The 115,343-nt window shown below is 46.0% G+C and carries 95 protein-coding genes, 9 tRNA genes, 1 rRNA gene and 1 other RNA gene (2 of these 106 cut by a window edge); 79 read left to right on the top strand and 27 right to left on the bottom strand.

Annotated elements, in window-relative coordinates; all coding sequences use genetic code 11:
• The 34 genes from KAI36_RS00780 to KAI36_RS00945 all read left to right on the top strand — a co-directional run.
• Window positions 1-2,325, top strand: a 23S ribosomal RNA gene (locus KAI36_RS00780); it begins 602 nt to the left of the window's first position.
• A 128-nt stretch (window positions 2,326-2,453) separates the two neighbouring features.
• Window positions 2,454-2,545 (top strand) — tRNA-Ser (locus KAI36_RS00785).
• A 31-nt stretch (window positions 2,546-2,576) separates the two neighbouring features.
• A tRNA-Met gene (locus KAI36_RS00790) sits at window positions 2,577-2,653 on the top strand.
• 10 nt (window positions 2,654-2,663) lie between these two features.
• Window positions 2,664-2,739, top strand: a tRNA-Val gene (locus KAI36_RS00795).
• A 4-nt stretch (window positions 2,740-2,743) separates the two neighbouring features.
• Window positions 2,744-2,819 (top strand) — tRNA-Thr (locus KAI36_RS00800).
• A 23-nt stretch (window positions 2,820-2,842) separates the two neighbouring features.
• Window positions 2,843-2,919 (top strand) — tRNA-Asp (locus KAI36_RS00805).
• A 78-nt stretch (window positions 2,920-2,997) separates the two neighbouring features.
• Window positions 2,998-3,070: transfer RNA gene (locus KAI36_RS00810), tRNA-Phe, on the top strand.
• A 9-nt stretch (window positions 3,071-3,079) separates the two neighbouring features.
• Window positions 3,080-3,165: transfer RNA gene (locus KAI36_RS00815), tRNA-Tyr, on the top strand.
• Window positions 3,166-3,172: 7 nt separating this feature from the next.
• Window positions 3,173-3,245, top strand: a tRNA-Lys gene (locus KAI36_RS00820).
• A gap of 159 nt (window positions 3,246-3,404) precedes the next feature.
• Window positions 3,405-4,547, top strand: a complete 1,143-nt coding sequence (locus tag KAI36_RS00825; RefSeq protein ID WP_220026610.1) for a PucR family transcriptional regulator — start codon at window positions 3,405-3,407, stop codon at window positions 4,545-4,547.
• A gap of 103 nt (window positions 4,548-4,650) precedes the next feature.
• The gene (locus KAI36_RS00830) at window positions 4,651-5,775 is read left to right on the top strand and encodes an ABC transporter ATP-binding protein (protein ID WP_220026611.1); all 1,125 of its coding nucleotides are present in this window, start codon (window positions 4,651-4,653) and stop codon (window positions 5,773-5,775) included.
• Window positions 5,776-6,123: 348 nt separating this feature from the next.
• Entirely contained in the window at window positions 6,124-7,062 is a 939-nt protein-coding gene (hprK, locus tag KAI36_RS00835) for an HPr(Ser) kinase/phosphatase (RefSeq protein WP_013308232.1), read from the top strand.
• Window positions 7,063-7,105: 43 nt separating this feature from the next.
• Complete coding sequence (gene lgt / locus KAI36_RS00840) at window positions 7,106-8,161, top strand: prolipoprotein diacylglyceryl transferase (RefSeq protein ID WP_220026612.1); 1,056 nt, start codon at window positions 7,106-7,108, stop codon at window positions 8,159-8,161.
• A complete protein-coding gene (ppaX, locus tag KAI36_RS00845; RefSeq protein WP_220026613.1) occupies window positions 8,158-8,811 on the top strand; it encodes a pyrophosphatase PpaX in 654 nt (217 codons plus the stop codon). Before lgt ends, ppaX begins: the two co-directional genes overlap by 4 nt.
• Window positions 8,808-9,305, top strand: coding sequence for an acyltransferase (locus KAI36_RS00850; RefSeq protein WP_220026614.1), 498 nt, complete (start codon window positions 8,808-8,810; stop codon window positions 9,303-9,305). The genes ppaX and KAI36_RS00850 overlap by 4 nt, the downstream gene beginning before the upstream one ends.
• Window positions 9,306-9,447: 142 nt before the next feature.
• Window positions 9,448-10,599: an acyltransferase gene (locus KAI36_RS00855; protein WP_220026616.1), complete on the top strand. Its 1,152-nt coding sequence runs from the start codon at window positions 9,448-9,450 to the stop codon at window positions 10,597-10,599.
• Between the two features lie 337 nt (window positions 10,600-10,936).
• Window positions 10,937-12,142, top strand: coding sequence for an ATP phosphoribosyltransferase regulatory subunit (locus KAI36_RS00860; RefSeq protein ID WP_220026618.1), 1,206 nt, complete (start codon window positions 10,937-10,939; stop codon window positions 12,140-12,142).
• Window positions 12,139-12,783 (top strand): ATP phosphoribosyltransferase, encoded by a 645-nt coding sequence (gene hisG, locus KAI36_RS00865; RefSeq protein WP_029519011.1) that lies wholly within the window; start codon window positions 12,139-12,141, stop codon window positions 12,781-12,783. Before KAI36_RS00860 ends, hisG begins: the two co-directional genes overlap by 4 nt.
• A 68-nt stretch (window positions 12,784-12,851) precedes the next feature.
• Window positions 12,852-14,165, top strand: a complete 1,314-nt coding sequence (gene hisD / locus KAI36_RS00870) for a histidinol dehydrogenase (protein ID WP_220026619.1) — start codon at window positions 12,852-12,854, stop codon at window positions 14,163-14,165.
• Complete coding sequence (gene hisB / locus KAI36_RS00875; RefSeq protein ID WP_013308245.1) at window positions 14,149-14,757, top strand: imidazoleglycerol-phosphate dehydratase HisB; 609 nt, start codon at window positions 14,149-14,151, stop codon at window positions 14,755-14,757. Before hisD ends, hisB begins: the two co-directional genes overlap by 17 nt.
• Window positions 14,758-14,760: 3 nt before the next feature.
• Window positions 14,761-15,390 (top strand): imidazole glycerol phosphate synthase subunit HisH, encoded by a 630-nt coding sequence (gene hisH / locus KAI36_RS00880; protein WP_220026620.1) that lies wholly within the window; start codon window positions 14,761-14,763, stop codon window positions 15,388-15,390.
• 94 nt (window positions 15,391-15,484) lie between these two features.
• The gene (gene hisA, locus KAI36_RS00885; RefSeq protein WP_013308247.1) at window positions 15,485-16,216 is read left to right on the top strand and encodes a 1-(5-phosphoribosyl)-5-[(5-phosphoribosylamino)methylideneamino]imidazole-4-carboxamide isomerase; all 732 of its coding nucleotides are present in this window, start codon (window positions 15,485-15,487) and stop codon (window positions 16,214-16,216) included.
• Between the two features lie 11 nt (window positions 16,217-16,227).
• Window positions 16,228-16,986 (top strand): imidazole glycerol phosphate synthase subunit HisF, encoded by a 759-nt coding sequence (hisF, locus tag KAI36_RS00890; RefSeq protein ID WP_013308248.1) that lies wholly within the window; start codon window positions 16,228-16,230, stop codon window positions 16,984-16,986.
• Window positions 16,983-17,711, top strand: a complete 729-nt coding sequence (hisIE, locus tag KAI36_RS00895; protein ID WP_220026621.1) for a bifunctional phosphoribosyl-AMP cyclohydrolase/phosphoribosyl-ATP diphosphatase HisIE — start codon at window positions 16,983-16,985, stop codon at window positions 17,709-17,711. Before hisF ends, hisIE begins: the two co-directional genes overlap by 4 nt.
• A gap of 35 nt (window positions 17,712-17,746) precedes the next feature.
• Window positions 17,747-18,571, top strand: coding sequence for a histidinol-phosphatase HisJ (hisJ, locus tag KAI36_RS00900; protein ID WP_220026623.1), 825 nt, complete (start codon window positions 17,747-17,749; stop codon window positions 18,569-18,571).
• A gap of 237 nt (window positions 18,572-18,808) precedes the next feature.
• Window positions 18,809-20,578: a tetratricopeptide repeat protein gene (locus KAI36_RS00905; RefSeq protein WP_220026624.1), complete on the top strand. Its 1,770-nt coding sequence runs from the start codon at window positions 18,809-18,811 to the stop codon at window positions 20,576-20,578.
• 39 nt (window positions 20,579-20,617) lie between these two features.
• Complete coding sequence (gene trxB, locus KAI36_RS00910) at window positions 20,618-21,571, top strand: thioredoxin-disulfide reductase (RefSeq protein WP_013308252.1); 954 nt, start codon at window positions 20,618-20,620, stop codon at window positions 21,569-21,571.
• 292 nt (window positions 21,572-21,863) lie between these two features.
• Window positions 21,864-22,814, top strand: coding sequence for an ROK family glucokinase (locus KAI36_RS00915; protein ID WP_071639085.1), 951 nt, complete (start codon window positions 21,864-21,866; stop codon window positions 22,812-22,814).
• A 66-nt stretch (window positions 22,815-22,880) separates the two neighbouring features.
• Entirely contained in the window at window positions 22,881-23,780 is a 900-nt protein-coding gene (gene rapZ, locus KAI36_RS00920) for an RNase adapter RapZ (protein WP_013308254.1), read from the top strand.
• 12 nt (window positions 23,781-23,792) lie between these two features.
• Entirely contained in the window at window positions 23,793-24,779 is a 987-nt protein-coding gene (locus KAI36_RS00925) for a gluconeogenesis factor YvcK family protein (protein ID WP_023986485.1), read from the top strand.
• Between the two features lie 5 nt (window positions 24,780-24,784).
• Window positions 24,785-25,729, top strand: a complete 945-nt coding sequence (gene whiA, locus KAI36_RS00930) for a DNA-binding protein WhiA (RefSeq protein ID WP_220026625.1) — start codon at window positions 24,785-24,787, stop codon at window positions 25,727-25,729.
• Between the two features lie 136 nt (window positions 25,730-25,865).
• Window positions 25,866-26,135: an HPr family phosphocarrier protein gene (locus KAI36_RS00935; RefSeq protein WP_013308257.1), complete on the top strand. Its 270-nt coding sequence runs from the start codon at window positions 25,866-25,868 to the stop codon at window positions 26,133-26,135.
• Window positions 26,136-26,408: 273 nt separating this feature from the next.
• Window positions 26,409-27,170: an SIMPL domain-containing protein gene (locus KAI36_RS00940; protein ID WP_220026626.1), complete on the top strand. Its 762-nt coding sequence runs from the start codon at window positions 26,409-26,411 to the stop codon at window positions 27,168-27,170.
• A gap of 239 nt (window positions 27,171-27,409) precedes the next feature.
• Complete coding sequence (locus KAI36_RS00945) at window positions 27,410-28,519, top strand: PdaC/SigV domain-containing protein (protein WP_220026628.1); 1,110 nt, start codon at window positions 27,410-27,412, stop codon at window positions 28,517-28,519.
• Window positions 28,520-28,643: 124 nt separating this feature from the next.
• On the opposite strand, the gene clpP is transcribed toward KAI36_RS00945, so the two are convergent.
• Window positions 28,644-29,240: an ATP-dependent Clp endopeptidase proteolytic subunit ClpP gene (gene clpP, locus KAI36_RS00950; protein WP_013368815.1), complete on the bottom strand. Its 597-nt coding sequence runs from the start codon at window positions 29,238-29,240 to the stop codon at window positions 28,644-28,646.
• 210 nt (window positions 29,241-29,450) lie between these two features.
• Window positions 29,451-29,525: transfer RNA gene (locus KAI36_RS00955), tRNA-Arg, on the bottom strand.
• 269 nt (window positions 29,526-29,794) lie between these two features.
• Here KAI36_RS00955 and KAI36_RS00960 point away from each other — a divergent pair.
• From KAI36_RS00960 to KAI36_RS01020, 13 genes are all read left to right on the top strand, one after another.
• On the top strand, window positions 29,795-30,832 hold the full coding sequence (locus KAI36_RS00960; protein WP_220026629.1) for a sugar-binding transcriptional regulator: 1,038 nt from the start codon (window positions 29,795-29,797) through the stop codon (window positions 30,830-30,832).
• Window positions 30,833-30,926: 94 nt separating this feature from the next.
• Window positions 30,927-31,937 carry a type I glyceraldehyde-3-phosphate dehydrogenase gene (gene gap, locus KAI36_RS00965; RefSeq protein ID WP_220026630.1) on the top strand — a complete coding sequence of 337 codons (1,011 nt, stop codon included), beginning with the start codon at window positions 30,927-30,929 and terminating at the stop codon, window positions 31,935-31,937.
• A 120-nt stretch (window positions 31,938-32,057) separates the two neighbouring features.
• A complete protein-coding gene (locus tag KAI36_RS00970; RefSeq protein ID WP_025722932.1) occupies window positions 32,058-33,239 on the top strand; it encodes a phosphoglycerate kinase in 1,182 nt (393 codons plus the stop codon).
• Window positions 33,240-33,298: 59 nt separating this feature from the next.
• The gene (gene tpiA / locus KAI36_RS00975) at window positions 33,299-34,051 is read left to right on the top strand and encodes a triose-phosphate isomerase (RefSeq protein WP_013308264.1); all 753 of its coding nucleotides are present in this window, start codon (window positions 33,299-33,301) and stop codon (window positions 34,049-34,051) included.
• Window position 34,052: 1 nt separating this feature from the next.
• Window positions 34,053-35,597 (top strand): 2,3-bisphosphoglycerate-independent phosphoglycerate mutase, encoded by a 1,545-nt coding sequence (gene gpmI / locus KAI36_RS00980; protein ID WP_028541876.1) that lies wholly within the window; start codon window positions 34,053-34,055, stop codon window positions 35,595-35,597.
• 63 nt (window positions 35,598-35,660) lie between these two features.
• The gene (gene eno, locus KAI36_RS00985; protein WP_013308266.1) at window positions 35,661-36,947 is read left to right on the top strand and encodes a phosphopyruvate hydratase; all 1,287 of its coding nucleotides are present in this window, start codon (window positions 35,661-35,663) and stop codon (window positions 36,945-36,947) included.
• A gap of 337 nt (window positions 36,948-37,284) precedes the next feature.
• The gene (secG, locus tag KAI36_RS00990; RefSeq protein ID WP_025722930.1) at window positions 37,285-37,518 is read left to right on the top strand and encodes a preprotein translocase subunit SecG; all 234 of its coding nucleotides are present in this window, start codon (window positions 37,285-37,287) and stop codon (window positions 37,516-37,518) included.
• 187 nt (window positions 37,519-37,705) lie between these two features.
• The gene (rnr, locus tag KAI36_RS00995) at window positions 37,706-40,321 is read left to right on the top strand and encodes a ribonuclease R (RefSeq protein WP_220026632.1); all 2,616 of its coding nucleotides are present in this window, start codon (window positions 37,706-37,708) and stop codon (window positions 40,319-40,321) included.
• Between the two features lie 279 nt (window positions 40,322-40,600).
• A complete protein-coding gene (smpB, locus tag KAI36_RS01000) occupies window positions 40,601-41,080 on the top strand; it encodes an SsrA-binding protein SmpB (RefSeq protein ID WP_013308270.1) in 480 nt (159 codons plus the stop codon).
• A gap of 250 nt (window positions 41,081-41,330) precedes the next feature.
• Window positions 41,331-41,695, top strand: a transfer-messenger RNA (tmRNA) gene (ssrA, locus tag KAI36_RS01005).
• A gap of 279 nt (window positions 41,696-41,974) precedes the next feature.
• Window positions 41,975-42,202, top strand: a complete 228-nt coding sequence (locus KAI36_RS01010; protein ID WP_220026634.1) for a DUF896 domain-containing protein — start codon at window positions 41,975-41,977, stop codon at window positions 42,200-42,202.
• A gap of 67 nt (window positions 42,203-42,269) precedes the next feature.
• Window positions 42,270-42,668, top strand: a complete 399-nt coding sequence (locus tag KAI36_RS01015) for a DoxX family protein (protein ID WP_220026635.1) — start codon at window positions 42,270-42,272, stop codon at window positions 42,666-42,668.
• A 73-nt stretch (window positions 42,669-42,741) separates the two neighbouring features.
• A complete protein-coding gene (locus KAI36_RS01020) occupies window positions 42,742-43,692 on the top strand; it encodes a ring-cleaving dioxygenase (protein WP_220026637.1) in 951 nt (316 codons plus the stop codon).
• A gap of 237 nt (window positions 43,693-43,929) precedes the next feature.
• Here KAI36_RS01020 and KAI36_RS01025 read toward each other — a convergent pair whose 3' ends face one another.
• Complete coding sequence (locus KAI36_RS01025; RefSeq protein WP_220026639.1) at window positions 43,930-44,277, bottom strand: winged helix-turn-helix transcriptional regulator; 348 nt, start codon at window positions 44,275-44,277, stop codon at window positions 43,930-43,932.
• A 175-nt stretch (window positions 44,278-44,452) separates the two neighbouring features.
• Here KAI36_RS01025 and KAI36_RS01030 point away from each other — a divergent pair, with 175 nt between their 5' ends.
• The gene (locus tag KAI36_RS01030; RefSeq protein WP_220026641.1) at window positions 44,453-45,100 is read left to right on the top strand and encodes an NAD(P)H-dependent oxidoreductase; all 648 of its coding nucleotides are present in this window, start codon (window positions 44,453-44,455) and stop codon (window positions 45,098-45,100) included.
• 296 nt (window positions 45,101-45,396) lie between these two features.
• On the opposite strand, the gene KAI36_RS01035 is transcribed toward KAI36_RS01030, so the two are convergent.
• Window positions 45,397-45,870, bottom strand: a complete 474-nt coding sequence (locus KAI36_RS01035) for a tautomerase family protein (RefSeq protein WP_220026644.1) — start codon at window positions 45,868-45,870, stop codon at window positions 45,397-45,399.
• A 284-nt stretch (window positions 45,871-46,154) separates the two neighbouring features.
• On the opposite strand from KAI36_RS01035, the gene KAI36_RS01040 reads away from it, so the two are divergent.
• Window positions 46,155-46,712, top strand: a complete 558-nt coding sequence (locus tag KAI36_RS01040; protein WP_220026645.1) for a PadR family transcriptional regulator — start codon at window positions 46,155-46,157, stop codon at window positions 46,710-46,712.
• 222 nt (window positions 46,713-46,934) lie between these two features.
• Here the strand turns inward: KAI36_RS01040 and KAI36_RS01045 are convergent, their stop codons facing one another.
• Complete coding sequence (locus KAI36_RS01045) at window positions 46,935-48,086, bottom strand: glycosyltransferase family 2 protein (protein WP_220026647.1); 1,152 nt, start codon at window positions 48,084-48,086, stop codon at window positions 46,935-46,937.
• A 352-nt stretch (window positions 48,087-48,438) separates the two neighbouring features.
• Between KAI36_RS01045 and KAI36_RS01050 the strand changes: the two genes are divergently transcribed.
• The 8 genes from KAI36_RS01050 (at window position 48,439) to KAI36_RS01085 (ending at window position 60,629) form a co-directional block, all read left to right on the top strand.
• Window positions 48,439-49,161 carry a GntR family transcriptional regulator gene (locus KAI36_RS01050; protein WP_023986502.1) on the top strand — a complete coding sequence of 241 codons (723 nt, stop codon included), beginning with the start codon at window positions 48,439-48,441 and terminating at the stop codon, window positions 49,159-49,161.
• A 294-nt stretch (window positions 49,162-49,455) separates the two neighbouring features.
• Entirely contained in the window at window positions 49,456-51,840 is a 2,385-nt protein-coding gene (locus KAI36_RS01055) for a phosphoketolase family protein (RefSeq protein ID WP_220026648.1), read from the top strand.
• A 275-nt stretch (window positions 51,841-52,115) separates the two neighbouring features.
• Entirely contained in the window at window positions 52,116-52,958 is an 843-nt protein-coding gene (locus KAI36_RS01060; RefSeq protein ID WP_220026650.1) for an aldo/keto reductase, read from the top strand.
• 183 nt (window positions 52,959-53,141) lie between these two features.
• On the top strand, window positions 53,142-53,723 hold the full coding sequence (locus KAI36_RS01065; RefSeq protein WP_220026652.1) for a PspA/IM30 family protein: 582 nt from the start codon (window positions 53,142-53,144) through the stop codon (window positions 53,721-53,723).
• A 36-nt stretch (window positions 53,724-53,759) separates the two neighbouring features.
• A complete protein-coding gene (locus KAI36_RS01070; protein WP_220026653.1) occupies window positions 53,760-54,794 on the top strand; it encodes a TFIIB-type zinc ribbon-containing protein in 1,035 nt (344 codons plus the stop codon).
• Window positions 54,791-55,585, top strand: a complete 795-nt coding sequence (locus tag KAI36_RS01075) for a TPM domain-containing protein (RefSeq protein WP_220026655.1) — start codon at window positions 54,791-54,793, stop codon at window positions 55,583-55,585. The genes KAI36_RS01070 and KAI36_RS01075 overlap by 4 nt, the downstream gene beginning before the upstream one ends.
• Window positions 55,586-55,628: 43 nt before the next feature.
• The gene (locus KAI36_RS01080) at window positions 55,629-56,621 is read left to right on the top strand and encodes an SPFH domain-containing protein (protein WP_220026656.1); all 993 of its coding nucleotides are present in this window, start codon (window positions 55,629-55,631) and stop codon (window positions 56,619-56,621) included.
• A 258-nt stretch (window positions 56,622-56,879) separates the two neighbouring features.
• Window positions 56,880-60,629: an alpha-L-arabinofuranosidase C-terminal domain-containing protein gene (locus tag KAI36_RS01085; protein ID WP_220028018.1), complete on the top strand. Its 3,750-nt coding sequence runs from the start codon at window positions 56,880-56,882 to the stop codon at window positions 60,627-60,629.
• Window positions 60,630-60,731: 102 nt separating this feature from the next.
• Here KAI36_RS01085 and KAI36_RS01090 read toward each other — a convergent pair whose 3' ends face one another.
• Both KAI36_RS01090 and KAI36_RS01095 read right to left on the bottom strand, forming a co-directional pair.
• A complete protein-coding gene (locus KAI36_RS01090) occupies window positions 60,732-62,129 on the bottom strand; it encodes a phytase (RefSeq protein WP_220026658.1) in 1,398 nt (465 codons plus the stop codon).
• Between the two features lie 110 nt (window positions 62,130-62,239).
• Window positions 62,240-63,115 carry a helix-turn-helix transcriptional regulator gene (locus KAI36_RS01095; protein WP_023986520.1) on the bottom strand — a complete coding sequence of 292 codons (876 nt, stop codon included), beginning with the start codon at window positions 63,113-63,115 and terminating at the stop codon, window positions 62,240-62,242.
• Window positions 63,116-63,307: 192 nt separating this feature from the next.
• Between KAI36_RS01095 and KAI36_RS01100 the strand changes: the two genes are divergently transcribed.
• The 3 genes from KAI36_RS01100 to KAI36_RS01110 all read left to right on the top strand — a co-directional run bounded on the left by KAI36_RS01100 (window position 63,308) and on the right by KAI36_RS01110 (window position 68,316).
• Window positions 63,308-65,251 (top strand): glycoside hydrolase family 127 protein, encoded by a 1,944-nt coding sequence (locus KAI36_RS01100; protein WP_220026660.1) that lies wholly within the window; start codon window positions 63,308-63,310, stop codon window positions 65,249-65,251.
• A gap of 27 nt (window positions 65,252-65,278) precedes the next feature.
• Window positions 65,279-66,649, top strand: a complete 1,371-nt coding sequence (locus KAI36_RS01105; RefSeq protein WP_220026661.1) for a glycoside-pentoside-hexuronide (GPH):cation symporter — start codon at window positions 65,279-65,281, stop codon at window positions 66,647-66,649.
• A 275-nt stretch (window positions 66,650-66,924) separates the two neighbouring features.
• On the top strand, window positions 66,925-68,316 hold the full coding sequence (locus tag KAI36_RS01110; protein ID WP_220026663.1) for an MATE family efflux transporter: 1,392 nt from the start codon (window positions 66,925-66,927) through the stop codon (window positions 68,314-68,316).
• Window positions 68,317-68,404: 88 nt separating this feature from the next.
• On the opposite strand, the gene KAI36_RS01115 is transcribed toward KAI36_RS01110, so the two are convergent.
• Entirely contained in the window at window positions 68,405-69,394 is a 990-nt protein-coding gene (locus tag KAI36_RS01115) for a zinc-binding dehydrogenase (RefSeq protein ID WP_220026664.1), read from the bottom strand.
• Between the two features lie 135 nt (window positions 69,395-69,529).
• Between KAI36_RS01115 and KAI36_RS01120 the strand changes: the two genes are divergently transcribed.
• Together KAI36_RS01120 and KAI36_RS01125 are read left to right on the top strand one after the other, a co-directional pair.
• Complete coding sequence (locus tag KAI36_RS01120; protein ID WP_220026665.1) at window positions 69,530-70,402, top strand: LysR family transcriptional regulator; 873 nt, start codon at window positions 69,530-69,532, stop codon at window positions 70,400-70,402.
• On the top strand, window positions 70,380-71,528 hold the full coding sequence (locus KAI36_RS01125) for an RDD family protein (RefSeq protein ID WP_220026667.1): 1,149 nt from the start codon (window positions 70,380-70,382) through the stop codon (window positions 71,526-71,528). The genes KAI36_RS01120 and KAI36_RS01125 overlap by 23 nt, the downstream gene beginning before the upstream one ends.
• A gap of 319 nt (window positions 71,529-71,847) precedes the next feature.
• On the opposite strand, the gene KAI36_RS01130 is transcribed toward KAI36_RS01125, so the two are convergent.
• Window positions 71,848-74,106 (bottom strand): glycoside hydrolase family 127 protein, encoded by a 2,259-nt coding sequence (locus tag KAI36_RS01130; protein WP_220026668.1) that lies wholly within the window; start codon window positions 74,104-74,106, stop codon window positions 71,848-71,850.
• A 130-nt stretch (window positions 74,107-74,236) separates the two neighbouring features.
• On the opposite strand from KAI36_RS01130, the gene KAI36_RS01135 reads away from it, so the two are divergent.
• The 6 genes from KAI36_RS01135 to KAI36_RS01160 all read left to right on the top strand — a co-directional run bounded on the left by KAI36_RS01135 (window position 74,237) and on the right by KAI36_RS01160 (window position 81,964).
• Entirely contained in the window at window positions 74,237-75,130 is an 894-nt protein-coding gene (locus tag KAI36_RS01135) for an AraC family transcriptional regulator (protein WP_220026669.1), read from the top strand.
• Window positions 75,131-75,242: 112 nt separating this feature from the next.
• The gene (locus tag KAI36_RS01140) at window positions 75,243-75,698 is read left to right on the top strand and encodes a PTS sugar transporter subunit IIA (protein ID WP_025718799.1); all 456 of its coding nucleotides are present in this window, start codon (window positions 75,243-75,245) and stop codon (window positions 75,696-75,698) included.
• A complete protein-coding gene (locus KAI36_RS01145) occupies window positions 75,698-76,015 on the top strand; it encodes a PTS fructose transporter subunit IIB (protein WP_023986530.1) in 318 nt (105 codons plus the stop codon). The genes KAI36_RS01140 and KAI36_RS01145 overlap by 1 nt, the downstream gene beginning before the upstream one ends.
• A 99-nt stretch (window positions 76,016-76,114) precedes the next feature.
• Entirely contained in the window at window positions 76,115-77,230 is a 1,116-nt protein-coding gene (locus tag KAI36_RS01150) for a PTS fructose transporter subunit IIC (RefSeq protein WP_220028019.1), read from the top strand.
• Window positions 77,231-77,274: 44 nt separating this feature from the next.
• Window positions 77,275-79,950 carry a mannosylglycerate hydrolase gene (mngB, locus tag KAI36_RS01155; protein WP_258297446.1) on the top strand — a complete coding sequence of 892 codons (2,676 nt, stop codon included), beginning with the start codon at window positions 77,275-77,277 and terminating at the stop codon, window positions 79,948-79,950.
• A gap of 46 nt (window positions 79,951-79,996) precedes the next feature.
• The gene (locus tag KAI36_RS01160; protein ID WP_220026671.1) at window positions 79,997-81,964 is read left to right on the top strand and encodes a BglG family transcription antiterminator; all 1,968 of its coding nucleotides are present in this window, start codon (window positions 79,997-79,999) and stop codon (window positions 81,962-81,964) included.
• A gap of 38 nt (window positions 81,965-82,002) precedes the next feature.
• Here the strand turns inward: KAI36_RS01160 and KAI36_RS01165 are convergent, their stop codons facing one another.
• Together KAI36_RS01165 and KAI36_RS01170 are read right to left on the bottom strand one after the other, a co-directional pair.
• Window positions 82,003-82,407, bottom strand: a complete 405-nt coding sequence (locus tag KAI36_RS01165) for a type II toxin-antitoxin system death-on-curing family toxin (RefSeq protein WP_220026673.1) — start codon at window positions 82,405-82,407, stop codon at window positions 82,003-82,005.
• Window positions 82,404-82,667, bottom strand: a complete 264-nt coding sequence (locus KAI36_RS01170) for an AbrB/MazE/SpoVT family DNA-binding domain-containing protein (RefSeq protein WP_025718789.1) — start codon at window positions 82,665-82,667, stop codon at window positions 82,404-82,406. Before KAI36_RS01170 ends, KAI36_RS01165 begins: the two co-directional genes overlap by 4 nt.
• A gap of 195 nt (window positions 82,668-82,862) precedes the next feature.
• Between KAI36_RS01170 and KAI36_RS01175 the strand changes: the two genes are divergently transcribed.
• From KAI36_RS01175 to KAI36_RS01185, 3 genes are all read left to right on the top strand, one after another.
• Complete coding sequence (locus KAI36_RS01175; RefSeq protein WP_220026674.1) at window positions 82,863-83,801, top strand: YwqG family protein; 939 nt, start codon at window positions 82,863-82,865, stop codon at window positions 83,799-83,801.
• A gap of 247 nt (window positions 83,802-84,048) precedes the next feature.
• Window positions 84,049-84,567: an RNA polymerase sigma factor gene (locus KAI36_RS01180; RefSeq protein WP_025718786.1), complete on the top strand. Its 519-nt coding sequence runs from the start codon at window positions 84,049-84,051 to the stop codon at window positions 84,565-84,567.
• On the top strand, window positions 84,551-86,167 hold the full coding sequence (locus tag KAI36_RS01185) for a DUF4179 domain-containing protein (RefSeq protein ID WP_220026676.1): 1,617 nt from the start codon (window positions 84,551-84,553) through the stop codon (window positions 86,165-86,167). Before KAI36_RS01180 ends, KAI36_RS01185 begins: the two co-directional genes overlap by 17 nt.
• Window positions 86,168-86,294: 127 nt before the next feature.
• Here the strand turns inward: KAI36_RS01185 and lacZ are convergent, their stop codons facing one another.
• The 8 genes from lacZ to KAI36_RS01225 all read right to left on the bottom strand — a co-directional run bounded on the left by lacZ (window position 86,295) and on the right by KAI36_RS01225 (window position 97,849).
• Complete coding sequence (lacZ, locus tag KAI36_RS01190) at window positions 86,295-89,339, bottom strand: beta-galactosidase, LacZ type (RefSeq protein WP_220026678.1); 3,045 nt, start codon at window positions 89,337-89,339, stop codon at window positions 86,295-86,297.
• A gap of 52 nt (window positions 89,340-89,391) precedes the next feature.
• Window positions 89,392-90,216, bottom strand: coding sequence for a carbohydrate ABC transporter permease (locus KAI36_RS01195; RefSeq protein WP_025722097.1), 825 nt, complete (start codon window positions 90,214-90,216; stop codon window positions 89,392-89,394).
• The gene (locus KAI36_RS01200) at window positions 90,213-91,109 is read right to left on the bottom strand and encodes a carbohydrate ABC transporter permease (protein WP_013308301.1); all 897 of its coding nucleotides are present in this window, start codon (window positions 91,107-91,109) and stop codon (window positions 90,213-90,215) included. Before KAI36_RS01200 ends, KAI36_RS01195 begins: the two co-directional genes overlap by 4 nt.
• A gap of 101 nt (window positions 91,110-91,210) precedes the next feature.
• Window positions 91,211-92,500 carry an ABC transporter substrate-binding protein gene (locus KAI36_RS01205; protein ID WP_053324404.1) on the bottom strand — a complete coding sequence of 430 codons (1,290 nt, stop codon included), beginning with the start codon at window positions 92,498-92,500 and terminating at the stop codon, window positions 91,211-91,213.
• Window positions 92,501-92,942: 442 nt separating this feature from the next.
• The gene (locus KAI36_RS01210) at window positions 92,943-94,757 is read right to left on the bottom strand and encodes a cache domain-containing sensor histidine kinase (protein WP_220026679.1); all 1,815 of its coding nucleotides are present in this window, start codon (window positions 94,755-94,757) and stop codon (window positions 92,943-92,945) included.
• A gap of 38 nt (window positions 94,758-94,795) precedes the next feature.
• The gene (locus tag KAI36_RS01215) at window positions 94,796-96,355 is read right to left on the bottom strand and encodes a response regulator transcription factor (RefSeq protein ID WP_220026680.1); all 1,560 of its coding nucleotides are present in this window, start codon (window positions 96,353-96,355) and stop codon (window positions 94,796-94,798) included.
• A 261-nt stretch (window positions 96,356-96,616) separates the two neighbouring features.
• A complete protein-coding gene (gene udk, locus KAI36_RS01220; protein ID WP_220026682.1) occupies window positions 96,617-97,252 on the bottom strand; it encodes a uridine kinase in 636 nt (211 codons plus the stop codon).
• Window positions 97,253-97,327: 75 nt separating this feature from the next.
• Window positions 97,328-97,849 (bottom strand): ClbS/DfsB family four-helix bundle protein, encoded by a 522-nt coding sequence (locus tag KAI36_RS01225; protein ID WP_220026684.1) that lies wholly within the window; start codon window positions 97,847-97,849, stop codon window positions 97,328-97,330.
• Window positions 97,850-98,223: 374 nt separating this feature from the next.
• Between KAI36_RS01225 and KAI36_RS01230 the strand changes: the two genes are divergently transcribed.
• Complete coding sequence (locus KAI36_RS01230) at window positions 98,224-100,317, top strand: pectate lyase family protein (protein WP_220026685.1); 2,094 nt, start codon at window positions 98,224-98,226, stop codon at window positions 100,315-100,317.
• A 93-nt stretch (window positions 100,318-100,410) separates the two neighbouring features.
• Here KAI36_RS01230 and KAI36_RS01235 read toward each other — a convergent pair whose 3' ends face one another.
• The 3 genes from KAI36_RS01235 to KAI36_RS27055 form a co-directional block, all read right to left on the bottom strand.
• Window positions 100,411-100,755 (bottom strand): hypothetical protein, encoded by a 345-nt coding sequence (locus KAI36_RS01235; RefSeq protein WP_220026687.1) that lies wholly within the window; start codon window positions 100,753-100,755, stop codon window positions 100,411-100,413.
• 151 nt (window positions 100,756-100,906) lie between these two features.
• The gene (locus KAI36_RS01240; RefSeq protein WP_258297454.1) at window positions 100,907-103,165 is read right to left on the bottom strand and encodes a DEAD/DEAH box helicase; all 2,259 of its coding nucleotides are present in this window, start codon (window positions 103,163-103,165) and stop codon (window positions 100,907-100,909) included.
• Window positions 103,110-103,493: a hypothetical protein gene (locus tag KAI36_RS27055; RefSeq protein ID WP_258297455.1), complete on the bottom strand. Its 384-nt coding sequence runs from the start codon at window positions 103,491-103,493 to the stop codon at window positions 103,110-103,112. The genes KAI36_RS01240 and KAI36_RS27055 overlap by 56 nt, the downstream gene beginning before the upstream one ends.
• 194 nt (window positions 103,494-103,687) lie before the next feature.
• On the opposite strand from KAI36_RS27055, the gene KAI36_RS27060 reads away from it, so the two are divergent.
• Window positions 103,688-103,828, top strand: coding sequence for a hypothetical protein (locus KAI36_RS27060; RefSeq protein WP_252508850.1), 141 nt, complete (start codon window positions 103,688-103,690; stop codon window positions 103,826-103,828).
• A gap of 35 nt (window positions 103,829-103,863) precedes the next feature.
• On the opposite strand, the gene KAI36_RS01245 is transcribed toward KAI36_RS27060, so the two are convergent.
• On the bottom strand, window positions 103,864-105,528 hold the full coding sequence (locus KAI36_RS01245) for an SWIM zinc finger family protein (protein ID WP_220026691.1): 1,665 nt from the start codon (window positions 105,526-105,528) through the stop codon (window positions 103,864-103,866).
• Between the two features lie 270 nt (window positions 105,529-105,798).
• On the opposite strand from KAI36_RS01245, the gene KAI36_RS01250 reads away from it, so the two are divergent.
• The 4 genes from KAI36_RS01250 (at window position 105,799) to KAI36_RS01265 (ending at window position 108,028) form a co-directional block, all read left to right on the top strand.
• Window positions 105,799-106,455 carry an alpha/beta hydrolase gene (locus KAI36_RS01250; protein WP_220026693.1) on the top strand — a complete coding sequence of 219 codons (657 nt, stop codon included), beginning with the start codon at window positions 105,799-105,801 and terminating at the stop codon, window positions 106,453-106,455.
• Between the two features lie 399 nt (window positions 106,456-106,854).
• Window positions 106,855-107,034, top strand: a complete 180-nt coding sequence (locus KAI36_RS01255) for a hypothetical protein (RefSeq protein ID WP_220026695.1) — start codon at window positions 106,855-106,857, stop codon at window positions 107,032-107,034.
• Window positions 107,035-107,387: 353 nt separating this feature from the next.
• Entirely contained in the window at window positions 107,388-107,645 is a 258-nt protein-coding gene (locus tag KAI36_RS01260) for a hypothetical protein (RefSeq protein WP_220026697.1), read from the top strand.
• Window positions 107,642-108,028 carry a retropepsin-like aspartic protease gene (locus KAI36_RS01265; RefSeq protein ID WP_258297457.1) on the top strand — a complete coding sequence of 129 codons (387 nt, stop codon included), beginning with the start codon at window positions 107,642-107,644 and terminating at the stop codon, window positions 108,026-108,028. Before KAI36_RS01260 ends, KAI36_RS01265 begins: the two co-directional genes overlap by 4 nt.
• Before the next feature lie 116 nt (window positions 108,029-108,144).
• On the opposite strand, the gene pgmB is transcribed toward KAI36_RS01265, so the two are convergent.
• From pgmB to KAI36_RS01280, 3 genes are all read right to left on the bottom strand, one after another.
• Window positions 108,145-108,804, bottom strand: a complete 660-nt coding sequence (gene pgmB, locus KAI36_RS01270) for a beta-phosphoglucomutase (protein ID WP_220026698.1) — start codon at window positions 108,802-108,804, stop codon at window positions 108,145-108,147.
• Window positions 108,805-108,828: 24 nt separating this feature from the next.
• Complete coding sequence (locus KAI36_RS01275) at window positions 108,829-111,111, bottom strand: glycoside hydrolase family 65 protein (protein WP_220026699.1); 2,283 nt, start codon at window positions 111,109-111,111, stop codon at window positions 108,829-108,831.
• Between the two features lie 155 nt (window positions 111,112-111,266).
• On the bottom strand, window positions 111,267-112,274 hold the full coding sequence (locus tag KAI36_RS01280) for a LacI family DNA-binding transcriptional regulator (protein WP_220026701.1): 1,008 nt from the start codon (window positions 112,272-112,274) through the stop codon (window positions 111,267-111,269).
• Window positions 112,275-112,516: 242 nt separating this feature from the next.
• On the opposite strand from KAI36_RS01280, the gene KAI36_RS01285 reads away from it, so the two are divergent.
• A complete protein-coding gene (locus tag KAI36_RS01285) occupies window positions 112,517-114,181 on the top strand; it encodes a PTS transporter subunit IIBC (RefSeq protein ID WP_220026702.1) in 1,665 nt (554 codons plus the stop codon).
• Between the two features lie 5 nt (window positions 114,182-114,186).
• Complete coding sequence (locus KAI36_RS01290; RefSeq protein WP_220026703.1) at window positions 114,187-115,008, top strand: endonuclease/exonuclease/phosphatase family protein; 822 nt, start codon at window positions 114,187-114,189, stop codon at window positions 115,006-115,008.
• A 23-nt stretch (window positions 115,009-115,031) separates the two neighbouring features.
• On the opposite strand, the gene KAI36_RS01295 is transcribed toward KAI36_RS01290, so the two are convergent.
• A protein-coding gene (locus tag KAI36_RS01295) for an MFS transporter (protein WP_220026704.1) crosses the window boundary here: on the bottom strand, window positions 115,032-115,343 show its final stretch. The gene runs 888 nt beyond the window's last position; only the last 312 of its 1,200 coding nucleotides appear in the window; its start codon lies off the right edge, out of view; the stop codon is at window positions 115,032-115,034.

Here is a 115,343-nt window from a genome sequence, read left to right on the forward strand (position 1 = left end):
TGGCGTGCCTTTTGTAGAATGAACCGGCGAGTTACGTTCCCGTGCAAGGTTAAGGTGAAGAGCTGAAGCCGCAGCGAAAGCGAGTCTGAATAGGGCGAATGAGTACGTGGACGTAGACCCGAAACCGGGTGATCTACCCCTGTCCAGGGTGAAGGTGCGGTAACACGCACTGGAGGCCCGAACCCACGCATGTTGAAAAATGCGGGGATGAGGTGGGGGTAGCGGAGAAATTCCAATCGAACCCGGAGATAGCTGGTTCTCCCCGAAATAGCTTTAGGGCTAGCCTCGGAAAAAAGAATCGTGGAGGTAGAGCACTGATTGGGTGCGGGGCCCGCAAGGGTTACCAAGCTCAGTCAAACTCCGAATGCCATAGATTTAGTTCCGGGAGTCAGACAGTGAGTGCTAAGATCCATTGTCGAAAGGGAAACAGCCCAGACCATCAGCTAAGGTCCCCAAGTGTGTGTTAAGTGGGAAAGGATGTGGAGTTGCACAGACAACCAGGATGTTGGCTTAGAAGCAGCCACCATTGAAAGAGTGCGTAATAGCTCACTGGTCGAGTGACTCTGCGCCGAAAATGTAACGGGGCTAAACACACCACCGAAGCTATGGCTTGATGCTTGCATCAGGGGTAGGGGAGCGTTGAATGCGGGTTGAAGGTGTACCGTAAGGAGCGCTGGACTGCATTCAAGTGAGAATGCCGGTATGAGTAACGAAAAGATCTGTGAGAATCAGATCCGCCGAAAGCCTAAGGGTTCCTGAGGAAGGTTCGTCCGCTCAGGGTAAGTCGGGACCTAAGGCGAGGCCGATAGGCGTAGTCGAAGGACAACAGGTCGAAATTCCTGTACCACCGTAATCCGTTATGAGCAATGGGGTGACGCAGTAGGGTAGTGACGCGGACTGATGGATGTCCGTCTAAGCAGTGAGGCTGGTGTGTAGGCAAATCCGCACATCGTAAGGCTGGGCTGTGATGGGGAGCGAAAATTGTAGTAGCGAAGGTCATAATCTCAGACTGCCAAGAAAAGCCTCTAGCCAGGAGAAGGTGCCCGTACCGCAAACCGACACAGGTAGGCGAGAAGAGAATTCTAAGGCGCGCGGAAGAACTCTCGTTAAGGAACTCGGCAAAATGACCCCGTAACTTCGGGAGAAGGGGTGCCTCGGTAGGGTGAATAGCCCGAGGGGGCCGCAGTGAAAAGGCCCAAGCGACTGTTTAGCAAAAACACAGGTCTGTGCGAAGCCGCAAGGCGAAGTATACGGGCTGACGCCTGCCCGGTGCTGGAAGGTTAAGGGGAGTGGTAAGCCCTTCGGGGCGAAGCTATGAACCGAAGCCCCAGTAAACGGCGGCCGTAACTATAACGGTCCTAAGGTAGCGAAATTCCTTGTCAGGTAAATTCTGACCCGCACGAATGGCGTAACGACTTGGGCGCTGTCTCAACGAGAGATCCGGTGAAATTTTAATACCTGTGAAGATGCAGGTTACCCGCGACAAGACGGAAAGACCCCATGGAGCTTTACTGCAGCTTGATATTGAATTTGGGTACGATCTGTACAGGATAGGTGGGAGCCGTTGAACTTTGAGCGCCAGCTTGAAGGGAGGCATCCTTGGGATACCACCCTGATCGTATCTAGGTTCTAACTTGGTACCGTGATCCGGTGCGAGGACAGTGTCAGGTGGGCAGTTTGACTGGGGCGGTCGCCTCCTAAAGAGTAACGGAGGCGCCCCAAGGTTCCCTCAGAATGGTTGGAAATCATTCGAAGAGTGCAAAGGCAGAAGGGAGCTTGACTGCGAGACCTACAAGTCGAGCAGGGACGAAAGTCGGGCTTAGTGATCCGGTGGTACCGCATGGAAGGGCCATCGCTCAACGGATAAAAGCTACCCTGGGGATAACAGGCTTATCTCCCCCAAGAGTCCACATCGACGGGGAGGTTTGGCACCTCGATGTCGGCTCATCGCATCCTGGGGCTGAAGTAGGTCCCAAGGGTTGGGCTGTTCGCCCATTAAAGCGGTACGCGAGCTGGGTTCAGAACGTCGTGAGACAGTTCGGTCCCTATCTGTCGTGGGCGTAGGAAATTTGAGAGGAGCTGTCCTTAGTACGAGAGGACCGGGATGGACGTACCGCTGGTGTACCAGTTGTTCCGCCAGGAGCACCGCTGGGTAGCTATGTACGGAAGGGATAAGCGCTGAAAGCATCTAAGCGTGAAGCCCCCCTCAAGATGAGATTTCCCAATTAGTAAGACCCCTTGAAGACGACGAGGTAGATAGGTTGGGGGTGGAAGTGCAGTAATGCATGGAGCTGACCAATACTAATCGGTCGAGGGCTTATCCTAAATAAAACGCAAATGAGTTTCGGATCCAGTTTTCAGGGTGTAACCTTGAAATTGCGCTTGATATTCCAAATCACTTTGGTGAGATACAGAATAACTTGCGGAGTTTTGCTAAGCGAGTCCATTTATATGGAGAGATACCCAAGTGGCTATAAGGGGACCCTCTGCTAAGGGGTTAGACTGCGAAAGTGGTGCGAGGGTTCGAATCCCTCTCTCTCCGCCATTTAGGACAAGCTAGCGAAATATTATGTTATGGCGGTGTAGCTCAGCTGGCTAGAGCGTACGGTTCATACCCGTGAGGTCGGGGGTTCGATCCCCTCCGCCGCTACCATACATACCCAGGAGGCTTAGCTCAGCTGGGAGAGCATCTGCCTTACAAGCAGAGGGTCGGGGGTTCGATCCCCTCAGCCTCCACCATTGTGCCGGTGTAGCTCAACTGGTAGAGCAACTGACTTGTAATCAGTAGGTTGGGGGTTCAAGTCCTCTCGCCGGCACCATTTTTGAATTTTGAAAAATCTAGGGAACTGTGGTGTAGAGGCCTAACATGCCTGCCTGTCACGCAGGAGATCGCGGGTTCGAATCCCGTCAGTTCCGCCATTTTTCAATTCAATAGTTTTTACGTACTAAAGTGGGAAGGGGTATCCCTCCGCACTTTATTTTTTTGTTAATGGGTATGGCTCGGTAGCTCAGTCGGTAGAGCAGAGGACTGAAAATCCTCGTGTCGGCGGTTCGATTCCGTCCCGAGCCACCTTTATATGGAGGATTAGCGAAGTGGCCAAACGCATCAGACTGTAAATCTGCTCCCTTACGGGTTCGGTGGTTCGAATCCATCATCCTCCACCAGTTTTACGAGCCATTAGCTCAGTTGGTAGAGCACCTGACTTTTAATCAGGGTGTCGAAGGTTCGAGTCCTTCATGGCTCATCAGAAGTCATCAACTATAGGTTGATGGCTTTTTTTGTATTGTTTTAAGTTATGTTTTTATATAGCTTTTTTATTTTACGGTATCGACAGGTTATAATGAGTTCATTATGTTCGCTTAGTGCTTATTCTATATTCTAAAAAAAGTGAAGTGGTGATCGCGTGACTCTGGATACAGAATGGATTCAGCAACAGCTTCAGAATATTATTCAAGCGCCTTTTACCATAGTGCCATGGTGCCCGGAAATGATGGCAGAAGGAGAGACAGCCGATTCAGTTATTCCGGATAGATCGTTTGTTCGTGACAACAAGTTATATTTTCCGTTTCGTGCGTCGGCAGGTGAACTGGCTGCCTTTGTGGTAGAGGCCAGATATTTGACGGATCGAGAACGTAAACTGGTTGAAGCGCTATTGGGGAACATGGAGCAGGTCTGGCAGAACGGTCCACAATTGTCGGACAACCCGATTTATAGCGAGGAAGAGCGGATGAATCGTTTTGGACAATGGCTTATACAGCAGGCTGCCAATCTAAGCAGGGAAGAAGAGGTTCCTGATGAATTGCAGCTTCGTGATTCGCTATCAGCGTGTATGGTTCCGATTTTACTGAATGGCGAGGGAACACAGGAGGGGGCTATTACTTATACGCAGCTCCATCGATTGTTCGCGAGCTATTTTGGAGGGGATGTGCTGCTTGCTCCATTGGACGAACAGTCTTGGCTGATTATGGCTAAAAAGGAGCTTTTATTAGGAGCGGACGATGAACGGGATAAAGACACTGAGTCCAGGGATGCAGATTTTACGGAATCGCTGGAGGAGGTTCTTACAGCTTTTAGCTTGGGCCTATATGAGCTTATTGCGAATGAGTGGGTGGGTGTATTCCATTTGGCGGTTTCTAAGCCTTCGATCCCTTTGCAAAGTCTTCCCCAAGAGCTGAATTTGTTATGGGAGACGATACATCTGGGCAAGATTTTTCATGTAACAGAGCACATCCACTTTTCATGGGAGCTTCATTTAGAAAGGCTATTAAACCGCATTCCCAAGGAACAACGCGTACTATTTTTAGAGCAGGTAATGAAATCATCTGTCATACTGGAAGACTCAGAAACGATGGCTACATTAGATATCTTTTTTCAATTGGATTGTAATGTGAGTGAGACAGCTAAGCGTCTGTATGTGCATCGAAATACGTTAATTTACCGTTTGGACAAGATCAAACAGGAGACCGGATTGGACGTGCGGACGTTTAATGATGCGGTTTTGGTCAAGCTCTATCTCCTATTGTACAAAGTGACAAAAAGGAAATAGCATTTTTGTGCAGTTTGCGAATAGCCACGCTACGTGGACTAGGGTAAGATACAAGTAAGAAATGTATTCGATTTCATAACTTGATCTTAGGGAGGCAAAAGCTATGGCTGGTGTACGTTTAGAGCATATTTTCAAAAAATATCCGGGTGCAGATAAAGCTACGGTTGTTGATGTCAATTTGGACATTCAAGATAAAGAGTTTCTCGTATTGGTTGGTCCTTCCGGTTGTGGTAAATCTACTACGCTCCGTATGATCGCTGGTCTGGAGGAAATTTCAGACGGTAAATTGTACATTGGAGATCGTGTTGTGAACGACGTGGCTCCAAAGGACCGCGATATCGCGATGGTATTCCAATCCTATGCCTTGTATCCGCATATGAATGTATACCAAAACATGGCTTTTGGTCTGAAGCTCCGTAAGGTGAAGAAAGAAGAAATTGACAAGCGTGTACGTGAAGCGGCTAAAATCCTTGATATTGAGCATCTGTTGGACCGCAAGCCGAAAGCGTTATCAGGTGGTCAACGCCAGCGTGTTGCCTTGGGACGTGCGATTGTGCGTGACCCGCAAGTGTTCTTGATGGATGAGCCACTGTCCAACTTGGATGCCAAGCTGCGTGGTCAGATGCGTGCGGAAATCACGAAGCTGGCTAAGCGTCTGGAAACGACCGTTATCTACGTAACCCATGACCAGGTCGAAGCCATGACGATGGGTGACCGGATTGTAGTTATGAAGGATGGTATTATCCAACAAGCTGCATCCCCAGATGAACTGTACAACCGTCCAGTGAATCTGTTCGTTGCTGGTTTTATCGGCTCTCCTACGATGAACTTTATCACAGGTCAGCTGGTTGAAAAAGAAGGTGCATTGCATTTTACTGCGCCGGGTCTGGATCTGTTCGTACCAGAAGGTAAAGGACAGATTTTAAAAGCGAAAGGCTATATCGGCAGAGATGTGATCTTGGGTATCCGTCCTGAGGATATTCATGAAGAGCCTGTATTCTTGGAGGCTTCTCCGAATACGATCTTTACATCCACTGTGGATGTAACGGAAAATCTCGGTCATGAAATGCTGTTGTACCTGAGCGGTGCCGGAAATGATACGATTATTGCCCGTGTAGACGGACGTTCCAATACTCGTGATGGTGTCAAAGCGAAATTGGCTGTTGATATGAACAAGGTTCATATTTTTGATAAGGAATCGGAATTGAGTATTCTGGTTGGCGAATAAAATTTGCCTCTGGAAGAGAGTCGCAGTTTTCCCCAAGCGGAGAACTGCGACTCTTTTTGTATATCGCATACGGCTACTAGCTTCGGCATTGCATTCATTGGAAAATTCCGATACGATGGGTACAATGGTACAGGTCTAGATGCAGGCCAGGTTCGTTGGCAAGGGTCCTAGATGGGATCAATCCAGCTTCGGAAGAGAGTTAGCCTGGAACCATAGTGTTAAATCAAGTGGAGTGTGGATTGGTGCAGTGCAGCATAGACTGGCGTTGGGCTGTATGGTTAATAGGGTAAAGCTACATAAATCAAATGACGTATAGAATCCGGTGTTGCAGATGAAGGGGAGAATACAATGGCTAAACAGGTAAAGGTATCCGAGCTTGTACAGCAGTTTCAAATGGAAGTTATTTCTGGTGAAAAAGGTCTGCGAAGACTGATCACAGTGGATGATTTGAATCGCCCAGGTCTGGAGATGGCCGGGTATTTTGAATATCATACACAGGAGCGGGTACAGCTTCTGGGAAGGTCTGAGTTGGCTTTTCTGGGGATGCTGCCTCCTGAGGAGCGACGGGATCGGATGGAGCGTCTGTGTACAGAGCTGACTCCATGCATTATTATCACACGTGGTCTGGAGGTACCGGCTGAGTTAGTGGAGGCGAGCGCAGAGCGAGATATTCCTGTACTGCGCACTAATATGGCGACGACGATTTTATCAAGCCGCATCACAGGCTTTCTCGAAAGAAAGCTGGCTCCTACGGCGACCATTCATGGTGTACTGTGTGACGTGTACGGTGTGGGAATGCTTATCACAGGAAGTAGCGGAATTGGTAAAAGTGAAACGGCACTGGAACTTGTTAAACGTGGACATCGCTTGGTAGCAGATGATGCGGTAGAAATTCGGCAAACGTCCGATTTTCAGCTGCATGGTACAGCACCTGAGCTGATACGTCACCTGTTGGAAATTCGTGGCGTGGGCATTATTAATGTGATGACGCTGTTTGGGGCCGGTGCAGTTCGTAATAACAAACGGATTACATTGGTTGTGCGTCTGGAGGCATGGCAGCAGGACAAGCAGTATGACCGTCTTGGTCTTGATGAGGAAACGACACGCATTATTGATACAGATGTTCCACTGGTTACGATCCCAGTTCGTCCGGGCCGAAACTTGGCTGTTATTATCGAGGTGGCGGCAATGAACTATCGTTTGAAACAAATGGGCGTTAATGCAGCTCTGCAATTTACCAACAAGCTGACTGCTACAATTTCTGAAGATATGGAAGAGATGGATTAAGATTTGTTCGTTTGCAAGGAAGAACGAGGAGTGAGAGAAACATATGTCAACGGCAACATTACTGCTGAATCCGATCGCTTTTTCAATCGGGGCAATCAAGGTCCACTGGTATGGGCTTATTTTGGGGCTGGCGGCGCTTGTGGGTTTATATCTCGCCATCCGTGAAGGAAAAAGATTCGGTATTCCGCAGGACTTTTTTATGGATATGCTGCTTCTGGGGGTTCCATCAGCTATTATTGGAGCGCGTATTTATTATGTAGCCTTCAAATGGGAAGACTACAGAGATAATTTATGGGATGTTTTTAAAATTTGGAATGGCGGTATTGCGATATACGGTGCCTTGATCGGGGCCATTATATGTGCGGTCATTTATTTCCGGTATAAAGGGTATAACTTCTGGCGTATTGCTGATATTTGTGCACCAGGCCTACTGATCGGTCAAGCGATTGGACGCTGGGGTAATTTTGTCAATCAGGAAGCCTACGGTGGACCGACGGAAGAGACTTTTTTGCGAAATCAACTCCATCTGCCGGACTTCATTGTGAATCAGATGAACGTTAACGGGGTGTTCCATCACCCTACATTTTTATATGAATCACTGTGGAGTATTGTAGGTGTGATTTTGCTGCTCGTCATTCGTCGTATGAAATTTATACGTGCAGGCGAAATGTTCGCGTTTTACTTCATTTGGTACTCGATTGGCCGTTTTTTCATCGAGCGTGTACGGACGGATAGTTTGGCTTTTCAGGGACCAGATTGGCTGGCTTCCTTTGTGAATGCTTTGTGGTCTCCTATGGTGTGGTTAGGGTTTGAACCAGGGCATCTGGACCCGAGTTACGGTAATGTACGGATCTCGCAATTGCTGCCTATTTTCATTGTGGTAGCTGCCGTGATTTTCATTTTGCTTCGTCGCCGGAAGGGCACATCTGTTGCTCGGTATAGCGATCCGATTATCTCCAGCAAAGCGGGGATTGATCAGGTACCTGACATGACGCCAGAACAGGTATCCCGTCCAGGACAGGACGCGGTTCCTCCAACAGCTACGGCGGATAAGCTACCTAAGGAAGACACGGACGAGGACAAGAAGGAGCATCTATGATAAATACGATTTTGTTTGATTTAGACGGCACCATCATGGATACGAATGAGTTGATTATCAGCACATTTCTACACATTTTGAATCATCCGGATGCTGATCCGCTGACGCGGGAGCATATTATTCCTCATATGGGTGGAACGCTGGACGATCAACTCCGTACTTTTTCGGGATTAACGGATGTATCTGGGTTAGTTAAGGACTACCGTGCTTATAATCAGATTCATCATGATCAAATGGTGAAGCCATTTCCATATGTCATTGAGGTTATTCAGGAGTTGCGTGCGAGAGGAATTAAGCTGGGGGTTGTGACAACAAAAATACGACCATCTACGATACGTGTACTTAATCTGTTCAATCTGACTTCCTCTATGGACTATATTGTGACGGTAGACGATGTGGAGCATCCAAAGCCACACGCTGAGCCAGTGCTTAAGGCCTTGGCAGGTTTGAATGCTGAAGCAGAACACACATTGATGGTCGGAGACAGTTCTTTTGATATTTTGTCAGCTCAGGCAGCAGGTGTGAAATCGGCGGGTGTAGCTTGGTCGCTCAAGGGCGAGGAAACTCTGCACAGATATGGGCCGGACTACATGTTGCATGATATGCGAGATTTGCTGAAGCTGGAGCTTCAAGGTGTCAATGTATCGTGAGAAAGGTGAACCGCTATCCTGTAGAAGGTCCCAATGCGTTGTGGCAGATTTATCGGACGGTGAGCCGCTGGAAAGGCATTAAGAACTTTATTTTTATACAGATTGCCCGGTATTGTCCTGTGCTTTCTCTGAAAAACGTCATTTACCGCAGAATGCTGGGGATGAAGGTGGGGCAACATGCGGCCTTCGGCCTGATGGTGATGGTGGATGTTTTTTTTCCGGAGCATATTACGATAGGGAACAATTCGGTCATTGGATATAACACGACGATACTGGCTCACGAATACCTCATAGAGGAGTATCGTATCGGTAAAGTGGTGATTGGGGATCATGTGTTGATCGGCGCCAACACAACCATTTTGCCGGGTGTGACCATCGGTGACGGAGCTATCGTAGCGGCCGGAGCCGTCGTGCATAAAGACGTGCCCGCAGGTGCATTTGTGGGTGGCAATCCGTTGCGTGATTTAAGACGCTCTGGTGTGGATGAGCAGTAAATAGCACAATAAGAAAGGCCCCTTATGTATTAAGGGGTCTTTCTTGCGTTGTTTTTCTGTATAATAAATGGGGTAATGATGTTAATTATGTTTAAAAATTGATAACAGACATATTTGCAAGGCGATATGGGAGCGTGTTGATTTGGTCAAAAAAGAACGTATACCAGAGCTTGATATTTACCGGGGAATATTAATTGCAGCCGTTGTTACCATTCATGCGACTTCAATGGCTTTAATTGATGCGCGTCATTCTCTATTGTTTTATCCTTTTTTATTTTTAAATGTGTTTAGTAGCTTTGCAGTGCCCGTATTTATTTTTGTGAGCGGGTTTGTTTTATTTTACAATTATGTCGATAGGCCGCTTCGTGGTAAGAAAATGCTTATATTTTTCCGAAAAAGACTGATGTTTATTGTGTTACCGTACGTTTTGTTTTCTCTTGTGTATTATTTGACCTTGGTAACACGCGGGTTGATGCCGCTCAGTGATCTTCCGCTCGTGCTGTTAACGGGAAAGGCGTACACGCATTTGTATTATGTCATCATCATCATCCAATTTTATTTGGTCTTTCCGCTGTTGCTGTGGGGAGTGCAGCGTTTACGCCATTCGATATCGAGTCCACGGAGAGCAGCCTTTGTCATTTTGATAGTAGGGTTAGTCATTCAATGGGGGTTTGTATTGCTGAACAAATACGTTTGGCAAGAGGAAAGAGGAAGTCTTGCGATTACGTATATCAGTTATTTTGCCTTGGGTGCAGCTGTAGCAATTGGATATGAAGGGTTTAAAAAGTGGCTTTTACCGGTGTCAGGTACGGCAATTAGTCGCAGTCAGTTGATCAGTTGGTGGGGCTTGTGGGTGGCTTGGCTACTCCTAGGTATAGCATATGTACAAATCTGGTTTGTAGCATATCGCAAAGCCATCTATGCAGACTCGCTGATCTATGAACTGCTCCATAATGCATATGCCCTCGTCTCTGCGCTGGTGCTGTTTCAGTTCTCGGTCTTATTATATCGTCATACTAACGATAGGCTGCGAATGTTAATCAGTTGGCTGGGGGCATGCTCATTCGGCATTTATTTACTTCACCCAGCGTTATTGCGGGTGTATCGCAAGTTGGATTTCCAAGGAACGCCGGTAGAATATATCTTCTCTGTTGCGGGTGGATGGTTGTTGGCGCTGTTTGGCTCATGGCTGATTGTGACGTTGTGTTTTCGATATGTACCATTTGCATGGATCGGTTTGGGCACGGTTCCGAAGTTTCCTTCCCGGAGTAAAGATAAACAGGTAAATAGCTAAATATTTTGATTTGGACTGTTAGCTTAAGGCTGGCAGTCTTTTTTTAGACTATAGAATTTACAAATTTTCAGCGGAGCTGAACAACTCTATATGCACAAAAATTACCGTAAGCGCGGTCTTGCTCCGGAGAATACGTTGATAGATGTTTTTCATATAGGATTCATGTATTTTGCATTGGATAAAATATAGAGAGGGGTAGCCACTTGGCGAATCCGTAAAAAAGGGCTGCGCCGTTCGGTTGACGTTCACAAGTAGGGCATGATAATATATCGAATATACTTTAGTTTGTTAGCACTTTACCATGATAAAGATATTGTGAAATCATGAGGTGATAGAGATGTCTAAGCCAAAAGGATTTGAGATCCCTGTAGGGGTTCGAGATTATCTTCCGCGTGCAGTGTCGAAGCTGCGGGCCATTGAACTGAATGTACTCGAATGCATGGAGCGTTGGGGTTACCGCCAGATTATGACGCCTACGATGGAATACTACGATACGGTGGGAGTGGCTAGTTCTACTTCCGATCGGAAGCTGTTTAAATTGCTCAATAACCGGGGAACCACATTGGTGCTGCGATCGGATATGACCGCTCCGATTGCACGGGTGGTATCTTCGTTGCTAAAGGAAGAGGAAGTACCGCTCCGACTTTCCTATCACGCAAATGTATTTCGGGCGATTGAGGAAGAAGCAGGAAGAGAAGCAGAGTTTTTTCAGACGGGTGTGGAGCTGGTGGGTGATGATTCGCCTGAGGCTGATGCAGAAGTTGTAGCATTGGCAATTGCATCATTACAGGCAGCAGGGGTGACCTCTTTTAAAATTGCCATGGGGCATGTAGGATTCCTGAACGGATTATTTGAGGAAATCATTCCCGGACGTCAGGCTGAACAACAAGCGCTAAAGGAACTGTTGCTCAGTCGTGATGTAGTGGGCTACCGAACAGCGATTGAAGCTTTGGGCTTGGCTCCCGAACATCGGGATAAGCTGGAAGCTATTCTTCGGTTGCGTGGTGGAAAAGAAATTTGTGACCAGGCTACCCGTCTTAGTGTGGAGCAGCAGACGATTCGATCCATTGCACATTTGTGCGAGGTGTGGGAAGTACTGGAGGCTTACGGCGTATCTGAGCATGTGTTAATCGACCTTACCATGATCGGAGATTTTTCATATTATACAGGAATGACTTTTGAGGGCTATGCGGCGGAGATTGGGTTCCCGGTATGCAACGGAGGCCGCTATGACAATCTGCTTCAGCAGTTTGGTCGATCCGTACCTGCAACGGGATTTGCATTGAAGACAAACCGGATCGTCGATGGTGTGGATGGTATCCAAATGGAGACGAAGCTTCCTGTACTTATCCGTTATGACGCACAGGGACGCCAAGAAGCGTTATCCGCAGCGGCACAGCTACGCGCAATAGGCCTTACTGTAGTGACAGGGCTCACGGGCGGAACGGAAGATCGACGTCGTGAGCAGCAGGGCCTGTACGCAGAGGTATACAGCTATACAGCCGAAGGAAGACAGCCAGTACAAAGGAGAGAATTGCCATGACGGAAACGTTGAAGGTAGCCATGCCAAAGGGACGGATTTATAAGCAGGCTTCCGAGCTGTTTCGCCAGGCGGGGGTTCCGATTCCACTGGATGTGGACGAAACGCGTAAGCTGGTCATTCCATTACCTGAGCTAGGCATGGAATTTATTATGGCGAAGCCCGTCGATGTTCCTACGTATGTGGAGTATGGGGCGGCGGACATCGGCATTGTGGGCAAGGATGTTTTGCTGGAAGAGAATAAGGATGTGTATGAACTGCTGGATCTCGGGATTGCTCGTTGCCGGATGTCGGTGATTGCTTTACCAGATTGGCAGCCAGGTATTCGTCAGCGGGTCGCTACCAAATATCCGAACGTGGCTTCCCAGTATTTTCGGGAGCAAGGCCAGCAGGTGGAGGTTATTAAGCTGAATGGCTCCATTGAGCTGGCGCCGTTAATTGGTCTGGCAGACCGTATTGTTGATATGGTGGAAACGGGGCAGACCTTGCGGGAGAATGGATTGGTCGAGCAGATCAGCATACTGGATATTACCAGTCGTCTGATTGCCAATCGGGTCAGCTACCGGATGAAAAACAGCTCGATTCAGGCATTGTGTGATCGATTGCATCAGGTGATTCCAAATGCGGTGGCACCCCGGGAATAAATGAACTAAAGGAATAAGCCAATGGTTAATGGGCATTCTGCAAGCTGCAAGTAAGGGGGAATGGACAAATGAAGATCGTATCAGCCCGTGATTTCAGTCTCCAACGGGAGGTGGATTACGGCACACCTGAGCAAAATGAGGCTGTGCGTACCATTATTCAGTCGGTACGCCAAGAGGGGGATGAGGCTGTCCTGCGGTATACGCAATCGTTTGATGGTGTATCGCTGATAGCAGAGCAACTTCGTGTGACGGAGGAAGAATTGAAGGCGGCATATGACAAGGTAGAGCCTTCCTTTTTACAGGCGATTCGAGAGGCGGCGGATAATATCCGTGCTTTTCACATGAAGCAAAAACGTAATTCGTGGATGGATTTACAGCCGGATGGTAGCTTGCTCGGCCAAATTATCCGACCGTTGAAACGTGTAGGCGTGTATGTTCCGGGCGGTAAAGCAGCCTATCCATCCTCGGTGCTGATGAATGTCATTCCCGCTCAGGTGGCTGGTGTACCGGAGATTGTCATGGTGACACCCCCGGCGACAGGCGGCAAGGCAGGGATAGATCCATATACACTGGTAGCTGCGGCAGAGGCTGGTGTAACGGAAATATATAGGGTTGGCGGAGCACAGGCGATTGCCTCTCTCGCTTACGGAACACATAGTATTGAACCAGTCGATAAAATTTGCGGTCCCGGCAACATTTATGTAGCGCTAGCGAAGCGCGAGGTGTACGGCGCGGTGGATATCGACAGTATAGCGGGACCAAGTGAAATTGTCGTGTTGGCTGACGACACGGCGAATGCCTCTTATGTAGCGGCTGACCTGCTCTCACAGGCGGAACATGACGAAATGGCCTCAGCCATACTGGTTACGCCCTCGCAACGCTTGGCCGAAGAAGTATCAGTTGAAGTACAACGCCAATTGGTGGAGCTGCCGCGCAGAGATATTGCTGCTGCATCGGTAGAGGCATACGGGGCTATCATTGTCGTCGACACTTTGGAAGAGGGCATCCATATTGTAAACCAACTGGCACCGGAACATTTAGAAATTATGACAGAGCAGCCGATGGAACATGTAGGTCTGATCGAAAACGCGGGAGCTATTTTCCTGGGAGCGTACAGCTCGGAGCCGGTAGGCGATTATTTTGCCGGACCTAACCACATTATCCCGACGAATGGAACGGCGCGGTTTTCTTCGCCAGTGGATATTGATGATTTTATCAAGAAGTCGAGTATGATCTACTACAGCAAGGAAGCGCTACTGCGCAATGGAGAGACGATTATGCAGCTTGCCCGCCATGAAGGACTGGAAGGTCACGCACGGGCGATACAAGTTCGATTGGACAATGAAAAGAAGGCGGTGGATGGCGATGGGGAACGAAAATAACGTAACAGGACGTACAGGCAGCGTCAGCCGAAAGACGAACGAAACGGATATTCAGCTATCTTTTGCAGTAGACGGCACAGGGCAAGCTGAGATTGAAACGGATGTTCCGTTTCTGAATCACATGCTGGATTTGTTCACCAAGCACGGACAATTTGATCTGAATGTACAGGCCAGAGGGGATGTTGATATCGACGATCATCATACCGTGGAGGACATTGGTATTTGTCTGGGGCAAACCTTGCTGGAAGCGTTGGGTGATAAAAAAGGAATTAAGCGCTATGCCAGCGTCTTTGTACCGATGGATGAGGCCCTCGCGCAAGTTGTCATTGATCTGAGTAACCGACCCCATTTTGAGTATCGTGCGGAGTATCCATCACAGCAGGTAGGGAGCTTTTCGACAGAGCTGGTGCATGAATTTCTGTGGAAATTTGCGTTGGAGGCTCGCATGACGCTACACGTCATCGTTCACTACGGGCAAAATACCCACCATATGATTGAGGCGGTGTTCAAGGCACTGGGACGTGCACTGGATGAAGCGACCTCCATTGATCCGCGGGTGACGGGAGTTCCTTCAACGAAGGGAGTGCTGTAGTCCATGTCCATTGCCATTGTGGATTACGGCAGAGGCAATCTGCATAGTGTGAGCAAGGCGGTTGAGCGTCTTGGCTATGAGGCTGTAGTAACGGGAGATGCCCAAGTGATTCGTTCCTCCAGCGGTGTGATTTTGCCGGGTGTAGGGGCATTCGGGGACGCTATGGAGCATTTGCGTTCCAGCGGATTGGATCGGGTGATTCAGGAGGTTGCAAGCGCGGGACAACCACTGCTCGGTGTTTGTCTAGGAATGCAACTGTTGTTCACTCGTGGTGAAGAATACGGCAGCCACGAAGGGCTTAATATTTTGCCAGGCGAGGTCGTTCGGTTTGCTCCTGATCTGGGGGTTAAAGTGCCGCATATGGGCTGGAATCGTCTGCGTATGACTCAGCCGGATCACCCGTTGCTACAGGGCTTGGAGGAAGGACATGTGTATTTTGTGCATTCCTATCATGCCAAGCCAGAGGTCGATAGTGACCTGCTGGCGATGACCGATTATGGCGGGCCCGTAACAGCTATCGTGGGCAGAGGCCACGTATATGGCATGCAGTTCCATCCAGAGAAAAGCGGGGAAATGGGGATGCAACTGCTTCGTCAGTTTTTGGAACTAGCGGAAGCGGAAAAGCGAGCGTAACGATTCGTGAGTCTGCAGTTGGTGGTACTCCAACTTTGGTCGTTGATTGATGTAAGGCATATAGATGTTGAATAGCTCACAAGGGGGTCATACTTTGTTCACGATATACCCGGCGATTGATATTCGCAATGGCAAATGTGTACGACTGGTACAAGGAGATTATAACCAGGAGACGATATACAACGAAAACCCGGTGGAGGTTGCCCAAGAATGGGAGCGTTTGGGCGGCTCCTACATTCACTTGGTTGATTTGGATGGTGCAAAAGCAGGTCAACCGGTGAACGATGAGCTCATTGGGCGCATCGCTTCTGCGGTGCAAGTGCCTGTACAAGTGGGTGGCGGCTTGCGTACACGTGAACATGTAGAGCGACTGTTGTCGCTGGGCGTGAGCCGCGTGATCTTGGGTACGGCAGCGATAGAGGATCGTGCTTTTACGGAAGCGGTATTGGGTACTTACGGTGATCGGATCGCCATTGGTCTGGATGCACGGAATGGCTATGTGGCCACGCGCGGATGGCTTGAAACCTCGGAGGTTCGAGCGGACGAATTGGCTGCTGAGTTGGCCTCCAAGGGAGCGGAAACGTTCATTTTCACAGACATTTCCCGCGACGGAATGATGCAGGGCCCGAATGTTGAGGCTATCGTAGCGCTTGCGAAAAGCAGTGGACGAACCGTGATCGCTTCCGGCGGTGTCAGCAAGATGGACGATCTAATCACGCTGAGCACCTATGCGAAAGAGGGTGTAGGCGGTGCTATTGTGGGTAAGGCATTGTATACAGGCAGCATTGATTTACAGGTCGCCGTACAAGCTGTAGCAAAGGCATAGGGGGAGTAGGCATGCTGGCTAAACGTATTATTCCCTGCTTGGATGTAAAGGATGGCAGGGTAGTTAAGGGCGTTAATTTTGTGAACTTACGCGATGCAGGCGATCCGGTGGAATTGGCGGCGCTTTATGACCGGGAAGGGGCGGATGAAATCGTATTTCTGGATATTTCTGCTTCAGTTGAAGGGCGTGCCACCATGGAAGAAGTAGTTCGTCAGACAGCTGGGGAAATTGCCATTCCTTTCACCGTAGGTGGCGGGATATCTCATGTCGATGATATGAAACGTATTTTGCGTGCCGGAGCTGATAAAATCGGCGTAAATACGGCGGCTGTCCGTAACCCTCAGCTGATTGCGGAGGGTGCGCGCAGCTTTGGCTCACAATGTATCGTTGTTGCCATTGATGCCAAGTACAACGAGGCGTGGGGCGAGTGGGAAGTGTATACGCACGGAGGCCGCACGCCATCTGGTATCCGAGCCTTGGCCTGGGCCAAGGAAGCTGAACAGTTGGGAGCCGGTGAGATTCTGCTGACCAGCATGAATGCGGACGGAACCAAGGACGGCTTTGACCTGCCACTGACTTCCGCGGTATCGGATACCGTCGGGATTCCAGTTATCGCTTCTGGTGGTGCAGGCAAACAGGAGCATTTCTATGACGTGTTTACGGCGGGCAAAGCGGATGCTGGATTAGCAGCAACGATTTTTCACTATAAAGAAATAGGAATCCCTGAGCTAAAACGGGATTTGAAGCGCAGAGGAGTGGAGATACGATGAGCAACGAATTGAACCAACAGCTATCTCTGGAGCAGATACTGGATAATGTACGCTGGAATGAGGCAGGACTTGTCTCGGCGATTGTGCAGGATGATGCTACGCTTCAGGTGCTGACGCTGGCCTATATGAACCGCGAGTCGCTGAAACTATCTTTGGAGTCGGGAGAGACCTGGTTCTGGTCTCGTTCTAGACAGGAGCTGTGGCACAAGGGGGCCACTTCGGGGAATACGCAAAAAATTAACTCCATCCAGCTGGATTGTGATGGTGATGCCCTGTTGGTACGTGTCATTCCGAGTGGTCCTGCCTGTCATACAGGAGCAACGAGCTGCTTTTTTCGTGATATTTCCGCGCCAGGAACGGCTGTAGCACCTGTTGCAGGAAATGCAGGAGAAAATCAAACCGATGATATTTCCAGTGCTTCAGCAGACCGCTTTGAGGTACTTGCTCAGCTGGAGGCCATTATTAAGGAGCGCGAAGAGACACGTCCTGAAGGGGCCTATACGACTTATCTTTTTGATAAAGGTGTAGACAAAATCTTGAAAAAGGTTGGCGAGGAAGCATCCGAGACGATCATTGCCGCCAAAAATAAAGATAATGACGAACTGCGCCTGGAGGTCAGCGATTTGATTTATCACCTGCTGGTGCTGTTGCAGGAGCGCAAGCTACCGCTCGATGACGTGCTGGCTGAGCTGAATCGCCGTCATGAACGTCCTCGTCGTGATTAGTACGGTTGTTGTAGTGTTGAAAGGGGGAGGGTCGCATGAAAATCGACTATCATACGCATCACGCCCGCTGCGGGCATGCCATAGGGAGTCTGGAAGAGTATGTACAGCAGGGAATTCGGCTGGGGCTGGATCAGCTCGGCTTGTCCGATCACATGCCACTACTGCATGTAAAACCGGCTGACTATTACCCGGAAATGGCGATGCCTATGGAGGAGCTGCCCCGCTACGTGGAAGAATGTTTGGAACTGAAGGAACGTTTTAAAGGGCAAATTGATATTCGTGTTGGCTTGGAAGGCGACTACATCGAGGGCTGGGAACGAGAAATCGAAGATATCATCACCGCGTATCCCTGGGATTATGTGATTGGTTCTGTCCACTTTCTCGGTGAATGGGATGTCACGGACTTCCGTCAGGTACACCATTGGGAAGGCAAAAATGTGCTTGAGGTGTACCGCACGTATTATGATGCGGTTTCCAAGGCGGCAGCTACCGGTTTGTATGACATCATGGGTCATCTGGATGTCATTAAGCGCTTCGGCTATCATCCGAAGCCGGAGGAAATGGAGGAGCTGCGTGAACTGGAGCGCTCCACACTCTCAGCCGTTGCCCGTAGCGGTCGGGCGATGGAGCTGAATGCATCAGGGCTTTCGAAGCCCTGTGCCGAGATGTTCCCGAGCCGCCGCATGCTGGAAGAAGCTTTTTCGCTAGGCATCCCGCTGACCGTAGGATCGGATGCTCATGATCCGGCGAAGCTGTCCGAGCACTTGGAGAAGGCACGCGCGCTTCTATATGAAGTCGGCTATCGCGAGCTTGCCGTATTTCAGCATCGCGAGCGCTTGCTGGTGCCGCTGACGCTTTAATTATTACGTTTATTGGGTCTAAGTATCATATCCAGTGGCTAGCCGAACGCTCCCTATTTATACAGGGAAAAAGCGCTCGGCTATTTAGCGTATTCTTGTATATATATCTATCGGTATACGAGCATGTATCCGTTTTTTGGAATGAGGTAGGATCGACTGTCAAGTCGTTTTGAAGTTGTGGTATACTGAAGGGTATGAACATGCCAGTTACTTTTAAAGGAGGTGCCTTGGTTATTTATGAAAGGGAAACATCTGCGAGTATCGGAACCTAGCCCTAAAATTATTGCTTTGCGTTTCGACGCATCTTTCTTTTTTGAGAAAGCTGTGCGCTCGCTTGATCGCAATCATTATGACAAGGCATTGAAATATTTTCGCAAAGCCGTTGAATATGAACCGGATAATCCGGTGAATCATTGCAATATGGCGGGTATATTATCAGAGATGGGGGATTATGCAGGTTCGAATGAGATCCTGTCCTCTGTTCTAAGTGACGTAGACTCGTCGATGACAGAGTGTTATTTCTATATGGCGAATAATTACGCTAATATGGAGCAGTTTGAAGAAGCGGAGAAAGCATTGGTCACGTACCTGGAGGAGGACGAAGAAGGCCAGTTTCTTGATGAAGCGGAGGAAATGATGGAGCTGCTCTATTATGAGCTGGACCGTCCAACGAAGCTGAACCGCATTAAGGCCCGGCAGGGAGTAGTAGAGCATGATCAGGCTCGTGTCCTGCTGGAGGAGGGGAAATTTGCTCAGGCAGCCCAGTTGCTCAAGCAAATTTCAGAGGAACAACCGGATATGTTCGCTGCGCGGAATAATCTGGCGCTGGCGTATTACTACATGGGGTTGTTCCAAAATGCTAAGGCTACCATTATTCAAGTGCTGGAAGATGAGCCGGGTAATTTACACGCATTGTGCAACTTGGCGATCTTTTATCAGCACGAGGGCGGCGGCCCGGAATTGGATCGTCTGGTGCAGACTTTGGCGGTTACTATACCGTTTCAGGAGGAGCAGGTATTCAAGCTGGCGACCACTATGGGGATTCTCGGACGCCATGAGGAGGCCTACAGACATTTCCGCAGGTTGCTTCATGGCGATGGAGAGAACAATGCGGACGCTTCTTTGTACCATTACACGGCGGTAGCTGCCAGCAATACGGGAAGATATGCGGAAGCTCGGCGGTTGTGGAGTCATTTGCAAAAGCAGGATGCTTCCTCGGAAGTTCCGCGGTTTTTCCTGTCCCGACTGGAGGAACTCCAGCAGGAGGGTACACCGCTGCAAGTGCTCAGCTATCATTATCATCTCCCGTTTGAGGAGCAATTCCGCATGTGGGAGAAGTTTGGCGCTGACAAGGTGCCTGACAGTATGAAGAAGGACCCGCTTATCCGGTCATCCTTCTTCTGGGCCTTGCGCCACGGGGACCGGGCGACTCAGCTTCAGGTCATTCAGGCGTTAAGCCTGATCGGTGATGATGAGGTACGTCAGGCACTGGAGTCCTTCGTAGAAGACCCGGACCAGGAGGATGAGCTGAAACGCCGTGCCTTGCAAGTATTGCAAGAGCTGGTGGAGCAGGGTGAGCAGAAAATGTACCCGGAAACGGAACATTCTGATCAGTTGGAGGTTGAGAACGATCCGCATACAATTGAAGGTGATGTATCTGCTTCCCCGGTTGATCCACAATGGCAGGCAGTGCTGGATAAGGTACTGACCGTCATGAGCAAGCCATCAGATCCGGCCATGCAGCACGATTTGAAATCGCTTTGGCTGGAGTATTTGGATCGGCTTGCCCCGGAAGTTCCGATGGTTCAGCATACTGAGGGATGGGCAGCGGCGCTGGAATATTTGACAGCCAAAATGCATCATCATTCAGTCACCTATCAGGAAGTAGCCGATCGTTATGGTATTTCCGTATCGACCGTAAGCCGCTATGCACGCCAGATTGACAGCGTGTGTGGTATCAAACAGAAGCTGAAGCAGCCGCTCTCCACGTTTAAAAAGCAGGTCTGAGACCTGCTCCAAACATCACTTAAAGGAGGCAACAAACGTATGTATAAATCCATAATTATTGGTACAGGTCCTGCAGGCTACACAGCGGCTATTTATTTGGCACGCGCTAACATGAATCCGCTGATCATTGAAGGGATGCAGCCCGGTGGGCAGCTTACTACAACGACCGAAATTGAAAATTTCCCGGGTTTTGAGCAAGGTATCCTCGGGCCTGAACTGATGGATAATATGCGCAAGCAGGCTGAACGCTTTGGCGCTGAATTTACTTCCGGATGGGTAGAGGAAGTAGATTTCAGCAAACGCCCTTTTAAAGTGAAGGTAGAGGGTAAAGGTATCATTGAGGCGGAGTCGGTCATTATTGCTACAGGCGCGTCCGCTAAATACCTTGGTATTCCGGGTGAGCAGGACAATGTAGGTCGCGGAGTCAGCACGTGCGCAACTTGCGATGGCTTCTTTTTCCGCGGGAAAAAGATTGTCGTGGTTGGCGGTGGCGATTCAGCCATGGAGGAAGCGAGTTTCTTGACTCGTTTTGCTTCCAGCGTAACCTTGGTCCATCGTCGCGATGAGTTACGGGCATCCAAAATTATGCAAGATCGTGCGCGTGAGAACGAAAAAGTACATTGGGCATTAAACCGGACTCCTCTGGAAGTTGTGACGGGAGAAGCTGGCTTAAAAGGTTTGAAGGTACACAATAATGAGACCAATCAGGATGAGCTGATTGAGGTAGATGGCGTGTTCGTAGCCATCGGGCATACACCGAACACAGGTTTCCTGAACGGACAAATCCATACCGATGAACACGGCTATATTGTAGTGAAGCCAGGCACAACGGAAACGAACATCCCCGGAGTTTTTGCCTGTGGTGACGTACAGGATAACCGTTACCGTCAAGCTATTACGGCTGCGGGAACGGGCTGTATGGCGGCTATGGACTGCGAGAAGTATCTCGAAGGCAGTGCTGTTCACGACTGGAGCGAAACACTGGACCAATAAAAGCGTGTCTATAGTACACAAAAAGGCTAACGGGAGAGCGAAGGAAACCTCTGTTATGCTGCATCTTTTATTCAGGAAGAGAAAGCCTGCTGCGTTTGCACAGGCTTTCTCCTTTTTATGGGTGCAGGTGGTTAAAAATTCCGCTAATCGTACACTTTTCAACAAGGAAGTGTCCTTGACCGTAACGGGGGCTTCAATTATAGTTGGAACGTAGGATTACTATTATGAAGTAGGAATTGTAAGCATATATTTTATACCAGGTTTTTAAGTAAACATAAAGGTGGCTTGGAACATGTCTGAAAGTATCTATGTGGGTGTCGATTTGGGCGGTACAGCGATTAAAGTCGGCATTTGTAATGAAAACGGACAGCTTTTGCACACATACGAGGGACCAACCGAAACCGATAAAGGTGTAGACGTTGTCATCGGTAATATCGAAAAATATGTGCGACACATTGTTGAGCAATCTCCCTATGAGTGGGATCAACTAAAGGGTGTCGGTGCGGGCGTTGCAGGTTTTACGAATGTTCGCGAAGGTATTATTGTCCTCGCACCCAATATTGGCTTTCGAGACGTACCGATTCGTGCGCTTCTAGAGGAACGGATCGGCAAGCCTGTGAAAATAGACAATGATGCCAATGTTGCCGCGCTTGGCGAAGCTTGGGCCGGAGCAGGCAAAGGTATCGAAAATTGCGTATGCTATACCCTGGGAACAGGTGTTGGGGGTGGCATTATTATTAATGGTAAAATATATCAAGGTTTCTCGGGTATGGCTGGAGAAATTGGCCATATCAGCGTCGTACCTGATCTGGAGGCTATTCAGTGTGGATGCGGCAAAATGGGTTGTTTGGAAACCGTATCTTCTGCAACAGGCATTATTCGTATGGCCAAGGATGCTGTGGAACGTGGCGATCGGACCTCTCTGGCGCTGGAAGATCAAATTGCTGCCAAAGAAGTATTCGATGCTGCCAAAGCCGGGGATGAAGTCGCGCTGCGTATCGTGAACCGTGCTGCTTTTTATTTGGGGAAATCTATGGCAGCAGTTGCCGCTGTGCTTAATCCAGAGTTGTTTATTATAGGTGGCGGTGTTTCCAAAGCAGGCGACTTTTTGTTTGAAGAGATGCGTCGCGTGTACACCAAGCTGGCACCTGAGCCCCTTCAAAAAGGGGTATCGATTGTTCCAGCTGTGCTGGGCAATGACGCAGGTATCGTTGGGGCAGCAGGTTTGTTGCTACGTTCCTGATCCACAGGTTACTGATAATACGGGTACTGGCATAGAGCGAAGAAGCAAAAGGAGAGGGAAGTCCATATGACAGATAACCTAAAAAATGCTGCGCCGTGGGCAACGCTCATTATTATTACGGGGATGTCAGGCGCAGGGAAGACCATTGCGGTTCAGAGCCTGGAAGACTTGGGCTTCTTCTGCGTTGATAATTTGCCTCCTGTACTGATTCCCAAATTTGCCGAGTTAATTGAGCAGTCTAACGGTAAAATAGGCAAGGTGGCACTCGTAATTGATTTACGTGGACGAGAATTTTTCACTGCCTTGTCGGAATCGTTGAATTATATTAAAGATCATTTTACGATTCATTGTGAAATTTTATTCTTAAACGCGAATGATGGCGTTCTCGTACAGCGGTATAAGGAAAGCCGTAGACGTCATCCGCTGGCTCCAGACGGCATGCCTTTAGACGGGATTCGGTTGGAGCGCAAGATGTTGGAAGAATTAAAAAGCTCGGCTACACAGGTTATTGATACAAGTGTGATGAAGCCTGCAACCTTAAAGGCGAGGATTATTTCACGATTTTCTCATTTGGAGAGCAGTATGCTTTCCGTGAACATTACTTCTTTTGGCTTCAAGTATGGTATTCCCATTGATGCCGATCTTATATTCGATGTGCGCTTCCTGCCTAATCCCCACTATGTGGACCAACTACGTCCCCACACGGGACAGGATAGCGATGTATATGATTATGTCATGAAATGGCCCGAGACTCAGGCATTCTTGACCAAGTTGCTGGATATGTTACATTTTTTGATTCCGCAATATCGCAAAGAAGGCAAAAGCCAGGTCATTATCGGCATTGGCTGTACTGGCGGTAAGCATCGTTCTGTTGCAATATCGGAGTATTTAGGAAAAATGCTGGGTGCCAGCGAGACAGAATCTGTTTCTGTTTCGCATCGGGATGCTGATCGGGACCGGCATTAATGAGGTGAAATCATGAAAGAGACCGGATCACAACGGGAGCGCCCACGTATTGTTGTTATGGGCGGCGGAACCGGCTTGTCCGTCATGCTGCGGGGCTTAAAGCAAAAGCCGCTAGATATTACGGCTATTGTTACAGTCGCTGATGATGGCGGAAGCTCCGGGATTTTGCGCAGTGAGCTGCAGATGCCCCCTCCAGGGGATATTCGCAATGTGCTGACTGCCTTGGCTGACGTGGAACCAGTGATGTCAGATATGCTGAAATACCGTTTCGGTGCGGGATCAGGATTGTCAGGCCATAGCCTGGGTAATCTGATTTTAGCAGCGATGACCGATATATCGGGAGATTTTGTAACGGCGGTGCGTGAGCTTAGTCGTGTATTTGCTGTCCGGGGACGTGTGCTGCCGGCAGCCGAGGAAGGCGTTGTGCTAAGCGCAGAAATGGAGGATGGCACGGTGATTACCGGAGAGTCCAAGATCCCGGAAGCGGGCGGACGAATCAAACGCGTCTTTCTTGAACCGACTCACGTGGAGCCGTTGCCTGAGGCTGTAGAGGCCATTAATGAGGCTGATGCGATTTTGATTGGCCCCGGCAGTCTATATACCAGCATATTACCAAATTTGCTTGTACCTAAACTCGCTGAAGCTGTAGTAAAATCAGACGCTATCAAAATATTTGTCTGTAACGTTATGACCCAGCCTGGAGAAACTGATGGCTATACGGTAGGAGATCACCTGCAAGCTATTTTTGAGCATGTAGGGCACCATCTCTTCGACTATGTCATTGTAAATAACGGAGAAATTCCACCCCAAGTACAGGAAATGTATGCCGAGCAGGGAGCTAAGCCAGTTCAAGTAGACATGGGCGAGCTGACTGACCGGGGATATAAAGTGGTGGCAGATACATTAGTTCTGTTCCGCACGTATTTACGGCATGATGCCGACAAATTGAGCCAGCATATTTACCAATTGGTACAAAACTGGATATTAAGAAGGAGGTGAGTCCCTTGTCCTTTGCGGCACAAACGAAAAAAGAGCTTACGATGATTGAAAGCCATTCCTGCTGTGAGAAAGCGGAACTATCTGCGCTCATACGTATGCTCGGATCCGTACAACTGTCGAATAAAAGGGTGATATTGGACGTGTCCACAGAAAATGCCGCGATTGCAAGGCGGATTTACTCCTTGATCAAGAAGCATTTTCAACTTCATATCGAACTGCTTGTACGGAAAAAAATGCGCTTGAAAAAAAATAATGTGTACATTGTCCGTATTCCCAATGGTGTGCAACAGCTGCTAAAGGATCTTTATATCGTCTCAGAAGGTTTCTTGTTCACTGACGGGATTAATCGGGATATCGTTCGGAAAAACTGTTGTAAGAGGGCTTATTTGCGGGGCGCCTTTATGGCAGGTGGCTCTGTCAACAATCCTGAAGGATCGTCTTACCACCTTGAAATTTCTTCGATGTATGAGGAGCATTGTCAGGCACTCGTTGATCTTGCGAATGAGTTTCACCTTAATGCTCGTTGTATTGAGCGAAAAAAAGGTTTTATTCTCTACATCAAGGAAGGCGAGAAGATCATTGAGCTGCTTAGCATCATTGGGGCGCATCAAGCCTTGTTCAAATTTGAAGATGTACGCATTATGCGCGATATGCGCAATTCCGTAAATCGCATTGTCAATTGTGAAACGGCTAATTTGAACAAGACGATCGGAGCTGCTGTCCGGCAAATTGAGAATATTAAGTTGCTGGAGAGGGAAGTTGGTTTGGAGACCTTGCCGGATAAACTGCGTGAAGTGGCAGAAATTCGGCTCGCTCATCCCGATTTGAATTTAAAAGAAGTCGGGGAAATGCTCAAAGGGGTCGTGAGTAAATCGGGTGTAAATCATCGGCTTCGCAAAATTGATGAGATGGCTGACAAAATCAGGGGCGAAAATGGCCTGATTCCGTAAAAAGAATGTCCGTGGGGCTTTCAGCCCCAGTTTTTTTAGTTTTTTTTCTAGTGTCTGTCCTGGGTTAATGTTATAATGTGATAAATAAAATGGAGTAAGTAGTGTCCAGATTTATTTGATGAGGGGGTAAGCTGACATGTCAAAACATCCGGTAGTCGTACGCTTGAAAACAGGACTGCACGCCAGACCTGCTGCGTTGTTCGTACAGGAAGCGAATAAATATTCATCTGAGATTTTTGTGGAAAAAGATGACAAAAAGGTTAATGCCAAGAGCATCATGGGTATTATGAGTCTTGCCATCAGTACAGGTACTGAAATCAATATTAGTGCTGAAGGTGCGGATGCCGAACAGGCTGTAAACGCTTTAGTAAGTCTGGTTAGTAAGGTAGAGCTGGAAAATCAATAAACAAAGATTTGCTTTGTAATATGGTGTATGCTCTTAGTGAAAAGCCCCTTTTGGGGCTTTTTTTGTATCCAGAAAAAAGTCTTCGAAAACTCCTCCGTTAACTGTTTTATGGATGGATTTGTTGAATATAGATACCGTATTAAGTTCAAACTATAAATAATTAAAATCCCCGTGGTCATGCTCTGTTTCGGAAATTTGTACGCTTGGCTGCAACCTTTTTCCGTCTTTTCCGTCTGGAAGGTACAAACATTTTCAAGAAAGAGGTTGAATTCAATGAGACTTTGGACAAAAACAGTAGCCACGGCAGTTCTCGCAGGAGCATTAATGGCAGGGGGAGTAGCAGGAGGGTTGTGGACAGGGGCAGATCGTGCTTATGCTGCGTCAACAGCTTCGACGGTAAACGGTGTAATTAATGTGACTGGAAGTGGGGAAGTATTAGCGAAGCCCGATATTGCTTATCTCTCTATCGGTGTACAATCGGAAGGGAATACGGCAGCCGCTGCTCAAAAAGCCAATGCTACAAAATTGAACAAGGTTACACAACTGTTGAAAGAAAAGTGGAGCATCAGCGCAGATGACATTCAGACCAGCCAGTTTTATGTACAGCCTAACTACACCTATGACGAAAAAGAAGGGCAGAAGCTCAAAGGCTACACTGCCAACCATACACTTTCCGTCAAATACCGCGATTTGGATAAAATCGGTCAGTTGTTGGATGAGGCGACCAAGTCCGGAGCCAATAACGTAGATAATGTACGTTTTTCCGTGGAAAATCCTTCGACTTATGAAGAAGAAGCCATTACTAAGGCATTGGGAAGCGCACAATCTAAAGCCAGTGCTGTAGCTAAAGCAGCCAAACGCGGGTTAGGTGCCCTTGTGAGTGTGACGGTAGATGGCGGAGAAGCACAAATCTTTACACAGCGTGAAAATGCCATGTCAAAATCGCTCTTGGACGTAGCAGGTGGCGGTACAGAGATACAATCGGGGCAAGTAACAGTGAAAGTTCAGGTGTCGGCTCAATACGAAATGAACTAATATAGATCATCAAACGAAGCCACAAGCGGCCTGCATCATGTGCAGGCTGGCTTGCTGGCTCTTTTTGTATACCGAAACCTTTTTGTAATGAGTCTGTCATAGCTAAGGGTTATTAGGTGTACATATTGAAATCGGAGAGTGTATAGATTGTAAACTACATACAATAGGGTATAGATATAATAAGAAAAGTAATTATCACACATAGACAATTCAGATCATTAACAGGAGGAATATTTAATATGAGTAAGCATGCAAAAAAATGGGGTTCAGCACTGCTGGCGGCAGGGATTTTCGCAGGAGTCACAGCTGTTCCCGTTTCCTATATCCAGGCAGCATCGACGAAGCAGCAGCAAGCAACAACACAGCAACCAGGAATCACCATTCAATGGAATGGTAAAACGTTGCCCGCTAAAGGTGTGCAAGTGAACGGGAGTACAATGATTCCGGTGGCCGCACTGCGTGACAGCCTGGGGATTCCAGTAAGCTATGATGCGAAAACAGCGACATATACCGTAGGTAGCGGGTACAATAAACTTTACATTATGGCTTCTTCCTCGGATGCCTACGTCAACGTCAATGGAATCAATACACGTAGCATGGATGCCAAACAGATCGCTGGGAAGCTATACATTCCTATGAGTCTGCTGAAAGACTATCTGGGCATAGATGCTCAATGGAATGCAGCTCAGAAAACAGTAACGCTGAGTAAAAGCCAGCTAAATCCGATCACAATTGCGTCTCAAACACTTCCAGCTTCAAGTAATGCAAAGGTGTCCTACAAGATTAAGTACCCGCAAATTAGTGGCAGCCAGCTGAATCCTGAGGCTCAACAGGCCATTAACAATGTGCTTAAAAAGCATGCAGAAGGTATAGTGGCAGCAGGCAAAAAGATGATGGCTGAGGGAGAGGCTACAACAGAAAGACCGTATGAGTTCGGGAATGATTTTGCGATTGCCTATAACAAAGATGGTATTCTGAGTGTGATTATGCAGGACTACTCGTATACGGGTGGCGCACATGGCATGACAGCACGTAAAGGATATACGTTCTCGCTCGCTGATGGTAAACTGCTGCAATTGTCTGACGTATTGAAGGCAAATCCGAACTACAAAAAGTTCCTCAATGTTGATTTGAAGAAAAAAATTGATGCACTTCAGGCTGGCGAAGGATTCGGCAAATTTAAAGAGCTGGCGGCAGATCAGAATTTTTATGTGACTAACAGTGGAGTAACAATCGTGTTTGATTTGTATGATTATGCGCCATACGCGTATGGAATTCCGGAGTTTACCTATTCGTTCGGTCAATTGCTGCCTCAAGGCGGAAAGCCTTTTGCGGGACAGAATGAATAGTAGAAATAAATAAGTTCAATTGTCTATAACCTAAAAAACAATAAAGCAAAAAAGCTGCCTACCGGATAAGAAAATCCGGAGCAGCTTTTTCATTTACCAGTTAACGAGAGATGAATTTCTTCCCTTATACACCTTCTGGAGAGGAGCTAGTTAGCACTTTATCAATAATACCGTATTCCTTGGCATCATCAGCAGACATGAAGTAGTCACGGTCTGTATCTTTTTCAATGCGCTCCAGTGGTTGGCCTGTGCGATCTGCGAGAATGCGGTTCAGTTTATCACGCATTTTCAGAATGCGGCGTGCGCGGATTTCGATATCCGTTGCCTGACCTTGTGCACCACCCAGGGGTTGGTGAATCATAATTTCACTGTTTGGCAAAGCGAAACGTTTACCTTTGGCGCCTGCATTCAGCAAGAACGCGCCCATGGAAGCCGCCATACCTACGCAAATCGTAGATACGTCAGGTTTAATGTATTGCATCGTATCGAAAATGGCCATACCAGCTGTAATGGAACCGCCAGGGCTGTTAATATACAAGTGAATATCTTTTTCAGGATCTTCGGCAGCCAAAAACAGCATTTGCGCAATTATAGAGTTGGCTACAACGTCATTGACGTCCGAGCCTAACAAAATAATGCGATCCTTTAACAGTCTGGAATAAATGTCATAGGCGCGTTCGCCGCGGTTACTTTGTTCTACTACCATAGGAACATAGCTCACGTCAAAAAACCTCCCTTAAATATCGTTAGTGGATTTGGTGGACATGCCGATTACACGTCCCTTATTTATAAACTGTTACCGTATTAACCACATGATAAACAATTTCAAACAAAAAGTCAAAGAAAGTCAAACTAATGATTAAAAAAAAGAGCCCTCAGCGCTCTTATTGGTTAAAAGACTATATAGAAGCATTTAAGCGTTCATTTAAAATGGCGCGCCCGCGAGGAATCGAACCTCGATCTCAGGCTCCGGAGGCCTACGTCATATCCGTTGGACCACGGGCGCATAGTTGAATCAATGCAAACAACTAACTAATTAAACAGCTAATTGGAAACAAAGATGATTATATGATATACAGCAGTGAATTGCAAGCTTTTATTAAATGCGCATATTCAGATAAATGGTTGAGAAATATAGGTTCAGATAGACTTGCATGTGGAGCAAATATTGGTTAAGATATACGTGGGACTTAAAAAGTTATCCCGGGACGTTTTAAGACCAGTTAGAGATAGAGCATTAGAGACAGAACTTAGAAGTGTGCGGGAGTGGAAAGCATGCGAAAGATATTAGAAATACAGAAGCAGCTTCTGCCCGACCTCATGGATGTTTTGAAAAAAAGGTACACGATCCTGCATCAGATTATGCTGTCCGATGTTGTTGGACGCAGAACACTGGCAGCTTCACTGAACATGACCGAGCGCGTGTTGCGCGCCGAAACCGATCTTCTTAAAGCTCAGGGGCTAATTGAGATTGAGAGTGTAGGCATGAAGGTGAGCAAAGCAGGACTGGATCTGCTGGAACAGCTGGAGCCGATTGCGAACAACTTGTTCGGCCTGTCCCAATTGGAGGACCAGATTCGTCAAGCCTATGGTTTGAGGAAGGTGGTTGTCGTTCCAGGGGATTCGGATGCTTCTCCGTTAACAAAGCAGGAGCTGGGGCGCGCTGGAGCAAAAGCGTTGCTGAGTGTTATGGACGACGAGGATGTGGTCGCTGTAACAGGTGGCACGACGATTGCCGACGTGGCGGAACAACTGGCACTACCTTCTAATGGCCCACTTAAGGGTGGGTGGTTTGTACCGGCACGCGGGGGTTTGGGAGAAAGCATGGAAATGCAGGCCAACACAATTGCTTCCACAATGGCTCGCAAGGTAGGCGCTCAATACCGTCTGCTCCATGTACCGGATTTGCTCAGCAATCATGCTTACAACTCCTTGCTTGAAGATACGAACATTCAGGATATATTGAGCCTGATTCGCGAGAGTCGTATCATCATTCACGGGATAGGCAACGCCATAGCGATGGCACATAGACGTAAACTTGATCCCGAAACCTTTGCCCAGATCAGCAGTGAAGGAGCGGTAGCCGAATCGTTTGGTTATTACTTTAACGAAGATGGCGTCGTTGTTCACAGAATGCTGACGCTTGGACTCCGATTGGAGGACATTAGGCGTACCGATACGGTTCTAGGTGTAGCTGGAGGCAAAAACAAGGCGGCCGCTATTCATGCGGTACTGCGTTTCGGGCAAGAGGACATTCTAGTCACCGACGAAGGCGCTGCTGTTGAGATTGTAAGTCGTTATTTAAATGATTAATATAGGATTTATGAATAATGTTGTCTTGACGGACTTTCGGGTCTGTCTTGAATATATAAAACTAAACTAAACGAACTTTGGGAGGAACTCACTCATGACAGTTAAAGTTGGTATTAACGGTTTCGGACGTATTGGACGCCTTGCTTTCCGCCGGATTCAAAATGTGGAAGGTATTGAAGTAGTAGCAATCAATGACTTGACAGATTCCAAAATGTTGGCACATTTGTTGAAATATGATACAACACAAGGTAATTTCCAAGGACAAGTAGAAGTACATGACGGCTTCTTCAAAGTAAACGGTAAAGAAGTTAAAGTTTTGGCTAACCGCAACCCTGAAGAACTGCCTTGGGGAGACCTGGGTGTAGACATCGTTCTGGAATGTACAGGTTTCTTCACAACTAAAGAAGCTGCTGAGAAACATTTGAAAGGCGGCGCTAAAAAAGTTGTTATCTCCGCTCCAGCTACTGGCGACATGAAAACTGTCGTTTACAACGTAAACCATGAAATTCTGGACGGTACTGAAACTGTAATCTCCGGTGCTTCTTGCACAACAAACTGCCTGGCTCCTATGGCTAAAACACTGCAAGACAAATTTGGTATCATCGAAGGTTTGATGACTACAATTCATGCTTACACTGGCGACCAAAACACTTTGGATGCTCCACATGCTAAAGGTGACTTCCGTCGTGCTCGTGCAGCAGCTGAAAACATCATCCCTAACACAACTGGTGCTGCTAAAGCAATCGGTTTGGTTATCCCTGAGTTGAAAGGTAAATTGGATGGCGCGGCTCAACGTGTTCCAGTACCTACAGGTTCCCTGACTGAGCTGGTAACAGTTCTGGAGAAAAACGTAACTGCTGAAGAAATCAACGCTGCGATGAAAGAAGCTTCTGATCCTGAAACTTATGGATACACTGAAGATCAAATCGTTTCTTCCGACATCAAAGGTCTTACTTTCGGTTCTTTGTTTGATGCAACTCAAACTAAAGTTCTGACTGTTGGTGACAAACAACTGGTGAAAACTGTAGCTTGGTATGACAATGAAATGTCCTACACTGCACAATTGATCCGCACGTTGGAATACTTCGCTAAACTGGCTAAATAAGAACAGTCTTATTGAGCAACATCATAGAGCGGAAACAGGTTATTGTTTCCGCTCTTTATATATCAAATGTGCCTTAAATTCCTGATTCGTAAAATTATAAGGGTGCGGAGGAATATGGAGATGAACAAAAAGAGCGTACGTGATATAGAACTGAATGGAAAACGGGTGTTTGTTCGTGTAGATTTTAACGTTCCGGTTGAGGACGGTAAAATTACGGATGACAAGCGTATTCGTGAAACCTTGCCAACCATTAACTACCTGATTGAAAAAGGTGCAAAAGTTATTTTGGCGAGTCACTTTGGACGTCCAAAAGGTCAGGTTGTTGAATCCATGCGTCTGACTCCTGTTGGCGTACGTTTGTCTGAGCTGCTGAAAAAGCCAGTAGTTAAAGTGGACGAATCGGTAGGCGAAGCTGTTAAAGCGAAAGTGGCTGAACTGCAAAACGGCGACGTGCTGTTGCTTGAAAATGTACGTTTCTATGCAGGAGAAGAAAAGAATGATCCTGAATTGGCGAAGCAATTTGCTGAATTGGCCGACGTTTTCGTGAATGACGCATTTGGTGCAGCACACCGTGCTCATGCTTCCACAGAAGGTATCGCGCATCTTCTTCCGGCTGTTTCCGGCCTGCTGATGGAGAAAGAATTGTCTGTAATCGGTAAAGCTCTTTCAAACCCAGATCGTCCTTTTACAGCCATTATCGGCGGTTCCAAGGTAAAAGACAAAATCGACGTGATTGACAACCTGCTGAACATTGCAGATAACGTAATCATTGGCGGCGGTTTGGCTTATACATTCTTCAAAGCTCAAGGTCATGAAGTGGGTCAATCCCTACTGGATGAATCCAAACTGGACGTAGCTCTTGGATTTATCGAAAAAGCGAAGAAACTCGGCAAAAACTTCTACCTTCCGGTTGATATTGTTGTATCTGACGATTTCAGCGCTACGGCGAACACGAACATCGTGGATATCGACGGCATTCCTGCAGATTGGGAAGGCGTGGACATCGGACCGAAAACACGTAAAATCTATGCAGATGTGATCAAAAACTCCAAACTGGTTGTATGGAACGGACCAATGGGCGTATTTGAAATCGAGCCTTTCGCTGGTGGTACTCGTGAAGTAGCGGAAGCTTGCGCAACAACAGAAGCATACACCATCATTGGTGGCGGTGATTCTGCGGCTGCGGCTGAAAAATTCCACTTGGCTGACAAAATGGATCATATCTCCACTGGCGGCGGCGCATCTCTGGAATTTATGGAAGGCAAAGCACTTCCGGGTGTTGTTGCACTGAACGATAAATAATCAAACGCACTATGCGTGAATAAAGCTTTAGGGCACCTAATAGTTAGGAGTTGAAACCATTGAGAACACCGATTATCGCGGGTAACTGGAAGATGTTTAAAACCGTACCAGAAGCTAAAACTTTCATCGAAGAGATCAAAGGCAAAGCAGAGGTTGCAGGAGTGGAAAGCGTGATTTGCGCACCATTTACGAATCTTCCTGCTCTGGTTGAAGCAGTAAAAGGCACGTCTATTAAAATTGGCGCGCAAAACCTTCACTTTGCAGAAGATGGTGCATTTACAGGTGAAATTAGCGGTGGAATGCTGAAAGATCTGGGCGTAGACTACGTTGTGATCGGACACTCCGAACGTCGTGAATATTTTAATGAAACAGACGAAACGGTGAACAAAAAGGTTCATGCAGCATTCCGTCATGGCCTGACTCCAATCGTATGTGTAGGCGAAAAGCTGGAAGATCGTGAAGCTGGACAAACCAAAGAGGTTGTAAAAGTGCAAACTGTAGCAGCTTTTGCTGGTTTGGCTAAGGATCAGGCTGCGCAAGTAGTTGTTGCTTATGAGCCAATCTGGGCCATCGGAACAGGCAAATCCTCCACTTCGCAGGATGCGAATGAAGTGATTTCCTATATCCGTAGTCTGATTAAAGAGCTGTATGATGAAAATACAGCAAATGCTGTACGTATTCAGTATGGTGGCAGTGTAAAACCTGAAAATGTTACTGAGTACCTGGGTCAAAGCGATATCGACGGCGCGCTCGTGGGCGGTGCCAGTCTTCAACCGGCGTCGTACATCGCGCTTGTTGAGGGGGCGAAGTAAGATGACAGCACCAAAACCGGTAGCTTTAATTATTATGGACGGGTTCGGATTGCGTGACACCGTAGAAGGTAATGCGGTTGCGCAGGCCAACAAACCGAATTACGACCGGTATTTACAACAGTATCCTCATACAACGCTGACGGCTTCTGGCGAAGCAGTGGGTCTGCCTGAAGGACAAATGGGTAACTCCGAAGTAGGTCACTTGAACATCGGTGCAGGCCGAATTGTATATCAAGACTTGACTCGTATTTCGAAGTCCATTCGTGACGGTGAGTTCTACGACAATGAAACACTGGTTAAAGCAGTGCAACATGCTAAGAAGAACAACACGAAACTTCACCTGTACGGACTTCTGTCTGACGGCGGCGTGCATAGCCATATCAGCCATCTGTTCGCTATGCTGGACTTGGCGAAAAAAGAAGGCTTAACTGAAGTGTACATTCATGCTTTCATGGATGGACGCGACGTTATGCCTGACAGCGGCGTTGGCTTCATGCAGCAACTGATCGCCAAAATTCAAGAAGTGGGCGTAGGCAAAATTGCGACTGTACAAGGACGCTATTATGCTATGGACCGCGACAAACGTTGGGAACGTGTGGAGAAATCTTACCGTGCAATCGTATACGGAGAAGGCCCTCAATACACAGATCCAATGGAAGCATTGAAAGAATCGTATGAAAAATCAGTGTTCGACGAATTTGTGGAGCCAACTGTTATTGTGAAGGCTGACGGAAGTCCTGTAGGGCTGGTCGAAAGCAATGACTCTGTTATCTTCCTCAATTTCCGTCCTGACCGTGCGATTCAACTGTCTCAAGTATTTACAAACGCGGACTTCCGTGGTTTTGACCGTGGCCCGAAATTGCCTAAAGATTTGCACTTTGTTTGCCTGACGTTGTTCAGCGAAACGGTTGAAGGCTTTGTAGCTTACGAACCGAAAAACCTGGATAACACGTTTGGTGAAGTGTTGGTTCAAAACAACAAAAAGCAATTGCGTATTGCTGAGACTGAAAAATATCCGCACGTTACTTTCTTTTTCAGTGGCGGACGTGATGTGGAGCTTCCTGGCGAAACTCGTATTTTGATCAACTCGCCTAAAGTGGCTACATATGACTTGCAGCCGGAAATGAGTGCGTATGAAGTAGCGGATGCTGCTGTTAAGGAAATCGAAGCCGACAAGCATGATGCGATTATCCTGAACTTTGCCAATCCGGATATGGTTGGACACTCCGGTATGCTGGAGCCAACGATTAAGGCGGTAGAGACGACGGATGAATGTGTTGGACGTGTTGTAGATGCGGTTAAAGCCAAAGGCGGCGTGGTTATTATCATTGCTGACCATGGTAACGCGGATATGGAAATTGATGAGCAGGGACGTCCGTTCACAGCTCACACAACTAATCCGGTTCCGTTCATTTTGACTGACGAAAATATCGTTTTGCGTGAGCATGGAATACTGGCTGACGTAGCTCCAACGCTTCTGGATTTGATGCAACTTCCGCAACCTGCGGAAATGACAGGAAAATCTATGATTGCATCCCGCAAGTAAGCTTGATTTAATAAGTATAGGCTTGACCAATAAATCATGATTCACAAAGGAGATTAAGTACAAATGACTATTATTTCTGACGTGTACGCTCGCGAAGTCCTCGACTCCCGTGGTAACCCTACGGTTGAAGTTGAAGTATATCTGGAATCCGGTGCTATCGGTAGTGCTATCGTTCCTTCCGGTGCCTCCACAGGCGCTCACGAAGCTGTAGAGCTTCGTGATAACGATAAATCCCGTTACCTGGGTAAAGGCGTTCTGCAAGCTGTTAAAAACGTGAACGAAATTATTGCTCCTGAAGTAATCGGCTTGGATGCTGTGAACCAAGTAGAAATCGACACGCTGATGATCAAATTGGATGGTACACATAACAAAGGTAAATTGGGTGCAAACGCAATTCTGGCTGTATCCATGGCTGTAGCTCGCGCTGCTGCTGAAGCTCTGGGCTTGCCACTGTACACTTACCTGGGCGGATTCAATGCTAAACAATTGCCAGTGCCAATGATGAACATCGTTAACGGTGGCGCTCATGCCGACAATAACGTTGACGTACAAGAGTTCATGGTTCTGCCTGTAGGCGCTCCTACATTCAAAGAAGCTCTGCGTGTAGGCGCAGAAATCTTCCACAACCTGAAATCCGTACTGAACTCCAAAGGTTTGAACACAGCTGTTGGTGATGAAGGTGGTTTTGCTCCTAACTTCAAATCTAACGAAGAAGCTCTGTCCACTATTATCGAAGCGATCGAAAAAGCTGGTTACAAACCAGGTGTTGACGTATTCCTCGGTATGGACGTTGCCTCCACTGAGTTCTTCAAAGATGGAAAATACACTTTGGAAGGCGAAGGCAAATCCTTCACTTCTGCTGAGTTCGTTGACCTGCTTGCTTCTTGGGTTGATAAATACCCAATCATCACGATTGAAGATGGTTGCTCCGAAGATGACTGGGAAGGTTGGAAATTGCTCACTGAAAAATTGGGCAACAAAATCCAATTGGTTGGTGACGACCTGTTCGTAACAAACACAGAGCGTCTGGCTAAAGGTATCGATGAAAACATCGGTAACTCCATCCTGATCAAAGTAAACCAAATCGGTACGCTGACTGAAACATTCGATGCTATCGAATTGGCTAAACGCGCAGGATACACAGCTGTTATCTCTCACCGTTCCGGTGAATCCGAAGACAGCACAATCGCTGATATCGCTGTTGCAACAAATGCAGGCCAAATTAAAACAGGTGCTCCTTCCCGTACTGACCGTATTGCGAAGTACAACCAATTGCTCCGCATTGAGGATCAACTGGGTGAACTGGCTCAATACCACGGCCTGAAATCTTTCTACAACCTGAAAAAATAATATTGCGCAAACATGCTGATGGCGTCTCTGACTCATGGTTCATGATCACGAAGTCTGAACGCTCAAAGCTTTTACGCATTAAAAAAAAAGACCTACTCGCCACCGCGGGCAGGTCTTTTTTTGTATTATTGATGTGTATGAGAATTTATAACTTTGCAAAGGCTTAATGGCTGAGTGACTTGTATAACTGTTGTTATCTACTGGAAGCTGTGGTAGAATAAAAATAGTGTTTTGCGTTAATTTCCGGCTATTTATAACATGATATGTACATGTTTTCATAAAAGAGGCTGTGTTGTTTTGCAAAACAGATGTATAAGCTCAGGAGGTGGGATTTTTCATGGAAATCTTTTTGAAAGTGCTGCTCGTTGTGTTCTCGATTGCTGTTATTGCGGTTGTTTTACTGCAAAAGGGGAAAAGCGCAGGTTTGTCCGGTGCCATCTCTGGCGGTGCTGAGCATCTGTTCGGCAAGACTAAAGCTCGCGGTATGGATTTGATTTTACAACGCGCAACTGCTATTTTGGGTGCGGGTTTCATGATCGTTTCTGTTTTAGTTGCATTTTTTGCAAAATAAGATAAATATGTACCTAAGCCTTCGTTTCGCGGGAAACGGGGGCTTTTTTTAGATTTTGGACAGGCAGGGATGCCGTCGATTAAATTCGTGTATACTAGGGTATGAGTATATTAAGAGCCTTGTATCAGGAACAAGGACATGCGGATTTATTACTGAAAATTAAAGGTCACCCGAGGTGGACAATATTATGATAACAGAGCAACAACTACTCGATTTTATGCGCGAGACTGCATACAAACCCATGACTTACCAGGAGCTGGAGCAGCACTTTGATATTAAGGATGCGGAAGATTTCCGTGAATTTCTTAAGCTCTTGAATGCCTTGGAGGAAGAGGGGAAAATCCTGCTGACCAGCACAAACCGTTATGGCGTGCCGGAACGGATGGATTTGCAGCGTGGGCGTTTGCAGGCTCATGCCAAGGGATTTGCCTTTCTAATTCCAGAGGACCGGGAGCACCCGGATGTATATATTCATGCCAACGACTTAAAGAGTGCGATGAATGGAGATACGGTACTGGTAAGAGTGTCCTCGAAGGGACCTGCGGGCGGTCGATTAGAAGGTGAAGTTGTACGGATCGTGAAGCGCGCAGTGCTTCAAGTAGTAGGCGTGTTTCAGAGCCACGAAGCATATGGTTTCGTTTTGCCGGATGATAAGCGTATTAACCGGGATATTTTCATTCCAAAAACAAGCTTCAATGGAGCTGTAAACGGTCAAAAGGTCGTTGTGCGTATTGTGAGCTATCCAGAAGGACGAGCAGCGGCGGAAGGCGAAGTGTTGGAAGTTTTGGGTCATAAGGATGATCCGGGCGTCGACATTTTGTCAGTTATTCGCAAGCATCAGCTTCCGGAAGCTTTTCCAGATGAAGTGACAGAGGAAGCGGAGAAGGCTCCTGATGCGATTACGGAAGAAGAGATTGTACGTCAGGGACGGCGCGACCTGCGTGATAAGATCATTGTTACCATTGATGGCGAGGATGCCAAAGACCTGGATGATGCTGTAAATGTAGAGCGCTTGCCGAACGGAAACTACCGTCTGGGCGTTCATATTGCCGACGTAGGGTATTATGTGCGTGAGAACTCTAAGCTGGATCAGGAGGCATATAACCGCGGTTGTAGCGTGTATTTGGTTGATCGTGTCATTCCTATGCTTCCACATCGTCTTTCGAACGGAATATGTTCTTTGAATCCACAGGTGGATCGACTGGCTTTATCCTGTGAGATGGAATTCAATGAGCATATGAAGGTTGTAAAGCATGATATTTTCACCAGTGTGATTAAAACGAAGGAACGGATGACGTACACTAACGTTCGCAAAATCCTCAAAGAGGAAGATGCTGAACTGATGGAACGGTACAAAGATCTCGTTGATGTATTCGGCACGATGAAGGAATTGGCATTGAAGCTGCGTGCTAATCGAATGCGCCGAGGTGCGGTTGATTTTGATTTTGATGAAGCTAAAGTGATTGTGGATAATGAAGGAAAAGCTGTAGATATTGTGAAGAGAGAGCGTACGATAGCTGAACAAATTATTGAAGAGTTTATGTTGGCAGCCAATGAAACGGTAGCCGAACATTTCCATTGGCTCAAAGTACCTTTCTTGTACCGGATTCATGAGGACCCAGATCCGGAGAAGCTGCAAAACTTTATGGCTTTCGCAGCTAATTTTGGGCATCAGATCAAAGGTAGAGGAAATTCCATTCATCCGCGTGCACTGCAAACGTTGCTGGAAGATATTCAGGGTACGAAGGAGCAAACCGTGCTTAGCACGATGATGCTGCGTTCGATGAAGCAGGCAAAGTATGATGCGGAAACGACAGGACATTTTGGGCTAGCAGCGGAGTACTACTCTCATTTTACATCGCCGATTCGTCGTTACCCTGACTTGGTGATTCACCGTGTCATTCGTGAGGTATTGGAGAATGGCGGGGCTTTAACAGCCGAGCGTCAGGAATATTTGACTGCACGTATGCCTGATATTGCGCAGCAATCTTCCGAGCGTGAACGTGTGGCTGTGGATGCAGAACGTGATACAGAGCAGATGAAAAAGGCTGAATACATGCTGGATAAGGTCGGCGAGGAATTCGAGGGGATTATCAGCAGTGTAACCAGCTTTGGGATGTTCATTGAGCTGGACAATACAGTGGAGGGTCTGACGCGTCTGAGTGCGCTTACGGACGACTATTATCACTTTGACGAGCAGCATATGGCGTTGATTGGCGAACGCACTTCCAAGGTGTTCCGCATTGGGGATGAGGTTAAGGTTCGCGTCGCGCGCGTGAATATGGAAGATTACACAATTGACTTTGAACTTGTCGACATGAAGCAACGGCAACGCCGTGAACGGACGGGCGGTTCAGGACAGGGCGGAGGTTTTGCGCGTGGCGGTGAGGGCCGAGGTAAAGGCAAGCCCCATGAAGGGCGCGACCGTAAGGGTGGCAAGGACAAGACTGGCAAAGAGCGTAAAGGCGGTCGTGATGCTGCCGGGAAGCCTAAAGAAGCCGGTACAGGCGTAGGTGGCGGAGGTATTAGCACCGCAGGTCGTTCAGGGCGCGGCGGAGCTGGAGCCGGCTCAGCTAGCAGCTTCGGCTTTGGCAGTGGCAAGGGCGGGTATAACTCGCCAGCATCCGGGGCAAGCAAGCGACGGAAGAAGACGTCTGCCAGCGGTATTTTCATCGGCGGAGCAGCTACACCAGGTAGTGATGCCAGACCAAACGGTGAAGGCGCAGCACGTCGCAAGCGGAAGAATAAGGGCGGAAGTGGCGGCAATAGCACCGCGGGCTTTGTGCGGAAAAAGAAGAAGTAGGTAGCTAGAGCTTACTTACTTTGAAGGCTGGAGCTTTCATTGCAGTGTATGAAGCTGATTTGAAGCATAGGTATACGGGCGGTTTCTGTCTGCTGTATTGGATGGAAGCCGCTTGGTTTTAAGTGTGATATAGGTGCAGTTAGAAATGTAGAAGGCTTGACCTTTCTTGCTTTTACCATCTGAAATTTGTTACAATATATTTCTAGGTGGCTCTTTGTAGCCGGATTTTGATGCCTGGATTTCAAGAGTGAATTACGTTATTCATAAGGAGTGGTATTCATGGGTAAGAAGGCAGACGGGAAAGTGCTCGCCCAGAACAAAAAAGCTTCCCATGACTATTTTATTGAGGACACTTACGAGGCGGGCATGGTGCTAACGGGAACAGAAATTAAGTCTCTACGGAATGGTCGCTCTAATATAAGTGATGCATTTGCTACGATCCGTAATGGCGAAATTCATATTCACAATATGCATATCAGTCCTTTTGAGCAAGGTAATCGTAATAATCCTACTGATCCGACGCGTACGCGTAAGCTACTGTTGCATAAAGAACAGATTCGCAAACTTATCGGATTGTCCAAACAGGAAGGCTACACGATTGTTCCGTTAAAGATTTATGTTCGCAATGGTTATGCCAAGCTTTTGCTCGGACTGGGTAGAGGTAAAAAACAGTATGATAAACGTGATGCTGCCGCTAAACGCGATGCACAGCGTGATATCCAACGCGCTTTGCGTGAGAAGCAGAAAATTGCGAGATAAGTTACTGTATTATTGGTTATGGTACAAATTACGTGGAGAAGTTACTTGTTCCTGTAATGGTGCTATTTTATAAGGCTTAAATGGCTTCATTTCGTTCCGTAATGAGCTGTAATATGGTATACTAACGGAGTAGTCAGTTTTAAAGCTTTTAACTTTGTTCGAGTGTTGAATCTTAGAATTCAGCTTTTGATATTATGCATGCTTATGCTCCGGTATTTCCGGATTTATCCGTGGAGCCCTTTTATAATAAGGGGGCGTTTATGGATTCGACGGGGATAGTTCGAGCATGGGTAGCGGGTAGTGGGGACGCGTCCGCTTCATCAACGCTAAAGCCTATTAAACGGCAAACAACAAAACAACTACGCTTTCGCAGCCTAAGAAACTGTGTGCGTGCTTCTACCCAGCATCGTCCATGTGACTGGGATAGGGGCTAACAAATAGTGGAATACGCTGTCTCATCTCCGCCTGCGGTGAGCTGAAGAAGATAATCAGGCTGACCCGAAGGGAATCCGGTGACAGGGAGTTTCTAGGGTGACATCAAAACTGTCACTACACCCGTAGAAGCTTATGTGTCGTTATCTTCGGACAGGGGTTCGACTCCCCTCGCCTCCATTTGAGTAGGACAAGAAAGCCATCAGCCAGTGATTCTGGTTGGTGGCTTTTTATTATGGCTCTAGTAATTGAGTTGAAGAGGTTTTACACAACTTGTAGCTTAAAGGTGTCTCTAAGTGTTCTGGCTGCTTTTTCTTTCACCTTTAGAAGCAACTCAAGCGTTCATCTTCTTTTCTTTTTCGAAAAAGTATTGACACGGATAGAAAAGTATTATATCTTTATATCAAGATAAATAAATTAAAGATAAAACAATCAGAAAATTTTGAATAGGGAGGTATACACATGCTTATAATTTTAGAAAGAATTAATCAGCTTGCAAAAAAAGCGAAAGAAGTTGGGTTGATTGAAATCGAAAAAACAGAACAAACGGAACTTCGCAAAGAATACCTTCAAATCTTTCGGGGTTCTGTACAAAGCATTCTCTTGAATGCTACGATCTATGATCCGAATGGAGATAATGTTACTCCTGAAAAACTAAAAAAAGACCAGGCTCAAATCGCTAAACAATGAATTTAATTTTATCTAATATCTCTAATTTAATAATCTTAAAATATATATAATATGGAGGATGATTTTTATGTTGGCAAGTGGATTGTTACTGATACGTTTGGTGGTTGGATTGTTATTGGTGGGGCACGGAGCACAGAAACTTTTTGGCTGGTTTGGTGGCTATGGTCCAAAAGGTACTGGCGGTTGGATGGAATCCATCGGCATTAAGCCCGGAGTATTCATGGCAGTGTCTGCTGGGTTGATGGAATTGTTGGGAGGAGCTCTATTTGCTTTAGGACTGCTCATTCCACTGGCTGCATTGTTGATTACGGTGACTATGCTCGGAGCGATTTTCAAAGTACATGGCCAAAACGGGATCTGGGCAACGGCTAACGGCTATGAATATCCACTAGTTCTTATTGCAGTCGCAATTGGTATTGCGTTGACAGGAGCAGGTTCATATTCTATCGACGCATTACTTAGATAAAACATGATGTTTAGGTCATTAAAGTCATCAACAACAAAAAATAAAGGTTCCTACGATTAAAGGAGGGTTTCATATGTCACTGCAAACTACAGGTATCCATCATATTACAGCTTTTGCCGGTAATCCGCAGGAAAATGTCGACTTCTATGCCGGCGTCCTGGGGCTTCGGTTAGTGAAGAAAACAATCAACTTCGATGCTCCTGAGGTTTACCACTTGTACTTTGGTAACGAGGCAGGAAGTCCTGGAACGATCATTACATTTTTCCCTGCACCAGGAACTCCCAAAGGACGAATCGGAGGTGGCCAGGTGGGCATAACCTCGTATGTGGTACCCCCTGGTTCACTTGATTTTTGGCAGCATCGTTTGGAAAGCTTTGATATTCAAGTTACGAAAACGAGCCGTTTTTCTGAACAATATCTTCAATTCGAGGATAATGAGGGTTTACGCCTTGAACTTGTCGAACGTGAAGAGGGAGCGAATAGTACTTGGTCTTACGGTGGCATTTCGGCTGATAAAGCAATTAAGGGGTTTGGAGGTGCTGTGCTATTTAGTGTCAACCCACAGAAAACGATGGATGCATTGGAGAGCATACTCGGATTTACAAAAACCGCTGAAGACGCTGAATATGCCCGTTATCAGTCCGTAGGAGAAATCGGCAACATCGTGGATGTTCCGCTTGCCAAAATGAGTTTAGGATTTGGTGGAGCAGGCACGGTACATCACATTGCATGGCGTGCAAAAGATTTCGAACAACATGAAGAATGGAGAAGCGCAGTCCAGCATTATGGCTATCAGCCGACTCCAATCATAGACCGCCAATATTTTAATGCGATATATTTCAGAGAAGCGGGCGGCATACTATTTGAAATTGCTACAGATCCACCGGGATTTGCTAATAATGAACCTGCTGAATCTTTGGGGCAGAAATTAATGCTGCCAGAGTGGTATGAACCGCAGCGGGCTCAAATTGAGGCGAATCTGCATCCTATTGAAGTGAGAACATTAACTAGAAAACAACAGTAAACGAAACGGCAGCTGTTTTGCCCCCAGAGGAAAAGGTGAAGCCATGTTGATGGGAACTGCCAGGTTTAGAAAAACGGTACATGACTGAATATAAACATGACAAGATGAATATCAACAGGATTAAACCCACTTTGACAAAATTGGTCATAGTGGGTTTTCATTATGCACTTGGTATGGACTTATAACATAGGGATGAAAGTCTGATCACGCTAGGCAGGGGGGATGTATATTTAATCGCTATTTTTCAACGCATCTAATTTTCGAGTGCTCCAGATGAACCTCTCCCCAATCATACATACTGCGCAATATGGGGACGAAATTTGCTCCGTGAGCTGTTAGCGAGTATTCAACCCGGGGAGGGATTTCTCTGAATATTTCGCGATGCACAAATCCGTCTTCTTCTAATTCTCTTAGCTGCTTGGTTAACATCGCTTGTGTGGTATCAGGAAAGGCGCGTTTAATTTCACCAAATCTTCGGGTACCACGGGACAGAAACCATAAAATCACTATTTTCCATTTTCCGCCAATGATTTTCTGAACCTTTGTTAAGGGGCAATCTGTAAAATAATTCGGATTTTCACTCATTTGTTCCATCTCCTCATCGTTTGTATTCCAGAAAGTCCTATGAAATCAATTAGTATGATTTTTGATAGTATATACTATAAATATGCCTACTTGTTGTTTAGATACCATTGGCTTAACATTACATTAGCATTAAAGCTTTGACAAGCCATATGAAAATATTCTGGGGGCGAAGAAGATGAACATTAATATTCTATATGGTCACCCTTATGCTAAGAGCTTTAACAAAGCGATTTTGGAGCAGGTGATCGCTCATTTAAACGTACGAGGGGCGAATGTTAAGGTAAAAGACTTAATTCAAATGTCATTTAATCCGACGGCAGGCTTAAAGGATTTAGAGGCTAAGGTCACTAACGTATTGCCAGAGGAGATAGTAAAAGAACAGGAGGATTTATTGTGGGCAGATGCCTTGATTATTATTTCACCGGTATGGTGGGGTGGATTTCCCGCTGTTATTAAAGGATATATAGATAGAGTGTTCACAACAGGACTCGTACGTTCTTCTGATGGTGTATATGGGCTTGGGGGCAAGAGAGCCTACTCGATTTTTACAACAGGATCTTCAGAAGACTATATTCGTATATCACGTCAGAAAGATATGCTCTACGCGGCGAACGATAATTTGTTTGGGTTCGCCAAGTTTTCGGATGCTGAGATTAAGCTTCTTTACTCGGTGCCGCGTGTAACCTTGGAGGAACGAAAAGCAATGCTGCTGGATATCAATCGATTTGTCGATCGTATTTTTGATATGAGACCGGGAGAGGGAGGCAGTACGAGGGGTAGCCTTTCTCTTCAAGCTTTGGAGCATGATTTGGCTAGCCATTAAGAATACGTAAACTGGAGAACGTTTCTTTGGAAAAATGAAGAACACCCTTATGGGTGTTCTTTCGTTTGGACATATGGACATATTACACTGTGCTAAGTTATAAGCTTGTTACTGCTAAAGATATAACCTTTTGGATGGTTCTCTTACTGAATACCGCAGACGGTTTAAGACGTCAGTTGCCGGTTTGTAAATTGCCTTAGCCACCACGTCAGGAGATTTCCCGGTGTTTCCCGTATCCTCTAGTCGACAAGATATGAATGCTCCTCCAATCTTTAGAAATGACCAAATTCCACGCATTACCGTGTAATATTTTGCTTGATAGCCTTCATTTTCTCCTCAGTAAAGACTCCTGAATCCAGCAGGTCTAGAATGGAGAGCACGCTGCCGCGAGAACCCCAGCTGCCTTCTTCAATGACCTGGAAGGATACCCACCAAGTTGGGGATGGTTCCGGTACACCAAGTACTTTAGTCAAACTGCCAAGAATATTCTCAAGCACTTTTTTGCGAACGTCGTTAGGCCAGTCACCATCCATCACCAGAACATTGACAGTAATTACATCACGTTCTGGCTGATCCGACAGCAATTGCCCGCCAATTGCCATGTAATCTATTGGACGTTCGGTGAAATGGACCTGAAACCCTTCTCTTGCTGGCGGACAATATTGACCTACCTCTGGAACGAGAACTGCATCCGTCAAACCTTCTGCCAAAAGACGGCGCTGTTCAAGCGTTATGCGGCCTGCGGGATAATTTACACTGATCATGGTCATGGTCTGATATCTCCTTATTAAGATTTAACCAAGCGATGTCTTGGAATTCTTTATGATATCTGTATCCAAGGCTTCAGCTTGGCAAGCTCATTGGTATTTTGTTGATATCGTTAATATAGAACGGTTATAAACCCCTGTCAACACTAATTATTATAATAATATATATTTAAATAATATATAGAGAGATGTGAAGCTAGTTTAAATGGGCTATAATTATGTCTAGTCTAATGAAAGCATGACATACTACGGAGATTTGCTAGAGGTAACAGGAGGCATAATATATAATGGCGAGACAGTCAGGAAAAACCAATACAATGTTTGCGGTATTAGGCATTCTGAGTCTGGGTCCTCATACCGGTTATGATATAAAGCAACATATGGAGCAAAGCACTAGTTACTTTTGGAATGAGAACTATGGTCAGATCTATCCCAGCCTGGCAGAGCTACTGGATCGAAAAGATATTGCAGTCGAGGTTATTCGACAGAAAGGAAAGCCTGACAAGAAACTCTACAGCATTACCGATCAGGGAAGGCAGACGTTGTCAGACTGGCTTTCTCAGCCCATGGAGCATGTGGTGATGCTTAAAAAAAATGAGCTGCTGTTGAGGGTGTTTTTTGGCGGGAATTCTTCGCCTGAAATGATTATAAAGCACATACAGGAGTACAAAGAAAAGCTAGTGGAAAGCTTGCATATTTTTGAAGAACTTGAACGTTGGCTTATCAACGTAGAGCATAAAGACCATAATCACAAATATTGGATGATCACAATGAGCTATGGTAAGAGTCAGTTTAGCAGTTTAATTAGCTGGTGCGATGATAGCATTAAAATATTGAGTTCTTAGCAGTTGGTAAAATTCATATGTAATGAATAATCAGAAAGCATGCTGGACTATCAGAGGAATAGTAAACTAGTAACGACAATTCTTGTCGTTATCTCCTGACATGGCGACTCCTCCTCCATAAAGCTGCTTGCCAAGTTGGGCTCGCACCTTTATGGAGGAGTTTTTTTATCCCGTAAGGAGGATGCAATACACACGATTTTGTACGCTGTAAATGAGTAACTATTATTCCACCAGCTTTTCAGACTTCACCAGCATTTCTCGTAACACGTGAGCGACTCGACTTTTCCGGTTCGCTGCTTTCTTTTTTATCAAGTGTAATGATTTTTTGTATGCATGAGTATGGCTTTGATCGTAGAACTGTTTGGCTGCAATGCGTAGTGTTCTTCTTAATAACAGTGCTGATGAGCGTGTTAACCTAGAGCGGAATCCCCTGCGCAATACCCGCAACGTATTTTTGTAGGTCTCAAAATCCTCGGATGGAGGGATAAGGGCAAATAAATTTAACGAGGAGTCATTGAATCCGTAAGTTTCATACATGATTCTCAGATTTTCTGTATTTAAAACGTTACCTCTAAGATAGGTTGGATGTTCCTGATGATATCCGACCACCTCTTTGATGCAATAAAAAGGGATCTTCAAGCGATGCAGTCTATAGCCAAGGTCCCAGTCTTCGAGTCCATACAGCACAAACCGTTCATTAAAACCTCCAATACGAATCAAGTGACTGCGTCTGATGGCTACACAACGAGTAACCAGCAGCATCCAGGGAGCGACATCCGTTGTGGCAAATTGTTTCTGCGTATTGGGGGGGACTCTTGTGGGACTAACTACTTTAGACAGTGCACCCGTTTGGTGAAGGATATCTTCTGGGGTTATGATCGGAGTAATTTCGTTCGCTGCTTCATAGTCAGCATTCCATAAGTTGGACTGCGTAAGTATGTTGCGACATTGTTCTTTTTCTTCAGGAGAAAAGTCAGGGTAATAATGGGTAAAAGCATCGTCCCATGAGTGAGGAATGCCTGAGAGCACGGACTTGGGATATTTACGGTGATAACGGCTCACGATCCTAATGAATTCCGGTAATACTACAAAGTCAGCGTCGCAGAAGATGATGTATAGCCCTTTTGCACGGCGCAGTCCCAAATTTCGAACGGCAGATCGACCGCGTTGTTCCTGATGTGACACATAGATAAGAGGATAGGATGCTTTGAAGCCTTCGACCATTTCTTTCGTTCCGTCTGTAGAACCGTCATCAGCTACAATTACTTCGAATAGTTGCTTTGGATAGGTTTGTGTCTCAAATGAAGCGAGTGTTAGCAACAATTGCTGGGCTCGATTATAGGTTGGAATGATGACGCTGTAGCGGATAGCCAATATGATCTCCCCCCCACCATTCTTATTAGAAAACGTTTGAACAAGATAAATAATAACAATGTATTCAAGGATTTTAGCCTGGTCTAGTCAAACATCCCTCAAGGTTCGAAACAGGCTTGGTCTTATTACTGATGCTAAGGTGGGGGTTCTGTAATTTCTGCTGTTTTGCGGGTACGTTCAGTGGTGTTATATATGTGTAATCATGGTATTATGCATAGAGATGTAAAGTAAAAGCGACGGCGCTTCCTATCCGCTGAAAGCCCGCTCAGCCAACAGAAACAAACATGAGATGAAATGGGCAAGTTATGGTAAACTATATAGAGTTATAGAAGACCTGAAAGAGGAGTACTATATGACACAATTTGTCTATAAGCAAATTATTGACGATCTCAAGATGAAAATCTTTGCGGGAAAGTTTGCAGATATGAGATTGCCAGATGAACGTAGTCTTAGTGAGACTTACCAGGTTAGTCGTAGTTCAATTAAACGTGCTCTGACTAAAATGGAGAATGTCGGAATTATTTTCAAAAAACAAGGTTCCGGGACATTTATAAATCCATTATACATAAGAAATGAATCTATCTTTAACTACGAAGGCTCTAATCTAGGGGTCACTGATAATTTTCAAATGCATGGTAAAAAGCCAAAAATCAAAGTATTGAGTTTTGAGGTCATTCCGCCAACAGAAGAATTACAGCGCGATTTGTTCTTGGAGACTCATGATTTTGTATACAAAATTGTCCGCTTACGTCTGTTTGATGATGATCCTTTTATGATTGAAACAGGCTATATCCCCATTAAAATTGTCCAAAATTTAAATCAGACAATTATCGAGGGGTCCATTTTTAATTATTTGGAAGACTCGCGGAACTTGGCCGTCACCAAATCTTTTTTATCCATTTTTGCAGAACCGTCTCAAGAGAATGATCAAAAGCTACTACATTTAAATGAAAATGAGCCTGTAGGTATTATGGAAGGTGTCTTCTTTTTAGATAACGGTACGCCATTTGAGTTTTCTCATATGCGATTTCATTACAAATATTTGAAATTTAATACCTTTGTATCGGTTCACTAATGATAAGACTGGAGAATTCTCCGGTCTTTTTTTTATGGTTTTGAAAAAAGGATTGGAGCCTGCGATTGCCTCGTTTATTACAAATTTTATTGGTTTATACTTCTATATATTTTAATGTAAGAGCTTTTTTACTGTCTTTTTAATTTATATTTCATAGTATGTTCAAAATTTCACAAAATTGGACCGTATCACTTGTGAAAAAGGTTGAATTTAATTGGCGTAGCGTTATGATGTACATGTAGATGAAATTTTCGGAAATAAATTACAAACAAAACTACTTAGGGAGTGGACACAATGTCATTATCACCCGTGTTAGCAGATTATTCATCTAAAACATATTTGGAAAAACTTGATGCATATTGGCGTGCAACGAACTACATTTCGGTAGGTCAGCTTTATTTAAAAGATAATCCTTTGTTGAGAGAGCCTTTAAAAGATTCAGATGTGAAGGTTAAGCCTATTGGACACTGGGGCACAATTCCGGGTCAAAACTTTATTTATGCACATCTAAATCGTGTTATTAATAAATATGATTTGAGCATGCTTTATATTGAAGGTCCTGGTCACGGCGGCCAGGTTATGGTTTCAAATTCTTATCTGGATGGAAGCTACACTGAAATCTATCCGCAAATTACGCAAGATATCCCAGGTATGAAGAAATTGTTCAAACAATTCTCTTTCCCTGGCGGTATTGCTTCACATGCTGCTCCTGAAACACCTGGATCTATCCATGAAGGTGGAGAATTAGGCTACTCCCTTTCTCATGGTGTAGGTGCCATTTTGGATAATCCTGATCTGATTTCGGCTGTTGTTATTGGTGATGGCGAAGCTGAAACGGGCCCATTAGCCGCTTCGTGGTTCTCTAACAGATTTATCAATCCCATCACAGATGGTGCAGTGCTACCAATCTTGCACTTGAATGGCTTTAAGATTAGTAACCCAACGATTATGTCTCGTCAATCGAAAGAAGAATTGACCTCATACTTTAAAGGTTTGGGTTGGGAACCGTTCTTTGTTGAAGGTGAAAATCCGGATCACATGCATCCAGAAATGGCGAAAGTATTGGATACGGCCATCGAGAAGATTGAAGCTATTCAGAAGAATGCGCGTGAAAATAATGACCTTACTCGTCCGGCGTGGCCGATGATTGTATTCCGTTCACCTAAGGGCTGGACAGGTCCGAAGGAATGGGACAACGTACCGAATGAAAATTCATTCCGTGCCCATCAGGTTCCAATTCCAGTTGATCAAAAAAATATGCAACACGCACCTGCTTTGTTAGAATGGCTGAATAGCTACAGACCAGAGGAATTGTTCGACGAAAACGGTCGTTTAAACTCTGAGCTTGCTGAAATTCTGCCTACAGGCGATAAACGTATGGGAATGAACCCTGTTGCGAATGCGGGTAACCTCATTAAAGACTTGAAGTTACCGGATTTCCGTAACTATGCGCTGGATAATTCCGTACCTGGTAAAGTGATTGCGCAAGATATGTCGGTTTTAGGGAAATACGTTAAAGATGTGGTTCTCTTAAATGAAGAAAATCGTAATTTCAGAATCTTCGGACCGGATGAAACGATGTCTAACCGCTTGGCTCCTGTTTTTGAAGTAACCAAACGCCAATGGATGGACCAAATTATTGAACCTAATGATGAATTCTTATCATCCTATGGTCGCGTAATTGATTCTCAATTATCCGAACACCAAGCTGAAGGATTGCTGGAGGGTTATGTATTAACAGGTCGTCATGGTTTCTTTGCAAGTTACGAAGCCTTCCTGCGTGTGGTTGACTCGATGATCACCCAACACTTTAAGTGGCTGCGTAAAGCAACGGATCAAGGATGGCGTGCAGATATCCCATCATTGAATGTCGTAGCAACCTCAACGGTGTTCCAACAGGATCATAATGGGTATACACACCAAGATCCAGGTTTGTTAGGTCATTTGGCTGATAAAAAACCAGAATTTATTCGGGAGTATCTTCCAGCTGATGCCAATTCATTGTTGGCTGTTTTCGACACCATTTTAAACGACCGTCAAAAGATCAATTTGATTGTTTCGTCTAAACACCCACGTCCACAATGGTTTACTGCTGATGAAGCGAAAGAATTGGTGGATAAAGGGTTGAAGATTATTGACTGGGCAAGTACAGATCAAGGTGGAGAACCTGACCTTGTCATTGCTTCTGCTGGTACAGAGCCAACTATTGAAAGCTTAGCTGCGATTTCCATTTTGCATGAAAAACTGCCTGACTTGAAGATTCGGTACATCAACGTGGTAGATTTGCTGAAACTGAGAAGTCAAAAACTAGACCCGCGTGGATTATCCGACGCCGAGTTTGATCATTTTTTCACAAAAGACAAGCCAGTTGTTTTCGCTTTCCATGGTTACGAAGGTCTGATCAAAGATCTGTTCTTTGATCGTCACAATCATAACTTGCATGTACATGGTTACCGTGAGAATGGCGATATTACGACACCATTTGATATGCGTGTATTGAATCAAATGGATCGTTTTGACTTAGTGAAGGAAGCTGTTCTCAACTTACCTGACGCTGAGAAGTACACCAACATTGTGGATGAAATGGATGCTACGGTTAAGAAACATCATCAATTCATTCGCGAAGAGGGCATTGACTTGCCAGAGGTAGAGAACTGGGTATGGAAAGGCTTGAAATAAAAATACAGATACTTCAACTTTGTGTTGGACAACCAAGCAATCAAGCATGAAGTGGAATATATGATTTGGTAGTGGTACAAGTGCCTGACCCCTTGACTTCAAGTATGATTTCAATGGGGATCAGGCGCTTTTTGATTTAGCACACAGAGAACTTGGTAGGGAAGTTACGAGCTAGTGGGTATATACATATATAGGGAACGGAATGGATTTCTATATTTTGCCGGAGCTTTGAAGAGGTGTTATGTTATATGAGAATAGTAAAGGAGGCTGTTAATATGAACCATCAAATTCCGGAGAAGGTATTGAATGATGGGACTAAAGTGCCCGTCATTGGATTTGGGACTGCTGGATTGAAAGGTGCAGATGGAGTCAAGGCAATTACCGGCGCGATTGATGCAGGTTACCGTCTGATCGACACAGCGTTCAACTATGAAAATGAGGGTGCTGTTGGGAAAGCGGTCCGGCAGAGCTCTGTGCCCAGAGAAGAATTGTTGATTTGCTCCAAACTACCGGGTCGCCGACATGCTTACCAAGAAGCCATTGTAACGATCGAAGAGTCATTATATAGAGGAGGTCTGGACTATTATGATCTGTATCTGATCCATTGGCCGAATCCCCAAATTGATCGATATGTTGAAGCCTGGCAGGCGTTGATTGAGGCGAAGAAAAGGGGCTATATTCGTTCCATCGGGGTCTGCAATTTTCTGCCCGAGCATAATGAACGTTTAATTCGGGAAACAGGTGTCACGCCGAGCTTAAATCAAGTTGAATTGCATCCATTATTTAATCAGGAGCATCAGCGTGCAAAAGATGCTGAACAAGGCATCGTGACGGAATCGTGGAGCCCCTTGGGTCGCGGTCACAGCATGCTGGAGAATGAAGAGATTGGGGAAATCGCTGCTGCTCATGGTAAAACGACTACACAAGCGATTTTACGTTGGCATATCCAACTTGGAGCAATCCCGATCCCTAAGGCCTCTTCTTTAAAACACCAAACGGAGAATCTGGATATTTTCGATTTTGAGTTGTCTTCAGAGGAAATGAACGTGATTTCGGCATTTAGCAGTGAGGATGGACGGATATGGGGTCAGGACCCCAAGTCCTATGAAGAACTATAATCAGGAACAATAAATAGAAGGGTTCAAAAATCTGTCGAGGGTTTTTGGACCCTTTGCTTTTATAATAAAACGAACACACATCCGAAAGTGATCAGTGGGTCAGTATATAGAGCTATGATGAACATTTTTTACCGGATTTGATGTATGATATGGTGGAATGTAGTCCTTTCGAAGGAGGTCATCATGGGAATTTTGTCGAGGTTTAGGGATATTATGAAAATGAATATTAACGCCTTAGTGGATAAGGTGGGAGACCCGGAGAGAACCATTGACGATTATATGCGGAATTTAAACAGTGATCTAGGCAAGGTGAAAGCGGAGACGGCCTCAGTGTTGGCTGATGAGAGAAGGGCAAAAAGAGCACTGGATGAATGCAAAGCCGAAATCAAAAAGTTCCAGCATTATGCCAGTAAGTCTGTGGAAGCTGGTAATGAAGAGGAAGCTCGAAAGTTTTTGGAGAGAAAAGGTTTGCAGGCGGAGAAATTGGAACAATTACAAACGTCCTATGATGTAGCTTCGACAAACGCCGTAAATATGAAACAAATGCAGGAGAAGTTGGTGTCCGATATGGGGCAACTAGAAGCGCGGAGCGCTGAACTTAAAGGGAAGATGGCGGTTGCCAAAGCACAGCAAACCTTGAATTCTATAGGTAACAAGAATTCTGCTTTCGAAGTTATGGAAGAACAGGTGAACAGAGCGTATGATGAAGCGATGGCTATAGCCGAGCTTCGGGCAGGAACGAAGGACGATCTGGATGCTTTATAAGGAATCATAACAGTATCTACATGAAGAGGTGAGCAGATGCCGGTTATCGAATACAAATGCCCCAACTGCGGCAGCGGCATGGTTTTTGACGGTGAGACAGGGACGTTATCCTGTCATAGTTGCGGAAGAGAAGACAATATCGAATCTATTCCTGATCCTCTGATAAATCGTATTTTTTCAGAAGATGAGGCCCATGAGTATCATTGTAATAACTGCGGAGCAGTGATTATGACCGAAGTGGAGACGAGTGCAACGGTGTGCAGCTTTTGTGGTTCTGCCGTGGTTCTCGGGGATCGACTGACTGGAAAGCTGGCTCCAGCGCAGGTTATTCCTTTTTCCATCAGTAAGGAAGAAGCCATAGCTGCTTTCAAAAAATGGTGCAAGAATGGCCGTCTGACGCCGAACCGGTTCATGATAGCAGACCGAATCAAGGGAATAACCGGGATGTATGTGCCCTTCTGGTTATATGAATTACATAATAAAATTGAGGTTCAAGGTGAAGGTACCCAAGTGAGAACCTATACGAGCGGAGACTACGAATATACGGAAACAAAGCATTTTGATGTATATCGGAAAATCCGTTTGAATTATGTAAAGGTTCCGATTGATGCTGCGGAGAAAATGAACGATGAGCTGATGGATAAATTGGAGCCTTTTCCATACGATCAGCTAAAACCCTTTAAAACGCCATATCTAGCAGGTTATATTGCGGAGAAGTACAGTTATAACGAAGAAGAGCTTTTCCCGCGAGTTAAAGAAAAAGTGAAGGAATATATTGATGCTTATATTCATTCTACGGTGTCAGAGTATACGGCCGTGAGTTATGCGGAAAAGCAAATTGATACTACATTAAAACAAGCGGATTATGTCCTGCTCCCGGTGTGGGTCATACACTATGACTATAATCAATTGGAACATACGTTTGCTATGAACGGACAGACGGGCAAGGTAGTCGGTAAGCCTCCGATTAGCAAGTTCAAAGTGACGGCTTGGTTTGCAGGCATTTTCGGCATTACTCTCTTTTCATTGAGGTTAATCACTTGGTTGATGATGGGAGGGGAATTCTATTGAAAAGACATAGAGCCATTATAGCCGTCTTGTTGTTCTTTGCTGTTTTTCTGGCGCTTCCTATGGAAATGAAGGGCGAACCAGCAACGACAGAAATGAAGCCATTGATTTATGATGAAGCGGGTCTGCTCAATCAGGAAGAGTATGATGTGTTGAACGCTATGGCTAATCAATACGGAGCGGAAAGAGAAACGGACATTATTATTTATACTACCCTCAATCCCGACAATATGGATGTTATGAAAATGACGCAGGATTTTTATGATGACCATGGTCCGGGGTATGACAGATCTCATGGGAACGCGGTCATTTTAACGATGGATATGAGAAATAGAGAGGTGTACTTGGCCGGATTTTATAAGGCAGAACGGTATCTGGATGATGACAGGCTTACTAAAATACGCCATGAGATTAGCCCGGATTTGACGAACGGCAACTATGGGCTGGCATTTCAAAAGTATATTCTAAGCGCGCACAAATATTTGGCAATCCGTCCAGGGGTGAATCCAGACAGTATATTTTTTAAAGGCTGGCTTCATTTGGCGGTTGCCCTGGGATTGGCGGCAATTATCGTGGGCAAAATGGTTTCCAATTCTGGCGGTCGGGTTACGGTAAATCGGCAGACCTACGAGGATGCGAACGCTTCAGGAGTTCTGGAGCATCGAGATCAGTATCTTCACACAACGACAACGAAACGGAAGATTGAAAAGAGCAGCAGTAGCAGCAGCTCTGGCGGTGGTGGAGGGACTACCAGCGGCGGTCATTCGCATAGCGGCAGCAGAGGATCATTTTAACTGAGGATTTTGCAAAATCCTAAACGGAAGGGATGGATACAGTATGGGGTTCTTCAGAAATCAATTTGCAAATGTTGTAGAGTGGGAAGAATTTAGGGATGATATGATTTTCTGGAAGTGGAGCAACCGTGAAATTAAAAAAGGCAGTAAATTAATCATCCGCTCCGGTCAAGATGCGATTTTTGTAAATAACGGCAAAATAGAGGGTATTTTTGAGAATGAAGGGTCGTATAACATGGACTCTGACATTATTCCATTTCTATCCACACTAAAAGGGTTTAAATTTGGTTTTAACAGTGGCATGAGGGTAGAGGTCTTATTCGTTAATACGAAGGAGTTTACTGTCAAATGGGGGACGCAGAATCCAGTGCTGATCCCGACGCCCCAGCTGCCAGGTGGTATGCCGATTCGTGCTAATGGTACATTTAATTTTAAAGTGAACGATTATGTTACGCTCATCGATAAGATTGCCGGAGTGAAGGACAGTTATCTAGTTGAGGATGTGAAAATACGGATTACTTCGGTGTTGGATCAGTTATTGATGAAGTGGATCAGCAGAGAAGGAAAGGACATGTTCAATCTGCAGGCGAATGCTTCTGACATTTCAAAAGGTATTCAAGAAGATCTGGATATGCAAGTGATGGACAACGGTATGATGATTACTGGCTTTCATGTGATGAGCTTCAATTATCCTCAAGAAATCCAAGATATGATTACGAAGACAGCCTCTCATGAAATGATCGGTAATCTGCAAAAGTACCAACAAGTGACGATGACGGACGGGATTGCATCGGGTAATGTAAAAGGCGGCGGTGCTGCTTCAGATATGGCGAGTATGATGATGGGGATGAATATAGCAAATGAAATGATGAAAAATTTGAACCCGAACCCAAAGCCTTCGGCTGAGACTCAGCCTACACCTGCTGCCCCCTCTCCATCTGGAGACGGTAATAAGCCCAATTTCTGTCCGAATTGCGGTACAAAAAACGAAGGAGCTAACTTCTGTCCGAATTGTGGACAAAAATTGAACGGATAACATAGCTACGGCCCAACTTCTTTATTTCAGAAAAGCTCCGACTGGGTCAAGTAATCCTGTAAGCCAAAAGGCAGTTATCGCAGAGTATCTTCTGTGATGGCTGCTTTTTTATGTAGTTCGTTCAAGTATTTTCTTCATAAATCCGATTTATTGGATTGAAAAAGGTACTCAGGATAAGGTACTATAGCTATATAGTATGTATTTATATTAACTAATTAGTTATTACATTAATAAACTATAGGTATAGGAGCAACGATGATGACCAAATTCCAAGATCAAATCATTGCGCGTTACAAGTTTGATGATGCAGAGAACGTCGGCAAAGATAGCTCAGGGCAAGGTAACGATGGGGTTGCTTCAGGCACAGTAACACCTGCGATTTCCCATGCTACCGGTAGAGCAGCTTTGACGCTTGAGGGAGGCCCCAACGGTACATCGTATATCCAGCTTCCTTCCGATTTATTCAAAGATGTAAGCGATAACACCGGTGTGACGGTTACTGCTTGGGTCAACTTCGGCAGATTCACAGATATGTGGGAACGTGTTTTTGACTTTGGTAAAGCCCATACAGGACCCTATATGTTCATGACACGGAATCTGCGCGGAACCCTTTTCACCGAGGCGGATTTATCCGTAGACCCGGGAAGAGGCTTTGTCAGGGATGAGTGGATGCACATAGCCCTGTCTGTGATCGGCACGGAAGGCGGCACATTAAGCAGTGCCGGTCCGGTGATATATGTCAATGGTGAAGTGGTAGCGGATGGTTCCATCAGCCAAACTTCCAGCGGTAACTATGCCAAGCTGCGTAAATGGTTCGAAACGTTTACAGACTCGTCCAACTACAGCAACAATTTTATCGGTCGCTCCCAGCATGCGGCGGATGTAGACTTTGCCGGCTCCGTTTCAGACTTTAGAATTTATAAAGCAGGCTTGTCGGCAGATGAAGTCATTGAGGTCATGTGCGATTCGTTGACAGATGAAGAGATCGTGAAGCTTGCTAGAGATAAATATTTGTCCTTTCCAACGACGATTGTGACCAAGGACTTATCTCTGCCAACCGTTCTGATGGGCGGAAGAGTAGAAGTGACCTGGAAATCCAGCCAACCTAGTATACTCTCTGACAATGGGCAGGTGCAGGCGATAACCTCTGCACAAGGGGTTACCGTCACAGCTTTGTTAACGAAGGGCTTAAGCCAGATTGAAGAAAGCTTTGAAGTGTCCGTTCTTCCTGAACAGCTGCCTCCGTACACGCTGACCATTCATGGAAATAAGGAAGTACTGGATGTCAGCGAAGTGATGTACGGCTTATTCTATGAAGATATCAATAACGCGGCAGATGGCGGGATTTATGCAGAACTCGTTCAGAATCGCTCTTTTGAATCTTTCGAGTTCGATACGTATTCCCATGCTTCCGGTGAATGCGGCTGCTCTACAGGACGGAACCGCAACCCGTTGTTCGCCTGGTCTGGTGATACGGACAAGATGACTCCACAACATAGCGGTGGATTAAATGAGTTTTTAGGCGCAAAAGACAAAGAAGTGAACTCTTATTATGTGACGGTAGCGGATGGTGCAACGATTCGGAACAAGGGCTTTTCCGACTCTAACCAGAATTGTGCCATGTCCATCCAAGAGGGCGCCAAGTATGAGTTTACCATCTGGGCGAAGGCCGATTCAGCGGGCGCAATCACACTGCAACTGCAAGACTCGAATGAAAAGGCTATTAGTAATTCGGTTACGATACAGGTGGAAGGCGGCAACACGTGGAAGAAGTACGGCGTCGATTCCAAACTTGTGCTGACAGGCTCAGCTACGGTTCTCGGGCAGCTGGCGCTTACATTTGAAGGGGACATTTCGGTTGATATGGTTTCTTTATTCCCACAAGATGTATGGGGCGCAGGAGAGGAAGCGCAATCCCCATCGGCACATGCTAACTTCCAGGGAAATCCTAACTACCGACTGAGAAAAGATCTGGTGAACGCACTGGTTGGCATGCATCCGAAGTTTTTGCGGTTTCCAGGTGGTTGTATTTCCGAGGGTTCGTTTATATGGGAAAACGTATACGATTGGAAGGAATCGATTGGGGATATCGAGCTGCGCAAGGAAAACTTTAATGTATGGGGCTATATGATGACCATGGGCCTTGGTTATATGGAGTATTTCCAGTTGGCAGAAGACCTGAATGCAGCTCCGCTTCCGGTTATGGCCTGTGGCGTTCTCTGTCAAGCCCGTTCCGATTACGCTCATCCGGCTGGAGGCGCATTAAGAGAATACTACATTAAGAACTTTACGGATCTGATCGACTTTGCGATTAGTGTGGATTTTGAACATAATGAATGGGCTGCTATGCGTAAAAAAATGGGCCATGCAGCTCCGTTCGATCTGCGTTATTTGGGTGTGGGTAACGAGAACTGGGGCACAGAGTTCTTTGCCAACTTTGAAGTGTTCAAAACGTCGATTGATGAGTACATGGAGAAAAACTATCCGGGTTATGAGCTGCATATCATTTCCACGGTTGGCGCTCAAGCAGACGACGATGCATATCAACAGGGCTGGAAGTTCCTGAGCGGTAATATGAAGGGCTCGGCTAAGGTTGCTTTTGCAGATGGTAACCAGGTGACGGAAGAAACGGTAACCTGGTATGAGAAGCAAAAAGACTATATGGACACCATTGCAGACGAGCACTACTATCGTTCTAACGAGTACCTGCTGAATAACGTGGACCGCTATAACTACTACTACAGAGCTTATAACGCGGACGGCAGTATAAATTGGAAAGCGACATCAAAGGTTTTTGTCGGGGAGTACGCCTCAACGGATAAAAATACATTAGCAGGCGCTGTAGCAGAGGCAGCGGTGATGACGGGCTTCGAAAATAATGCCGATGTCGTTCGGTTGGCTGCCTATGCACCGCTGTTTAACAAGGTGCTGACAGATGGAACCTACAGATGGACGCCAGACTGCATCTGGTTCGATGACGAAACAGTGTGGTTTACGCCGAACTACTATGTACAGCAAATGTATGCTAAATATTTGGGGAATAAAGTATTGAGCACTTCTTTCTCTACTTACAAAAACGGCAAGCCAACGGATCTCATTCCTCAGGGTGGAATTGAAATCGCGACAGGCAACGCCGAAGTTATGATTAAGCGTGTGACCGTTACTTCCAACCAGGACGGCAGTGTGCTACTGGATCAAGACTTTACCCAGGAATTGAATTCGGCTTGGCAGGTCATTCCCGGTTCCGTGGGCTCTACAGTGGAGGAAGGCAAGGGGCTTGTGCTCAAAGCTCAGGATAGCGGTCTGAATGGTCTGTACATCTTGAACGACAGCTGGAGCAATTACAAGGTAGAGGTGGTCGCTTCCCGCATTTCCGGCACGGACGGTTTTTACGTGGGTGCGGGTCTCACGGATATTTCTGCGGAGAAAAAGGACGTTGTCGAATACGCGATCGGCTATGACGGCAAGGCTACCGGCGTAAAGGTTTACAAGCAAGGTGTGGAAGGCTACACAATGGGTGACTACTCTTCCAGTACAGCGGCAGGTAACTTGAGAGCAGCTAGCTATGAAGAGTTGGCTGACAACACGGACTACACCATAACAGTGAACTACGGCGGTGAAACGGGCAACAATCTGATTTGCTCATACACCGACGGCGAGACAACCAGCAAAGTGCTGGACTACAAGCTGGAGGCTTACAACAGAGACGTGTTCAACTCGGTAACCCAAGATGCTGAGCATGTATACGTGAAGCTGGTGAATGCCGACAACGTGGATAAGGTAACACAGCTGAATCTACAAGATTTGAATGTTGAGTCCATCGCTAAGCTGATTACACTAACCGGCGATTCCTCGCTTGTTCATGTACCTAACGTGAACAAGAAGAATGATGAGAAGGTAGTGCCTACCGAACAACAGATCACGCTTCATTCGGATTCTGTCCTCTTAGACTTACCGGCCAACTCGGTAAATGTGCTGGTGCTGGATCTTAAACCTTTTCTCGCTTAAAAACAAAAAGGGGTGTCCCAAGCAGCCGTTTTATGGCTTTTGGAACACCTCTTTTTTTCTATGAATAGGGTCGGAATATTGAGTTGATTTCCCCGAGGGGCATTACTGTGTGCTTCTGTTTACCAATTCACGCGGGTTGATGCCATCGTCTATCGTTAGCGGGATGCGTGCGCCCTTGGCGATCTGCTCCCAAGGCACCATTTTAAAGTTCTGATTTAACTTTTTGCCGTTTTGAAGATTTTCGTCATCTTGTGCAACGAAGATACCATGCGGGAAATTCTTGCCTAATCCGTAGCCAAGAACATCAATACCGTCTGTGACAGACGTACCGTCAACAGTAGGGCTCGCGCTGATCGTAAAGTTGCTTATATAAGCATTGTCGCCTTGTCGTTCATAGATCGCATAGCTGCTGTTTCCTTGACTGGAGGCCATGAGATACCCCTTGCCATCTTTACCGTAATACAAAGTAAGTCCTTCTATGTCATCGTGAAGTCTGCGCCCATCTGCAATATCAACACGTCGCAGCGGCTCGGATGAACCGTCTGGCTCGGCACTATACTTCCAAATGGCGTAATCCTCTTCAGCGATGTAAATCGTACCATATTCATCATCAGCAACCATGCCTTCGGATTGCGTATTCAGCTTGAACTGGCGGACAGGCTTACCTGCAATTTTTCCACTTCCGTCATCAGTCAGCTCATATTGTTCAAATTCACCCTCTTTGCCCAACACGAGCGCGTAAAATTTATCTGTCTTGAGGCTATGGTATAAGCTGAATCCGTACACTTCTTTCATAGATGCTTTAATGGGTTTGCCAACCACGTTGGTCAGCTTTCCTGATGCACCGTCAATGGCAAAGATATCAATCGTGTTGTTGGTTCGATTGGTTGCCCCTGCGATATCAATTTTTTTGCCGCCCAACGTGAAACCGTAACGAAGGTCCACGTTATTCATTTTTCCGACCTTCATGTTTTGCAGTTGCTTGCCTTCCAGATCATAGACTAAAATCCCGCCGCCTTTATTGGTTGCTAAAATTCTACTTTTCTCTGGATCGACCGGGTTGAGCCAGATTGCAGGGTCGTCGGCTGCGTCTTCTCCATCCTCCACAGCTTCTGTTTCGGCAGAGGGAATTACTTTATAGGTGGGAACTGCGTCCTTAGGATCTGCATATTTGCTGTTCTCTGCTTCAAGCGCTGTAAGAAGTTTTGTAGGAAGATATACATTTCCATTCACTATTTTAATTTCCCGGTCCGCTTTTCCGGTTAGTCCAGCTAGACGATATTGCTTCTCACCAACTGTAAAGGTCCCGACAATGCCATTTTTCAGTTTGACCAAAACAGACTGGTCATCACTGTCCCATGTAATTGTCGCCCCCATTTTATCTGCCTGTGTTCGTAGTGGTGCACACCCGGATGGCTGAATGTCTGCCGCATGGGTCAGTTCTGGTGATACCAGAATCCCCGTTAAAATGGCTAATAATGCTAGTTTAGTTGACTTCATATGTATGCCCCTTTTCTGAAGTGAAAATGATATAACCGACTCAGTATAAAGCGAGAATATCAAAAGGATACAATGAAAATGTAAAAGGAATGTAAAGGAGGTGTAAGCATTCAATGGACTGGCTTCCAGTATTGTTGTCTGTAATTCTTTGGAGACATTCCGAACTTTTCTTTAAAGCATTTGGAGAAATAGCTTGCTTGGGAGAATCCCGTTTCCTCGGTAATTTGTTGGACAGACCAGTCGGTTTGTAGCAAAAGACTACGCCCTTGATCCAGTCGATAATCCATTAAATACTCAAGCGGTGTGCGCTGGAAGGCGACCTTCATACATCTGGCGAGATAGTTCTGATGTACGTGAAAATGGGTCTCCAAATCTTTATTGGTGATTGTATTTTTGTAATTCTGTTTTAGGTATATTTCGATCTGTTCTGCCAACTTAGAGGAGCTGTCTTTATTATTCTGATCATACTCCAAACTCTGAAAAACATTCACAAACGTCTGTTGGGCCTCCCATAGTGCCAGTTTTCTAGGTTTTAAAGTAGAGGCTAGTAAATAGTCTAATTTCGAAAATAGCTCATGTGGATTCACCACTTTTTGAATTTTGGGCAAATGAATGGTCGTATGTTCTGAATGAAAGTGCAGCTCGGGAATGGGGGTGCTGGGTATAATAGGATTGGGTGAGGATTGTGCGCACCACATGCTATTGGTTTGAAAATGGAACCAGTAAAAGGAGGTTTGTTCTGTACATGCCTCAATGGGAAAATGATGTTTATCCGGTTCAAGAATGAGAGCGTAATTTTCAGTTACCTTCCACACTTCGTCCTCTTCGCCAATGTGCAGCAACCCTTCTTTAATGATTATTACGTCAAAATAACCCAGATTATACCTATTCGGGTGCCAATCCCCTTTTTGATATGTAGTAAAATTCCCCTCAATGAAATAAGGCAGCGGAGGGACAAGGAATGATAGAAAGTCAGTTTTGCTCATGGAAGCCAGCTCCTTTGTGTGTGAAATCGTATAAGTTTTAGTTAAAGATCGCGATTTTTTTTATAAATTCAGGTTGATAAAATAAGGACGTAGCAAGGGGAGCTCAGGTTAGCTTGTACGATATTATCATTACTTTATCCTTATTTTTTCAAAAATGAAAGCGTTCTATTTCCAGGAAGGGATGTTTATCCAATGAAAACGGCAAAGCCAGTTAAGCATGTCATCGTTGATGATTTATTTTGGAAAAAGTATAAGCAGGTCGTGGCGGAAGAGGTTATTCCTTATCAGTGGAAAGCATTAAATGATGAATTACCAGATACAGAACCCAGTCATGCGATTGAAAACTTTAGGATTGCAGCCGGGGAATCCAGTGGGGAGTACTATGGAACCGTTTTCCAGGACAGTGATCTTGCCAAATGGCTGGAGACGGTTGCCTTTAGCTTAAGGGATCATCCGAATCCTGCGCTTGAAGAGCGGGCTGATGAAGTGATTGAATTGTTGGGAAGAGCTCAAGCTGAGGATGGATATCTGAATACGTACTATCTGCTGAAGGAACCCAATAATCGCTGGACGAACCTAAGAGATAATCATGAGCTATATTGTGCAGGGCATTTTATAGAAGCGGCTGTTGCTTATTATGAAACGACGGGCAAAGCGAAGTTTCTTCACATTATGGAGAAATACGTAGACCTGATTCAGCAGATTTTTGGTACGGAAGAAGGGAAACGGAAAGGCTACCCGGGACATGAAGAAATTGAGTTGGCCTTGATCAAATTATACGACGTAACTGCAAAGGATCAATATCTCAAATTAGCGCAATATTTTATTGAACAGCGGGGACAGCATCCTATTTACTTTGCAGAGGAACAAGAAGAGAGAAAACATATTCAAACAGAGCCCACCTGGAATGATGATAACAACATCAATTTTGGCTTAGGCTTCGAATACCAGCAAGCACACCAACCTGTGCGGGAACAAAAAGAGGCAGTCGGCCATGCGGTAAGAGCGGTGTATCTGTATATTGCGATGGCGGACTTAGCCGCGAAAACAGGGGATGCTTCCCTGTTACGAGCCTGTGAAACGCTGTGGGATGATGTAACGAATCACAAAATGTACATCACTGCAGGGATCGGTTCTACTGTAAACGCGGAAGCGTTCACTTGCCATCACGATCTTCCCAATGACAGCATGTACTGTGAGACCTGCGCCTCTGTAGGGCTGGCCTTTTGGGCCAATCGTATGCTGCGCTTAGCGCCAGACCGGAAATATGCCGATGTTTTGGAGCGTGCGCTATACAACGGAACGATTAGTGGGATGGATCTGGACGGGAAACGGTTTTTCTACGTGAATCCGCTGGAGGTTAATCCTTTTCAAAAATCCAGAAAAGATCAAGAGCATGTAAAAACAGAACGGCAAAAATGGTTTTTCTGCGCCTGCTGTCCGCCCAACTTGGCACGAATGATTGCATCGGTTGAGGACAATATGTACACCCAAACGGATGATACATTGTATACGCATCTGTATATTGCCAGCAAGGTGAACATGACTTTATCTGGTCAAGAGGTTGAAATTACACAAACTCATCATTATCCATGGGATGCGGATCTAACCTTTTCGATCCACGTAACAGAGCCGACTTCCTTCAAATGGGCACTGCGGATTCCGGGTTGGTGTAAGCAGGCAGAGGTGAAGGTGAATGGGGAAGCTATGTCATTAGACCATCTGGAAAATGGCTATATCGAGATTCAGCGTACTTGGAAGGACGGAGATGTGGTAACTCTGCATTTGGCTATGCCAGTTGAACGCATTCGAAGCAATCCGCTGGTCTCCATGAACCAGCAGCAAATTGCTCTCCAACGCGGCCCAGTCGTGTTCTGTCTGGAAGAAGTAGATAATGGAGCGAATTTGGCAGGATTAAGATTGACGAAGGATAGCCTCATTACGGAAGAGTTCAGCGAAAACCTGCTGGGTGGCGTTGTAAAGCTGACCATAGAGGGATACCGGCTAAAAAATTCGAATGCATTATATAGCTCGGAGCCTCCTGAATTTGTTCCTCAACAAATTACCGCCATTCCTTACTACGCCTGGTGCAATCGGGCTAAAGGGGAAATGCGTGTATGGGTTTATGAATCATAATTCATTCGCATGGGGAGAGGAAAGATCATGAGTACGAGAATTGTGAGTACAGAACCACCGGAAAAGGCAAACAGTACCGTTCCTTTTCATCGTAAAATCAGCTATTCATTAACGGATACAGCAGGCAATTTACTATACTGTGTCATTTCCAGTTATCTATTATATTTTTATACAGATGTATTCGGTCTTTCTATCGGGATTGCCGGGACATTACTATTTATCACCCGTTTTATCGATGCCATTGATGCCCCGATTTGGGGCATCCTGATTGACCGAACCAAGTCGAAATACGGCCAGAGCAGACCCTATTTTCTATGGTTAGCGATCCCGTTCGCTGTGTTCATGGTCCTTACGTTTACGACACCCAATTGGAGTGAGTCGGGCAAAATTGCATATGCCGCCATTACGTATATCATAGCCGGCATCCTGTACACAGGAATTAGTACGCCGATTACGTCTATTCTGCCTAATCTGAGCACCAATTCTAATGAACGCGTAGTCTTGAACTCCTTCCGCATGGTTGGGGGGAATGTGGGTTTCTTCATCGCCACGACGTTTACGTTACCTTTGGTCGCTTTCTTTGGACAGGGGAATGATCAAAAAGGATTTTCCTTAACGCTCGTTTTATTTGGAATCATGGCGATTATTATGTTTTTCATAGCGTTTGCCGATTTGCGAGAAAATGCAGCAGTGAAAACGAAATCCGTTCCCATTGCTAAAAGCTTTACAGCCATCAAACGAAACTGGCCCTGGATGCTCGTTGTAGCTGCCAACTTGTGTTACTGGATTGGTTTGAATATTCGTTCAGCAACGCTAATCTTTTATCTGCAATACAATCTGGACAGTAAGGACTTAGTGCCTTTAATCAATGGACTGACCTCCTTGCAGTTGATCTCGATGGTTCTGATTCCGTTTTTCGCCAGAAAATTAAGTAAAAATGCGATTATGATTATCGGATTGATATTAGCAGCGCTGGGTCAAGTCGTGATTTTAATGGGAAGTACAGATTTAACCCTCATTATTATCGGCTGGATTATTGGTGCGTTAGGATCAGGTTTTGCATGTTCTATGCCGTTTGCGATGTTGTCAGATACAGTCGATTATGGGGAATGGAAAAATGGTATTCGGGCAAGTGGTTTCCTGACCTCGATTGGAAGCGCATTCTGTATTAAAGCGGGTAGCGGAATCGGCGGATTATTGCCAGCATGGATCATGGGCAGCACCGGTTATATCGCTGGGAAAGTTCAAACCCCTACGGCGTTGTCTGGCATTCAATTTAGCTTTATCTGGCTGCCATTTATCGTCTTCTTGATCGGAATCATTCCTATGTTTTTTTATAAAAAATTCGAAAAGAATGAAGCTTCTATTCAACAAGATTTAATTGCGAGAAGATCATAGACGTTCTCTTAACAAGGGTTTAATGACACGATAAAACGTTATAATGCTGCTCCAAAACCTGTTCACTGAGCTGAGCAGGTTTTTTTGTTTTTTTCTATTCAAATGTGAGTAAAGCCATTGACAGGATTTTCTTTTGGAGTAATACTTCTATATAGAGAAAAGTGTACAGAATCAAGAACTAGACACATCTAGCCTTGCAACTTTATACATTTTTTCGCCATGAAGGCTCTTCTGTTGAAGGGTTTTTTTCAATTTGAGAAAAAGAATGTGATGATATGAGTCAACTGAGTGTAAGGATGAGAACACATGGCTTTCTGAATAAGCACTTTTCAGGAGAGTCTATTGATTATCGACAGATTATTGCACTGTTTATCCCGCTTCTGATTGATCAGGCTTTTATTGTGGGTCTTAATTTGGTGAACACGGCAATGATTAGCTCGTCGGGGATGGCGGCAGTTAGTGCTGTAAATATGATCGATTCTTTGAATATTTTTCTGATTAATGTGTTTGTTGCAGTGTCTACCGGGGGAACGGTTGTCGTGGCACAGTATAAGGGGAGCGGTAACGACCTCATGGTCTCTAAAGCTGCTTCCGGCACTATTTCCTCCGTTTCCTTGCTGGCCTTATGTATCAGTTTGTTTATGATGGTTTTGTACAATCCGATTTTAAGTGTTCTGTTTGGTTCGGCCTCGCCTGATGTAATAGCTAACGGTAAGGTATATCTGCTGGGAAGCTGTATGTCTTTTGTGGGAATTGCAATCGTTGAGGCAGTGTGTGGAGCGCTGAGGGGAATTGGGAAGACGAGGGCATCGCTGGCTCTTTCGCTCATCATGAACCTCTCGTATGTGCTTCTTAATGTGGTATTCATTAATGTATTGGATATGGGTGTGCTGGGCATGACGATTGCCGTCAATGTGTCCAGATATGCAGGAGCAGTATGCGCGCTGATCTATTTGGTCAGGGTAGATGATGACTTGCGTGTTCAGCTTAGAGATATGCTTTATTTTAATCTGGCTATGCTTAAAAAGATTCTGTTTATCGGGCTTCCCTTTGCAGCGGAGCAGATGTTTTTCAATGGGGGCAAAATTTTAACCCAAATTTTCATTGTGAGCCTGGGGACGAATGCGTTGGCGACGAATGCCATTTGCTCATCCCTAGCTAATGTGTTCCAAATCCCTGCGAATGCTTTGGCTCTTACGATTGTAACCGTGGTCGGTCAATGCATGGGACGTCGAAATGTCGAGGATGCCCGGAAGTTTACCAAATCGTTTATTTGGCTGTCGTCTTGTTCGTTTATTGTAATGGGATTAATACTGATGCCTTTGTTTGAGCCGATGGTGGGGCTGTTTCATCCGCCTGCTGAAATCGTAGATGACATATTTGTTGTCATACTGATTAATACGTTGGCCCAGATTCCGCTCTGGTCCATTGCCTTTATTACACCCTCTGCACTAAGGGCAGCAGGTGATTCAAAATTTACGTCCCTCACCTCAATGCTGTCCATGTGGTTGTGCCGGGTGGTGCTCGGGTATATTTTGGGCATTGTGTTCAACCTGGGGATTGTTGGTGTCTGGTTGGCTATGGATATTGAATGGGGCGTGCGGGGGATCGTCTTCCTTTGGCGCTTCCGCGGCAACAAATGGGTCCAGCATCGTTTGATCGACTGAATAGGTCCACTACCATAAAATTGACTTCTGGATGAAGGCATTTTACGGCAGTGGATTTTTTTCTATTCCTATACTTCGTTCAGGCCCCTTACTCCATCCTGATCCCTATATTGCCTAACTGCGCTCCCTGCTGCATACGGTGGAAGGCTTGCGGTGTGTCTTGTAAAGGAAATACGCTATCTATAATCGGATGGAGTGCATGGCGCTCCATAAACTGAAGCATAGCTGCGAATTCCTCGCCACTGCCCATAGAGGTGCCGATGATGCTGATTTGGGGGAAAAATATAGACCGCAGCGGAATCTCTACTCGATCTCCTGAGCTTGCGCCAAATGTAACGATCCGACCGTTCGGCTTGAGGATATCAAAATATTTATCGAATGTAGCAGGACCGATACTGTCAAGGACCAGATCCACAGTGCCTCCGTTCATACTTTCTATCCATTCGCTATGGCTGTCGAATGCATGATTAGCGCCATAGGCGAGGGCAGCCTGACTCTTTGCTTCGCTGCGTGATGTGACGGTGACCCGTGCACCTGCCGCTAAAGCCATAAGCATGGCATACGTGGCTACACCACCGCCAATACCGGGAATGAGGACGTGCTCACCCTGCTGTAACTGGCCTCTTGTGAAGAGCGCTCGGTAAGCGGTCAAAGCAGACAAAGGTAGTACCCCTGCTTCTTCCCATGAAAGGTATGCTGGCTTGCTGACGGCATTTTGGACGGGGATGATAACCGATTCAGCGAATGTCCCGTCCGAAGGTCCGCCCAGAATGGCTGGAACCAAGGGAACATGGTGCGTATTCTCCCATCCGATACAGGGATTGATAATTACATCGGTGCCTACCAGCGAGGTTGGGACACCAGGACCCACAGCCTCGATCACACCTGCTCCATCCGATCCGAGAATGAGTGGAGCATCGTTGGCAGCTTGATCTGCCATGAGGAATAGGTCCCGATGGTTCAAGCCTGCGGCTTTGAGTTTTACCCTCACCTCATCGTTCCCTGGCTGTCTGTCCGTAACGTCTGTATACATCAGACCCTCAGGGCCGTTTTTGCTGGCATGTATCACGGCTTTCATTTTAAAACCTCCCGTGGTGCGAATTTAGATGCAATTGCATGTATATTGAATTGTACAGAGCGGTAAGCATCCGGTAAAATGAACAAAATCGAACGTGAGTATCACAAATGATCATACCAAGCAGGTGACGTATACATGGAAAGCAGTGATTTGAAAATTTTTCGGGCCGTCGCTCGCGAGGGCAGTATCACGAAGGCTGCGCAAGTTTTGAATTATGTACAGTCCAATGTGACTTCGCGAATTCAGCAGCTTGAGGCACAATTGAACGTACCGCTATTTCGCCGATCTAACCGGGGAATGACGTTAACGCCAGCAGGAGAGAATCTGCTGGAATATGCGGATACCATACTGACCTTGCTCGACGAGGCTGTAAAGTCCACTCAATATTCAGACCAGCCTGCGGGACCTTTGCGACTGGGCTCGATTGAGACGGCGGCGGTTACACATCTGACTTCTTTATTGACGGAATATCACGCTCAATATCCTGATGTCCATCTATCGCTTATGACAGGCAGCACACATGATCTCGTACAAAAGGTATTGAATTACGAATTAGATGGAGCGTTCGTCTATGGCCCCGTCGAAGATCCGCATATAGAGCATGTTGCAGCTTTTGAAGAGGAACTGGTACTCATCTCGGAACCAGGAGAAAGGGACATGGGCAAGTTGCTTGCCAAGCCTATGCTGTTCTTCGACGTAGGCTGCACGCATCGTACAAGAGCAGAAAGCTTTCTGAGCGAAGCAGGTGTGGATGCGTATCAGGTTATGGAGTTTGGAACGTTGGAGGTCATTTTGGGTGGTGTAGCCTCTGGTCTGGGGGTGTCCATGTTGCCACAATCGTCGATTGCAAAGGCAGAGGAGGCGGGAAATATTGCTTCTTATTGTTTGCCTGAAGAATATCGTAAATTAGAGGTGTGGTTTGTTTATCGGCGGGATTCGGTTTACTCCAGTGCACTGTCAGGCTTGCTTCACTGGATGAAAAAGGATGTTATACTTAACCGGGATTAAATTGACATCAGGGGTGTATCATTTGGAAGAACATGATGTAACGAACAATCCATCTACAGTAACTCCGGGACACTATGCAACGAGTGGCAACTACCATCGACGAGAACCGGATAGGATGGCGGTATTATCAGAAACATACGGAGCCTCTATCTTCTTCAGAAGATGGGCGGCCTGGATGATCGACTTCATTCTTATCGTCTTCGGGTATGGAGGGCTGGTTTATTTTACAGCGAAAAAAGTATCTGAAGCGGAAACCCCCAATATGGGTATGGTAGTGATACTCTTCCTGATTGGCTCCTTCTGCTATTATTTATTGCTGGAAGGAATTACAGGCTATACGCTGGGTAAGTTTGTACTTCGCATTCAGGTCGTAAATGGAGAAGGGAAACCGCCGGGCATTGTGAAATCGTTGATCCGCACCCTCATACAGCTGGTAGATACGAATCCGCTGTTTTTTCTGGGACTGCCCGCAGGGTTATGTGTGCTGGTGACACCTCGGAAACAACGGATTGGCGATATGGCTGCGAATACATATGTAGTTAAGGTAAGGGATTTGGGAAAGGTGGGCAGAAAGAAAACCGGGATTTTTGCAGGAGCAATCATCCTGATGACGATCATTTCGATTGTCTTTGCTGTATCTTTAATTACTACGCTCATTACTCAAATCGTGAAGCCTGAGGTATTTACCAGTAAGGATAGCCAGTTTGCGGTTACGGCTCCGTGGAATTGGTCACGAGATAATATGATTAATGAGGACGCGGATATTTCCATTAAAAATGAATTGACCGAAAGATATGTAATTGTATTGTCTGAACCGAAAAGCGACTTTGACAGCAGTATGACCCTTCAAGAATATAAAGGGATTATTGAGGATCATTTGGTGTCAGGAATTACGGCCCCTGGATTGGGGATTGCCTCCGACTTGGTGGTGAATGGATACCCAGCCATTGAGTTTACTCTAAAAGGAGAAGTAGACGGGACTCCGATCATGTATAACGTGACTACGATTGAAACGCCTTCACATTATCATCAGGTGCTTGCCTGGACCTACGCTTCCCGATACAGCAGGGCACAGCAAGAGCTGCGCAAGATTAGAGACAGCTTCCGTGAAATGAACATGCTGTGAAGTGAACATGAAGCAATAACGATGATTCGAAGTTATAAGGCAGTAAGCGGAACAAGCAGACAGCTTATAGAAGCGTCTGCTTGTTGTTTTATAAGCTTCCTTTAAAAAACGAACATAAAAACGCAGTAGGCGGAATAGTGCTGTACAAGCGAAGCGGTCGCTTTCAAAGCTTTCCGTAGGAAAGCTCGCTTCGGAAGCATCACCACCCCCGGATTTCTACCAATGAAAGACTTTATTACAGAAATTCGGGGGCGGTGGCGATGGGAAGCACTATCCGCCTGCGTAGTGGCGCTATAGTAGATTTATATAGATAATTTGATCATACAATAGAGTGTCTAATCACTCGTAATCCAGCTACTTTCGCCACTTTACCTTGTGGATGGGCTGTGAATTGAATCGTAACTTCATTCTTGTGGCCCGTCACAGATAGAGGAAGCTCATAGGTGAACGTTTCGAATTTATTCATTTCCTCAGACTCCAGCTTGCCTTCCCCTAAAATCTGACCATCCGCAGTGATGTCAAAGTCACTATGAGGACGGCTCAAGTCCTTCAAATAAGTGACCGCCAATTGGACAGGCTCATCTGGAAGCACCTTCATGACAAAAGAGAACCAGCCCCCAGGCCATGTATCGCGATATTTGCGGTTATAGATGGACCCCAGACCTACATGCTCTCCAGTAAAGGCATGATCCCGTTCAGGCTGCATTTCGGCAGGCTGCACAACGTCGACTGTAAGTCGTTCCAGCTCTAGCTGATACGCTAACGCGGTACGATATTCTGCCTCTGTTGCTGACCATTCCTCCTGGGAAAAGAGATCCCAATAGACGGTATATGAGCGATCATACATTTGATAAAACGGACGAAGCTTCAAGTCTCCGATATAGCCTAAGTCGGTCATATGGAATGTATTAGGCTCGTTCCCGTCAGCAATTAGCTTCGTTGTCAATGAGTCGGCCGCTCCGATCAGTACAGACGCAAGCAGATGCTCCTCGTTGGATTCCGGTGTGACAGGGCCAAGGTCCCCAGCCAGCACTAGCGGCCCATACATAAAAGCAATTCGGCGTGGATTATCCGGCATTTCCTCGACTCTCACGGTCATAGGAATGTCATACTCGATCGTATCCCCATTGTTCCATTCCCGTTCAATTACAACGTAGCTGGTAGGACAAGCCTCTGTGACGTACTCTTCCCCGTTGATTTTAATCATCATCCCTTGCTCCGCCCAATGAGGGCATCTTAGCTTGATCGCGAAGGATTTGGGCTCCTTGCTGATGACGCGCAGTGTTCCCCGTCCATTTTGCGGAAAGAGAGTATCTTGTTTGAGCTGTACGCCCATCTCGTCCCATGTCACAGTAGAAGGGACATATTGATTGACATAGATCGTTTCTGGCGTGTGAAAATAAATCGCAGTGCCGTACATGGAGTGGCTTTCCATACCGGACCCGACACAGCATGTGAAATCCTCATATTGAGAATTAAAGGACTTGTGTCCTCCCATTTCCAGTGATACAAAATAGCACACACGTCCATCTACAGGCTGCTGTGAAGCCAGAATATGATTGAACATCGCTCGTTCATAGTAGTCGGCATAGGCTGCATAGGCGTCCCACTCGAACATATGTCTTGTTAATTTCAGCATATTATAGGTGTTACAGGTTTCACAGGTACCTTCGCCCAAACGGTCATTCAGCTTTCCGGGTTCACCAAAATGTTCATTATAGCTATTGCCGCCGATCACGTAGGAATGCTTGTGAACAACCCGATCCCAGAAAAAGCGAGATAGGTCCGCATATTGAGGTTTGCCCGTCATTTCAAATTGCCGTGCAGCGCCAATGATTTTGGGGATTTGCGTATTGGCATGTCGCCCTGCCAGCGTATCTTGGCTATCTGCGAGATCATTGAGCACCTCTCCGTGATAAAAGCGTTCCGCCAGGCTCAAAAAGCGTTCTTCTCCTGAATGTTCCGCCAGATCCGTCAGCACCTCGTTCATACCGCCAAACTCGCAATGCAGCACCTGCTGCACCTGATCATCGTCCAGCCCTTGAAGTACATCCTCCAACCAGTTGCCGAGTTTGATTTCTATAGACAGGGCCTTGGGATGTTGCGCCAGCAGATGTGCATCACGCAAGCCCGCAAAAAGCTTGTGCATGGTATATAGCGGCACCCAACCGCCGTTCAGATCAAATCCCTGGGAGCGGATATCTCCGGCTTTTACTTCCTCAAAAATCTCTTTTCCGCGTGGAATGCCGGAAATGTATCCGTTTCCATGACTGTTTTGGCATATTTCTAGTTCACTAACCACATAGTTCACTCGTTCCAGCAGTCTTTCGTCACCTGTGGAGGCAAACATCAGTGCACAGCCGGACAGGTAGTGACCGAGTGTATGTCCGCTGATGCCACGCGCTTCCCAGCCCTCATAGTGAGCTGCTTTGGGCTCCAGTCCTGCATATTCACGAAAGCGTGATAATAAACGGTCGGGTTCCAAACTCAGCAGGTAGGCCGTATTTAGTTCCATCGCATGTAAAAGTGGGCCGGAATCAATCCTTACTTTATGCAAGTCAAAAGCTTTAGCTTTCAAAATCATCGCTCCTTAGCTAAGATGAAAGTGTATATTTCTACACTACATTAGCATTGCAATCGCGGTATGTCAGTAGCTTAACCATACAATGGGTGGACAAATCCGAACATGAATCTAAAGAGGCGATAACATGACCTATCTGAAAGTGAATGTAGATGCTCCGATCCAACTGATCTCGGCAGGCGAGTTTGTTAACGAGGTGCCTTGGAAGCATATGAGTCGTTCCATTGAGAATTTTGAGCTGATCCTGGGTGTCCAAGAGACGGTATATATACGGGAGGAACGGGAAGATTTTGAAGTAGGCGAGGGAGATATTCTATTGCTTTACCCCGGTCGTACGCATAAAGGATACCGGGAGTCATTGCCAGGCGTGAAATTTTATTGGTTTCATTTCGATGTTCCCACGACCCCGAATGTATTATCTAATGAGGAAATGAAGCAGGAAACAAGTGCTTTGGGTGGACGTTTGCAGCGTCACGGTGTGATGCGGGATATCTATTTACCGCAATGTGTACAGGCAGACAACGGAGATCGGATTCATATTATCGTCAATCAGATTTTGCATGTAGCCAACTCACATTACCTTACGTATCACAGTGCAAATTATTTGTTCACCTCGTTGCTGATCGAGATATCTGAACTGGCGCTTAGCCGCTTGCTTTCCAATCCTGTCAGTTCACAGGGGAATGTGAGTTTTAACAAAATTATCGAGTGGACCCGAATTCATGCTGAAGAGCCGTTGACCGTGACGGATTTAGCTCGAAAATTCAATTACAACAAGGATTATATATCTCGTTTGTTCAAGCAAAATACAGGCATGCGTCCCTTGGAGTTCATTCACAGTATTCGTATCAACAAAGCCAAAGAGTTGATTTCCCGCACAGATATGAGCATTAAGCAGGTTGCCGAAGAGGCAGGATATACCGATGATAAGTATTTTATGCGTTTGTTCAAAAAGAGAGCCCACATGACTCCTTCCCAATACCGGAATGCCTATCACAAAACATTTATGAACAATGTCTAGTGCATTTCCGCTTGGATAGGGAAATTTTATAGATAAAACATAGAGGAAGAGTCGGCTAAAATAAATTTGTAAGCGTTTCACCTATAGATAGAAGGGAGGAGAGACATTCACCATGATTACTAGAGAACAGATTTATTTGGATGAGAAGCTGGAGACCAAATCGGCTGTGTTTGAGTTTATTGCCCAAGAGGCTGAAAAGCTGGGTGTCACCGTCCATAGGGAGCAACTGGTGCAGGATTTGTGGGAGAGGGAAAAGGTATATTCGACAGGGCTTCAGGATCAGTTTGCCATACCTCATACGCAGAGCGAAGTGGTTACCAGACCAGCAGTCCTCGTGATCCGATTGGAACATAGCATTGACTGGGCCTCTCATGATGGCAAGCCTGTCCAGTATATTTTTAGTATTTTGGTGCCTAAAGGGTCCGTGGATGTATCCCACTTACAAATTATTTCCTCGCTCGCAACCCTGCTCTTAGAGGATTCCTTCAAAGAGGCGGTAGCGGGTGCCAATAGCAGCGGCGATGTGTATCATTTGCTGGAACAGTATACAGAAGGGTTGGTGTCATAATGAAAATTGTAAGCGTTACATCCTGTATCGCAGGGTTGGCTCATACTCCAATGGCGGCAAAAGCACTGGAAAAAGCGGCGGCACAGCTCGGTCACCATATTAAAGTGGAACAGCAAGGCGCACTAGGCCAAGTGAACAAACTTACGGAGGAAGACATTGCCGCGGCGGATTTTGTACTGATTGCTTCGGATCAGACAGTGAAGGATGCAGAGCGTTTTGAAGATAAAAGAATCGTTCGCGTCAAAATCGGTCATGCGGTCAACAATGCAGAAGCGGTTCTTACCAAAGCGGTGGAGGCCATCTCTGCTCAAAAATAAGATTAGGAAGGCAACACGGACAATCAGCAGCATAGCTGGCTTGAATGATATCCGATGAGCCTTTGAATAACAGTAGTATTCATGATGGGGGAGAACATGATGAAAAAATGGCTGAGTGAAGCTAAAAAGCATCTGATGACAGGCATTTCTTATTTGCTTCCGGTTATTATTGCAGGCTCCTTGATTGTTGCCGTGTGTAAAATCATCGGTCTGACCATGGGTGTCACTGACTTTGGTCCATATGCTGACAAAAGCGGTTTTCTTCATATTTTATACTTAGTTGAAAATGTAGGTTGGCGCGGAATTGGACTGCTAAACATGGTTCTGGCTGGGTATATCGCTTATTCGATTGCCGACAAGCCTGCACTTGCTGCAGGGTTGATTGGCGGCGTGCTGGCACAGGAGACGAATGCGGGATTCTTGGGCGCTCTTGTTGCAGGCTTTTTCGCCGGGTATCTCACCCTCTGGGTGAAAAACAAAGTGAAAATCACAGGCCCGGCCGCAGGTTCTGTTCCACTGATTATTTTGCCACTCATTACGGTAGGTTTAACCGGGATTCTCATGTCCGTCATCCTGGGTGGGCCGTTGAGCGCGATTAATGAAGGACTGGTCAACTGGATTAAGCATATGAGTGAGAGCGGAACCAGCACCTTGGCGCTAGCCTTGATTTTGGGAGCCATGATTGGGTTCGATCTTGGGGGTCCTGTGAATAAAGCAGCCTGGATGGCGGGAAATGCGTTATTCCTGTCGGGTGTATATTTACCCAATATTTTCGTAAATATTGCGATCTGTATTCCACCTCTGGGCTATGGAATTGCAACCCTGATTCTGAAGCGTCGCTTTTCCAAAACGTATCGGGAAGCTGGAAAAGGCTCCGTGATCATGGGTATTATCGGAATTACGGAAGGGGCTATTCCATTTACACTACGTAACCCTGCCAAGCTGATTCCAATAAACATGATTGCCTGCGCAGCAGGTGCAGGATTGACGGCTTTGCTGGGCGCACATGTCATCATGCCTCCAATTGGCGGTTTGTATGGCGCCATCTCCGTAGGCACTCCGTTTGCATATCTGGCTGGAGGGGTTACAGGCGCATTAATCATTGTGGCAGGAACCTTGCTCGTCAATTTCCGTGAGGAAGAACAGCAGCAGGTTGAAACGAAAGAGGCCTCTGTTAAGAAAAATGGAGAAGACATTGAGCTTGTATTTGACTAAATATCACTAGATAAAGAATAGACAGCATGGAGGGAGAACGAGATATGAGCCGTACGAAAGTGCATGTCATACCACATACTCACTGGGATCGGGAATGGTATTTTACCACTTCCAGATCCAAAGTCTACTTGGTGAAGCATGTGAAAGAAGTATTGGATGCGTTGGAGAATGGGGACGGTTTTAAATACTATCTTTTGGATGCCCAAGGGTCCTTGCTTGACGATTATACCCGCTGGTGCCCGGAGGATGAAGAGCGCATTCGCCGTCTGGTAAGCGATAAACGCCTGATGACCGGACCGTGGTATACGCAGACGGATCAATTGGTGATTTCCGGTGAATCGATGGTCCGTAATCTGTATTACGGTATGGAAACGGCGCAGAAATATGGTCATGCCATGAAGGTCGGTTATGTGCCGGATGCCTTCGGCCAGTCGGCGCAGATGCCGCAGATTTATCAGGAGTTCGGTATTCGGCATTTTCTATTCTGGCGCGGGGTGGCAGATAATACGAATCCTAAAACCGAGTTTTTGTGGAAGGGGTCGGATGGCAGTCAGGTGTTTGCGGTACAGATGCCGTTTGGCTACTACTATGGTGGAAATATTCCAGAGGAAGCGGGAGAACTTGAGGCGTATCTCGACAGCCAGATCGGTGCGCTGGAAGAAAAAGCGTCCACCCGCCATGTTTATTTTCCCAACGGCTTCGATCAAGCACCTATCCGTCTAAACTTGCCAGAATTGATTCGCACATTCAACGAGCTGGACCCGGAACGAGAATATGTGATGAATGAGCCGGAACGTTTCCTTGAAGAGATTGAAAAGGACAGCAACGACCTTCCTGTACTGGAAGGAGAGCTTATGGAAGCCAAGCATATGCGTATTCATAAGTCGATTTTTTCCACACGGGCTGACCTTAAGCAGCAAAATAACGAGATTGAACATTTAATCGTGAACACGCTGGAGCCTGTACTGTCGATCAGCCATGCACTTGGGCATGAATATCCACATTATATCGTGAAGGATATATGGAAGCTCTTGTTTGAAAATGCAGCCCACGACAGCATTGGTGGATGCAATAGTGATACGACAAATCGGGATGTGGCTTTTCGTTATAAACAGGCAAGGGATATCGCGGAGAATGTATTGGAGCTGCACAAGCGACTGATCGCGTCGAAGATTAAGCAGGAGGAGACTTTTGCCTTCACCATCTTTAATACGTTGCCTTACCCGCGCAAGGGAGTGACAGAAATTGATGCTTACTTGCCGGAAGGAAGCTTTGTCATTCGGGATACGAACGGTCAGCAGCTTTTGTATACGATTACCGAGAAAGTGGAACAAACAGACTACGTGCTCGGTCAGCATATTGATCTGAATCCGAGCAAAAAGGTGTACCTGCCTGAGCGTGTATTCCGTGCCAAGCTGTTGGTGGAGCTTCAGGAAGTACCTGCTATGGGGTACACACAAATTATATTTGATTTTAGTGCAACAGGGGATGCAACAGCAGAACGTAGCAACGGAAAACATATTGAAAATGAAATCTATAGCATAGCCGTACAGGAGAACGGGGCATTAAGCATCACGGATAAAATTTCGGGACGTGTGTACTCAGATCAGATGGTGTTCGAGGACAACGGAGATGATGGAGATTCCTACAACTATTCTCCACCGGAACGTGATCTTACAGTTTCTTCGCTTGGTACTGATGTGGAGACGATAACATCCAAAAGTACGGTATCCGAAGAATTGTCCCTTCGGATGAAACTGAAGGTTCCGTATGATTTAAATGAGCGTTCCGCTGCTGGGACTTCAGCTGAGTTGCCACTGCAGGCATCGGTCTCCTTGCGGAAAGGTGAACGCCTGATACGCTTCTCGGTGGATGTGGACAACCGAGTGCTGAGTCACCGTCTGCGGGTGCTATTTGATACCGGGATTGCCTCTAAGCTATCTATTGCAGATCAGCCGTTCGGAGTCATTGCCCGTCCAACTACGCTGGAGGAAGTAAAGGTATGGGAACGGGAGCAGTGGACGGAAAAGCCGATCACCATCGAAGCTATGCAAAGCTATGTTGCGTTAAACGATGGTTCCCGTGGAGTAGCCGTGATGACCGAAGGAGTAAGGGAATATGAAATCATTGGGCATGAACATGATACAATAGCGCTGACGTTATTCCGTACTTTTGGTTATATGGGCAAGGAGAATTTGCTATACCGCCCGGGTCGTGCCTCAGGAGAAAAGATCGTAGAAACGCCAGATGCACAGCTGCTCGGTGAGCTTTCATTTACGTTTGCTCTACATGTCCAAGAGTCCGGGTTTGACGAGGCGGGCATCGCTCAAGCGGCCAAGGAATATTTAACACCATTGTCCAGCTACCAGCTGTCTGATTTTCTGAACGGTCGTTTAATTTTTGCCTTCCGAGACGAAGAAAGAATATTTGAGCAAAACTATAGCCTGTTATCTTTTAGCAAGGATTCCAATGTAATCTTGAGTGCATTCAAGAAAGCAGAGCATAGTGATGGTTATATCGTCCGTGTATTTAATCCTTATTTAGAGAAAAATGCGACTGCACATATCACATACAGCGAATCGGCCCACTACGAGTTGGTTTCGCTGGATGAGCGTTCCAAGGGAGAAACATTGGTTTCGTCCGATAGGGAAGGTGCACAATTGCCGGAATTGCAGCATTGTAAGCTGTTAACGGTACTGGTAACCCCGGAATTGAAATAACGTGGAAGTAAAATACGGTTTATCGGAAAGGGGGTCTTATATCTACATGATTTTTCCCTACAAACGCTTGAAAAAGCTGTACCAGCTCGTCAGTGGAAATGATCAAGGCTGGTCTTGGACCACCAAAGCGCTCGCTGAGCGGCTGGAGGTAACAGAGCGGACCATCCGCGATGATCTTAAGAAGCTGGACAGTATGCTGAATGAATATGGAGCATATCTGGAATCCAAGAGGGGTAGCGGCTATACGATTAGGGTTGATGATCGTGAGAAATACTATTTTTTTGCGGATGAAAGTCAGGAAGAAACAGAAGTAAGTCAGCGGCTACCGGGGGCTCCAGAAGAGCGCATACGGTATGAGCTGTTCAAGCTGCTGAATGCGAGGGAATACGTGAAGATGGAAGATCTCGCCGATGAGCTATATATTAGCCGGGCCACGATGAATAATGATTCTAAAATCATCCGTCGGATTCTGGAGGATTATAGTCTCACCCTACGCACCAAGCCGGGACATGGTGTAAAGGTGATTGGGGAAGAAAAGAGTATTCGTTACTGCCTGGCCGAATATGCTGACGTCCGCGATGAAGAGGGACAACGTAGCGACATGCCCTTGGAACAACAACAGCTGTTTCAAGGATTGGATCTACCGCAGATCCGGACAATTATTCTAAAGCATTTGCGGAGCGTTGGGACCAAAATGGCTGATTTGGCGCTCAAAGATCTCATCACTCATTTGGCGGTCATGGTGCTGCGAGTGAAGGAAGGACATGGTTTAGAACGCTTTGAGGCGGTGGTGGGCAGTCAGCGGGATATTGAATTGGCTAGCGCCATGCTGAGGGAGATGGAAGAGGTCTTTGGCATCACCTGTCCTGAAGGAGAGTTCGATTATGTTCTGCTGCATGTCGTCAGCAAAAAGATGGCCGAAACCGAGTGGGAGCGCCTCCAGTCTGACCGTCTCTTTTTGGCAGTGCGTGGGATGCTGACATTCGTCTACGAACGCTTTACCTATGACTTGCGTGACGACGAACGGCTGTCCAAGGATTTATTTGTACATTTGAAGCCAATGCTGACCCGGCTGGAGCATGGTATGAACATGCGTAATCCACTGCTTGGACATATTCGCAAGTATTATCCGCTTGCCTATGAAATCACAGTTGGTGCGGTAAAAGAACTACAAAAATCGTTTCCGTACGACATCAACGATAACGAAATCGGTTATTTGGCACTTCATATCGGGGCTGCATTGGAACGCAAATACAATATCCCTCATCGGCGTCGTAAAACCGTGTTGCTGGTGTGCGGCTCCGGCTATGGAACCGCCCGGATTCTAGAATCCAGGCTGCGTTCGCTGTTCGCTGAGCTGGATGTATCCCGAGTGGTTTCACTTCGGGAATACGAGGAGATGTCCACCGTCGATGAGGACCTCGTCGTTTCGACCATTCACTTGCAGCAGCGTAAGGATAAACCGTCCGCGGTGATTAGCCCGATTCCTTCGGAACGGGATATGGAGACAATGACGCGGATGGTACGGGCCAGCGATGAGGAACAGGAAACTTCACTGCTACGGTATTTTGACAAGCAATGGTTTATGACCCGATCCGATCAGCCGAGCAAAGATGCCCTGATTGAAGAAATGAGTGGTATTTTAAAGCAAAAAGGAGTGGTGACCGACAAGTTTTTGCCAGCAGTCAAAGAAAGAGAGAAGCTGGGCTCTACTGCACTGGATCGAGGGATGGCCATTCCCCATCCCCTGGAGCTAAGCTCTAACCGAACGGTCGTAAGCGTGTGCTTGCTGGAAAATCCGATTCCTTGGGATGCCAACCATGAGGTTCATGTGGTATTCCTGCTTTCAATCTGCAAAGAGGACTACGAGCAAGCTATGGGGATTTATGATTTGTTTGTAGAACTGATCCGCCAGGAAGAGACGCTGGAACGATTAAAGCATTGCCACTCCTTTGATGCCTTTATGCTAATTGCCCGTCAGGTGCTTGCAGTCAAGAGCAATGATTACCATTGAACCTAAAAAAGAGATCATTCATGATCTCTTTTTTGGGTTCACACATGTAGTTTGGAAGAGTGGAGCTCGATTAATAAAGCCAGCTGATTCAACGAAAATTTATGATTAACCATATCTACAGTAAAGTCTTCGGCTGCTTTCTGATCCATTTTAAATTGAAAGCCATTGTAGCGCAAAAAAATGAGTAATGCAGTAAAAGCTGTTCGCTTGTTTGCATTGTGAAAAGGAGGGTTTTGCCCTAGGGATTCGAATAATGCAGCGGCTTTGCTGAATATTGTGGGGTACGCATCTTCACTAAAAGCTGATGATTGAGGACGTAGAACAGCAGACTCAAGTAGACTGGTATCTTTGACGCCGATTTGTTCGCCTTTGCTGTATCTTTCAATCATGGCGACATTAATAGCTATAACTTCTTGAATGGTTAAGAAACGGATGCTGCTCATCTATCCTTGAGTCCTTTAAGAGTTTCGTCATATGCATCCATTACTTGAGAAAGATTTTCAAGAAAATCATCACTTAGCCCTGAGGGCAGAGTTATTTTGTTCGATTTTTGTATAATGATCTGTCCGCTCTGGTGATCTACTTCAACCTGAACTGTATCTCCTTGACCCAGTCCGAGTTGCTTAATGGCTTCTGTCATAGTAATCCCTAAGCTGTTTCCGAATTTAGTAATTTTACGTTCCATTCCAATCACCTTACCCATCTCTTTATCCTCCTTATTATACTATTCAACTGTTATAACAATTATACATGGTTTCAGGGTATATAAATATATACTTTTTAATTCAGCTTTTATCTGCTAGAAAAATAGATTGTCAGGCTTTTATTTGGTAATCTGAGGTAAGGGTTTAAATGGTTGCAGGCTATTTTATTACTTCATGAAAAAGGGGCGAGCGAGATGCTACAACCACCATTAAAGGAAGAACTGACTCGAATACTGGAAGGGTATTCACTGGATGAAGATTTAAAAGAAGAGATTCATCAGGAAGCTCAAGCTGCTATACAATTTCATGTGGAGCATGAGGAAAATTACGAACACATTGGAAATAGTCGGATCGCCGGCTATCCAGATCTGCCACCCTCGATCGAGTGGCCGTGTGATTCAGACGGAGAATATTACAGTTTTATTGCTCAAATCAATTTGGGTGAAATGCCTTTTTCCCCATACGAGGGGTTGCCTCATAAGGGTATACTTTACTTTTTTCTTGGGCTGGATGAGCCCGCCTATGATATTGACCATAAAATCTTTTACTATAACGGTGACAGCAGCGCTTTGAAGAAAACCTTGCCACCGACCGGGAAGGTTGAAGTATGTGTTGAGAACAGGGGTTTCACATCTTATGCAATTTCTTTTCAGCCGATTGTTACCCTTCGGTCGGAGGGTGAGCTAGGAGATGTTCTTGTAGATCAGTATGAAGAGCTGTATGAGCTTGTTTGTGAACAAAGTGACACGGTGTGGGGTCAGCATCAATCTTTTGCAGGGAACACCCGGCGGGATGCTTATCTACGCCGAAACGGGCTGGAGGGTCTTCTGTTTAACTGGCATAAGAGTGAGAGTCAGATTCATAAGGAAACCGAGCAAGCTATGCATAGGGGAAGTACGGATTATGCGAAGCATTTACGATCCGAGGTGCTGCCTCAGCTGCAAGAATATCAAACGAATCGGGAAAAGCACGATCAGGCTTCGGAAAATTGGCATGTTCTGCTCTCGGTCTCTTCTTTGGATGAGGTTGGTATGTGCTGGTGGGACGCAGGGTATTTGGAATTTTTGATCGATCAAAGAGACTTGAAGAACCTTGATTTCTCGAAGACATATGTCAATCTTGCTACGAGCTAGCCCGGTGCGGCAGACTCATGCTGATTTAGGGCAAATGTTGGCGGTTAGAGCAGGGCGGTTTTTTGATTGATAAAAGCAGTGAATTGAGCATGTGGCACAGTAGGTTTGTTTTGCCCGAGTGTCGGAAATCGAACGATCAATAATAGGTGGTCCTATATAGGGCCGCCTTTTTTCGATGTAAATGAACGATTGTACTCCGTTATTAGTCTTAATAGATGAGAACACAACAAGGGAGGTGCACACGTATATGACTGATCGAGAGCTGTTTGAGCTATATAAGGAGCAGATATATTATTTTTGTTATTATTTGATGCAAAATCAAGCAGATGCAGAAGATGTTTGCCAGGAAGTGTTTGTCAAAGCACTTTTGGCCGACAGGTCCAAAGTACAAGATCTCAAATCATGGATTTTGCGAATTGCTTCTAATGAGTGCAGCAATGTGCTTAGAAGGCGGAAAACTGGACTGATGAAGGAAATACGAACTTTTTTATTGTCACGCCCTCATTCATTTAATCCGGTGGAAGAGAGCTTATATCATCAAGAAACTAAGACAGAGCTACAGAAGCTATATAACAAGCTTCCAGATAAAATTCGAATGGTCGTGGTCCTTCGTTATGTAAACGAATTGACTGTGCCGGAGATCTCTAGAGTTATAAATATACCCGAAGGAACAGCTAAATCTAGATTAAATCGGGGGCTTAAACTGCTAAAAAAAATGGTGATATCCCAAGTAAAGGAGATGAGTAGCAGTGAGTCGGTATTTTGAAAAAGAGCAGAACATTCCTCAACCTGAATATGATGCAATGTGGGTAAATATAGAACAGGAAGCAACCAAACGAAAAGCAACTCTGCAACAGTCACAGGAAGTACCTATGCATAGAGCAAAAATTGCTCCAGCGAGTATCGTATTCTCATGTTTTCTGCTCGTCGCCATCCCTGTATTCGCTAGTGTGACAATCAATTGGGATAGAATAGGCGGACGTAGTGTAACCAATGCGCTAAATAATGGTATTGGACAACGGTATGATCTAAAAGCATCCAATGCAGGCATTACGATGAATTTGAATGGTGTTGTAACGGATGGCGAAAAAATGAAAATGCTTATTTCTCTGGATCCAGGAATTGATCCAACCAGTTATATTGGGTTTGCTATAGAGAAAACTACGGTAACTAGCAATTCTGATACCAAGGAACAAGCACACGGATATTTAAATTACGATCCTAAAAGCCAGAAACTCCTTGGCATTTATGAAACTATTGATACTTTAAAGGAGCGTAAAAAAGATTACACACTTGAGGCTCAGAATCTAATTTTTTATCGTAATCAGGATATTCCTTTAAAGACGGATCATCAAGCCGGAGATACCCTCGTTACCGGGACCAAGCAGTATCCTAACATTTATATAGAATCCGTTCGACAAACCAACAACAAGACTGTTGTCCGCTTTAGAGTTGCTGCAGCTCCATCCGATCTAGGACGTGGGAACCCGCATTTGGTAATGAAAGTGGGCGACAAAGAGATAGACGCAATCCCAACCATTCTACCTAGCGACAGCTCAGACTTGCATATTGAGCAGGTATTCAACATGACTGCACAAGATTGGAAAAAGGCAAACCCTCATTTTTGTTATATTGAGGAAGCAAAACGAATTGAAGGTACTTGGAAGTTCGAATTTGAAGCGGATGGAAAAAAAGCAAGTGAAGCGATTTATTCCAAGAAGCTGCATAGCAGCGCTGAATTCCAAGAAAATACAGGCACTACCTTAGACCAACTGATTATTACCCCCTTGGATATTGAAATTCTAGTAACAGAGCGTGATTCACTTAAAAAAGGAATTGTTCATTATAAAACAGCTCAGCTGGTAATAGGTGATAAAAAAATTAACGGAGGGTGGAATATTAAAGGAGCTGGTCCTGAAAATTATCAACACTTATATCAATTTGAATCTCCAGAGTGGTATAAGGACTGGTCTGATGTTCCAATGAAACTTATATTGAAAGATGCTGTCATCGAGAAACGTGATACGTCTAAGAATTGGATCACTCTTCATAAACCTAAAGAAGAAAAACAGTTCGCTGAGCTTAATGCGGACGGTTATCAAATTGATTTCACATACTATACAGAAGGAAAAGATTTGATTGTCGAATCGAAATCCGGTTCCCCTGGCTTCAAAGGCGTCAACCAAACAACGATGCGAATTAACGGCAAAGAAGTAGTGCCTGAGATCATTGCGAAGGGTATGGTATCCACAGGAGTTAATGTTGACCGTTACAAAAACATTGAATTAGACGGAAAATTGGAACTAAATCCTGGCATCTACAAGTACAGCGATCCTGGACGTGATATTGAAGTTATTTTGAAATAGATATGGCGAGCGCTGCCTATTCTGCAGATACGTAAATACAAAAGCCCTTCCAGCTTTAGCTTCTCATGAGGGAAGCAGCGGAAGGGCTTTTGTTATATCTACTTGTCTATACAGTGAGCGTGCTTATTTATACTCGTTGCACGGTAAATTCGAATTCCAGCTTTTGATCGGCTGTAATTTGGTATTCTTCATGTACCGGAGCTCCCCAGCTATCGTCGCCGCCTACGCCCATTTGTTTACCGGCTATGGTGACAACGGTGTAATACACGTTGGGTAGCTCATACAGATGGTAGGCACTTTCCAGCTCAAACGCTGTATACGGCGAAATATTGCATTCCACAGGTGCGGTGGCAGGAGCGGTAATGCGAATACCACGCTGAGAATCGTCGGTAATATCGACACGGCGCACGCCTGTACGGTTGCCGGATTCCTGCGGTACGGCATACCCGGATACGTTATCCGCAGCTTCGTTACGGAATACGCCTAGTCTCGCGCCAAAGGCACGGTCGATGTAATTCTCTTCCGGTCCCATCGCGTACCAGTCCAGATGGCGGTAGTCAGCCGGAACCTTGAACGAAAGGGCAAAGATCGGCAGGTTAGGCAGTCCTGAGACGCCTTCATAAGTCGATTTTACGTTCAGACTGCCATCCGCCAAGACGGTGTAGGCTACCGTTACCTGTACGTCTGCATGGATGCTCAGCGTGTAGCGGAATGTAACGGTTACACGGTCTGTCTGCTCTTCCGTGACCTCAATGTCCACGCATTTACGTGTCAGACTTGCAGCGAACCAGCCACCGGCTTCGAAGCCCAGAGCAGTTCCCCGATCATTGTCTGTGGTCGCCCGCCAGAACAATGGGGCAGGAGGTATGGCGATCATCTCACGTCCGGCGTAGCGAAGTGAAGTCAGGCTGCCTGCTCCTTTGGAGAACATCATACTGAAATCTGCACCGTGAACGCCAATGTTAACATCACCATGCACCACTCGTAAGGCACCGCCCGTAGGGATCTTCAGCGGGGTTGGATCTTCCACGATGAAAATATGCTGTCCAAAGGCCACTTCGTGTCCAGCCTCAGCCCAGAGCGTGGATTCTTTCAGAACTAGAGCGGTGTGAATGACGTACTCACCGGGCTTTCCGTCCGTAATGGGGAACGTCAGTGGAATATACGCTTCGGTCTGAGCCGCCACATCTACATGAATGGCATTACGTACGATTTCTTGGCCTTCATGCAGTAGACTGTATACTAGCTCATAGTCGCCCGTTCCCTCGAACAGGTTTTCATTGCGAAGGGTTACACCGCTGCGATCCGGGGTGAGCTTCAGATTTTGATACAGGAATTTGACCTCCTGCATCTTGGGTGAAACCTTCCGGTCCGCATAGACAATTCCGTCCGTACAGAAGCCATAGTCTGTGGCACGGTCGTCAAAGTCGCCGCCGATCGCGAGGTACTCGCGTCCGTAGCGATCTTTTTTCATAACAGCCTGATCAATATAATCCCAAATAAAACCGCCCTGATACAGCTCGTATTTGTTCTCCAGCTCTGTATACTTGTGCATGCCGCCTACGGAATTACCCATCGCATGCATGTATTCGCAACTGATATACGGTTTTTGCGGATTGTCGTTCAGATATTGCTCGATATCTGCGGGTTTGGCGTACATCCGGCTCTCCATATCGCTGGTATCATCGTACGTACGGTTGTGAAACACGCCTTCGTAGTGTACCAAACGGCTCGGGTCGGTGGCTCGGAAATAGTTGGCTACATTGCACAGCACTTCACCTGCATACGACTCATTGCCGCAGGACCAAATCAGAATGGACGCATGGTTTTTGTCCCGTTCCAGCATGGAAATGGCGCGATCCATGACGATATCCTGCCACTCAGGCAGATTGGCGGGAATATTCCACGATGGCTCGACGGCGCCGAGTTTTTGCCAGGAACCGTGTGTTTCCAAGTTCATTTCATCAATTACATAGACCCCATACTCATCGCATAGCTCATACCACAGAGTCTGATTTGGATAATGAGAGGTGCGAACAGCGTTCATATTGTTCTGCTTGAGCGTCCGAATATCCCACAGCATATCTTCACGGGAAATCGCACGTCCGGTGCGAGCGTTAAATTCATGGCGGTTCACACCTTTAAAGACGATGCGTTTACCGTTCAAATGCATGACCTTGTTTATCAGCTCAAATTTACGGAAGCCCATTTTTTGTGGAATGACTTCCACGAGCGATCCACTGGCATCATAAATTTGAATGAACAACGTGTACAAATAAGGTTTCTCCGCGCTCCAGCGCTGCACTTGCTCCAAGGTTGCTGACAGCGAAGCTATGCCATCAGTAAAGTCAGCTTTCAAAGAAGCTACAACATGGCCGGCAGCATCTTTCACATCGACAGTTGCATAGGCCGTTGCCGGCTTTTCCAAGGTCAATTTCAGCTCCAGAAGGCCCTGCGTGTAGGAAGCATCCAGATCCGCCTTGGCATGTAGGTCACGTACGTGAAGAGTAGGGATGGTATAGAGATATACGTCTCTGAAAATACCGGAAAAACGCCAAAAGTCCTGATCCTCTAGCCACGCCCCCGTACTTCTTTGATATACCTCTACTGCCAGCTTGTTTTCGCCTGCTTGCAGGAACGGTGTCAGTTCAAAATCAGACGGTGTAAAACTGTCCTCGCTGTAACCGACAAATTGTCCGTTCAGCCATACATAGAAAGCCGACTCGACACCTTGGAAAGAAATGAACACAGGCTGCGCGTCGGAAGCCATATTTTTCGGCAAAACAAAGCTTTTGATATAGCTCCCGACCGGGTTGTGATCCTCCGGAATATGGGGTGGGCGAACGTCCGAATGTCCGTCCCATGGATACATCGTATTCACGTACTGCATTTGGCCAAAGCCTTGCGTCTGAATGTGACCCGGCACCTGAATATCGCTCCAGCCGCCATACTCAAAGCCAGGGGCATAGAACTCTACCGGACGGCTGGCTGGATTCGTTGCATAGTTAAACTTCCAGCTCCCATTCAGGCTATGACGCCAAGCCATATCAGCTTGCCGCTCCGCTTCTTGAAGCGTAGCGTAATATTTGTGATCGGAATAGGCTGGCAGCCGATGTACAGCAAATTTGGTTACGTCGGTCAGCCAGTCCAGACTAGGGGTATGGGTGGTCAAGGCGAACACTCCTTATTTTTAAAATGAAATGAAGAACGTACACAGAAATCTGTTATTTTACTGAACCAACCATGCCCGCTACAAAGTGTTTCTGCATCAGGAAGAATACCAGTGCAGTCGGCAGTGTGGACAGGACAATGGCGATCATGATGACACCGTAATCCGGTGCATAGCTGGAGCCAAGGTTCGAGATCAACAGCGGAATCGTTTGATTCTCCGGCGTTTGCAGCACAATCAGAGGCCAGAGGTAGTTGTTCCAGCTGGACATGAATGTGATGATTGCGGCAGCGGCATAGGTTGTTTTCATCGTAGGCATATACACCCGGAAGAACAGACCCAGCTCGGATAATCCATCCATACGACCTGCTTCCAGTAGATCCTTTGGAAACATCTTGGTGCTTTGACGGAAAAAGAAGATCAGGAACGCCGTAGTTACGGTCGGAATGACGACAGAAGAGAGTGTATCAATACCGATCCACGGTATGACATTAGAAATACTGCCGAACATCCGGTAGAGCGGGATCATGATCGCCGCAAACGGAATCATCATAGACATCAGCAGGATATTGAAGACAACGTCTTTCGCTTTACTTCTGTAAATTTCAAAGCCATAACCGGCCAGTGATGCGATTAGCATAGCCAGCAGCGTAGTTGAGATGGAGACTTTTGCAGAGTTACTTAGTGCGGTAACGATGTCTACTTTTTCAAGCAAATTGTGCATGTTATCCATCAGATGGGAGCCAGGCAGAAGCTTGCCTTTGGTCACATCGACCGACAGGTTCGTGGAGCTGGATAGCATCCAGAGGAACGGGAAAATCGAAACGAACGACACAATGATCAGAAAGGCGTACGTAAATGCTCTTTTTGTTTTCATCATTTTTTCTCACCTGCCACTTTGAACTGGATAATCGACAAGATAATGATCATAATGACGATGGAATAAGATACGGTCGCCGCATAACCAAAGTCGGATGAATATTTGAAGGACAGATTGTAAATATATTGCGAAATTGAAGATGTCGCGTTCCCTGGCCCACCCTTGGTAATATTCATAATTTCATCGAAGAGTTGGAGTGTACCAATCGTTGATGTAATCGAAGTGAACAGGATAATCGGCTTAAGCAGTGGAACCGTAATGCTGAAAAACTGTCGGATCGGAGAAGCTCCGTCAATACGGGCAGCTTCGTAGATGGAACTGTCAATGTTCTGAAGACCGGACAGGTAAAAGATCATATTATAACCAGTCCAGCGCCATGTGATCGCGATAATAATCGTAACCTTGGCCCAGAAAGGATCTGTAATCCATTGGATTGGCGTGCCAATCACGTGCAGATTCAGTAATAAGGAGTTTACCAGACCGTCGGACGAGAACAGGTACTTGAAGACAACCGAATAGGCTACAAGGGATGTGATACACGGCAAGAAGATAGCTGTGCGGAAAAAGCCCTTGAATTTCAGGTTTTTATCATTCAACAATACCGAAATGAACAGAGCCAGAATGACCATCAAAGGTACCTGGAAAATTAAATAGATAAACGTATTCTTCACGGCGGTTATAAACATTTTATCGGTGAAGAGTCGCTTGTAGTTATCAATGCCGTTAAAGCTCAGATTAGACCCTGTACCTGTCTTAAAGGACAAGATAAGCGCCTGAATCATCGGATAGAAATAAAAAGCGGCGATCATGATCACTGCGATGGATATGAACAACCATCCTGTCATACCTGCTTTGAGACGTGTTGTAGTTATCTTGGGCGCGGCTGTCTTCATACCATGTCAACTCCCTGTGCAGCAATAAAACCTTGAACTCGCAAGCCCAAGGTTTTAAGTGCTTATCGTTTTATTGTTTAGCCTTGGCTAGATGGACTGTCTTATTTAAGCTGTGCTTCCGCCTGTCCTTGAGCATCTTTCAGAACTGCGTCTACATCTTTACCGTTCAGATAGTTTTGAATTTCAACGGTCATGATATCTTCAATGGCATAGGTGTGCAGGCCATAATTAACTTTTGGAACTTGCTTAGTCCATTCTGCAAATTTCTTGTATACTTTGTCTCCTCCGAAGTACGGATCTTCCACGTCATAAGCTTTACCGCTGGAAGCTGCGTTCAATGAACCGACAATTCCAATTTTGCTCAGCATATCTTGATACAGTTCTTGATCTGTTCCGAATGTCTCTTTCAGGAAATCAGCAGCGGTATCTTGACCGTCCGAGTTAAGGACATACCAGGAGCTGCCGCCGAGGCTGGAAGCATTCACGGATTCAGGTATATTTTTCAGCTTAGGGAAAGGAACAACGGCCCATTTACCTGATTGCGAAGCTTCAGCTTTGATCGAAGGTGTAATCCAGTTACCTGTAGGTACGGAAGCAACTGCACCGCTGTTGAATGCGGCCAGGAACTGACTCCAGTCGGCATTCATTTTAACAATGTTAGCGTCGAACAAGGATTTGTACGTCAAGAGCGCTTCTTTCAGAGCTGGATTACCAGCCAGGTTTGGTGTTTTACCGTCTTCTTTCAGGTACCATGAACCTGCAGTTTGGATCATACCACGGATCAGACCGAGGTCATTCGGATCTTGAGTCAGCATTTCTTTGCCTGTTTTTTGTTTTACGGCTTTACCAATTTCAATAAATTTGTCCCAATCAATATTAGTCAGGTCCGCTACTTTGTAGCCGGCTTGTTCCAGATAGTCCGTTCTTACATACAGTCCCATAACACCGGAGTCGAATGGAACACCATACTGTTTGCCGTTGTAGCTAGTCGGTCCGATTTTATAATCAGCGAAGTCGGATGCTTTGATCGTGCTGCTCATATCATGGAAAGAATCGGGATAGGCTTGCAGGAAGTTCTGTGCCCGATAATCCTCGATCAGAACCACATTCGGCAATCCTTTGGTAGATCCGGAGTTAAGGCCGGCATTCATTTTTTGTACGATATCGTTTTGAGCATATTCAACAATGTTTACGGTTACATCTGGATGTTTGGCAACGTATCGATCTTTTGCCAGCTTCAGGGCTGCGATATTAAAGTTCGGGTCCCAAGCCCAGACGGTGATTTCTTTTTTGCCTGAATCTGTGGTAGTAGCTGCTTTCTCGGAATTGCTGGAGCATGCGGATAGCAAGATCAAGCTTGCAATCAGCAGAAGGAAAGTCATTTTTTTCATTTTGTTCAACCCCTACTCTTTTTTTATATGTTGCTTGCTAGTTCTAAACCTCTTAAATGAAAGCGGTTACCTTATTTATAAATCTAGTGTACCATCCATACTTTGTCGGCGTTAGGAATATCTTTATACGGATTGGTCTTATTATTATGATTTATCAAAAAAGGTATCGCTTACATTTGTATTTTATTTTGGTTTAGGTATTTTTTTTAGGATGAGCTTGAAATTAGATGGTGTGTTACTACGCAGGTAAGATGGTGCTTCCCATCGCCCCCGCCCCCGGATTTCTTGAAAGAAGTCTTTCGTAAAGTAGAGATCCGGGGAGGTGATGCTTCCGAAGCTAGCTTTCCTACGGAAAGCTTTTAAAGCGACCGCTTCGCTTGTACAGCACCATACCACCCACTCCGTTTTACATGTGCATTTTTTAAGTTCAGTATATATAGATTTATTTAGTGGAGTCGTTCGATTTCAAAATCAACGGCAGGGTCATTCTTACTTTGGTGCCCTCGCCTTTTTTACTGGAGATGGTCACGCCATATTCTTCTCCATATAAAAGGGTGATGCGGTTGTGCACATTCTGGATGCCGATGCCTGTGAACAGTTGGCGCTTACTCTTAGGATTCGGGAGCCCGTCTTGCGCCGTATGCCCGTCTAAATCCATACCGTCTCCATCATCGACCACCTCACAGATCAATGTATCCTCCGTTTTGGACACCAATATATAGATGTGCCCTACATTTTTTTCATTAAACGCATGGAAGAAAGAGTTTTCGATAAAAGGCTGAATGATGAGCTTGGGCACATGGTACTCCAGACAATCGGGTGATACAAAATAATTCACTTGTACCCGCTGCCCGTAGCGCACATGGTTAATAAACACATAATTTTGCATGTTGGCCATTTCCTGCTCAATGGTGATCGTTTCACTCACATTGCTGATTGTATTTTGCAGTAAGGAAATGAGTGCATTGATCGTCTCGGCAGCTGTTTCCTTGTTTCCTTTGAGCACCAGCATTTTGATCGAAGCCAGTGTATTGTACAGAAAATGCGGATTGATCTGCCGTTGTAGTGCAGCAAGCTCTGCGTTCCGTTGACCCTTTTGCGTCTCTAAAAGCTTACGGATATAGTCATTTAGTTCATCCAGCATGTAGTTGTAAGCATGACTTAATTGTCTAACCTCATAGCTGCCCGTTACCGGGATATAATTATCAAAATTTTTCTCGCGTATGGTCGACATTTGCTTCACCAGTCGAGTCAGCGAACGAATCAGTCGACGGGATATGAGAAAAACGATCACCAAAGCAATCAGTACGATGGCAATGCAGATCCATACAACGGATTTAACGTCAATAATTTGACCAATCGCGGCTTGTCTGTCGATCATGTTCACCAGATAAAAATCAAATGAAGGGATATAGTTGGAAAGGAGGATACTTTCCTTATTCATCACATCTGCATTAATGTAGTTAAGTCCCTGTTCATTGATTTTTGTGGCATAGCCTAGCAGCTCACTGGAGCGTTGTCCGATAAGGTCCTGGCGGTTGCTCGATACAATCAGTCCCGACTTGTCCAAAATAAGCACATCATTGCCGTTGCTTGTGAAATTGTTGTAGAAACGGCGAAATTCAGGTTCCCGGATAGCGATGTAGATCATGCCGTACAGGGTGCCGCTGGTCCGCTCCATAAATGGTTTGGAGGCGATAATATAGGGTGTTGGCTTTTGCGCGGTATTATTCATTTGTTGCTGAAATAATTCAGTATCCAATTGATACATAAGCTGTGCGGGTCGTGCTACACTTCGGGCTGTAATAGCATTGCTTTTAAGCTCTTCCGCAGTTACAGGCCAATAGGACGAGTCGGAGTAAAAGCTCCGGCCGTTCAGACCTGTTACAGCGACACCGACATCATAGGCATCGACGTTCGATTTAATTTGCTTCATTTGCTGTGCCATTCCGAAGTAAATCCTCGCCGAGTTAATCGAGTCAGATTGACCGCCAGTCAGATAGTTCTTGACCGTTCCATTTTCCGAAGCATGGGTTACGGCATTCACGATAGAATCATTGAAGGATTCAAAGCTGGATTGAATCTGGCTGAGTACCTTGGCATTTGTAATACTGAATGTCTCAGCAAAAAGTCGTTCAGACATCCGAATCGTCACCAAAGAGGTCAGCAAGGACACCGCAGTGATGCTGACCACCATAACAATAAAGATTTTGAAGAACAGACCTTGATATTTGATCTTATGGATATACCTTTTCATAATCAATCTCTTTTCTGCTGGCAGATATGGCTTACTCTCTAATAGAGATGCTCCCGGCGGTACTGGCTGGGCGAGTAACCCTTCACTTTTTTGAACACTTTGGTAAAATAGCTGGGGTCCGAATAGCCTACCGTGCTGCTAATATCCGAAATGGACATCGTCCCCGACCGTAGTAACTCTGCGGCTTTTTCAACCCGAATTTTGTTCAGATACTCGCTAAAACCCTCAGTATGGTGTGCTGTAAAATAACTGGACAAGTAGGAAGGGTTAAAATGAAAATATTGCCCAAGTGTCGTCAAATTGAGCGTTTCAGCATGATGCTCCTCAATATACTCCAGCAGTTTTTTCATGCTTGCGCTACTTCCTTGCTGTGTTTTAGCCATGATCTGTCTGTTCGCTTCCTCCAAAAAAGTCTCCAGAAGGCGCACAGCTTCATGTACATGAGGGGCATCATTAATTGTTTTGAAATAGGAATATTTCGCCGCATCCAGCTCCCTCATATCATACCCCTGATTCCCGAGCAAAATCGTAATGTTGAACACGATATTTCCGAGAAGTGATTTGAATTCAAAAGCGGTAGAGGTATAGTTGCCGGACATGGCGGCTACATAGGACCTCAAATCCTGAAAAGCTGTATCAAAATGCTCACGCTTCATCTCTTCTGTAAACTGTTTTAAGTTGAACGAGCTGTTCACCTGTACAGGCGGAGGGAGTTCGTCTTCTATTAGCAGCGCTGTTCCTGGGAAATAAAAGCGGTAACTCAGCAGTTTTGGCAGTTCATCCTGATAGACGTCACTAATCTGATTGAAGTCATCAAATAAATGGCTAACTGCCCAGCCTGTCTGTGGATCGACTCGCTTTGTCTCCTGAGCAACTTCCCTAACCGCAGCCATCCAGGCGTCTACTTCCCGTGGATCAAGATTGGCTAAAAACACAGCAGCATAGACATCAGTTGGCAGTTGTCGCAGTACGATGTGCTCACAAGCAGAGGATACTTGATCTGTAAGCTTGGAAAATAGGTCCGAGGCAGAGATGGAGCGGCCTTTATTCCGCTGTGCTGACTGTTCCACACCTATGAGCGCAAAACGGACATAAGGAAATTCTTGCTTCAGCAGCTCAGCGTCATAGTCCATGCTATATCCAGAGATCAGCTTTTCGATCACATGATCTATTGTAATTTGACTATTATTAGCATCTGCCTGATATTGAATGGATGGAATTTTGCGGGCCGTTCTCTGGAGCACTTGGAGCAACTCATCCGTGTCCAGCTTGGGCTTTAAAATATAGTCAGCAACCCCTTGCTGAAAGGTGGAGCGCACGTAATTAAACTCGCCGTAGCTGCTGAGCACAATGACTTCGATATCTGGATAGTTCTGTCTGACTATGCGCGTCAGCTCCTCGCCGTCCATGATCGGCATCACGATATCCGTAATGACAATATGAGGGCGCAAGGTTTCAATCAGCTCCAACGCTTCTTTCCCGTTAGAGGCTTCACCTACAATTCGAAATCCATACTGTTCCCACGACAAATGGTGTTTGATCCCTTGCCGTACCAATATCTCATCATCCACAATCAAAATGTTGCATAGCTCATTCATGGCAGCACTCTCCGTAATTATACCTATTCGAGGATTTTGCAAAAATCCTGATTCAAAAAAGACCTCCATCACGTGGACGTCACATCATCTAAGGCACATATTTGACAACGCTTCCAACTTAACTCAAATCTAAAGCATTTAATCTTTACATGCTAACATAAACTACACAGGGATTCCAAAAATAATTTAGTCCAAATGGCATATAAACCGACAAAAAAAGCCGCCGAGAAAATCTCGACAGCCTAAACAACGGGGATTACCTTATACAGTACCCCACGTCCGATCTCCTGCCAAATATTTTTCAGTCAAAATAGACAGCAGTTGAATACCAACCTCATTGTGTCCTCCCTCAGGAAGGATCAGGTCTGCGTATTTCTTGGAAGGCTCAATAAATGCCTCATGCATCGGCTTAACCGTAGTCAAATAGTGATCGTGGATCGAATGGATGGTGCGGCCGCGTTCCTCAATATCGCGAAGAACCCGACGGAGAATACGCACATCAGGATCAGTATCCACAAATACTTTGATGTCAAGCAGGCTGCGGAGTTTTTCGTCTGACAGTACGTGCAGACCCTCTAGCATAACGATATGATTCGGCAGAAGCTCTACCATCTCGTCCGTGGAGCGGGCATGAACCGTAAAGTCATACACTGGCGCTTGTGTCGCTTGTCCTTTTTTCAGACATTGGAGATGTTCAATAAGCAATTCGTTGTCAAAGGCAAACGGATGATCATAATTAACCAAAGCACGTTCATCATAACTCAGATGTGAATGGTCTTTATAATAGTTATCCTGAGATATGAAAGTCACTTTATTAGATCCCAGACGCTCAACGACGGCGCGTGCTACCGTCGATTTACCGGAACCTGTACCGCCGGCAATACCAATAATAAGCATGGCGTTTCACTTACCCTTCCCTAAATGTATCCCGATACAACTCAAGTATTGTAGCACAATGCACACTTTTTTTCATCACTGTTGAACTTTGTATTTCTTCCATTTCCGTATCTTGGCTCTGAATGTTTTGAACGGTGCCACCGAGTTGATGTGAATCCATCTTGCCATGGGCCAGTTCGGATTAGTACCCGTCCAGTTGTGAACACCCTGAGTGAAGAGCTCTTCATGACTAAGTGTATCGATCCAATCCAGCCACTTTTGCTCAGTCAACTTGAACATATCGCGTAATTCACGTAAAGATTGGTGGGAGTAGGTCTTGTAAAATAATTGATATAGTTCGCCTAGTCTGTTCCATTTATAATTGGGAGCGGGCATGATGACGGTTTTTCCTTCCCGTTCGTCCCTGTCCCATGTCATGACAAGATGAAGCCATCCGAGCTGGTAGGCGATCATTTCTGCGGGTGTTTTATCTACTTCGGGGATACGAATATCCTTTTGGCTCTCGTGAATCTCCTGGAACTCACCGTCAAATCGTAAGTAGGAGGCATGAATGGCTTCTTTTAACTCCAATTTGGAAGCGTAGTCGTAGCTGGACATCTAATCGCTCCTTTAAATGAAATGGATGATACTCACTCCTTTATATGTACCATTCTCAACATGACAACCGTATGTCTTATTCAAAAATAAAAAAATATCGTTTTTTGTGATTTTATGAAACAGCATTTGGTGTGTTCACGAAACAGGATGCAAAATTAATAGAAAAATTAAGACAAAAGATAAGTATTTAGACATATTTTAATATTTATTTAAATGCCTATAATTATTGGAGTATAGCGCTTAGGGCCCTCATTGGTGTTTGGATATTATTCCCTTCATCAGTACGTTATATACCATTTGTGCATGTCATGTCCGATGAATGGTGCAACCGTTGCTTTAGTATTCATGAATCTAATTAAGAAGGAGACTATTATATGAAGTCGAGCTTGTTAAAAAAATGTGCAAGTGTAATGTTAAGCAGTACGTTGGTACTGTCTTTATCATTACCGTTGCTAGGTCAAGCACATGCGGATGGGAATTTACAGATAAGTGATGATTTTGAACAAGGAGAAGCTCAAGGCTGGACTGCAGGTTCGGGGAATTGGTCTGTGGTCAAGGATGGGAATGGCTCTACATACCAACAATCTAGTCGAAGCGAAAGCCATTCCGTTAAAGGTAATGCCTCATGGACGAACTATAGCGTGCAAGCAGATGTTTATGTAAATGATTTTAATGGCTCCAATCGGGTATACGTTGCAGGTAGATACACAGATGCCGATAACTTCTATGCCGCATCGTTGTACAACAAGAAAGACGGAGCTCTTGAGATTCGGAAAAAAGTAAAAGGTTCCATGAAGACACTGGCTACTAATAAAAAATACAAACTGGACACCAATACATGGTACAGAGTCAAGCTGGAACTATCTGGTTCGGAAATCAAAATGTATGTCAATGATCAATTGGAGCTTTCCGCAACAGACACCAGCCTCACTGCTGGAGCCATTGGTTTGGTAACCTCTAAAACAACTGCCCAATTCGATAATGTGCTTGTATCCGGTGCTTCTTCTGAGGGAGATCCAGGAACACCGCCTGTGAACCCAACACCAGGTACAGAAAAACCGACTCCTGGGGTGGACCCTGATGTGACCTCCAAAAATAACTATAATTTGACTGGCTTTTCGTATGGTAATACAGGTGGTGGCAACATTGCAGATACAGATGCCAATTACAAAAAGGTTTATAACGCTGTAGATCTCAACGAAGCTCTGAAAAAAGGCAGCAAAGTCAAAGTGATTGAGATTATGAACGATCTTGATCTCGGTTGGAATGAAATTCCTAGTGCTGCCAAAGTAATGCCTTTTAGTGCTAACAATCCTGTACAAACACATCCTGTTCTGAAAAAGACAGGTGTGAGCAAAGTCTATATCGAAAATATGAATGGGGTTACGATTTTCTCTGCCAATGGTGCGAAAATCAAACATGCCGGCTTTGTTATCAAAAGAAGCTCCAATTTGATTTTCCGTAACCTCGAATTTGATGAACTTTGGGAGTGGGATGAAGCAACCAAAGGGAACTATGATAAGAATGACTGGGATTATGTTACCATCGAAGGTACAAGTTCCAAGGTATGGATCGACCACTGTACATTTAACAAAGCATATGATGGTCTGGTAGATGTGAAAAAAGGTAGTAACGGAGTTACGATTTCCTGGTCTTTGTTCAAAGGAGATGACCGCAGCTCCAACAGCTGGGTAACCCAACAAGTCAACGCGATGGAAGCAGACAAGTCTTCCTATCCTATGTACGCTTATCTGAGAAGCAGTGCAGTAGGCATGAGTAAAGAAGATATCATTGATATTGCAGCAGGACAAAAGAAGGCGCATCTGATCGGTGCTACGGAAATGGCTTCCGACAATGCAGATCTGGAAGTGACGTTACATCATAATTACTACCTGGATATTCAGGATCGCATGCCTCGTCTGCGTGCTGGTAATGCTCATGCATATAACATCGTTATGGACGATGCTGGATTGGCGAAAGCCAAGAGCAGAATTACTTCTGACATGGCTAAAGCAATTGCCGCAAAGGGATACCATTTTGACGTCGTGGGTAACGGTGCGATTTCAACAGAAAACGGTGCGGTATTGCTAGAAAAGTCTTATTTAATTGATGTGTTTTCTCCAGTGCGTAATAATCAAAAAGATCCTAACAAAGCGGATTACACAGGTAAAATCAAAGCCGAAGACGTTATCTTTTCGGACAACGGTACCGTATTTAGAGGAGGCAGTGACGACGCGAATAGCCCGTTAGCCCCTTATCCAGCGAAGGCCAAGAGCTTCTCTTGGAATGGGTTCACAACGTTGCCATACAGCTATACTGCCGAAGACCCTGCCAACCTGGTTGCTCAATTGCAGGCCAAGGATGGAGCGGGTGCAGGCAAGCTGAACTGGTCGAGTGAAAACTGGCTCAAAACGGTGTACAATACGTCCGTTACGAAAAATGCAATAGTGGAAGAAGATTCCGAATAGGTAGGCCATATAAAAAAAGCAGCCAGGACAGATATGCTCTGTTTAATGGCTGCTTTTTTGGTTACCCACGTTAAGGCTGCGTTCGGTACGAACTTAACCAATAACGACAAACGAGGATACGCCAGCAGGTACGGATCTAACGCGGAATAATACTCCATCGTCTCTAAAAGTACGCAGAATATAAGGCTGGTTCGTAGGTGTGCGGACTCTGCTGAATCGGGCAGTACCAAAACCGTCAAAGCCTGCTGCTTGGACAAAGCTTCCATCTAGACGCCGGAGTATAGCAAAAAATCCGGTTGTGTTAAAAGGAACACCATCATTGTTAGCCCAGATGACTGTAAAACGGCGCAGGGTTTGTGTAGGGCTCACATTGCGATATTTCGTAACAGGAACCTTTCTGCCCGTAGATTTCAATGTTTGTGGAGGACGAATGGCCACTTCAAATCAACTCCTTTGTTGTGATGAGATAGTAAATGCACACAAAGGAGTTTTGGACTGTGCTATAAACTACGACTTCCTAAAAATAGGTATATATCGAACTCGAAATGGCACTTCATGTACATTATAGTTCGATTTGGGACCTACCTCCTCATGTCCAATCGCGTCGTAGCGTAAAGAGGTCTTTTAACGCGTCTGTAGACAGCTCAGTAATCCAGCCCTCGGTACTGGTTATGATTTGGTCGCTAAGCTGCTGCTTGCTCTCCAGCATTTCATCAATGCGTTCCTCAAGCGTGCCCAGCGAGATAAATTTGTGCACCTGTACATCCTTCGTTTGTCCCATCCGATAGGCTCGGTCTGTGGCCTGATTTTCAACAGCTGGGTTCCACCAGCGATCAAAGTGAAAGACGTGGTTGGCGGCCGTCAGATTCAGACCCACCCCTCCGGCTTTGAGCGACAAAATAAACACGGATGGCTGCTCGGCAGGGGGGAGCGTGTGAGATTGGAATTGATCAATCATTCGGTCACGCGCAGTTTTGGATGTGCTGCCGTTCAGATAGAGCACGGGCTCTTGCAGCTCCTGAGCGAGTACCCGTTGGAGCATCTGACCCATACCAATATACTGTGTAAAAATAAGGCAGCGCTCGCCCTCCTCCCGCAGTTCCTTGACCATAGCCAGAATGCGCTCCAGCTTGGATGAACGGCTAATGACGGCTTCAAGATCGGACTGACTATAACCGGAAGCTGCGGTATCTGGGAGCGCCTCCTTGGTTAAGAGGGCAGGATGGTCACAAAGCTGCTTCAACTGGGTAAGGGCGGATAAAATGGCTCCTTTCCGCTCAATCCCTTCCAGCTTCTGCATCCGTTCCATCAACTCTTTGACAATCTGGTCATAGAGCGCGCCCTGCTCAGAGGTCAGATGAATGTAGGTTTTCATCTCATTCTTGTCAGGCAAATCAAGCTGTATAGCAGGGTCCTTCTTCTTGCGCCGCAGCATAAAGGGCTGAACCAGCTTTTGCAAATCTAACGTGCGCTGCTCGTTATGTTCCTTCTCAATAGCATTAATGAAGCGATTGCTAAAGGCGCGTGAGCTACCCAGATAACCTGGATTGATAAAATCATAAATGGACCATAGCTCGGATAACCGATTTTCAATAGGTGTCCCAGTCAACGCAATCCGATGACGTGCAGGAAAGCTGCGCACGGCTGTGGATTGCTTGGTTTGCGCATTTTTAATGTTTTGCGCTTCATCCAGGCAGACTGAATCCCAAGTCATGCTTTGTAGCAGCTCTTGATCCAGGGTTGCCGTAGCGAAGGAGGTCAGGATGACATCGGCCTGCTCGACTTCTTCGCGGAACAAGTCTCCCTGCTCCCGCTTGCTTCCATAGTGCAGCATCACCTTCAATGAAGGGGCGAAGCGGCTGAGTTCCTTCTGCCAGTTGCCCAGTACCGAAGTTGGGCAAATCAGCAGCGAACTGGAGCGGACGCCCGTCTCGGCGGCAATATCCTGTAGGTGCAGTAAATAAGTAATAAACTGCACTGTTTTACCGAGTCCCATGTCATCGGCCAGACAGGCACCCAGTCCAAAACGCCGTAAAAAGGCAAGCCATGCATATCCGTCCCGCTGATATGTTCGCAGCTCGGCTTGCAGCCCGTCCGGCACGTCCAATGCAGGCCATTCTGACTGCCGTCCGAGCTGGCTGATCAGCTTCAGCAGATGGGCATTCAGCTCGACCTCCAGTCGGAAGCGTGCCGCATCCTCCGGCTGCTCGCCAGAGGCGTCGCCTTCAGGCTCGTCGGCGTTGCCGAGCAGGTGTAGCTGCAGGATGTCCTGAAAGGACAATCCCTGAGCACTGTCGATCCCGGCCATGGCCCGGCGGATCTGCGCCAGCAACGCGGGGTCGAGCGCGATCCATTGCCCGCGGAAGCGCACCAAGCGCTCGTTGCGAGCGACCAGCTCGGCGAATTCCGACTCGCTGAGATCGGCATCACCGATGGCAACACGCCAATCGAACTGGACAATCGAGTCCAGTCCGAACAGCGAGCTGCCCTTCGTGCGCTCTCCCGCCCCTTCGCCCGGGCGAACCTTGGCCCGCAGCTTTGGCTTCTTGCGAGTGGCTGCCTCCCACCAAGCCGGGAGCAGCACCTGCCAACCGCTTTCCAGCAGACGCTGGCTGTCGGTCGTCAGGAATTGCCCCGCCGCTTCGTCGGAGAGCGGGCGATTCAGCACGTCATTGCGGCTGCCGGCACGCTGCCCGGCGGGCAAAATCGAGGTCAAACGTTCCAGCCACCCGGCAGAGCGCTCACGGACATGTGCTGTCCAGGCATCGGGCCATGAGCCGGATGCGTACCCATCATCGGCGAGCTGTACAGACACCAGCAACGCCGGGTCCTGCTTGTCCTGCAACACAAGCTTGAGCTGCCAGGACGGCTCGTCGTCCTCCAGCTCTGGCTCCAGCAGTTGCAGAAGTGGCCGAAATGGCGCGGTATCGGCTTTCCAGCCGATGGCGATGAGCCAGGCCCGCGCGTCCAGACCCGCCGCCGGGCGATTGGGGGCGAAGAGAATCGGATATTCTCTTCGCAAATCGGCGGCTGCCGCTTCGGTGCCGTACCAGCGCTGAAATACGGCAGCCGAGAACGCCGCTATCAGCCCTTCCTGCTCGTCCTTCTCCAAGCGGTCGAGCAAAGCAAGCTCTGCCGGTTGGATGTTTTCTAGTGCTTCCGCATCCCACTTCCATTGCAGCTTTTCCGTCTGGAACGCCGTGAAGCTGGGCACATATGCTTTCGCCTCAATACAGTGAGCAAGTAAAGGGATCAGCCGGAGCCACGGGGCATTGGCCTCGTCCCAGATCCATTCGATATGCTTCAGGAGCTCGCGCTCTGCCAGAAAAGGAATCACCTGCTCCGAGGGCAGCAGGATAATATCCGTGTCTTGAACATGTTGAATCTCCAGCTCGGTGCCATAAAACGAAGCCTCATGCCAAGCGAACAAACGCTGCTTCAGAATTTGGCCGGAAATGCTATAGTTCATGGAGGAATCGCCATAGATCAGCGCGTCTCCATAGGTAGTTAATTGGATATGCACGGTAATCGTTTCGGTATATTGACTCATGATAACAATTTCCCTTTCCGCAATTCCTCCTGTAGCGCCCGCAGGCGGCTATGACGGCTGGTGAAGGTCGTAAAGAACAGCTCCCAGCGTGATTCTTGCTTCATTTTCTTGTACAGCTTGGACAGTCGCTTTAACAGCTTGACTGCTGCTTTATAGCTAGCTCTGTTTTTTTCCAACACATAACGTTCTACCGCTTGATGGTAAAAGGGGAGTAGTAACTCAGGCGCGTTCTTTTCAATGGGCTGTAACACGCTCACTCGAAAACTCAAAGGCTCACTGCGTATGCTTAGCTGATAGTCGATCCATGACCGCCATTTTTCGTGAGCAAGCAGCGCCTCTTCATACATTCCCCCGGCAAATGGAAGCATACCCACCAGCGTGTCCCACATGTCCTGCTCCGCTTCTGGAAGGTGCTGCAAAACCAGATCCCAATCATGTATATAATCTTGTAAATGGTCATCCCGATGACTGTGAAGCAGGGGACCGATATGCCGCAGTCCGTCCTTGAGACGTGCCCAATCCTCGGCTTTACGCAACGCCTGTAAGAACAAAAGCAATTGACTGGAAGAAATTTTTAGTGGAAAAGCTCGTTCCGCCTCCTGAAGCAGTGCCCAGGCTTCATTATCGTGCGATTGGAAAATATGCATCCAGCTGCGAGCCAACATCCACGGAAGCCGTGCTAAAGTTGTGCCGAGCTCCTCCTCAGCCGCCTGTAAATGCTGTAATTCCTCCGTATATATGCTGGAGTCCTGCCTTTCGTGATGCTCCCTGTGCACCCAGTGCAGCCAAAACTGATAATACGCGTCTGAAAAATAAGTACCGTTACGCGATTCTGTCAGCATTTTTCGGCGTAAATAGGCTAAGGTTTCTGCCATACGGGCTTCTTGCATCGGTTCATCGGTCAGCTCCAGTGGACTCTCGAAATCACGCTCGATAGCTTCTTTAAGCTCATCGGCAGCAATTTGCGTGTAATACCCCATATAGGTATGGGAGGGATAGCCTGGCATGGGAGACTGAGGTACCAGCTTTTCCAACACACGCAGATGAGCATGCAGTCCGTATAGCTGTTGCATGCCGGGTGAAAGCGGCGGCTTCACAGCATAGATCGAGGCTAAAGCGCTTTGGACATATTGGGAATTTTGTGTGTTCACATGGTTAAGGGCGATACACTGATCGAACAGATCATGCCACTCTGAAATGGGCATGTCCGGTATTTTGCTTGCAGTTTTACTGAGGGCGTTTCTTGTTGTTTCCTTGTGATCCGGTGAAAGATTCGACCGGGAAGGAGGTGTGTTACGCGTGTCAGCTTTTGTCGCCAATCGAGTGAATCCCGCCGAATGAGCGTTCACTAAAGCATGTACAGAACGTTCCTGTTCATTCGCGTAATTCAGTAGTACGGCGATCATATGCTTGCAGTTGGTGTGGACAGGGCATGTACATCTGCTGGCAGCAAAAGCGCTCAAGTGGAGATCCACCTCGTATAGCTCGCTTCCATCCACGACAGCTGCAATATGATCGGCATCAGGCATTGCGAATTCTTTTACCTTTCCTTGCTTAAAATACTGGAAACCTCGTTTGATCGTCACGTCATTAAAATGGTCAGCCACGTTTTCAATAAGCTGTTGCCACTGTACATCATCCATAAGATAGGTTGGTTTCATATGCATTAGTCTCCTAAGAGAGAATAGTTGATCGGGTAGTAGCTTAACTCTTCCATTATATCAGTTCACGAATATAAATTGAGTGGAGAGAGCAGTTGGAAAGTTTTCATACGGGTTGACATGTTTCCTTTTGAAGAGTACATTTCTATTATAAATATAAAATAAATATTACTAATATTTTAGCGTTAATGATTTTGTATAGGAATGGTTTGTGGTGAACTGTATCCGTGGAGGTATGCAATAAACTTATTGTTAAGAGGGGGAAATAATATGTCGTCTTTATATAGCTATGATATTCACCTGCCCAGCCAGCTTGATCTCAACCGTACGTATCCAACCATTTTTACACTGCATGGGAAAGGGTCCAATGAGCAGGATATGTTCGGAGTTGTAGGGCCGTTGTCAGAGGAATTTATTATCATCGGCATTCGTGGAGACCTTCCCATGATTGGAGGATTCCAATATTATGAGCTGAAAAGTCTGGGTAATCCGCTGCGTGAACAGTTTGATCGGTCTATTGAACAGCTTCAGGCGTTCGTACAGTATGCCACAGATAAATATCCTGTTGATCCTAGTAAACGGTATTTCCTCGGCTTCAGTCAGGGAGCGATTTTGTCGATGTCACTTGCGCTTACCCTTGGCAATCAGTTGAAGGGGATTGTAGCGTTGAACGGCTATGTGCCTGACTTTGTGAAAACGGAATACGCGCTGCAAAGCACAGAGGACGTGTCCGTATTTATTTCCCACGGCGAATACGATTCTGTATTTCCAGTGAGCATCGGTCATGAGACGGCGGCATATTTCCAGACCAGGACTTCTCACTCCACATTCAAAACATACCCGATGGATCACGGTGTCTCACCAGATAACCAGCGAGATGTGCTTCAGTGGCTGCGTGAGGATGCGGGTGTTAGCTCGAAAGTGTAAGGGCGTGGATAAGAGTAGAATAGCAGGCGGCTATTAAGCCCTAAAATTAGTTTAAAAAATAAGTATTTGGAATGACAAACGAAAAAGGCGCTCCAGTTGGCATAGGAGTGCCTTTTTTTGGCATGTTCATAATTCTCACGGCTCCTTATGTAAGCTATGAAACACTAGAAGTTGCATGAGTAACCTCCCAATATCAAATTTCAATAATTTATATAAAATTTATCGGCAATGTCGCTGAGTATAATACTGAAAGGACAGAAGATAACTTGTCTTTTTATCCAATTGTTTGTCTAAAATAACGCCTTATTATCAAACAATTAGAACCTTTGACGAATGACAGATTTCCAAAGAATTTTAGAATATACTTGTGAAAAATAGTTCTTTTTTGGGGGGAGGCATTTGGTTAAGTCCCAGTCAAAAGAAAAAATAACAATTGAAGAGTTAGTGGATAGTTACTCTATAAACATAATCAGAACAGCAAGAAAAATTATTAGCGCAAGAATTAATTTTGATAAATGGTTGTTAGAAGATCTTATTAAACAAGGCTATGTCGGACTGATAGAAGCTCAAAGAGATTAAATCCTCCTGAAAGTGCTAAGGAACTCAAAAAAATGCAGCACACGATTAATGAATATAATCACAAATTATTGAGACTAAAAGAAGATTTACGAACATACATGAATAACGAAACACGACTATAAAAATACCCGGTTTTTATATAAAGCATAAACATTAGCCACAACTTCCGATCGGAAGTTGAGGTCTTTTTAAGCTAAATCAATTATGAAAAAATGATGCTACTTTACAATAGTTTGATTGCGATATAAAGTACCTGGAAATGGTATAATAATGTCGAAAAACATTTTATGAAGTCGATTTATTAACATTTTGTCTTTCTTCAAATACAGGATATTTTAATGGAGGTGTCTGAAATGCGATGGGAAGAGGTTAAAGAACGTTTTCCCAATGAATGGGTCGTACTTGAGGCAACCAAAGCCTATTCAAAGGATGGTCAGCGTTTCATTGAAGAAATGACCGTAATTGATACATTCGGTGATTCGACGGATGCTTTTAAGCGGTACAATGAGCTGCACAGAGTAGATCCTCAGCGTGAGTATTGTTTTTTTCACACCTCTCGTGCCAAGGTCATGGCAAAAGAACGCTATGTGGGGATCAGGGGGCCTAGATGAACATTACAGAAATATATGAGCTCCCCTTCGTTAAGGTCAAAGTAATATTTAGGGGAGCAGAGTTGACTTTAAGCAAAATGCTGCTAGATACTGGTTCTGCCAGCACACTTCTGAATGCAGATATAGTACGAGAAATAGGTATGGTTCCGGAAGGAAATGATGATGTTGATATTATACGAGGCGTGGGTGGCGTAGAATATGTCTACACTAAATTTCTAGATTCCATTACACTCGAAGAATCGACACTCAAAAATTTCCAGGTGGAAATTGGAAGCATGGATTATGGTATGCAGATCGATGGGATACTGGGCTTTAATTTTCTTAAACTAGTTGGAGCTGTTATTGATGCTAAGGCAATGGAAGTAAAGACTGATAGCTATTAAAGTTTTGGTTTGCAAAACTTCTAAATTTAATAAGATCTGTATCCAAGAAAAATAAAAAAACTGGTGGAACTGGTCCACCAGCTAATCAGACTCACTTTTATAGGAAATTCCTTTTTTCATCCTCTGATAAAATGTGCCTCCAACATGCTCAGAGAAAGCTCGGCAGTAGTGGCTACCACGATATCTGCACCTTGCATTTGCGAAGGTGTTCCTACACCGACCGCAAACATCCCGGCGCCCTTGATCGCCTGTATGCCAGCCTGTGCGTCCTCTATACCGATACAGTCGGCAGGCTGAACGCCCAGATTTGCGGCTCCGGTGAGGAAAATTTCCGGGTCAGGTTTGCCATGCCGAATGGCGGTAACATCCACCACACTGTCAAAATAGTATGCTAGCTCCAGTCGCTCCAGGATAAACGCTGCATTTTTGCTTGCAGAGGCCAGCGCGATGCCGATTCGGGCTTCACGAAGTTCTGTCAGAAGCGCTTTAATGCCTGGAAGAATGTCCGAGGGAGTTACAGCTGAAATGAGTCGCTGATACTCCGTATTTTTCCGTGTGGCCAGTTCTTGCTTGCCTTCTTCTGAAAACTTATCGGACAGGTTACCGCGCGCCAGTATTTTGTCGAGCGATTCCGTACGGCTGATTCCTTTTAACTGTTCATTAAATTCCCGATCAAAAGGGATGCTCAGCGCTGCCGCCAAGCTGCCCCATGCCTGAAAATGATATTCTGCGGTATCTGTAATGACTCCGTCCAGATCAAAAATGACTGCTTTCATTTGGTTTCCCCCTGTCTGCCCGATTTATGAAACGCTGTTCGTCATTAACGACTGCCCACTGGTAATGTGCGTTGGCTCTCCATACAGCTCCAGCGTCAGCGGTTCTCCGTCCAACAGGGTAATGATTACTTCATTTTCTTGTACGAGAATACTTAACAAGCGACCGCGATAGTTGATTTTAAACGTATATTTGTTCCAGCCTTGAGGCAAGAAGGGGGAGAAGCTTAATGTTTCACGATACGTTCTCATCCCGGCAAATCCCTGTACAATCGCCAGCCAGCTTCCCGTCATGGAAGTGATATGAAGTCCGTCTTCGGTATCGTTATTGTAGTTATCCAGATCCAGACGGGCCGTCCGCTTATACATCTCGACTGCCTTTTCCTCCATTTTGAGTTCGGCAGCCAGCACGGCGTGAATGGACGGGGACAGACTGGATTCATGAACAGTCATTGGCTCGTAAAATGCAAAATTGCGCGCTTTTTCTTCCAGCGTGAACTGGTCTCCAAAGAAATACAGCCCTTGCAGCACATCTGCCTGCTTAATGAAGCAGGAACGAAGGATTTTATCCCATGACCATTTCTGATTTAGTGGAAGGTTGCTGGGATCAAGGGAGGATACAGGCTGCAAGTCCTTATCCATAAAGGTATCGTGCTGTACGAAGACTTCCCGCTCCTCATCATAGGGATAATACATGTGAGTGATGATATCCTGCCAATGTGCCAGCTCATCAGCCGTAACCGCTAGATGCTCCGATTTTTCTGCTGAAATTTGAGGTAAGACCGATAATGTATATTTCAAAACCCATGCAGCCAGCGTGTTGGTATACCAGTTGTTATTGACGTTATTTTCGTATTCGTTCGGCCCGGTAACCCCGTGGATCATATACTGCTGCTGGCTTTTGGAAAAATGAACCCGGTCGGCCCAGAAGCGGCTAATTTCGACCAGTACATCTATTCCGTATTCCCGTAAATAGCTCAGGTCGCCCGTATAATTGGTGTAGTTGTAAATGGCATACGCGATGGCTCCGTTACGGTGAATCTCCTCGAAGGTAATCTCCCATTCGTTATGGCACTCCACACCTGTAAAAGTGACCATAGGGTATAGTGCTCCCCGTAGCCCTTGCTGGGCCGCGTTATGCTTGGCACCCTCAAGTTGTTGGTAGCGGTACAGCAGCAGATTTCGGGTTACATCCGGGTCTGCGAGCGCCAGGTACATAGGTACGGCATATGCTTCTGTGTCCCAATAGGTGGCACCGCCATATTTTTCACCTGTAAAGCCTTTGGGACCAATGTTCAGACGGGCATCTTCGCCGTAGTACGTAGAGAACAGCTGAAAAATGTTAAAGCGTATTCCCTGCTGGGCCTCTGTATCTCCCTCGATTTCTACATCTGCTTTGTCCCAACGTCTGGCCCAAGCTGCGATATGCTCTTGCTTGAGGGAGGTGTAGCCTTTGTTCACAGCCTCCACGGCGATGCGTTCAGCTTGTGGAATCAGTGCATCCTTTTCCATATCCCGTGAGGTGGTAACCGCCACAATTTTTTGCAGCTGGATACTGTCGCCCGGAGCGACGCTGTATTGATAGTGGCGTGCAGCATACAAAAAGCTCTCTTCCGTCGTCTGCTGATCCTGTCCCTCGGTCACAATACCCATGGTAGCGTTTACGGTAAAGCGCGGAATACCGAAGGGATTATCTATAGTTGTTGTGGACAGGCTGATGAATTGTTCTTGAACCTCTCGGGCCTCCTCCAACCAAAAAACCTCATCATAGTTCGTGTCTTCATTCTTCGTATTGCCGTCCAAATAGGGGACAAGCTCTATGGTTAGAGGCTGCTCGCTTATATTCGTTGCTTGGTAATCAATCAGGCATAGCTCACGAGTGGTGAGGCTCAGAAAACGCTCCGTAGTGATACGAACCTGATCGTTCACGGTGCAGGTGCGTCGCAGGATACCCTGTTTCATGTCCAATTCCTGCACAAAATCACTGATGTGTGCCGTAAATAAGTCTACTTCCTCTTGGTTTACGATCAGACTGATGCCGATGAAGTTCATGGCATTGATGACCTTGCCAAAATATTCAGGATAGCCGTTTTTCCACCAGCCGACCTTTGTTTTGTCGGGGAACCATACACCGGAGATATACGTTCCCTGATGATGATCACCTGAATAAGCTTCTTCAAAATTGCCGCGCATGCCCATATAACCGTTGCCTATGGACGTTATGCTTTCCTGTAATCGCATGTGTGTGCTATGTAGAGTGTGTGTTGTCAGCTTCCAACTATCTACGTCAAATAATCGGTTGTAAACCATGATTGTGTACCCCTCTCGGAAAATGAGATCGTTGTTTTAACGAAACCAGTATATGAGCGAGTTCAGTATATAGTGCAACCGTTTGCCCTGTCAACGCAAAAAAAACTGATTTTATGGGTTTCCACAAAATCAGTTCTTGTTCATTCCTCAGAGAATCATAGTATCTGGCTGGACTCGCGTTCCACAATTCGGTGGGGAACAATGATGTGTTTGGTCAATTCTTTGGGGTCTTCGATTTTTTCAATCAGGCTTTTGGCTGCCTGATAACCTAGAGTGAAGATATCAATATCCACGGAAGTGAGAGGGGGATTCATCAGCTCAGCCAGCATTAGATTATTGAAGCTCACCATGGATAACTGCTCTGGCATGGACACGCCGAGCTGAGAAAGCATTTTCTGTACTGCCATGGCTACAAGGTCGTCGCTAACGATCATCGCGGTAGGCGGCGGGGTAGCCTGCAATAATGTGCGCATGTCCTCCAGATTAAATGGCTCCCTGACCACGTATTCCTTGGGTAGAGGCAAGCTTGCCTCTCGCAGCGCATCCTGGTAGCCTCGGAGTCTTTCAATATTCACGATCTGTTCATGATCACCACCAACATAAGCAATGCGCTGATGATTCAGCCCAGTCAAATAAGTGACCACATCTTTGGCAGCCTGGTAGTTATCGTTGTCTACATGGGTAGTTTCACTGACAAATTGCTGAGGCTTACCGATTACGGTGTAAGGTATTTTTTCTTTATGAAGATACTCTACGATGCTATCTTTTTGCTTGGAGTACAGAACAATATAGCCGTCAACACGTCCGGTCCGGGTCATCAGCCTCACGCGGGATAGCAATTCATCACTCGTTTTTCCTGTGACAATGGACAGTGTATAGTTGTGCTCATTCACCCATTCGCTGATCCCGCGAAGGCTTTCCGGAAAGAAGGGATTTTGAAAGATTGCCACATCCGATTCAGGCATAATAATGCCGATCGACTGTGTAACACGGTTAGCTAGACTCTGAGCTGAATAGTTGGGTTCATAGCCAAGCGCCTTCATTTCTTTACGGACACGTGCCTTGGTGGCTTCGCTGATTTTGGGGCTGTCTTGAATGACACGGGATACGGTGGAAGTAGCAACATTAGCACGTTTTGCGACATCTTTGATGGTTACTGCCATCGTCTTCGTCTCCTTTTGCTATCTCAAGCAGGAAATATTATGTTCTATCATACGATATTGCTCGAAAATCAACAAATTCGCGGCTTTTTCGAGTTTTTACATCATCATTAACCAAGATATTTACAATTAGGGTATTGCCAATAGAAAGCGATATCATTATAATAATTGTGCAACCGATTGCATAATGTTTATAGGGTACGAACAACGCTGTACATACTATAAGGGATGGAGATTGAAGGAGCATGAAAAAACTTCTATCATTTGATTTTTGGCAAAAGCTCGGGAAAGCACTGCTAGTGGTTGTTGCTGTCATGCCGGCAGCAGGGATTATGATTTCGCTCGGTAAAGTAGTGGCGATGTTGGCTGGCGATATCCATTTCTGGTTGACTGTCGGCGGGGTCATGGAGAATTTGGGTTGGGGTATTATCAATAATTTACACATTCTATTTGCAGTGGCGATTGGTGGTTCCTGGGCTAAGGAACGGGCGGGCGGGGCTTTTGCTGCCTTAATTGCCTTTATTCTCATTAATATTTCAACAGGAACGATTTTGGGTGTGTCTTCGAAAATGCTAACCCAGGAGAGTGCCACCACCCACACTCTTTTTGGTGCATCCATTCCGGTTAGTGGCTATTTTACCTCTGTCTTAGGGGCGCCTGCACTTAATATGGGTGTGTTTGTCGGTATCATCTCCGGATTTGTCGGGGCCGTGGTATTCAACAAGTACTACAATTACCGCAAGCTGCCAGACGCTTTAGCCTTTTTTAACGGTAAACGTTTTGTTCCTTTTGTCGTGATTTTATGGTCTGTCATCGTAAGTTTGATCATGTCTGCCATCTGGCCATTTGTTCAGGGGGGGATTAATCAGTTTGGTATTTGGTTGGCGACTTCGGGAGAGTCGGCTCCTTTTGTAGCGCCATTTGTCTATGGTACACTGGAAAGACTACTGATTCCTTTTGGACTTCACCATATGCTGACTGTTCCTATTAACTATACTCAACTTGGTGGCGTTTACACGACACTTACGGGTTCCGGGGCAGGAAGCGTCGTTGCCGGGCAAGACCCGCTGTGGCTGGCTTGGGCAAGTGACCTGAGTGCGCTTCGTGGTACCGATCCGACAGCCTACAATAGCTTGTTGGAAGGCGTGACGCCTGCCCGCTTCAAGGTAGGACAAATGATCGGTGGAGCAGGAATCCTTATGGGACTAGCGGTGGCTATGTATCGCCGTGTAGACAAAGATAAACGCAGCAAGTACAAGTCGATGATCTTTTCGGCAGCCGCAGCTGTCTTTTTAACAGGGGTAACGGAGCCACTGGAATTCATGTTTATGTTCGTAGCGCCTGTGCTGTATGTGGTTTATGCTATTCTTACCGGTATTGCGTTCGGAATGGCCGACATCATACATTTGCGTTTACATTCGTTTGGTATGATTGAACTGCTGACCCGATTGCCGTTGTCTATAAATGCGGGTTTGGTGCAGGATATTATTAACTTCGTGCTGACTTGTGTGGTGTTTGCGGTAGCAACCTACTTTATCGCTTATTTTATGATCGGTAAATTCAAAATGGCTACGCCGGGAAGACTGGGGAACTATACGGATGAGGAGCCTCAGGGCACTTCCGAGGTGGGGAATACGAAGACAGAGGGTGTGGCAGCTGTTTCCACTCAAAATCAACTGGCTACGGATATCATCAAGACGCTTGGGGGTGAGCAGAACATTGTCGAGGTGGACGCTTGCATGACCCGTCTGCGTGTGACGGTGAAGGATACAGATGCCGTTGGGGACGAAAAGACGTGGAAAGCGCTGGGTGCCTTGGGCTTGATAAAAGTAGATAATGGGGTGCAGGCGGTTTACGGACCGAAGGCTGATGTGCTTAAATCAGATATACAAGACATACTCAACAGGTGATTACTTTGAAGTTGTTAACCTTAAATGCACATGCTTGGATGGAAGAAAATCAGCACGATAAGCTAAAGCAACTGGCTGCTTTTATTGATGAACAGCAGTTTGATGTCATTGCTTTGCAGGAAGTGAACCAGTCCATGGAAGAGACTCCTTTGTCGCCGGACGATTTGAGCGCTTACTATAGCGCAGATCCTGAAGTTGTCATTAAGCGTGATAACTATGCTTATGTGCTGAACGGGCTATTGTCCGATGCTTATCATTGGACGTGGGCTCCCGCGCATGTTGGTTTTGCCAAATACGACGAGGGTTTGGCAATTCTGTCCAAAACACCGATTACAGCTACGGTGAACGAATATGTTTCCTCGCTACAGGATTATGACAACTACCGCTCGCGTAAAATTGTTGGCATTCAAACTGTGGTGGACGGAGTACAGGCCTGGTTTGTAAGTGGACATTATAACTGGTGGAATGATGAAGAATCCTTCCGTGGACTATGGGATCGTACAACAAAAGTGCTAAATTCTTTTGCTCCGACTCCTGTGTTTATGATGGGTGATTTCAACAACGCGGCCGAAGTACGTGGAGAAGGATATGACTATGTACTGCAATCCGGCTGGTCGGACACCTATCCGAATGCAGCAGTACGTGATGAAGGCCACACGGTGATTAAAGCTATTGCTGGCTGGGAAAGTAACGCGGAGTCGCTCCGCATTGACTTTATCTTCTCCAATAAGACAGCACAGGTTCAATCCTCAACCGTTGTACTGAACGGGAAGACAGGACCAGTTGTATCGGATCATTTTGGGGTTGCAGTTGAGTTAGAGCTGTGATGAAAAGAAAGGAGGCCAGTTGCTTATGCAATTGGCCTTTTTCTTATAGATTTCGACTTGAATCGAATGACATATTGGATAACTATAGCGATCAACACCAAAATCAAATTGTAGTAAAAGGGAGTGTTGATGCTAAACCGTTCCATGAGTGCACCTGCGATGATCGGAGACACAATGGCCCCCAATTCGGACAAAGATACGACGTTGCCGATAAATGAGCTTCTATTTTCCTCAGGAATAACATCCCCTAGTTGCGAGTAAAAGGAATCCAGATAGCTGGCTCCTCCTATACCTCCGATGAACATCGCTAAGTATACGATCCATGGTTCTGTGAA

Source organism: Paenibacillus sp. S02, from assembly GCF_019454065.1.
GTDB classification, from domain to species: Bacteria; Bacillota; Bacilli; order Paenibacillales; family Paenibacillaceae; genus Paenibacillus; species Paenibacillus polymyxa_B.

Bases quoted from the DNA above. Each gene is read 5' to 3' on its own strand.
- udk (WP_220026682.1), bottom strand. From the start codon at position 97,252: ATGCTTATTATTGGTATTGCCGGCGGTACAGGTTCCGGTAAATCGACG.
- KAI36_RS01100 (WP_220026660.1), top strand. From the start codon at position 63,308: ATGAAAACGGCAAAGCCAGTTAAGCATGTCATCGTTGATGATTTATTT.
- smpB (WP_013308270.1), top strand. From the start codon at position 40,601: ATGGGTAAGAAGGCAGACGGGAAAGTGCTCGCCCAGAACAAAAAAGCT.
- KAI36_RS01150 (WP_220028019.1), top strand. From the start codon at position 76,115: ATGAAAAAATGGCTGAGTGAAGCTAAAAAGCATCTGATGACAGGCATT.
- KAI36_RS01070 (WP_220026653.1), top strand. From the start codon at position 53,760: ATGCCGGTTATCGAATACAAATGCCCCAACTGCGGCAGCGGCATGGTT.
- KAI36_RS01135 (WP_220026669.1), top strand. From the start codon at position 74,237: ATGACCTATCTGAAAGTGAATGTAGATGCTCCGATCCAACTGATCTCG.
- KAI36_RS01245 (WP_220026691.1), bottom strand. From the start codon at position 105,528: ATGAAACCAACCTATCTTATGGATGATGTACAGTGGCAACAGCTTATT.
- KAI36_RS00905 (WP_220026624.1), top strand. From the start codon at position 18,809: ATGAAAGGGAAACATCTGCGAGTATCGGAACCTAGCCCTAAAATTATT.
- KAI36_RS01090 (WP_220026658.1), bottom strand. From the start codon at position 62,129: ATGAAGTCAACTAAACTAGCATTATTAGCCATTTTAACGGGGATTCTG.
- hprK (WP_013308232.1), top strand. From the start codon at position 6,124: ATGGCTAAACAGGTAAAGGTATCCGAGCTTGTACAGCAGTTTCAAATG.
- KAI36_RS01035 (WP_220026644.1), bottom strand. From the start codon at position 45,870: ATGACCATGATCAGTGTAAATTATCCCGCAGGCCGCATAACGCTTGAA.
- KAI36_RS27055 (WP_258297455.1), bottom strand. From the start codon at position 103,493: ATGGAAGTGGGATGCGGAAGCACTAGAAAACATCCAACCGGCAGAGCT.
- KAI36_RS01065 (WP_220026652.1), top strand. From the start codon at position 53,142: ATGGGAATTTTGTCGAGGTTTAGGGATATTATGAAAATGAATATTAAC.
- KAI36_RS00830 (WP_220026611.1), top strand. From the start codon at position 4,651: ATGGCTGGTGTACGTTTAGAGCATATTTTCAAAAAATATCCGGGTGCA.
- KAI36_RS01055 (WP_220026648.1), top strand. From the start codon at position 49,456: ATGTCATTATCACCCGTGTTAGCAGATTATTCATCTAAAACATATTTG.
- KAI36_RS01125 (WP_220026667.1), top strand. From the start codon at position 70,380: ATGTTATACTTAACCGGGATTAAATTGACATCAGGGGTGTATCATTTG.
- hisH (WP_220026620.1), top strand. From the start codon at position 14,761: ATGTCCATTGCCATTGTGGATTACGGCAGAGGCAATCTGCATAGTGTG.
- rnr (WP_220026632.1), top strand. From the start codon at position 37,706: ATGATAACAGAGCAACAACTACTCGATTTTATGCGCGAGACTGCATAC.
- KAI36_RS01230 (WP_220026685.1), top strand. From the start codon at position 98,224: ATGAAGTCGAGCTTGTTAAAAAAATGTGCAAGTGTAATGTTAAGCAGT.
- hisJ (WP_220026623.1), top strand. From the start codon at position 17,747: ATGAAAATCGACTATCATACGCATCACGCCCGCTGCGGGCATGCCATA.
- KAI36_RS01225 (WP_220026684.1), bottom strand. From the start codon at position 97,849: ATGTCCAGCTACGACTACGCTTCCAAATTGGAGTTAAAAGAAGCCATT.
- KAI36_RS01165 (WP_220026673.1), bottom strand. From the start codon at position 82,407: ATGAGCAGCATCCGTTTCTTAACCATTCAAGAAGTTATAGCTATTAAT.
- KAI36_RS00940 (WP_220026626.1), top strand. From the start codon at position 26,409: ATGAGACTTTGGACAAAAACAGTAGCCACGGCAGTTCTCGCAGGAGCA.
- KAI36_RS01265 (WP_258297457.1), top strand. From the start codon at position 107,642: ATGAACATTACAGAAATATATGAGCTCCCCTTCGTTAAGGTCAAAGTA.
- eno (WP_013308266.1), top strand. From the start codon at position 35,661: ATGACTATTATTTCTGACGTGTACGCTCGCGAAGTCCTCGACTCCCGT.
- KAI36_RS01210 (WP_220026679.1), bottom strand. From the start codon at position 94,757: ATGAAAAGGTATATCCATAAGATCAAATATCAAGGTCTGTTCTTCAAA.
- trxB (WP_013308252.1), top strand. From the start codon at position 20,618: ATGTATAAATCCATAATTATTGGTACAGGTCCTGCAGGCTACACAGCG.
- KAI36_RS00945 (WP_220026628.1), top strand. From the start codon at position 27,410: ATGAGTAAGCATGCAAAAAAATGGGGTTCAGCACTGCTGGCGGCAGGG.
- KAI36_RS01280 (WP_220026701.1), bottom strand. From the start codon at position 112,274: ATGGCAGTAACCATCAAAGATGTCGCAAAACGTGCTAATGTTGCTACT.
- KAI36_RS01015 (WP_220026635.1), top strand. From the start codon at position 42,270: ATGTTGGCAAGTGGATTGTTACTGATACGTTTGGTGGTTGGATTGTTA.
- KAI36_RS00970 (WP_025722932.1), top strand. From the start codon at position 32,058: ATGAACAAAAAGAGCGTACGTGATATAGAACTGAATGGAAAACGGGTG.
- KAI36_RS01025 (WP_220026639.1), bottom strand. From the start codon at position 44,277: ATGAGTGAAAATCCGAATTATTTTACAGATTGCCCCTTAACAAAGGTT.
- KAI36_RS01175 (WP_220026674.1), top strand. From the start codon at position 82,863: ATGCTACAACCACCATTAAAGGAAGAACTGACTCGAATACTGGAAGGG.
- KAI36_RS00935 (WP_013308257.1), top strand. From the start codon at position 25,866: ATGTCAAAACATCCGGTAGTCGTACGCTTGAAAACAGGACTGCACGCC.
- KAI36_RS01160 (WP_220026671.1), top strand. From the start codon at position 79,997: ATGATTTTTCCCTACAAACGCTTGAAAAAGCTGTACCAGCTCGTCAGT.
- KAI36_RS01115 (WP_220026664.1), bottom strand. From the start codon at position 69,394: ATGAAAGCCGTGATACATGCCAGCAAAAACGGCCCTGAGGGTCTGATG.
- KAI36_RS01080 (WP_220026656.1), top strand. From the start codon at position 55,629: ATGGGGTTCTTCAGAAATCAATTTGCAAATGTTGTAGAGTGGGAAGAA.
- KAI36_RS01060 (WP_220026650.1), top strand. From the start codon at position 52,116: ATGAACCATCAAATTCCGGAGAAGGTATTGAATGATGGGACTAAAGTG.
- hisD (WP_220026619.1), top strand. From the start codon at position 12,852: ATGAAGATCGTATCAGCCCGTGATTTCAGTCTCCAACGGGAGGTGGAT.
- KAI36_RS01030 (WP_220026641.1), top strand. From the start codon at position 44,453: ATGAACATTAATATTCTATATGGTCACCCTTATGCTAAGAGCTTTAAC.
- KAI36_RS01120 (WP_220026665.1), top strand. From the start codon at position 69,530: ATGGAAAGCAGTGATTTGAAAATTTTTCGGGCCGTCGCTCGCGAGGGC.
- pgmB (WP_220026698.1), bottom strand. From the start codon at position 108,804: ATGAAAGCAGTCATTTTTGATCTGGACGGAGTCATTACAGATACCGCA.
- gap (WP_220026630.1), top strand. From the start codon at position 30,927: ATGACAGTTAAAGTTGGTATTAACGGTTTCGGACGTATTGGACGCCTT.
- KAI36_RS01180 (WP_025718786.1), top strand. From the start codon at position 84,049: ATGACTGATCGAGAGCTGTTTGAGCTATATAAGGAGCAGATATATTAT.
- KAI36_RS01195 (WP_025722097.1), bottom strand. From the start codon at position 90,216: ATGATGAAAACAAAAAGAGCATTTACGTACGCCTTTCTGATCATTGTG.
- rapZ (WP_013308254.1), top strand. From the start codon at position 22,881: ATGACAGATAACCTAAAAAATGCTGCGCCGTGGGCAACGCTCATTATT.
- KAI36_RS01110 (WP_220026663.1), top strand. From the start codon at position 66,925: ATGAGTCAACTGAGTGTAAGGATGAGAACACATGGCTTTCTGAATAAG.
- secG (WP_025722930.1), top strand. From the start codon at position 37,285: ATGGAAATCTTTTTGAAAGTGCTGCTCGTTGTGTTCTCGATTGCTGTT.
- KAI36_RS00925 (WP_023986485.1), top strand. From the start codon at position 23,793: ATGAAAGAGACCGGATCACAACGGGAGCGCCCACGTATTGTTGTTATG.
- ppaX (WP_220026613.1), top strand. From the start codon at position 8,158: ATGATAAATACGATTTTGTTTGATTTAGACGGCACCATCATGGATACG.
- KAI36_RS01020 (WP_220026637.1), top strand. From the start codon at position 42,742: ATGTCACTGCAAACTACAGGTATCCATCATATTACAGCTTTTGCCGGT.
- KAI36_RS01205 (WP_053324404.1), bottom strand. From the start codon at position 92,500: ATGAAAAAAATGACTTTCCTTCTGCTGATTGCAAGCTTGATCTTGCTA.
- gpmI (WP_028541876.1), top strand. From the start codon at position 34,053: ATGACAGCACCAAAACCGGTAGCTTTAATTATTATGGACGGGTTCGGA.
- KAI36_RS01010 (WP_220026634.1), top strand. From the start codon at position 41,975: ATGCTTATAATTTTAGAAAGAATTAATCAGCTTGCAAAAAAAGCGAAA.
- KAI36_RS01260 (WP_220026697.1), top strand. From the start codon at position 107,388: ATGCGATGGGAAGAGGTTAAAGAACGTTTTCCCAATGAATGGGTCGTA.
- KAI36_RS01105 (WP_220026661.1), top strand. From the start codon at position 65,279: ATGAGTACGAGAATTGTGAGTACAGAACCACCGGAAAAGGCAAACAGT.
- KAI36_RS01275 (WP_220026699.1), bottom strand. From the start codon at position 111,111: ATGGTTTACAACCGATTATTTGACGTAGATAGTTGGAAGCTGACAACA.
- KAI36_RS01050 (WP_023986502.1), top strand. From the start codon at position 48,439: ATGACACAATTTGTCTATAAGCAAATTATTGACGATCTCAAGATGAAA.
- hisG (WP_029519011.1), top strand. From the start codon at position 12,139: ATGACGGAAACGTTGAAGGTAGCCATGCCAAAGGGACGGATTTATAAG.
- KAI36_RS01040 (WP_220026645.1), top strand. From the start codon at position 46,155: ATGGCGAGACAGTCAGGAAAAACCAATACAATGTTTGCGGTATTAGGC.
- hisF (WP_013308248.1), top strand. From the start codon at position 16,228: ATGCTGGCTAAACGTATTATTCCCTGCTTGGATGTAAAGGATGGCAGG.
- KAI36_RS01200 (WP_013308301.1), bottom strand. From the start codon at position 91,109: ATGAAGACAGCCGCGCCCAAGATAACTACAACACGTCTCAAAGCAGGT.
- KAI36_RS01215 (WP_220026680.1), bottom strand. From the start codon at position 96,355: ATGAATGAGCTATGCAACATTTTGATTGTGGATGATGAGATATTGGTA.
- KAI36_RS01285 (WP_220026702.1), top strand. From the start codon at position 112,517: ATGAAAAAACTTCTATCATTTGATTTTTGGCAAAAGCTCGGGAAAGCA.
- KAI36_RS01085 (WP_220028018.1), top strand. From the start codon at position 56,880: ATGACCAAATTCCAAGATCAAATCATTGCGCGTTACAAGTTTGATGAT.
- KAI36_RS01095 (WP_023986520.1), bottom strand. From the start codon at position 63,115: ATGAGCAAAACTGACTTTCTATCATTCCTTGTCCCTCCGCTGCCTTAT.
- KAI36_RS01170 (WP_025718789.1), bottom strand. From the start codon at position 82,667: ATGGGTAAGGTGATTGGAATGGAACGTAAAATTACTAAATTCGGAAAC.
- KAI36_RS01145 (WP_023986530.1), top strand. From the start codon at position 75,698: ATGAAAATTGTAAGCGTTACATCCTGTATCGCAGGGTTGGCTCATACT.
- KAI36_RS00860 (WP_220026618.1), top strand. From the start codon at position 10,937: ATGTCTAAGCCAAAAGGATTTGAGATCCCTGTAGGGGTTCGAGATTAT.
- KAI36_RS00915 (WP_071639085.1), top strand. From the start codon at position 21,864: ATGTCTGAAAGTATCTATGTGGGTGTCGATTTGGGCGGTACAGCGATT.
- KAI36_RS01250 (WP_220026693.1), top strand. From the start codon at position 105,799: ATGTCGTCTTTATATAGCTATGATATTCACCTGCCCAGCCAGCTTGAT.
- KAI36_RS01140 (WP_025718799.1), top strand. From the start codon at position 75,243: ATGATTACTAGAGAACAGATTTATTTGGATGAGAAGCTGGAGACCAAA.
- hisB (WP_013308245.1), top strand. From the start codon at position 14,149: ATGGGGAACGAAAATAACGTAACAGGACGTACAGGCAGCGTCAGCCGA.
- hisIE (WP_220026621.1), top strand. From the start codon at position 16,983: ATGAGCAACGAATTGAACCAACAGCTATCTCTGGAGCAGATACTGGAT.
- mngB (WP_258297446.1), top strand. From the start codon at position 77,275: ATGAGCCGTACGAAAGTGCATGTCATACCACATACTCACTGGGATCGG.
- KAI36_RS00960 (WP_220026629.1), top strand. From the start codon at position 29,795: ATGCGAAAGATATTAGAAATACAGAAGCAGCTTCTGCCCGACCTCATG.
- lgt (WP_220026612.1), top strand. From the start codon at position 7,106: ATGTCAACGGCAACATTACTGCTGAATCCGATCGCTTTTTCAATCGGG.